The organism is Streptomyces sp. NPDC048419, from assembly GCF_043200415.1.
Classification (GTDB): Bacteria; Actinomycetota; Actinomycetes; order Streptomycetales; family Streptomycetaceae; genus Streptomyces.
Genome location: NZ_JBICXT010000009.1, coordinates 189629 through 279673, shown reverse-complemented (window position 1 = coordinate 279673; position 90045 = coordinate 189629). Strand labels below are relative to the sequence as shown.

91 protein-coding genes (1 of these 91 running past the window's edge) are annotated in these 90045 nt (G+C 70.1%); 63 read left to right on the top strand and 28 right to left on the bottom strand.

Features of this window, described 5'->3' with window-relative positions; translation table 11 throughout:
* Nucleotides 1–200 precede the first annotated feature (200 nt).
* Nucleotides 201–614: a pyridoxamine 5'-phosphate oxidase family protein gene (locus ACGFYN_RS21260; protein ID WP_393867380.1), complete on the bottom strand. Its 414-nt coding sequence runs from the start codon at nucleotides 612–614 to the stop codon at nucleotides 201–203.
* Nucleotides 615–730: 116 nt separating this feature from the next.
* Between ACGFYN_RS21260 and clpB the strand changes: the two genes are divergently transcribed.
* Nucleotides 731–3328 (top strand): ATP-dependent chaperone ClpB, encoded by a 2598-nt coding sequence (gene clpB / locus ACGFYN_RS21255; protein WP_393867379.1) that lies wholly within the window; start codon nucleotides 731–733, stop codon nucleotides 3326–3328.
* 75 nt (nucleotides 3329–3403) lie between these two features.
* On the top strand, nucleotides 3404–3937 hold the full coding sequence (locus ACGFYN_RS21250; protein WP_393867378.1) for a YbjN domain-containing protein: 534 nt from the start codon (nucleotides 3404–3406) through the stop codon (nucleotides 3935–3937).
* A gap of 9 nt (nucleotides 3938–3946) precedes the next feature.
* Here the strand turns inward: ACGFYN_RS21250 and ACGFYN_RS21245 are convergent, their stop codons facing one another.
* Together ACGFYN_RS21245 and ACGFYN_RS21240 are read right to left on the bottom strand one after the other, a co-directional pair.
* Nucleotides 3947–5152 (bottom strand): mannosyltransferase family protein, encoded by a 1206-nt coding sequence (locus ACGFYN_RS21245; protein WP_393867377.1) that lies wholly within the window; start codon nucleotides 5150–5152, stop codon nucleotides 3947–3949.
* Nucleotides 5153–5304: 152 nt separating this feature from the next.
* Nucleotides 5305–6486, bottom strand: a complete 1182-nt coding sequence (locus ACGFYN_RS21240; protein WP_393867376.1) for a pyridoxal phosphate-dependent aminotransferase — start codon at nucleotides 6484–6486, stop codon at nucleotides 5305–5307.
* Nucleotides 6487–6619: 133 nt separating this feature from the next.
* On the opposite strand from ACGFYN_RS21240, the gene ACGFYN_RS21235 reads away from it, so the two are divergent.
* The 16 genes from ACGFYN_RS21235 to ACGFYN_RS21160 all read left to right on the top strand — a co-directional run bounded on the left by ACGFYN_RS21235 (nucleotide 6620) and on the right by ACGFYN_RS21160 (nucleotide 22436).
* Nucleotides 6620–7069 (top strand): hypothetical protein, encoded by a 450-nt coding sequence (locus ACGFYN_RS21235; protein ID WP_393867375.1) that lies wholly within the window; start codon nucleotides 6620–6622, stop codon nucleotides 7067–7069.
* A gap of 124 nt (nucleotides 7070–7193) precedes the next feature.
* Nucleotides 7194–7484, top strand: a complete 291-nt coding sequence (locus tag ACGFYN_RS21230; protein ID WP_393867374.1) for a hypothetical protein — start codon at nucleotides 7194–7196, stop codon at nucleotides 7482–7484.
* Between the two features lie 405 nt (nucleotides 7485–7889).
* Entirely contained in the window at nucleotides 7890–8426 is a 537-nt protein-coding gene (locus tag ACGFYN_RS21225; RefSeq protein WP_393867373.1) for a DUF2617 family protein, read from the top strand.
* A 99-nt stretch (nucleotides 8427–8525) separates the two neighbouring features.
* The gene (locus ACGFYN_RS21220; RefSeq protein WP_393867372.1) at nucleotides 8526–10157 is read left to right on the top strand and encodes a polyamine aminopropyltransferase; all 1632 of its coding nucleotides are present in this window, start codon (nucleotides 8526–8528) and stop codon (nucleotides 10155–10157) included.
* Between the two features lie 102 nt (nucleotides 10158–10259).
* The gene (locus ACGFYN_RS21215; protein WP_393867371.1) at nucleotides 10260–11171 is read left to right on the top strand and encodes an SRPBCC domain-containing protein; all 912 of its coding nucleotides are present in this window, start codon (nucleotides 10260–10262) and stop codon (nucleotides 11169–11171) included.
* 62 nt (nucleotides 11172–11233) lie between these two features.
* Nucleotides 11234–12040 carry an aldose 1-epimerase gene (locus ACGFYN_RS21210; RefSeq protein ID WP_393867370.1) on the top strand — a complete coding sequence of 269 codons (807 nt, stop codon included), beginning with the start codon at nucleotides 11234–11236 and terminating at the stop codon, nucleotides 12038–12040.
* A gap of 10 nt (nucleotides 12041–12050) precedes the next feature.
* Nucleotides 12051–12599, top strand: a complete 549-nt coding sequence (pyrE, locus tag ACGFYN_RS21205) for an orotate phosphoribosyltransferase (RefSeq protein ID WP_393867369.1) — start codon at nucleotides 12051–12053, stop codon at nucleotides 12597–12599.
* 172 nt (nucleotides 12600–12771) lie between these two features.
* A complete protein-coding gene (gene fbaA, locus ACGFYN_RS21200; RefSeq protein WP_393867368.1) occupies nucleotides 12772–13794 on the top strand; it encodes a class II fructose-bisphosphate aldolase in 1023 nt (340 codons plus the stop codon).
* Between the two features lie 75 nt (nucleotides 13795–13869).
* On the top strand, nucleotides 13870–15363 hold the full coding sequence (locus ACGFYN_RS21195) for an MFS transporter (protein ID WP_393867367.1): 1494 nt from the start codon (nucleotides 13870–13872) through the stop codon (nucleotides 15361–15363).
* A gap of 18 nt (nucleotides 15364–15381) precedes the next feature.
* Nucleotides 15382–15795 (top strand): DUF3151 domain-containing protein, encoded by a 414-nt coding sequence (locus ACGFYN_RS21190; RefSeq protein ID WP_393867366.1) that lies wholly within the window; start codon nucleotides 15382–15384, stop codon nucleotides 15793–15795.
* 150 nt (nucleotides 15796–15945) lie between these two features.
* A complete protein-coding gene (locus ACGFYN_RS21185; protein ID WP_393867365.1) occupies nucleotides 15946–16776 on the top strand; it encodes a tryptophan 2,3-dioxygenase family protein in 831 nt (276 codons plus the stop codon).
* Nucleotides 16769–17974, top strand: a complete 1206-nt coding sequence (gene kynU, locus ACGFYN_RS21180; RefSeq protein WP_393867364.1) for a kynureninase — start codon at nucleotides 16769–16771, stop codon at nucleotides 17972–17974. The genes ACGFYN_RS21185 and kynU overlap by 8 nt, the downstream gene beginning before the upstream one ends.
* Before the next feature lie 189 nt (nucleotides 17975–18163).
* Nucleotides 18164–19048, top strand: a complete 885-nt coding sequence (locus tag ACGFYN_RS21175; protein WP_393867363.1) for an alpha/beta hydrolase family protein — start codon at nucleotides 18164–18166, stop codon at nucleotides 19046–19048.
* 118 nt (nucleotides 19049–19166) lie between these two features.
* Nucleotides 19167–20534, top strand: coding sequence for a sensor histidine kinase (locus ACGFYN_RS21170; RefSeq protein ID WP_393867362.1), 1368 nt, complete (start codon nucleotides 19167–19169; stop codon nucleotides 20532–20534).
* Entirely contained in the window at nucleotides 20531–21199 is a 669-nt protein-coding gene (locus ACGFYN_RS21165) for a response regulator (RefSeq protein ID WP_393867361.1), read from the top strand. The genes ACGFYN_RS21170 and ACGFYN_RS21165 overlap by 4 nt, the downstream gene beginning before the upstream one ends.
* A 19-nt stretch (nucleotides 21200–21218) precedes the next feature.
* The gene (locus tag ACGFYN_RS21160; RefSeq protein WP_393867360.1) at nucleotides 21219–22436 is read left to right on the top strand and encodes a cytochrome P450; all 1218 of its coding nucleotides are present in this window, start codon (nucleotides 21219–21221) and stop codon (nucleotides 22434–22436) included.
* Nucleotides 22437–22487: 51 nt separating this feature from the next.
* Here the strand turns inward: ACGFYN_RS21160 and ACGFYN_RS21155 are convergent, their stop codons facing one another.
* On the bottom strand, nucleotides 22488–24092 hold the full coding sequence (locus tag ACGFYN_RS21155) for an ABC transporter permease (RefSeq protein WP_393867359.1): 1605 nt from the start codon (nucleotides 24090–24092) through the stop codon (nucleotides 22488–22490).
* Nucleotides 24089–25021 carry an ATP-binding cassette domain-containing protein gene (locus tag ACGFYN_RS21150; protein ID WP_393867358.1) on the bottom strand — a complete coding sequence of 311 codons (933 nt, stop codon included), beginning with the start codon at nucleotides 25019–25021 and terminating at the stop codon, nucleotides 24089–24091. Before ACGFYN_RS21150 ends, ACGFYN_RS21155 begins: the two co-directional genes overlap by 4 nt.
* 74 nt (nucleotides 25022–25095) lie before the next feature.
* Between ACGFYN_RS21150 and ACGFYN_RS21145 the strand changes: the two genes are divergently transcribed.
* Both ACGFYN_RS21145 and ACGFYN_RS21140 read left to right on the top strand, forming a co-directional pair.
* Nucleotides 25096–25584: a GbsR/MarR family transcriptional regulator gene (locus ACGFYN_RS21145; RefSeq protein ID WP_393867357.1), complete on the top strand. Its 489-nt coding sequence runs from the start codon at nucleotides 25096–25098 to the stop codon at nucleotides 25582–25584.
* A gap of 30 nt (nucleotides 25585–25614) precedes the next feature.
* Nucleotides 25615–25917, top strand: coding sequence for a hypothetical protein (locus ACGFYN_RS21140; RefSeq protein ID WP_393867356.1), 303 nt, complete (start codon nucleotides 25615–25617; stop codon nucleotides 25915–25917).
* Between the two features lie 4 nt (nucleotides 25918–25921).
* On the opposite strand, the gene ACGFYN_RS21135 is transcribed toward ACGFYN_RS21140, so the two are convergent.
* Nucleotides 25922–26752 carry a diacylglycerol kinase gene (locus ACGFYN_RS21135; RefSeq protein ID WP_393867355.1) on the bottom strand — a complete coding sequence of 277 codons (831 nt, stop codon included), beginning with the start codon at nucleotides 26750–26752 and terminating at the stop codon, nucleotides 25922–25924.
* A gap of 195 nt (nucleotides 26753–26947) precedes the next feature.
* On the opposite strand from ACGFYN_RS21135, the gene ACGFYN_RS21130 reads away from it, so the two are divergent.
* Nucleotides 26948–28231, top strand: a complete 1284-nt coding sequence (locus tag ACGFYN_RS21130) for an adenylosuccinate synthase (RefSeq protein WP_393867354.1) — start codon at nucleotides 26948–26950, stop codon at nucleotides 28229–28231.
* Between the two features lie 214 nt (nucleotides 28232–28445).
* Here ACGFYN_RS21130 and ACGFYN_RS21125 read toward each other — a convergent pair whose 3' ends face one another.
* Nucleotides 28446–28715, bottom strand: a complete 270-nt coding sequence (locus tag ACGFYN_RS21125) for a winged helix-turn-helix domain-containing protein (RefSeq protein WP_393867353.1) — start codon at nucleotides 28713–28715, stop codon at nucleotides 28446–28448.
* A gap of 115 nt (nucleotides 28716–28830) precedes the next feature.
* On the opposite strand from ACGFYN_RS21125, the gene ACGFYN_RS21120 reads away from it, so the two are divergent.
* The 5 genes from ACGFYN_RS21120 (at nucleotide 28831) to ACGFYN_RS21100 (ending at nucleotide 32554) form a co-directional block, all read left to right on the top strand.
* Entirely contained in the window at nucleotides 28831–29175 is a 345-nt protein-coding gene (locus ACGFYN_RS21120; protein ID WP_393867352.1) for a hypothetical protein, read from the top strand.
* The gene (locus ACGFYN_RS21115; protein ID WP_393867351.1) at nucleotides 29175–29474 is read left to right on the top strand and encodes a hypothetical protein; all 300 of its coding nucleotides are present in this window, start codon (nucleotides 29175–29177) and stop codon (nucleotides 29472–29474) included. The genes ACGFYN_RS21120 and ACGFYN_RS21115 overlap by 1 nt, the downstream gene beginning before the upstream one ends.
* A 123-nt stretch (nucleotides 29475–29597) precedes the next feature.
* A complete protein-coding gene (locus tag ACGFYN_RS21110) occupies nucleotides 29598–29726 on the top strand; it encodes a hypothetical protein (protein ID WP_393867350.1) in 129 nt (42 codons plus the stop codon).
* Between the two features lie 125 nt (nucleotides 29727–29851).
* Complete coding sequence (locus ACGFYN_RS21105; protein WP_393867349.1) at nucleotides 29852–31669, top strand: bifunctional metallophosphatase/5'-nucleotidase; 1818 nt, start codon at nucleotides 29852–29854, stop codon at nucleotides 31667–31669.
* Nucleotides 31670–31693: 24 nt separating this feature from the next.
* The gene (locus tag ACGFYN_RS21100) at nucleotides 31694–32554 is read left to right on the top strand and encodes a sigma-70 family RNA polymerase sigma factor (protein WP_393867414.1); all 861 of its coding nucleotides are present in this window, start codon (nucleotides 31694–31696) and stop codon (nucleotides 32552–32554) included.
* A gap of 237 nt (nucleotides 32555–32791) precedes the next feature.
* On the opposite strand, the gene ACGFYN_RS21095 is transcribed toward ACGFYN_RS21100, so the two are convergent.
* Entirely contained in the window at nucleotides 32792–33649 is an 858-nt protein-coding gene (locus ACGFYN_RS21095; RefSeq protein WP_393867348.1) for an NAD(P)H-binding protein, read from the bottom strand.
* Between the two features lie 183 nt (nucleotides 33650–33832).
* Here ACGFYN_RS21095 and ACGFYN_RS21090 point away from each other — a divergent pair, with 183 nt between their 5' ends.
* On the top strand, nucleotides 33833–34126 hold the full coding sequence (locus ACGFYN_RS21090; protein WP_393867347.1) for a hypothetical protein: 294 nt from the start codon (nucleotides 33833–33835) through the stop codon (nucleotides 34124–34126).
* A 3-nt stretch (nucleotides 34127–34129) separates the two neighbouring features.
* Here the strand turns inward: ACGFYN_RS21090 and ACGFYN_RS21085 are convergent, their stop codons facing one another.
* The 4 genes from ACGFYN_RS21085 to ACGFYN_RS21070 all read right to left on the bottom strand — a co-directional run bounded on the left by ACGFYN_RS21085 (nucleotide 34130) and on the right by ACGFYN_RS21070 (nucleotide 39490).
* Nucleotides 34130–34780 carry a hypothetical protein gene (locus ACGFYN_RS21085; RefSeq protein ID WP_393867346.1) on the bottom strand — a complete coding sequence of 217 codons (651 nt, stop codon included), beginning with the start codon at nucleotides 34778–34780 and terminating at the stop codon, nucleotides 34130–34132.
* Nucleotides 34781–34871: 91 nt separating this feature from the next.
* On the bottom strand, nucleotides 34872–37298 hold the full coding sequence (locus tag ACGFYN_RS21080; protein WP_393867345.1) for a dolichyl-phosphate beta-glucosyltransferase: 2427 nt from the start codon (nucleotides 37296–37298) through the stop codon (nucleotides 34872–34874).
* Nucleotides 37295–37996, bottom strand: a complete 702-nt coding sequence (locus tag ACGFYN_RS21075) for a GntR family transcriptional regulator (RefSeq protein ID WP_393867344.1) — start codon at nucleotides 37994–37996, stop codon at nucleotides 37295–37297. The genes ACGFYN_RS21080 and ACGFYN_RS21075 overlap by 4 nt, the downstream gene beginning before the upstream one ends.
* Before the next feature lie 138 nt (nucleotides 37997–38134).
* Entirely contained in the window at nucleotides 38135–39490 is a 1356-nt protein-coding gene (locus tag ACGFYN_RS21070) for an aspartate aminotransferase family protein (protein WP_393867343.1), read from the bottom strand.
* Between the two features lie 146 nt (nucleotides 39491–39636).
* Between ACGFYN_RS21070 and ACGFYN_RS21065 the strand changes: the two genes are divergently transcribed.
* The 3 genes from ACGFYN_RS21065 (at nucleotide 39637) to ACGFYN_RS21055 (ending at nucleotide 42665) form a co-directional block, all read left to right on the top strand.
* Nucleotides 39637–40242, top strand: a complete 606-nt coding sequence (locus tag ACGFYN_RS21065; protein ID WP_393867342.1) for a type 1 glutamine amidotransferase family protein — start codon at nucleotides 39637–39639, stop codon at nucleotides 40240–40242.
* Nucleotides 40239–40697 (top strand): MarR family winged helix-turn-helix transcriptional regulator, encoded by a 459-nt coding sequence (locus ACGFYN_RS21060; protein ID WP_393867341.1) that lies wholly within the window; start codon nucleotides 40239–40241, stop codon nucleotides 40695–40697. The genes ACGFYN_RS21065 and ACGFYN_RS21060 overlap by 4 nt, the downstream gene beginning before the upstream one ends.
* An 87-nt stretch (nucleotides 40698–40784) precedes the next feature.
* Nucleotides 40785–42665, top strand: coding sequence for a serine/threonine-protein kinase (locus tag ACGFYN_RS21055; RefSeq protein WP_393867340.1), 1881 nt, complete (start codon nucleotides 40785–40787; stop codon nucleotides 42663–42665).
* 2 nt (nucleotides 42666–42667) lie between these two features.
* Here ACGFYN_RS21055 and ACGFYN_RS21050 read toward each other — a convergent pair whose 3' ends face one another.
* A complete protein-coding gene (locus ACGFYN_RS21050; protein WP_393867339.1) occupies nucleotides 42668–43360 on the bottom strand; it encodes a hypothetical protein in 693 nt (230 codons plus the stop codon).
* Between the two features lie 498 nt (nucleotides 43361–43858).
* On the opposite strand from ACGFYN_RS21050, the gene ACGFYN_RS21045 reads away from it, so the two are divergent.
* Entirely contained in the window at nucleotides 43859–45253 is a 1395-nt protein-coding gene (locus ACGFYN_RS21045) for a M20/M25/M40 family metallo-hydrolase (RefSeq protein WP_393867338.1), read from the top strand.
* Between the two features lie 31 nt (nucleotides 45254–45284).
* Here ACGFYN_RS21045 and ACGFYN_RS21040 read toward each other — a convergent pair whose 3' ends face one another.
* Nucleotides 45285–46034, bottom strand: a complete 750-nt coding sequence (locus ACGFYN_RS21040) for an SLATT domain-containing protein (protein WP_393867337.1) — start codon at nucleotides 46032–46034, stop codon at nucleotides 45285–45287.
* A gap of 255 nt (nucleotides 46035–46289) precedes the next feature.
* Here ACGFYN_RS21040 and ACGFYN_RS21035 point away from each other — a divergent pair, with 255 nt between their 5' ends.
* The 3 genes from ACGFYN_RS21035 to ACGFYN_RS21025 are packed head-to-tail and all read left to right on the top strand — an operon-like array spanning nucleotide 46290 to nucleotide 47947.
* Nucleotides 46290–46634: a YbaB/EbfC family nucleoid-associated protein gene (locus ACGFYN_RS21035; protein ID WP_393867336.1), complete on the top strand. Its 345-nt coding sequence runs from the start codon at nucleotides 46290–46292 to the stop codon at nucleotides 46632–46634.
* Between the two features lie 58 nt (nucleotides 46635–46692).
* The gene (gene recR, locus ACGFYN_RS21030; RefSeq protein WP_383831218.1) at nucleotides 46693–47292 is read left to right on the top strand and encodes a recombination mediator RecR; all 600 of its coding nucleotides are present in this window, start codon (nucleotides 46693–46695) and stop codon (nucleotides 47290–47292) included.
* On the top strand, nucleotides 47285–47947 hold the full coding sequence (locus tag ACGFYN_RS21025; RefSeq protein ID WP_393867335.1) for a DUF5063 domain-containing protein: 663 nt from the start codon (nucleotides 47285–47287) through the stop codon (nucleotides 47945–47947). Before recR ends, ACGFYN_RS21025 begins: the two co-directional genes overlap by 8 nt.
* 37 nt (nucleotides 47948–47984) lie before the next feature.
* Here ACGFYN_RS21025 and ACGFYN_RS21020 read toward each other — a convergent pair whose 3' ends face one another.
* Entirely contained in the window at nucleotides 47985–48701 is a 717-nt protein-coding gene (locus ACGFYN_RS21020; protein WP_393867334.1) for a TSUP family transporter, read from the bottom strand.
* A gap of 217 nt (nucleotides 48702–48918) precedes the next feature.
* Here ACGFYN_RS21020 and ACGFYN_RS21015 point away from each other — a divergent pair, with 217 nt between their 5' ends.
* The 4 genes from ACGFYN_RS21015 (at nucleotide 48919) to ACGFYN_RS21000 (ending at nucleotide 53540) form a co-directional block, all read left to right on the top strand.
* Complete coding sequence (locus tag ACGFYN_RS21015; protein ID WP_393867333.1) at nucleotides 48919–50208, top strand: aspartate kinase; 1290 nt, start codon at nucleotides 48919–48921, stop codon at nucleotides 50206–50208.
* Nucleotides 50208–51272: an aspartate-semialdehyde dehydrogenase gene (locus tag ACGFYN_RS21010; protein WP_393867332.1), complete on the top strand. Its 1065-nt coding sequence runs from the start codon at nucleotides 50208–50210 to the stop codon at nucleotides 51270–51272. The genes ACGFYN_RS21015 and ACGFYN_RS21010 overlap by 1 nt, the downstream gene beginning before the upstream one ends.
* Before the next feature lie 535 nt (nucleotides 51273–51807).
* Nucleotides 51808–52383, top strand: a complete 576-nt coding sequence (locus tag ACGFYN_RS21005) for a SigE family RNA polymerase sigma factor (RefSeq protein ID WP_393867413.1) — start codon at nucleotides 51808–51810, stop codon at nucleotides 52381–52383.
* 113 nt (nucleotides 52384–52496) lie between these two features.
* Nucleotides 52497–53540, top strand: coding sequence for a hypothetical protein (locus ACGFYN_RS21000; protein WP_393867331.1), 1044 nt, complete (start codon nucleotides 52497–52499; stop codon nucleotides 53538–53540).
* Between the two features lie 57 nt (nucleotides 53541–53597).
* Here the strand turns inward: ACGFYN_RS21000 and ACGFYN_RS20995 are convergent, their stop codons facing one another.
* Both ACGFYN_RS20995 and ACGFYN_RS20990 read right to left on the bottom strand, forming a co-directional pair.
* On the bottom strand, nucleotides 53598–54380 hold the full coding sequence (locus ACGFYN_RS20995; protein ID WP_393867330.1) for an SURF1 family protein: 783 nt from the start codon (nucleotides 54378–54380) through the stop codon (nucleotides 53598–53600).
* 44 nt (nucleotides 54381–54424) lie between these two features.
* Nucleotides 54425–54793: a nuclear transport factor 2 family protein gene (locus tag ACGFYN_RS20990; protein WP_393867329.1), complete on the bottom strand. Its 369-nt coding sequence runs from the start codon at nucleotides 54791–54793 to the stop codon at nucleotides 54425–54427.
* A 173-nt stretch (nucleotides 54794–54966) separates the two neighbouring features.
* Between ACGFYN_RS20990 and ACGFYN_RS20985 the strand changes: the two genes are divergently transcribed.
* On the top strand, nucleotides 54967–56781 hold the full coding sequence (locus tag ACGFYN_RS20985; protein WP_393867328.1) for a prolyl oligopeptidase family serine peptidase: 1815 nt from the start codon (nucleotides 54967–54969) through the stop codon (nucleotides 56779–56781).
* Nucleotides 56782–57001: 220 nt separating this feature from the next.
* Here ACGFYN_RS20985 and ACGFYN_RS20980 read toward each other — a convergent pair whose 3' ends face one another.
* On the bottom strand, nucleotides 57002–58876 hold the full coding sequence (locus ACGFYN_RS20980; RefSeq protein ID WP_393867412.1) for an NAD-binding protein: 1875 nt from the start codon (nucleotides 58874–58876) through the stop codon (nucleotides 57002–57004).
* A gap of 174 nt (nucleotides 58877–59050) precedes the next feature.
* Between ACGFYN_RS20980 and ACGFYN_RS20975 the strand changes: the two genes are divergently transcribed.
* Nucleotides 59051–60127 carry a permease gene (locus ACGFYN_RS20975; RefSeq protein ID WP_393867327.1) on the top strand — a complete coding sequence of 359 codons (1077 nt, stop codon included), beginning with the start codon at nucleotides 59051–59053 and terminating at the stop codon, nucleotides 60125–60127.
* On the top strand, nucleotides 60124–60870 hold the full coding sequence (locus ACGFYN_RS20970) for a TIGR03943 family putative permease subunit (protein ID WP_393867326.1): 747 nt from the start codon (nucleotides 60124–60126) through the stop codon (nucleotides 60868–60870). Before ACGFYN_RS20975 ends, ACGFYN_RS20970 begins: the two co-directional genes overlap by 4 nt.
* Here the strand turns inward: ACGFYN_RS20970 and ACGFYN_RS20965 are convergent.
* Nucleotides 60809–61324 (bottom strand): hypothetical protein, encoded by a 516-nt coding sequence (locus ACGFYN_RS20965; protein ID WP_393867325.1) that lies wholly within the window; start codon nucleotides 61322–61324, stop codon nucleotides 60809–60811. The two genes, ACGFYN_RS20970 and ACGFYN_RS20965, sit on opposite strands and share 62 nt — an antisense overlap.
* A gap of 99 nt (nucleotides 61325–61423) precedes the next feature.
* Here ACGFYN_RS20965 and ACGFYN_RS20960 point away from each other — a divergent pair, with 99 nt between their 5' ends.
* Nucleotides 61424–61915: a hypothetical protein gene (locus tag ACGFYN_RS20960; RefSeq protein WP_393867324.1), complete on the top strand. Its 492-nt coding sequence runs from the start codon at nucleotides 61424–61426 to the stop codon at nucleotides 61913–61915.
* Nucleotides 61916–62099: 184 nt separating this feature from the next.
* On the opposite strand, the gene ACGFYN_RS20955 is transcribed toward ACGFYN_RS20960, so the two are convergent.
* From ACGFYN_RS20955 to ACGFYN_RS20940, 4 genes are all read right to left on the bottom strand, one after another.
* The gene (locus ACGFYN_RS20955; protein WP_393867323.1) at nucleotides 62100–62882 is read right to left on the bottom strand and encodes a glycosyltransferase family 2 protein; all 783 of its coding nucleotides are present in this window, start codon (nucleotides 62880–62882) and stop codon (nucleotides 62100–62102) included.
* Nucleotides 62883–63064: 182 nt separating this feature from the next.
* Entirely contained in the window at nucleotides 63065–67090 is a 4026-nt protein-coding gene (locus ACGFYN_RS20950) for an AAA family ATPase (RefSeq protein WP_393867322.1), read from the bottom strand.
* 365 nt (nucleotides 67091–67455) lie between these two features.
* Nucleotides 67456–68124 (bottom strand): DUF4232 domain-containing protein, encoded by a 669-nt coding sequence (locus ACGFYN_RS20945; RefSeq protein WP_393867411.1) that lies wholly within the window; start codon nucleotides 68122–68124, stop codon nucleotides 67456–67458.
* Between the two features lie 371 nt (nucleotides 68125–68495).
* A complete protein-coding gene (locus tag ACGFYN_RS20940) occupies nucleotides 68496–69476 on the bottom strand; it encodes a hypothetical protein (protein ID WP_393867321.1) in 981 nt (326 codons plus the stop codon).
* 249 nt (nucleotides 69477–69725) lie between these two features.
* Between ACGFYN_RS20940 and ACGFYN_RS20935 the strand changes: the two genes are divergently transcribed.
* From ACGFYN_RS20935 to ACGFYN_RS20900, 8 genes are all read left to right on the top strand, one after another.
* Entirely contained in the window at nucleotides 69726–69866 is a 141-nt protein-coding gene (locus tag ACGFYN_RS20935; protein ID WP_393867320.1) for a hypothetical protein, read from the top strand.
* A 295-nt stretch (nucleotides 69867–70161) separates the two neighbouring features.
* Entirely contained in the window at nucleotides 70162–70704 is a 543-nt protein-coding gene (locus ACGFYN_RS20930; protein ID WP_393867319.1) for a hypothetical protein, read from the top strand.
* Between the two features lie 406 nt (nucleotides 70705–71110).
* Nucleotides 71111–71305 carry a hypothetical protein gene (locus ACGFYN_RS20925; protein WP_393867318.1) on the top strand — a complete coding sequence of 65 codons (195 nt, stop codon included), beginning with the start codon at nucleotides 71111–71113 and terminating at the stop codon, nucleotides 71303–71305.
* A 122-nt stretch (nucleotides 71306–71427) separates the two neighbouring features.
* The gene (locus tag ACGFYN_RS20920; protein ID WP_393867317.1) at nucleotides 71428–72906 is read left to right on the top strand and encodes an RNA-directed DNA polymerase; all 1479 of its coding nucleotides are present in this window, start codon (nucleotides 71428–71430) and stop codon (nucleotides 72904–72906) included.
* Between the two features lie 15 nt (nucleotides 72907–72921).
* On the top strand, nucleotides 72922–73401 hold the full coding sequence (locus ACGFYN_RS20915) for an SLATT domain-containing protein (protein ID WP_393867316.1): 480 nt from the start codon (nucleotides 72922–72924) through the stop codon (nucleotides 73399–73401).
* A gap of 183 nt (nucleotides 73402–73584) precedes the next feature.
* On the top strand, nucleotides 73585–74769 hold the full coding sequence (locus tag ACGFYN_RS20910; protein WP_393867315.1) for an ImmA/IrrE family metallo-endopeptidase: 1185 nt from the start codon (nucleotides 73585–73587) through the stop codon (nucleotides 74767–74769).
* The gene (locus tag ACGFYN_RS20905; RefSeq protein WP_393867314.1) at nucleotides 74766–75245 is read left to right on the top strand and encodes a DUF4411 family protein; all 480 of its coding nucleotides are present in this window, start codon (nucleotides 74766–74768) and stop codon (nucleotides 75243–75245) included. Before ACGFYN_RS20910 ends, ACGFYN_RS20905 begins: the two co-directional genes overlap by 4 nt.
* A gap of 275 nt (nucleotides 75246–75520) precedes the next feature.
* Nucleotides 75521–76456: a Ku protein gene (locus ACGFYN_RS20900; RefSeq protein WP_393867313.1), complete on the top strand. Its 936-nt coding sequence runs from the start codon at nucleotides 75521–75523 to the stop codon at nucleotides 76454–76456.
* Here ACGFYN_RS20900 and ACGFYN_RS20895 read toward each other — a convergent pair.
* A complete protein-coding gene (locus ACGFYN_RS20895) occupies nucleotides 76453–76791 on the bottom strand; it encodes a DUF6233 domain-containing protein (protein WP_393867312.1) in 339 nt (112 codons plus the stop codon). The genes ACGFYN_RS20900 and ACGFYN_RS20895 overlap by 4 nt on opposite strands.
* A 51-nt stretch (nucleotides 76792–76842) precedes the next feature.
* On the opposite strand from ACGFYN_RS20895, the gene ACGFYN_RS20890 reads away from it, so the two are divergent.
* Together ACGFYN_RS20890 and ACGFYN_RS20885 are read left to right on the top strand one after the other, a co-directional pair.
* The gene (locus ACGFYN_RS20890; RefSeq protein WP_393867311.1) at nucleotides 76843–77247 is read left to right on the top strand and encodes a hypothetical protein; all 405 of its coding nucleotides are present in this window, start codon (nucleotides 76843–76845) and stop codon (nucleotides 77245–77247) included.
* Nucleotides 77234–77434, top strand: coding sequence for a hypothetical protein (locus ACGFYN_RS20885; RefSeq protein WP_393867310.1), 201 nt, complete (start codon nucleotides 77234–77236; stop codon nucleotides 77432–77434). Before ACGFYN_RS20890 ends, ACGFYN_RS20885 begins: the two co-directional genes overlap by 14 nt.
* A gap of 147 nt (nucleotides 77435–77581) precedes the next feature.
* Here ACGFYN_RS20885 and ACGFYN_RS20880 read toward each other — a convergent pair whose 3' ends face one another.
* Both ACGFYN_RS20880 and ACGFYN_RS20875 read right to left on the bottom strand, forming a co-directional pair.
* Entirely contained in the window at nucleotides 77582–77887 is a 306-nt protein-coding gene (locus tag ACGFYN_RS20880; RefSeq protein WP_393867309.1) for a hypothetical protein, read from the bottom strand.
* Entirely contained in the window at nucleotides 77874–78665 is a 792-nt protein-coding gene (locus tag ACGFYN_RS20875) for a GAF domain-containing protein (RefSeq protein WP_393867308.1), read from the bottom strand. Before ACGFYN_RS20875 ends, ACGFYN_RS20880 begins: the two co-directional genes overlap by 14 nt.
* A gap of 1396 nt (nucleotides 78666–80061) precedes the next feature.
* Between ACGFYN_RS20875 and ACGFYN_RS20870 the strand changes: the two genes are divergently transcribed.
* The 3 genes from ACGFYN_RS20870 to ACGFYN_RS20860 all read left to right on the top strand — a co-directional run bounded on the left by ACGFYN_RS20870 (nucleotide 80062) and on the right by ACGFYN_RS20860 (nucleotide 82350).
* A complete protein-coding gene (locus ACGFYN_RS20870; protein ID WP_393867307.1) occupies nucleotides 80062–81096 on the top strand; it encodes a hypothetical protein in 1035 nt (344 codons plus the stop codon).
* A 224-nt stretch (nucleotides 81097–81320) separates the two neighbouring features.
* A complete protein-coding gene (locus tag ACGFYN_RS20865; RefSeq protein ID WP_393867306.1) occupies nucleotides 81321–81782 on the top strand; it encodes a GntR family transcriptional regulator in 462 nt (153 codons plus the stop codon).
* A 1-nt stretch (nucleotide 81783) separates the two neighbouring features.
* Nucleotides 81784–82350, top strand: coding sequence for an HD domain-containing protein (locus tag ACGFYN_RS20860; RefSeq protein WP_393867305.1), 567 nt, complete (start codon nucleotides 81784–81786; stop codon nucleotides 82348–82350).
* Here the strand turns inward: ACGFYN_RS20860 and ACGFYN_RS20855 are convergent.
* Nucleotides 82338–82811 carry an NUDIX domain-containing protein gene (locus ACGFYN_RS20855; RefSeq protein ID WP_393867304.1) on the bottom strand — a complete coding sequence of 158 codons (474 nt, stop codon included), beginning with the start codon at nucleotides 82809–82811 and terminating at the stop codon, nucleotides 82338–82340. The genes ACGFYN_RS20860 and ACGFYN_RS20855 overlap by 13 nt on opposite strands.
* Before the next feature lie 2 nt (nucleotides 82812–82813).
* Nucleotides 82814–83530 carry an XRE family transcriptional regulator gene (locus ACGFYN_RS20850; RefSeq protein ID WP_393867303.1) on the bottom strand — a complete coding sequence of 239 codons (717 nt, stop codon included), beginning with the start codon at nucleotides 83528–83530 and terminating at the stop codon, nucleotides 82814–82816.
* Nucleotides 83531–84597: 1067 nt separating this feature from the next.
* Between ACGFYN_RS20850 and ACGFYN_RS20845 the strand changes: the two genes are divergently transcribed.
* From ACGFYN_RS20845 to ACGFYN_RS20810, 8 genes are all read left to right on the top strand, one after another.
* Nucleotides 84598–84891, top strand: a complete 294-nt coding sequence (locus ACGFYN_RS20845; RefSeq protein ID WP_393867302.1) for a hypothetical protein — start codon at nucleotides 84598–84600, stop codon at nucleotides 84889–84891.
* Nucleotides 84888–85229, top strand: a complete 342-nt coding sequence (locus tag ACGFYN_RS20840) for a hypothetical protein (protein ID WP_393867301.1) — start codon at nucleotides 84888–84890, stop codon at nucleotides 85227–85229. The genes ACGFYN_RS20845 and ACGFYN_RS20840 overlap by 4 nt, the downstream gene beginning before the upstream one ends.
* A complete protein-coding gene (locus tag ACGFYN_RS20835; RefSeq protein ID WP_393867300.1) occupies nucleotides 85226–85876 on the top strand; it encodes a GGDEF domain-containing protein in 651 nt (216 codons plus the stop codon). Before ACGFYN_RS20840 ends, ACGFYN_RS20835 begins: the two co-directional genes overlap by 4 nt.
* Nucleotides 85876–86259, top strand: coding sequence for an RRQRL motif-containing zinc-binding protein (locus tag ACGFYN_RS20830; protein WP_393867299.1), 384 nt, complete (start codon nucleotides 85876–85878; stop codon nucleotides 86257–86259). Before ACGFYN_RS20835 ends, ACGFYN_RS20830 begins: the two co-directional genes overlap by 1 nt.
* A 43-nt stretch (nucleotides 86260–86302) precedes the next feature.
* Nucleotides 86303–87193: a hypothetical protein gene (locus ACGFYN_RS20825; RefSeq protein ID WP_393867298.1), complete on the top strand. Its 891-nt coding sequence runs from the start codon at nucleotides 86303–86305 to the stop codon at nucleotides 87191–87193.
* Between the two features lies 1 nt (nucleotide 87194).
* Nucleotides 87195–87359 carry a hypothetical protein gene (locus ACGFYN_RS20820; RefSeq protein ID WP_393867297.1) on the top strand — a complete coding sequence of 55 codons (165 nt, stop codon included), beginning with the start codon at nucleotides 87195–87197 and terminating at the stop codon, nucleotides 87357–87359.
* Nucleotides 87360–87638: 279 nt separating this feature from the next.
* The gene (locus ACGFYN_RS20815) at nucleotides 87639–89237 is read left to right on the top strand and encodes an FtsK/SpoIIIE domain-containing protein (protein ID WP_393867296.1); all 1599 of its coding nucleotides are present in this window, start codon (nucleotides 87639–87641) and stop codon (nucleotides 89235–89237) included.
* A 191-nt stretch (nucleotides 89238–89428) separates the two neighbouring features.
* Nucleotides 89429–90045 carry the 5' portion of an NlpC/P60 family protein gene (locus ACGFYN_RS20810; protein WP_393867295.1) on the top strand. The gene runs 376 nt beyond the window's last position, so the window shows 617 of its 993 coding nt (coding positions 1–617); the start codon lies at nucleotides 89429–89431; its stop codon lies beyond the right edge, outside the window.

The following is a 90045-nucleotide window of genomic DNA, read 5'->3' as shown; positions in this document are numbered from 1 at the left end:
CCCCACCCCCTGTATTTCTAGAACACCAAACATACCAGCACACCCCCCCCCCCCCCCCCCCCCCACCCGACCCCCCCCCCCCCCCCCCCCCCCCCCCGCGGGCCCCCCCCCCCCCCCCCCCCCCCCCCCCCGCTGCAGCTTTGGCGGACATTTCCCGCTATCGACCGTATGGTTCCGCGCGTGTCCATGGCTGAAAATCATCAGGCGTTGCCCATGGCCCGGGTGAGCTCGATCTCGATCACGACGCGTGACGGGTTCGGTGACGGTGTCCGTTCGTAGCGCTCGGCGTAGCGCCGCTCGGCCTCCGCGACCCGCTCCGGCTCGCTCCGTACGACGGCCCGGCCCTCCAGGGTCGCCCACCGTCGCCCCGCCACCTGGCACACCGCAACGCGGGCCCCCTCGGCCCCGGCGGCCAGCACGTTGGCCACTTTCCGGCTCGACTTGTTCGAGATCACCCGAGCGAGCCGGGCCTCGGGATCGTATGTGACTCCGACGGGCACGACGTGCGGGCTGCCGTCCGGGCGCGGGGTCGTCAGTGTGCACAGATGCCGCTCCCGCCAGAAGGTGAGATACGAGACGCCAGGGGCACCGGGATCCTGGGTGTACTTAGCCATGTTCCGGACGGTAGCCGGAAGATGGCCGGTCCCGCCCTTGAGTGGAATAGACTCAACTTTGTGTACGCTGCTCAAGTCAGGTGGATGACTGCTGACGCCAGGAGGAGAACGCGAACGTGGACGCCGAGCTGACCAACCGGAGCCGGGACGCCATCAACGCCGCCGGCAACCGGGCCGTGACCGAGGGACACCCCGACCTCACGCCCGCACACCTGCTCCTCGCTCTGCTCCAGGGGCAGGACAACGAGAACATCGTCGATCTTCTGTCCGCGGTCAACGCCGACCAGGCGGCCGTCCGGGCCGGGGCTGAGAAGGCGCTCGCCTCGCTGCCCAGCGTGACCGGCTCGACCGTGGCGCCCCCGCAGCCCAACCGGGACCTCCTCGCCGTCATCGCGGACGCGCAGGCGCGCGCCAGGGACCTCGGTGACGAGTTCCTCTCCACCGAGCACCTGCTCCTCGGGATCGCGGCCAAGGGCGGCGCAGCCGGTGACGTACTGTCCGGACAGGGGGCCACGGCGAAGAAGCTGCAGGAGGCCTTCCAGCAGGCGAGGGGAGGACGCCGGGTGACCACACCCGATCCGGAGGGCCAGTACAAGGCCCTGGAGAAGTTCGGCACGGACTTCACGGCCGCGGCGCGCGAGGGCCGGCTCGACCCGGTGATCGGCCGGGACCAGGAGATCCGCCGCGTCGTGCAGGTGCTCTCGCGCCGTACGAAGAACAACCCGGTCCTCATCGGCGAGCCCGGCGTCGGCAAGACCGCCGTCGTCGAGGGACTCGCCCAGCGGATCGTCAAGGGCGATGTGCCGGAGTCCCTGCGGGACAAGCGGCTGGTGGCGCTGGACCTCGGCGCGATGGTCGCGGGTGCGAAGTACCGCGGCGAGTTCGAGGAGCGGCTGAAGACGGTCCTGGCGGAGATCAAGGACTCCGACGGCCAGATCATCACCTTCATCGACGAGCTGCACACCGTCGTGGGCGCGGGCGCCGGCGGCGACTCGGCCATGGACGCCGGCAACATGCTGAAGCCGATGCTGGCCCGTGGCGAGCTGCGCATGGTCGGCGCGACGACGCTGGACGAGTACCGCGAGCGGATCGAGAAGGACCCGGCGCTGGAGCGCCGCTTCCAGCAGGTGCTGGTGGCGGAGCCGTCGGTCGAGGACACGATCGCGATCCTGCGCGGGCTCAAGGGCCGTTACGAGGCCCACCACAAGGTGCAGATCGCGGACAGCGCCCTGGTGGCCGCCGCGACCCTCTCCGACCGGTACATCACCTCCCGCTTCCTGCCCGACAAGGCCATCGACCTGGTCGACGAGGCGGCCTCCCGCCTCCGTATGGAGATCGACTCCTCGCCCGTCGAGATCGACGAACTCCAGCGCATCGTCGACCGGTTCAGGATGGAGGAGCTGGCGCTGGAGAAGGAGACCGACCCGGCCTCCCGCGAGCGCCTGGAGAAGCTGCGCCGCGACCGCGCCGACAAGGAGGAGGAGCTGCGGGGCCTGACCGCGCGCTGGGAGAAGGAGAAGCAGTCCCTCAACCGCGTCGGTGAACTGAAGGAGAAGCTCGACGAGTTGCGCGGGACGGCCGAACGGGCCCAGCGCGAGGGCGACTTCGACACCGCCTCCAAGCTGCTCTACGGCGAGATCCCCACCCTGGAAAGGGACTTGGAGGAGGCCAGCGAGGCCGAGGAGGAGGTCTCCAAGGACACCATGGTCAAGGAGGAGGTCGGCTCCGACGACATCGCGGACGTCGTCGCCGCCTGGACCGGTATCCCCGCCGGGCGCCTCCTGGAGGGCGAGACGCAGAAGCTGCTGCGCATGGAGGAGGAGCTGGGCAGGCGGCTGATCGGCCAGGCCGAGGCCGTGCAGGCGGTGTCCGACGCGGTGCGGCGCACCCGGGCCGGCGTCGCCGACCCCGACCGCCCGACCGGCTCCTTCCTCTTCCTCGGCCCGACCGGCGTCGGCAAGACCGAACTCGCCAAGGCGCTCGCCGACTTCCTCTTCGACGACGAGCGGGCGATGGTCCGCATCGACATGTCCGAGTACGGCGAGAAGCACAGCGTGGCCCGCCTGGTCGGCGCCCCGCCCGGCTACGTCGGGTACGAGGAGGGCGGCCAGCTCACCGAGGCGGTGCGCAGGCGCCCGTACAGCGTCGTGCTGCTCGACGAGGTGGAGAAGGCCCACCCCGAGGTCTTCGACGTGCTGCTCCAGGTCCTGGACGACGGCCGTCTGACGGATGGTCAGGGCCGTACGGTCGACTTCCGCAACACCATCCTGGTGCTGACGTCCAACCTGGGCAGCCAGTTCCTGGTGGACCCGCTGACCGGCGAGGAGGAGAAGAAGGAGCAGGTCCTGGAGGTGGTCCGGACGTCCTTCAAGCCGGAGTTCCTCAACCGCCTCGACGACCTGGTGGTCTTCTCCGCGCTGAACAAGGACGAGCTGAGCCGCATCGCCCGTCTCCAGCTCGACCGGCTGGCCGCGCGTCTCGCGGACCGCCGGCTCACGCTGGAGGTCACCGACGACGCCCTGGCCTGGCTCGCCGACGAGGGGAACGACCCGGCCTACGGCGCCCGGCCGCTGCGCCGGCTGGTGCAGACGGCCATCGGCGACCGCCTGGCCAAGGAGATCCTCGCGGGCGAGGTCAAGGACGGCGACACGGTCCGCGTGGACTCCTTCGGAGAAGGCCTGATCGTGGGTCCTGCCACCGGAAAGACCTTGTGACGGAGGGTGCCGGGGTTGCCACCACCCTCCCCGCATGAGGGAGGATGGCGGCATCCGTACGAAGGGAAAATCACGGTGAGCATCGACCCGTCCTCGATTCCGAACTTCGGGGGTCAGCCCGAGCCGCAGCAAGGACCGGCGGGCCCCGTCGTCCCGGATCAGGACCTCGTGAAGCAGCTCCTCGACCAGATGGAGCTCAAGTACGTCGTCGACGAAGAGGGTGACCTCGCGGCGCCGTGGGAGCAGTTCCGTACGTACTTCATGTTCCGTGGCGAGGACGACCAGCAGGTCTTCTCGGTGCGGACGTTCTACGACCGGCCCCACCAGATCGACGAGAAGCCCCAGCTGCTGGAGTCCATCGACGACTGGAACCGACGGACCCTGTGGCCCAAGGTCTACAGCCACACCCACGACGACGGCACCGTCCGCCTGATCGGCGAGGCGCAGATGCTGATCGGCACCGGCGTCAGCCTGGAGCACTTCGTCTCCTCCACGGTCAGCTGGGTGCGCGCCGCCATCGAGTTCGACCGGTGGCTCGTCGAGCAGCTCGGCCTCGAGCAGGAGGTCAACGAAGCGGACGAGAAGCCCGAGGGCGACGACGAGGAGTAGGCCCTCCCCCTACAGAGGCATATGGGCGAGTACGACCAGATACGCCCCGTAGCCGAACGAGAGCCCGGCCAGGGCACCGACCACCACGGTCGCGTGCCGGGGCCGGGCTCTGGCCGTACGGACCAGGGCCTGGGCGAGCGGCAGCAGCAGCGGGAAGGCGGGCAGCAGGAAGCGGGGCTTGGACTCGAAGTAGCCGGACCCGCCGAGGACGATCAGCAGCAGGACGCCGCTGTACACCAGCAGAAGCAGCGGGGCGCGGTCGGCGATCAGCAGCGCGTACAGCACGACGGCCGCCGCGACGATCACCATGGTCATCGGGAGGACCAGCCGGTCGCCCTGGAGCAGCAGATGGCGGACGAACTTCAGCGCCCCCTCGCCGAAGTCGAACCGCGAGCCCCACAGCCGCTGCACCTCGAAGTACCCGCCGAGCAGGTCCCCGGTGCGGTGGCCGACCCACAGCACGTAGGCCGCCCACCCGGCGGGCGCGAGCGCGGCGCCCGTCCACAGCCTGTGGGAAACCCCGCGGCGCTCACGGAGACACCGCCACATCTCGTACGCCGCCGCCGCGAGCACCGCCGCGGCCACCGCGACGCCGTTGGGCCGGGCCAGCCCCGCGAGGGCCGCCAAAGCGCCCGCCCACAGCCAGCGACCGGTGAGCACCGCGTACAGCGACCAGGCGGCGAAGGCGGTGAGCAGCGGTTCCGTGTACGCCATCGACAGCACCACGGAGTGCGGCAGCAGACCCCAGAGCAGGACCAGGGCGACCGCGACGGCCCGCCCGTGCAGCCGGGCGCCGACCGCGTGGATCCCGCAGGCCGCGACGGCGGCGGCGGTCCACGACACGAGCAGCCCCGCGGCGCCCCCACTGAGCGGCGTGAGGGTGTGCACGGCGCGCACGAGCGCCGGGTACAGCGGGAAGAACGCCAGGTCGCTGTAGACACCGGGCCGCAGGTGCGGGGTCGGGACGTATCCGTGGGCGGCGATCCCCAGGTACCACAGGGAGTCCCAGGAGCGGCCGAGCAGGCCGAACGGGTTGCGTCCGGTGGTCGCCCCGGCGGCCATTGCGACGGCGGCGGTGCCCAGCAGCCGGGCGGCGAGGAACAGCCCGAGGGCGGTGGCCATCCCGGCCGCCGGAGGTGACAGTGCGTGGTCCTTGGCGGCGGAGTCCGGCTCGGCGGTGGTGGACGGGCGTGCGAGGGTGCTGGCTTGCGTCACACCGGCACATTGCGTGCCGGACCGGGCGGTGCGCGAGTGCTGGGGGCCCGAGTGGGTGCGGTCCCGGGTGCCCGGGCGTGTCTGCGTGACACGAGGGCCGAAGGCTGTTCAAGCCGTCCCGGGCGCCGACCCGGTTGTCCCGGCCCTCGCGCTCACATCGCCCGCAGCCGCTTCACCGCCTCCTCCAGCACCCCGGTCTGCTTGCAGAACGCGAACCGCACGAAGGGCGCGCCCTCCTCGCGGTGGTCGTAGAAGACGGCGTTCGGGATGGCGACGACGCCCGCCCGCTCGGGCAGGGCGCGGCAGAAGGCGAAACCGTCCCTCTCGCCGAGAGGGCGGATGTCGGTGGTGACGAAGTACGTGCCGGCGGGCCGGAAGACCCCGAAGCCGGCCTCAGCCAGGCCCGCGGCCAGCAGGTCGCGCTTGGCCAGCATGTCCGCGCGGAAGGCGGTGAAGTACGTGTCGGGCAGCGCCAGCGCCTCGGCGACGGCGTACTGGAACGGCCCGGCCGAGACGTAGGTCAGGAACTGCTTCGCCGAGCGGACCGCCGTGACCAGCGCCGGCGTCGCGGTCACCCAGCCGACCTTCCAGCCGGTGAAGGAGAACGTCTTGCCCGCCGAGCCGATCGTGACCGTGCGCTCCCGCATCCCCGGGAAGGCCGCGAGCGGCACGTGCTCGCCGTCGAAGACCAGGTGCTCGTAGACCTCGTCGGTGACGACGAGCAGGTCCCGCTCGACGGCCAGCTCGGCGATCGCGGTGAGCTCGGCGCGGGTGAGGACCGTGCCCGTGGGGTTGTGCGGGGTGTTGAGGAGCAGCAGCCGGGTGCGGCCGGTGACCGCGGCGCGCAGCTCGTCCAGGTCCAGGCGGAAGCTGCCCTCGTGCGGGCGCAGGGTGACGGGCACGCGCGTGCCGCCCGCCATCGCGATGCCGGCGGCGTAGGAGTCGTAGTACGGCTCGAGGGCGATCACCTCGTCGCCGTGCTCCAGCAGGGCCAGCAGGGACGCGGCGATGGCCTCCGTCGCGCCGGCGGTGACGAGGATCTCCGTGCCGGGGTCGTACGACAGGCCGTACCGCCGCTCCTGGTGCGCGGCGATCGCGGTGCGCAGCTCGGGGATGCCCGGGCCCGGCGGGTACTGGTTGCCGCGCCCGTCGCGCAGCGCCCGGACCGCCGCCTCCCGGACCTCCTCGGGGCCGTCCGTGTCGGGAAAGCCCTGGCCCAGGTTGATCGCGCCGGTCTGCACGGCCAGGGCCGACATCTCGGCGAAGATCGTGGTCCCGAACTCGGCGAGACGGCTGTTGAGGAGCGGACGGCTGCTGGAGGTCATGCCGGCCATCCTGCGCCGAAGGTCCTGAGTTGCTCAACTCGCCCTCGCATCGCCGGTCGAGCGCCGACGGCGCCACGGTGTTCACGCCTGGTCGCCCTGTCGCCCCAACTCCTATGCTCCGACGATGGATTGGGGCACAGTTGTGAGCACCGTGACAGGAGCGGTCATCGGAGTGGGCGCCACCTCTTTGTCCGACCGGTCCAGGTGGCGGCGGGAGCAGTCCGAGCGTCGTACGGCCGTCAAGCGCGAGCTGTACGCGGCGTACCTCGCGGCCGTCGCGCGCACCTGGAGCGAGATCCGCGCGGTGGTCCTCGACGGCACCGAGCCCTGGCCCGAGCGTGCGCACCGTGCGGGCGAGGCCTACCGGAACGGACGCGTCTACGAGCTGCGCTACCAGATCTCCATCACCGCCCCGGCGGACATCGTCGCCCTGTCCGACCAGGTCATGCGCGGCATACGGGACCTCGTCGAGGAACTCGCGGCCGGAGAGACCTTCAGCGACTGGGCCGATCTGAGAAGTGCCAACCTCGGATGGTTCGACGCCTTCGACATCCTGCGGGGCAGGATGCGCCTCGACCTCGCCGCCGCCTAGACGTCCCTCAGAAGTTCCTCAACTCTGCTTTGGCCGGAGAAGCGGCCGGGCATTCCTGGTTCACGCAGGAAACAGAGGCGCCCACGGGGGGCTGCTTCGGTTCTACCGAAAGGACGGTGACGCCATGACCGGCTTCATCGTGGCGGCGGTCGTGATCGTGTTCGTGGCGATCGTCGTGTCGGCAGTGCGCAAGGGCGGTTCGAAGCGGTACGGCTCGGCGGGCCGGCGCGGATCGTACGCCGCCGGGAGCGGCGGCAGCTGGTGGGCCGGTGACGGCGGCTCGTCGGGCGGGCACGGAGGACACCACGGGGGTCACCACTCCTGCGGGGGCGGCCACTCCTCCTGCGGTGGCGGGTCGTCCTGTGGTGGCGGGTCCTCCTGCGGCGGCGGGGGTGGATGCGGCGGAGGCAGCTGACACGGGGCAGCCGAGCTCTGTCAGGGGGAGCCGCATCCCCTCCCGTCATGTTCTGTCCCACCCGTCGAACACCCGCCGGAGCCCACGCCCCGGCGGGTGTTCGAACGCTCCGGCGTACGCATCGCGGCCCTGGCGTACGCCATGGTTGAACAGTTGAGCAGGGGAGCCCTCTGAGGGATGGAAACCCAACGAAGTTGGGTAAAAAGGCTGTGGTGGCGCCACCGTTCATGATTCCCTCTAAAACACCGACGCAGCCCCACTCGGACGTCCCGCGTAGACCTTCTGACCTCCTGACTGGGCTGACCGGGCCGATTCCCCGGGAGTCGCCGGTGTGTGCCGGACCCCCACAGCTTCCCGTTCCCCATTCCCCCCTTTTTTCTTTGCGTGCCAGCGGAGAGCCGATCCATGCTCACGACCCTGAACACCTCATACACCGACACGCGCGCGGCCGACCTCGCCTGGGCCCTCGGGCGTGACCCGCTCGACGCGCTGGCCACCCTCGACCTCGAACTGGCGAGCACGAAGCTGCAGTTGAGACTGCTGGGCGCGTCCCACCAGGTACTCCTGGAGGAGGAGCGGGGCAGCTGTTCGGAGACGGTGGCGTGCATTCCCGGCAGCAGCACCCCGCTGCCGCTGGGCGTCGCCAAGCGCGTGGGCGACTGGGAGTACGAGTTCGCGGCCCGCGTGGAGGTGCTGTCCCCCGGTTCGTTCGCGGGGCGCGCGCAGGAGTTGCTCGCGCTGGTCGCCGACCATCCGCACGGCCTGGCGGGCGTCTTCCCCGGCAGCCCGCACGCGTTCACCGCCCTGCTGGCCCAGCGGCACGGGGGCCAGGTCCACTGGCGGACCTGGCACGCATACCCGCAGGACGGGCAGTTGGTGGCGACGCGGACCCGCGTGGGAGTCCGGGTGCCGGCGGCGCAACTCAGTCCGGCGGACGCCTGACCCGGACCCGCGCCCTCAAACACCGGACGCCCAACTGACCGACAGTTCCACACGTGTGGGTGACGAAGCGTGACTCTGCCGTGACGTAACGTCGCAGTCGTGATCGAACCGCACGCCCCGGCACCACCCGGCCCCCCGCCCGACTGGGCGGGCCCGGCGCGGCTGCCCGTGCAGCCCGACACCGGACGGCTCCTCGTGCTCGCGTGCGTGTTCGTCTGCGCGGCCTGCGGACTCGTGTACGAACTGGAACTGGTAGCCCTGGCCTCGTACTTGATCGGCGACTCGGTCACCCAGGCCTCGGTCGTCCTGTCCGTCATGGTCTTCGCCATGGGCATCGGCTCACTCGGCGCGAAGCGCCTGCGCTGGCGGGCCGCGGCCGGCTTCGGCGCGATCGAGGCGATCCTCGCGCTCGTCGGCGGCTCCAGCGCGATGGCCCTGTACGCCGTCTTCGCGTGGACCGGCGGCTGGGGCGGACTGTGGGGCCCGCGCTGGCTCCTGGTCGCCTTCTCGCTGACGATCGGTCTGCTGATCGGCGCCGAGGTCCCGCTCCTGATGGAGCTGATCCAGCGCATCCGGCGCCAGGACGCGGGCGGCGTGGTGGCCGACCTGTTCGCGGCGGACTACGTCGGCGCACTGGTCGGCGGACTCGCCTTCCCGTTCCTTCTCCTGCCGCTGCTGGGGCAGTTGACGGGTGCCCTGATCACCGGTGCCGTCAACGCGATCGCCGGCGGCGCCCTCGTCCTCGGCCTGTTCCGCCGCGACCTGACGCCCCGGGCGCGCTGTCTGCTGCTGGTCGCCAACCTCACCGTCCTCGGCCTCCTCGCCTCCGCTGCCGCCCTGGTCGACGACTTCGAACGGGCGGCGCGGCACGCGGTCTACGGCAAGGACGTGCGCGTCGCGCTGCAGACCGGCATCCAGGAGGTCGTCCTCACGGGCGGCACCCACGGCCGCCCCCTGGACCTCTTCCTCGACGGCCGCCTCAGGGTCAGCGGCCGCGACGAACTCCGGTACCACGAGGCCCTGGTGCACCCCGCGATGGACGGCCCCCACGCGCGCGTGCTCATCCTCGGCGGCGGGGACGGCCTGGCCGCGCGCGAAGTGCTGCGCCACTTCGGGGTGCACCGCGTGGACGTCGTAGAACTCGACCCGGAAGTCGTCCGGTTGGCCCGGCACGACCCGGCCCTGTCGCGGCTCAACGGCCACGCCTTCGACGACCCGCGCGTGCGCGAGACGACGGCCGACGCCTTCCGCTGGCTGCGCACGGCACCGGTCTCGACGTACGACGTGATCGTCGCCGACCTCCCCGACCCGGGCATCACCGCCAGCACGAAGCTCTACTCCGAGGAGTTCTACGGCCTCGCCCGCCGCGCCCTCGCGCCCGGTGGCCGCCTCGTGGTGCACGCGGGCCCGGTCGCCACCCGGCCGCGCGCGTTCTGGACGGTGGACGCGACCCTGCACGCCGCAGGTCTGCGCACCGTCCCCTACCGGGTGAGCGGCCGGGACGCCGGCTTCGCCGCGGGACCCGACCGCTCCGTCGGCGCGTCCCGCGCCCCGCGCGACTGGGGCTTCCTCCTGGCGGCCGCGCACGCCCGCCCGCGCCTGGCCCTGGACCCGAACCAGCCACCCCCGCGCACCCTCGCCGGGCCGCTCCTGGGGTCGGACGCCAGGGCCGCGGCGGCCACGCGCATCGGCGGTCTGCCGGCCTCGACGCTGGTGCATCCGCGGTACTGAACGGGCGGGAGGCGGTTGCCGAAGCACTGTCACGACCCGCCGCGCGGTCACTTTCGACCAACGGGGGTGCAGGATCCGGCCTCCTGGGTAGGCTCGCGTGACATGGAGCATGAGGTGTTCGTTCCGGTTCCGGTCCAGCGGCTGCAGAAGACCCTCGCCGACCCGGCAAGGGTCGCCCGCGCGGTCCCCGGCCTCCAGCAGGACGCGGGCGCGGAGCCCGTCACGGGGCGGCTGAAAGTGCGCGTGGGCAGCCACTCCGTCACCTACCGGGGCACCGTCCGTGTCACCCTGCGGGACGACGGTTCGTACACCGCCGAGGGCGACGGCACCGAGGCGCGCGGCACCGGCTCCGTCAAGCTCGCGCTGACGCTCCGCGTCGAGGAGGCCGAGGGCGGCTCCCGGCTGGTCTTCGGGGGGACGGCCTCCGCGCAGGGCCGACTCACCGAACTCCCGGCCGAGCAGGTCGCGTCGGCCGCCACACGGCTGCTGAACCGTTTCGCGGAGAACCTCGCGGCGCAGTCGGCGGAGCCCTCCGCCGGCTCCGGGGCGCCCGAGGAACCCGAATACCTCGTCACCCAGGACTTCGAGCCCAAGGCGACCAGCGACTTCGAGACCACCCCCGACGCCGACGACGCGCCCGCTCCCGGTGCCGAGACCACCTCGGTCTTCGACCACGAGGTCCCCCCGCCGTCCCTGGACCCGCTCGCGGAGGAGGACGACGAGACCGAGGAGGACGGCGCCGCCGCCGCGACCCCCGCCTCCGGCTCCGGCGCCGGCTCCGACGACTTCACGGGTGCCTCCGAAGCCCCCGCAGAAGCGGCCCACGCCCGGCGCACGATGATCGGCCGCAGCGCGGAGGAGGTCGACCACGCGCCGCCCCGCGGCCGTTACGCCCCCGTCCCGGCCCCGCAGACGGTCTCCGGGGGCTCCCCGCTGCGCTGGGCGGCCCCGGCGGCGGCCGTCGTGCTCGCGTCGGCGATCGTCGTCGGCCGGGTGCTGCGCAAACGGCGCTGAACGTGCGGCGGCAGGATGCCGACAGGGCGCGGCGGTCTTGATCGCCCCAGTAGGGTCGTCCCGTGAGTAACGAAGACATCACGCTGACCGCGGGCGACGCGGAGGTGACCGTGCGGCCGGGCAACGGCGGCCGGGTTGCGGGAGTACGCGTCGGTGGCACCGAACTGCTGCGCCAGGGCGAGCGCTTCGGCTGCTTCCCGATGGCCCCCTGGTGCGGGCGGCTCAGGGACGGCCGCTTCCGGGACGGCGCGACCGTCCGCCAGATGCCCCTCAACTCCCCGCCGCACGCCATCCACGGCACCGCCCGCGACGGCGCGTGGAGCGTCGTGCGCGCGGACGGCGGCGAGGCGGTCATCTCCCGCGAGCTGGTCGAGCCCTGGCCCTGGCCCGCCCTGGTCACGCAGCAGTTCGCCCTCACGCCCGAATCGCTGACGCTGACGATGTCCGTGGAGACGCACCGCTCGTCCTTCCCGGCCCAGGTCGGCTGGCACCCCTGGTTCAACCGCACCCTCGTGCGCGGGGACGGTGCCGCAGGCGAGGACGTACGCCTCGACTTCAGCCCGGCCTGGCAGGAGGAGCGCGGCGCGGACCACCTGCCGACCGGCAACCGCGTCGAACCGAAGCCCGGCCCCTGGGACGACTGCTTCGGCACACCCGGCGGCGTCGACGTCACCCTGACCTGGCCCGGGCAGCTGGAGCTGAAGGTGACCAGCCGCGAGGAGTGGGTCGTCGTCTACGACGAGCAGCGGGAGGCCGTGTGCGTGGAACCGCAGACCGGCCCGCCCGACGGCCTGAACACCCTGCCCCGGCAGGTCACGCTGCTGGAGCCGCTCGAAGCGACGATGACCTGGGCTTGGCGGCAGCTTTAAGCTGACTGGCATGACGGACGTACGTGGCGAACTGCTGCAGCAGATCAAGGACAAGGCCGTGGTGCACGGCAAGGTGACCCTGTCTTCGGGGCTGGAGGCGGACTACTACATCGATCTGCGCCGGATCACCCTTGACGGTGAGGCCGCCCCGCTGGTCGGGCAGGTGCTGCTGGATCTGACCGCGGACCTCGACTTCGACGCGGTGGGCGGTCTGACCATGGGCGCCGACCCGGTCGCCGGCGCCATGCTGCACGCGGCCGCCGCGCGCGGGAAGCGGCTGGACGCCTTCGTGGTGCGCAAGGCCGCCAAGGCACACGGTCTGCAGCGCCGCGTCGAGGGCCCGGACATCGCGGGCCGCCGGGTGCTGGTCGTCGAGGACACCTCCACCACCGGCGGCTCCCCGCTGGCGGCCGTCGAGGCGGTGCGCGAGGCGGGCGCGGAGGTGGCCGGCGTGGCGACCATCGTGGACCGTGCGACCGGCGCCGCCGAGAAGATCCAGGAGGGCGCGGCAGTGCCCTACCTGTTCGCGTTCTCGAAGGACGAGCTGGGTCTCGACTGACCGGCTCGCCCGCCCAGAGGTTGTCCACAGGGCGGTATCCACAAGCTGGACAGTACGGGCGGAGCATCCGGCCGAGTCTGGAAAGATGGGGCCGACGATGACGTCATCCCCAAGGTCTAGGTCAGGGCCGTAGTACGTAGAACGCCAACCGCACATACCAAGGAGCGGACAGATGCCCATCGCAACTCCCGAGGTCTACAACGAGATGCTGGACCGGGCGAAGGCAGGCAAGTTCGCCTACCCGGCCATCAACGTGACCTCGAGCCAGACCCTGCACGCGGCGCTGCGCGGTTTCGCCGAGGCGGAGAGCGACGGCATCGTCCAGATCTCCACGGGTGGCGCCGAGTTCCTGGGCGGCCAGTACAGCAAGGAGATGGTCACCGGCTCGGTGGCCCTGGCCGAGTACGCGCACATCGTCGCCGAGAAGTACCCGGTCACGGTCGCCCTGCACACCGACCACTGCCCGAAGGACAAGCTCGACGGGTACGTACGCCCGCTGCTGGCGATCTCCGAGGAGCGCGTGCAGGCCGGCCGCAACCCGCTCTTCCAGTCGCACATGTGGGACGGCTCGGCGGAGACCCTCGCCGACAACCTGTCCATCGCGCAGGAGCTGCTGGAGCGCGCCCGCGCCGCCAAGATCATCCTCGAGGTCGAGATCACCCCGACCGGCGGCGAGGAGGACGGCGTCTCGCACGAGATCAACGACTCGCTGTACACCACGGTCGACGACGCCATCCGCACCGCCGAGGCCCTGGGCCTGGGCGAGAAGGGCCGCTACCTCCTGGCCGCGTCCTTCGGCAACGTCCACGGCGTCTACAAGCCGGGCAACGTCGTGCTGCGTCCGGAGCTCCTGAAGGAGCTGAACGAGGGCGTGGGCGCGAAGTACGGCAAGCAGTCCCCGTTCGACTTCGTCTTCCACGGCGGCTCCGGCTCCACCGAGCAGGAGATCCGCACCGCGCTGGAGAACGGCGTGGTCAAGATGAACATCGACACGGACACGCAGTACGCCTTCACGCGTCCCGTGGCCGACCACATGCTGAAGAACTACGACGGCGTGCTGAAGGTCGACGGCGAGGTCGGCTCCAAGAAGACCTACGACCCGCGCACCTGGGGCAAGCTCGCCGAGGCGAGCATGGCCGCGCGCGTGACCGAGGCCTGCGGCAACCTGCGCTCGACCGGCACGAAGATCAAGTAACCGGAAGCGGTCCCCGGGCCGTCTTCTTCCGCGAGCCCGGTGCTACGGCACCGGGCTCGCTGTATACCTGGGGTCATGCCAGACGTCCGGATCTCCTCCCCCCAGGGCAAGTGGATCCTGCTCACCACCGTCCTCGGCTCCAGCATGGCCATGCTGGACTCCACCGTCGTCAACGTCGCCCTGCCGCGCATCGGCCGCGACCTGCACACCAACCTCGCCGCGCTCCAGTGGACGGTCAACGCGCACATGCTGACGCTGGCCGGCCTGATCCTGCTCGGCGGTTCCCTCGGCGACCACTACGGCCGCCGCAAGATCTTCGTCATCGGCGTCGTCTGGTTCGCCGCGGCGTCCCTGCTGTGCGGCCTCGCGCCGAGCTCCGGCATCCTCATCGCCGCCCGCGCCCTGCAGGGGGTCGGCGGCGCGCTTCTCACACCGGGCTCCCTCGCCCTGATCCAGGCGTCGTTCCACCCCGACGACCGCGGCAGGGCGGTCGGCCTGTGGTCCGGCTTCGGAGGCATCGGCGCGGCCGTCGGCCCGTTCCTGGGCGGCTGGCTGGTGGACGGCCCCGGCTGGCGCTGGGTGTTCCTGCTCAACGTCCCGGTGGCCCTGGTGTGTGCCCCGATCGCCCTGCGCCACGTCCCCGAGTCGTCGGACGGCCGCTCCCACGGCCGTTTCGACGTCCTCGGCGCGGTCCTCGCCGCGGTCTCCCTGGGCCTGGTCACCTACGCCCTGATCGAGGCCCGCCAGGGCTCGCTGGTCGTCGCCGTCACCGCGGTGGCCGGAGTGGCCGCGGGCGTGGCCTTCGTGCAGGTCGAGAAGCGCAGCCCGGACCCGATGATGCCGCTGGACATCTTCGCCTCCCGCCAGTTCACGGCCGTCAACCTGGTCACCCTGTGCGTGTACGCGGCGTTCGGCGGCTTCTTCTTCCTCACCGCCCTCCAACTCCAGGTCGCCGTCGGCTGGACGCCCCTCGCCGCCGGTACGGCCCTGCTGCCGACCACCGCCCTGATGCTGCTGTTCTCGGCCCGCTCCGGCGCCCTGGCCGACCGCATCGGGCCCCGCATCCCGCTCACCCTCGGCCCCCTGCTGTGCGCGGCCGGGATGCTGCTGATGCTGCGGGTCGGGCCGGGCGCCTCGTACGTGCGCGACGTCCTGCCCGCCGTCCTGGTCCTGGGCGTCGGCATGGTCACGCTGGTCGCTCCGCTGACCTCGACCGTCCTGGGCTCCGTGGACACCGCGCGGGCGGGCCTGGCCAGCGGCATCAACAACGCCAGTGCCCGCGCGGCCGGCCTGATCGCGGTGGCCGCGCTGCCGCTGCTCGCCGGCATGGGCCCGGAGGCCTACCGCTCCGCCGACGCCTTCGACGACGCCTTCCACCAGGCGATGCTGATCTGCGCCGGCGTCCTGGTGGCCGGCTCGGCGTTGGCCTTCGCGACGGTGCGCTCCCTGCCCCCGGACTGCCGCCGCCCGGAGTGCCGTACGCACGGGTCGGTCACGGCGCCGCCCCTGGAGGGGCAGCGGACAGCCAAGCTGCCGGAGACGGCGGAGCAGACGCCCCGCACCGAGTGATGCCGCAGACTTGGACCCATGTCGATTCACGAGAACCTCCTCGGGGGCCCGCCCCCGACCCACCTCCCCGACGATCCCGCGCCCCGCGAGCTGCTGGCGAGCGGCACCGCGCCGGCGGACGTCGCCGCCAAGTACCCGACGTCCTCGCTGGCCTGGGCCCAGCTGGCCGACGAGGCGTTCGAGCGGGGCAGCGTCGTGGAGTCGTACGCTTATGCCCGTACGGGCTACCACCGCGGCCTGGACGCCCTGCGCCGCAGTGGCTGGAAGGGCCACGGACCGGTGCCGTGGGAGCACGAGCCGAACCGCGGCTTCCTGCGCGCCCTGCACGCCCTCGCCCGCGCCGCGCAGTCCATCGGCGAGCAGGAGGAGTACGAGCGCTGCTCGCAGTTCCTGAAGGACTCCTCGCCGACGGCGGCCCAGACGCTGGGCTAGGGCAGGCGGTGTCCGCGGGTCCGCCCGGTGTGACAGGGCGGACCTTGCGGCACCCGGAGTGATTGCGGAGGATGCCGTTGGGGACCGGGGCCCCCGTGCCGGTAACGGCAGGGGCGGACCGCTACCCGTAGCACACATCAGGAGACAGCGATGTCCCACGAGGCTTCCGAGCCCGAGACCCCGCATCTCGATTTCCAGGGCACGACACCGTACGAGGACTACGTCCAGGCGGACGTGCTCACCCACCTCCAGCACACCCTCTCCGACGATCCCGGAGAGATGGTCTTCCTGGTCACGACCCAGGTGATGGAGCTGTGGTTCACCGTGATCGTCCACGAGTGGGAGACCGCGGCGCGGTCCCTTCGTGAGGACCGGGTGCAGGTGGCGGTCGACGCGCTGAAGCGCTCGGTGAGGGAGCTGGAGGCGCTGAACGCCTCCTGGAGGCCCCTCGGGCAGCTCACCCCGGCCCAGTTCAACTCCTACCGGTCCGCCCTCGGCGAGGGCTCCGGCTTCCAGTCGGCGATGTACCGGCGGATGGAGTTCCTGCTCGGCGAGAAGTCCGCGTCCATGCTGGTCCCGCACCGAGGCGCCCCGCGCGTCCACGCCGAGCTGGAGAAGGCGCTGCACGAGCCGAGCCTGTACGACGAGGTGCTGCGCCTGCTCGCACGGCGCGGCCGGCCGATCCCCGGCTCGGTCCTGCAGCGCGACGTGTCGCGTCGCTACGACCCTTCGGAGGCGGTGGAGGCCGTCTGGACCGACATCTACTCCGGTGACGAGCACGCCGAACTCGCCCGCCTGGGCGAGGCGTTGACGGACGTCGCCGAACTGGTGTGGCGATGGCGCAACGACCACCTCGTGGCCACCCGCCGCGCGATGGGCGCCAAGGCCGGCACGGGCGGCTCCGCGGGCGTGGCCTGGCTGGAGAAGCGCGCGCAGAAGAACGTCTTCCCCGAGCTGTGGACGGCGAGGTCCCATGTCTGAGGTGACCGAACTGGCCGCCAGGGCGGGCAAGCTGGACGCCGGCGACGAGCTGTCCGCAGTGCGGGAGAAGTTCGTCCTCGACGAGGTGGTGTACCTCGACGGCAACTCCCTCGGCGCACTGCCGGCGGCCGTCCCGGGCCGGATGGACGACGTCGTACGGCGCCAGTGGGGCGAGTTGCGCATCCGGTCCTGGGACGAGAGCGGCTGGTGGACGGCGCCCGAGCGGATCGGCGACCGGATCGCGCCGCTGGTCGGGGCGGCGCCCGGGCAGATCGTGGTCGGCGACTCGACAAGTGTCAACGTCTTCAAGGCAGTTGTGGGCGCGGTACGGCTCGCGCGGCTCACCGGCGGCGGCCGGGACGAGATCCTGGTCGACGCGACGACCTTCCCCACGGACGGGTACATCGCCGAGTCGGCGGCCCGGATGACGGGGTGCACGCTGCGTCCGCTGGAGCCGGCCGAGGTGCCGGGCGCGCTGTCCGGCCGTACGGCCGCCGTCCTGCTGAACCACGTCGACTACCGCACCGGCCGGCTGCACGACCTGCCCGGTCTGACGGCCGCGGTGCACGCGGCGGGCGCGGTGGCCGTCTGGGACCTGTGCCACAGCGCGGGCGCGCTGCCGGTCGGACTGGACGAGCACGGCGTCGACCTCGCCGTCGGCTGCACGTACAAGTACCTCAACGGCGGCCCGGGTTCACCGGCGTACCTCTATGTGCGCGGTGATCTCCAGGACCGCTTCGACTCCCCGCTGCCCGGCTGGAACTCCCATGCCGAGCCCTTCGGGATGCGGTCCGCGTACGAGCCCGCGTCCGGCGCGCTGCGCGGCCGGGTCGGCACCCCGGACATCCTCTCCATGCTCGCCCTGGAGGCGGCGCTGGAGGTCTGGGACGGCGTCGCGGTCGAGGCGGTGCGGGCCAAGTCCCTCGCCCTGACGGACTTCTTCCTGGAGTGCGTGCGTGAGTACGTGCCCGCGGGGCGGGTGGAGTCGCTGACCCCGGCGGCCCACGCTGAGCGCGGCAGCCAGGTGGCGCTGAGGTGTGAGGACGCCGGGGACGTCATGAAGCGGCTGATCGAGCGGGGCGTGGTCGGGGACTTCCGGCATCCGGACGTCCTCCGGTTCGGCTTCACTCCCCTCTACGTCGGGTTCGGCGACGTCGAGCGGGCGGCCCGGGTGCTGGCCGAGACGCTCGCCGGATAGCCCGCGCGCTCGCGGCGCGGCCGGGCAGTCCCTCGGAACTGCCCGGCTTGCGCGGTTACAGAACCGTTTCCCCCTCACCGAGCGTCACATCCCCGTATCCGCGCACGTCACGGGCCTGATACCGTCCCCGCCAACGGCCGATTTCTCACTTGGTCCGCCAAATACGTTACGTCGCTGAGAGGTTGGAGCATGCCGGACGACGCCGCAGCAGCCCGGGCCGCCGCCGAAGAGGAGTCGGCGTTCGCGCATCCGGCGGTCGATCCCGACTCCACCGCGGCGTACGGCGACCACCCGGACCAGCTGATCGACTTCTACCTCCCGCGCGTGGAGATGGTCCCAGGAAGCCCCGCCCCGCTGGTCGTCGTGCTGCACGGGGGCGCCTGGCGAGCGGCGTACGACCGCCGGCACATCTCCCCGTTCGCGGACTTCCTCGCCCGGCGCGGCTTCGCCGTGGCCAGCGTGGAGTACCGGCGGGGGAGCGCGATCCCGGCACAGGGCGGGAGCGGACCCGTCGCGGGCCGGTGGCCGGAGACCTTCGACGACGTCGCGGCCGCGCTCGACGCACTGCCCGGCCTGGTGCGCGAGCGCCTGGTGCAGGCCGATCCGCGCCGCATGGTGATCACCGGGCACTCCGCCGGCGGCCATCTCGCGCTGTGGGCGGCGGCCCGCCATCTGCTGCCCGACGACGCCCCCTGGCGCATCGGCCGGCCCGCGCCCCTGCGCGGGGTCGTCGCCCTGGCCCCGATCGGCGACTTCGAGGTCGCCGACAAGCTCGACGTGTGCGCCGGGGCGGCGCGTCAACTGCTGGGCGGCGAGGAGAAGTTCGCCGAGCGCCGGCCGTACGCCGACCCCTCTCTGCTGCTCCCCACCGGCATCGCGACCACCCTCGTCCAGGGCCGCGCCGACCTCACCGTCCCGCAGGCGGTCGCCGAGTCCTACGCGGACGCGGCGGCGAAGGCCGGCGAGGTCGTGGGCCTCACCCTCCTCGAAGAGGTCGGCCACTTCCCCCTGATCGACCCGGCGGCGGACGCGTGCGCGGTGGTCGCGGAGGAGATCGCCCAACTGGCCTGGTGACCCTCCCCCGCGGCGCCCCCGCGGACCGCCTTCGGCCGCCGTAGTACCTGAGAGGGAGGCTGAAGGACCATTCTCACTGGTGACGCCCGCGGCCCGGGCCTGCGCCTACCGTTTTACCGTGACCGACACCAGCCAGACGCAGTCGACGCCGCCGGAGCCGCCGGAGGGCGCGTTCGAGCCGTACAAACCGCGCAGCCCGGAGTTCCGGGCGGCCATGGACGCCCTGGGTGGGCTGCGGCAGGACCTGTTCCACGACGTGTTCGCCTACCGCCCGCTGCCCCGCGCGAGCGCCGACGGACGGTTCGCCCGCCGGCTGTCCGGCCGGATGCGCGACTACGCGACCTGGGGGCCGCACGCCCTGATCACGGTGGCCGGCCTGATCGCGATGCTCATCGCCACGAGCGGCTTCCGCGGCGCTGGCGTCAATCTGGTCCTCGGCCTGCTGGCGCTGATCCCGGTCCTGCTGACCATGGTCCGGCCGGTCGGCGCGTTCTGGCTGTCGATGCTCGCGACGCCGGTCGCCGCGGTGCTCGACGGCAACTGGGACGGTGAGTGGCCCTGGCCGGCCGGCAGCTTCGCCTGCCATCTGATCGTGCTCACGGTGGTGGCCATACGCACCAGGCCGCGCACCGCCGCCTGGATGTGGGCGCTGACGGGGGTGTACGGCTCCGTGATCGGCAGCCTCCTCGGCGGCGGCCACTACTTCGGCCCGAACACCGTGCAGCTGCTCTTCGTCTCCGCCCTCTCCCTGCTCGCCGTCTCGCTCTGGCACATCCGGCGCGACGCCCACCAGGAGGTGACCATCCAGCGGACGGTCACCGCGCACGAGCGGTCCCGGCGCACCCTGCTGGAAGAGCGCACGACGATCGCCCGCGAGCTGCACGACGTGGTCGCGCACCACATGTCGGTCGTCGCCATCCAGGCGGAGGCCGCCCCCTACCGGGTGGAGAACCCGCCGCCGGAGCTGGAGCGCGCCTTCGCCACCATCCGGGAGAACGCGGTGGCCGCGCTCACCGAGCTGCGCCGCGTCCTCGGCGTCGTCCGCGCCGAGGACTACGAGGCCCCGGACGCCCCGCAGCCCACCCTCGCCGACCTGGACGCGCTGCTCGCGAACGTGCGCGAGGCGGGCCTGAGCGTCGACAAGACGGTGACCGGAGCGGTGCGTGAACTCCCGCAGGGCGTCGAGCTGTCGGCGTACCGCATCGTCCAGGAGGCGCTGAGCAACAGCCTGCGGCACGCGCCGGGCGCGGGCGCGCGCGTCGAGATCGGCTACGTCCTCGGCGGCCTGGGCCTGCGCATAGTCAACGGCCCGCCGCCCGAGCCGAGCCTGGTGAAACCGTCACCGGGCGCGGGCCACGGCATCACGGGCATGCGGGAGCGGGTGTCGATGCTGAACGGCGAGATGACGGCGGCCCGCACCGACGAAGGAGGCTACGAGGTGACGGTGTTCCTGCCCGTCGCCGACACCAGGGACGGTGACGCATGACCATCCGCGTCCTGATCGCGGACGACCAGATGATGGTGCGCGAGGGCTTCTCGGTCCTGCTGAACGCGATGCCGGACATCGAGGTGGCCGGCGAGGCGGTCAACGGGCGCGAGGCCGTCGACCGGGTCCGTGAACTGTCCCCCGACGTCGTCCTGATGGACATCCGCATGCCCGAGCTGAACGGCATCGAGGCGACCCGCGAGATCGTGGCCGCCGACAGCACGTCGAAGGTGCTGGTGCTCACCACCTTCGACCTCGACGAGTACGTGTACCAGGCGCTGCGGGCGGGCGCCTCCGGCTTCCTGCTCAAGGACGCCTCGGCCCGCCAGCTCGCGGACGGCGTACGGGTGGTGGCCGCGGGCGAGGCGCTCCTCGCGCCCACCGTGACGAAGCGGCTGATCACGGAGTTCTCCAAGCTGTCGGCGGCGGCCCCGCGGCTGATGTCGTCCGCGCAGGCGGCGTACGGCGACCTGACCGAGCGGGAGACCGAGGTGCTGGTGCTGATCGCCCAGGGCCTGTCGAACGCGGAGATCGCCGGGCGGCTGGTGGTCGCCGAGTCGACGATCAAGACCCACGTCAGCCGCATCCTGGTGAAGCTGGGGCTCAGGGACCGCACGCAGGCGGCGGTGTTCGCCTACGAGGCCAGGCTGGTCACGCCGGGGTGAGCCGGGCTAGCGTCCGGGCATGGGAGCTGTTTCCGATCTCGCCTTCGACCCGTGGGACCCGGCGTTCGTCGCCGACCCGTATCCCGCCTACGCCGAACTGCGCGCCAAGGGCCGGGCGCACTACTTCGAGCCCACGGACCAGTGGCTGGTCCCCCGCCACGCGGACGTCTCGGCGCTGCTGCGCGACCGGCGTCTGGGGCGGACGTATCAGCACCGGTTCACGCACGAGGACTTCGGGCGGACGGCACCGCCGGCGGAGCACGAGCCGTTCCACACCCTCAACGACCACGGGATGCTCGACCTGGAGCCGCCGGACCACACCCGGATCCGGCGGCTGGTGTCGAAGGCGTTCACGCCGCGGACCGTCGAGCGGCTGAAGCCGTACGTGACGGATCTCGCCGGGTCGCTGGTGGACCGGCTGGTCGCGGCGGGCGGCGGTGACCTGCTGGCCGATGTCGCCGAGCCGCTGCCCGTCGCCGTCATCGCCGAGATGCTCGGCATCCCCGAGTCCGACCGGGCCCCTCTGCGCCCCTGGTCGGCGGACATCTGCGGGATGTACGAGCTGAATCCCCCGGAGGAAACGGCGCAGAAGGCCGTACAGGCCTCGGTCGAGTTCTCGGAGTACCTCCTGGAGCTGATCGCCGAGCGCCGCAAGCAGCCCGGCGAGGACCTGATCTCGGGGCTGATCGCCGCGTACGACGAGGGCGACCGGCTCACCGAGCAGGAGATGATCTCGACCTGCGTGCTGCTGCTGAACGCGGGCCACGAGGCGACGGTGAACGCCACCGTCAACGGCTGGTGGGCGCTGTTCCGCAACCCCGCCCAGCTCGCGGCGCTGCGCGCCGATCACTCCCTCGTCCCGTCCGCCGTCGAGGAGCTGATGCGCTACGACACCCCGCTCCAGCTCTTCGAGCGCTGGGTCCTGGACGAGATCGAGATCGCCGGCACGACGATCCCGAGGGGAGCGGAGGTCGCGATGCTCTTCGGCTCCGCGAACCACGACCCCGAGGTCTTCCGGCACCCCGAGACCCTCGACCTCTCCCGCGAGGACAACCCCCACATCTCCTTCAGCGCCGGCATCCACTACTGCATCGGCGCCCCTCTGGCCCGTATCGAACTGGCGGCGTCGATGAGGGCGTTGCTGGAGAAGGCGCCGGCCCTGAGCCCGGCGACGGAGCCCGAACGCAAGCCCAACTTCGTGATCCGGGGGCTGGAGGGACTCGCCGTCAACGTCTGACGCGTCGGACCAGGGCCCGTCGGACCGGCGCCGGTCAGGTTCCCGCCCCCGTCAGGTCGTCATGTCCCGCCGCCGCAGCCCCGCCAGCCCCGCAGCCACCAGTACCACCGCAAGGCCGAGCAGGATCAGGACCGGAGGCCACTCCATGGAGCCTCCCGGCAGCTTCGGGAGGTGGCCGAAGGGGGAGAGGTCCAGGACCGGCTGGGGGACGTTCAGCGCGGGGCCGACCCAGCCGATCAGGAGGACCGCTCCCGCGACTCCCCATGCCGCCGTCGCCGCCCGGGGCGCGAACCCGTAGAGGAGTACGGCGATCCCGCCGACCACCCACACCGCGGGCACCTGCACCAGGCAGGACCCCATGATCGGGCCGACCTGCTTGCCGTAGCCGACGGCGAAGCCGAGGCCGGTGAGCAGCATGATGAGGACGGTTCCGCCGAAGGCCAGGGTCAGATGGCCGGCGGCCCAGCGCAGCCGCCCCACCGCGTTCGCGAGGAGAGGTTCGGCGCGGCCGGAGGTCTCCTCGCCGTACAGGCGGAGCACCGAGGCGACGATGTACAGCGCCGCGATCAGGCCGAGCATCCCGGTCATCGAGGCGAGGAAGGAGTCGGTGATCCCCGACTTCCCGCCCATGCGCTCGAAGATCTGGCGGGCGTTGTCGTTGTCACGGACCAGGTCGGCCGCCCCGTCCGTCAGCCCGCCGTAGACCACCCCCGCGAGGAAGAAACCGACGCTCCAGCCGAGCACGCTGCCCCGCTGGAGCCGCCGGGCCAGCGCGCCCGCCGTGCCGAGCCGTCCGGACGCCGGTCCCGGCCGCGTCGGCAGGAAGCTCATGCCGATGTCGCGGCGCCCGGCGAGTTCGTACGCCACCACGCCCTGCACCACCGCCGCGGCCACGAACAGCAGCAGCACCCACCAGCGTTCGTGGGCGTACGGCCGCAGGTTCTCCAGCCAGCCGAGCGGCGACAGCCAGGTCAGGACGGACGAGCCGTCGTCCGTGGCGGAGTCGCCGGCCGCGCGCAGCACGAAGGCCGCGCCCAGAATCGCCGCCGTCAGCCCGCGGGCCAGCCGCGCGCTCTCGGTGAGCTGGGCGACGATCGCCGTCATCGTGGCGAAGACCATGCCGACGCCCGCCAGCCCGAGACCGAAGGCCACGGCCCCCGCGCCTCCGTGACCGGCCAGGCCGCCCGCCACCAGCAGGGCCAGCACCCCGTTCGCGACCGCCGCGGCCAGCAGCCCGGCCGTCAGCGGGGCCCGGCGCCCCACCATGCCGGAGGAGATCAGCTCCTGACGGCCGCTCTCCTCCTCGTCCCGGGTGTGCCGTGCGACGACGAGCAGGCTGGTCACGGCCGCCAGGGCGCCGGCGTAGACCCCGACCCGCCAGGCGGTCAGGGCGCCGATCGAGTCGTCGAGGACCGGGCCGACCAGGGCACGCAGTGAGGAGTTCGTCGCCATCTGGTGCAGGAGGTCGTCGCGCTGGGCCTGGGTGCCGTACAGGCTCTTCAGCGTGTTCGGCATGGACAGGACCATGAGCGTGTTGACCGCGACCCAGACCGGGATCAGCACCCGGTCGCGGCGCAGGGCGAACCGCAACAGGGTCCCGGTGCCCGCCAGTTGACGCGTGCCCCCGCTCCGTACGGTGAACGAGGCGGCGGTCATCGGGAGGCCACCTCCGCCCCGTCCGCCGGCCCCGCAGCTTCTTCCCCGTCGTCCTGGTAATGCCGCAGGAACAGCTCTTCCAGGGTCGGCGGCGTCGAGGTGAGCGACCGCACGCCGGACTCGCTCAACTGCCTCAGCACGGGGTCGAGTTTGTCCGTCTCGACCTGGAGCCGCACCCGCTTGCCCTGGACGTCGAGGTCGTGGACGCCGGGCAGATGCGCCAACCCGTTGGGCGCGCCCACCAGTTCGGCGCTCACGCTGGTCCGGGTCAGATGGCGCAGGTCGGCCAGTGAGCCGCTCTCCACCGTCCGGCCCTTGCGGATGATGCTCACCCGGTCGCAGAGCTCCTCGACCTCGCTGAGGATGTGCGAGGAGAGCAGGACGGTCCGGCCGCGCTCGCGCTCCTCCTCCACACAGCGCTGGAAGACCTCCTCCATCAGCGGGTCCAGGCCCGACGTCGGCTCGTCCAGGATCAGCAGGTCCACGTCCGAGGCGAACGCGGCGACCAGGGCGACCTTCTGCCGGTTGCCCTTGGAGTAGGTGCGGCCCTTCTTGGTCGGGTCCAGCTCGAAGCGCTCGATCAGCTCGGCGCGGCGCCCCGTGTCGAGCCCTCCGCGCAGCCGGCCGTAGAGGTCGATGACCTCGCCGCCGGAGAGGTTGCGCCACAGGGTCACGTCTCCGGGGACGTACGCGATCCGGCGGTGCACCTCCACCGCGTCCTGCCACGGGTCGCGCCCGAGCACCTGCGCGGCGCCGGCGTCGGCGCGAAGCAGGCCCAGCAGGACGCGGATGGTGGTGGACTTTCCGGCGCCGTTCGGGCCGAGGAAGCCGTGCACCTCGCCGGTCTCGACCTCCAGGTCGAGGCCGTCGAGGGCATGTGTCCTGCCGAACGACTTGTGCAGTCCGGAGACGGTGATTGCCTTCGTCATGGTTCAGAACGTACGCTTCTTTCAGAAATTTGTGAAGTTAAGGAAGCGTATGAAGCCCGGATAGGGTGGTGACCATGACGGATGAGGCGGGGAGGGACCAGGAGGCGGTCTCGAAGTTCGTGGAGAGTTTCGCCGCGCAGCTCCTCGAGGCCGGGATGCAGCGCATGCCCGCCCGGGTGTTCGCCGCGCTGCTCTCCTCCGACGAAGGCGTGCTGACCTCCGCCGAGTTGAGCGAGCAGCTGCAGATCAGCCCCGCCGCGGTGTCCGGGGCGGTGCGCTATCTGACCATGACGCACATGGTCTCGCGCGAACGGGAGCCGGGCTCGCGCCGGGAGCGCTACCGGGTGCACGGCGACCAGTGGTACGAGGCCCTGACCAACCGCGAGGCCGTCATCAAGCGCTGGGAGGTCGCCCTGCGTGAGGGTGTGGCCAGCCTCGGTCCCGACACGCCGGCCGGTCGCCGTATGGCCGAGACACTCGCCTTCTTCGAGTTCGTCGAGGGCGAGGTGGCGGCCATGATGGTGCGCTGGCGGGAGCACCGCCGGGAGCTGTTCGGCGGCTAGGGGCCGGGAGCCGAGGGGAGCGGTCGGAGAATGTGCCACTACTGCGGTTGCCGCGAGATCCCGCTGATCAAGGAGTTCGTCGCCGAGCACGAGCGGGTGACCGACGCGGCGGGCGACGCGCTCAGGGCGCCGGTCGGCGGGGATCTACCGCGCGCCCGTGAGCCGGCCGACGGGGACCTGCCGCGCGCCCGTGAGCCGGTCGGCGTCATGGCGCGGGAGCTCGAGAGCCACTGGCGGGGCAAGGAGAACGGCCTGTTCGCGGTGATGCGCGAGGACCCGACCACGGCCAGACTCCGTCACCGGGCCGTTCTCACCCCGGCTCCATCACCGTGAGTCGTCACCGTGGCTCCGGCACCGTGAGTCCCCACGCCCCTTCCCGTACCGTCCACGTCCGACGGCGTACCGGTCCGCATACGCCCGCGTCCGCGCGGTAGCGGAAGTCCGCCCCGGACACGCTCACGGTGCGGCCCTTCGCCCGGAGGGGCGCGGTACTGGCGCCCACGGAGACCGGCTGCACCTCCACCTCGGCCAGGCCCGTGGCGCCCGGCGTCAGCGACACCGCCTCCACCGGCTGGTCCAGGTCCACCAGCGTCACCCCGTCGACCTCCACCCTGAGCCGGGCGGGCCGGGGCGCGGGCACCGGGGCCTCACGGGCCGGCACCAGGGTGCGGACGAGGGACTGGGCCGTACGCAGCCACGGACGGCCCTCCTCCGGCGCCGGGGCCCGCGTGCTCGGCGCCGGGATGCTGAGCGCGCCGAGCACCACGCCGTCGCTGTCGTCCACCAGCAGGTCCAGGCGCCGCTCGACCCCGTCGAGGACCGCCCGCGCCGCCGCCACCGCCCCGGCGGGCACCCCGAGGGCGTGCGCCACGGAGAGCACGCTGCCCACCGGCACCACCGACAGGGCACATCCGGCCAGCTCACGCTGCCGGTGCAGCACGGCCACGGCGCGCACCAGCGCGCGGTCGTCGCCCACCACCACCGGCCGCCGCGAGCCGCGCCGGGCCAGCGCCCGGGCGAACTCCTCGGGTCCCTCCGGCAGACAGAACTTCGCGTGCGCACCCGCGCTGAGCACGTCTTTCGCGATGCGTACCGACTCCCCGTCCGTCCGTCGGGCCACCGAATCGATGACCACCAGCAGCTGTTCGGAAGTCGGAGAAGTCGCCACCTCGGTCCTGCCTCGCTTCCTCGGGTAGCATCTTTGTGCAAGAGCCCCTTGCGCTATTGCGCCAGGGGCTTCGTCTATTCCGGGGCATCCGGTCCGACGGTTTGCGGCCAACGACGGCCGCGGTGCACGCGGCGGTGAACCCTACGCGTGCGCCCCTGACCTTGGACATGCCCCGCCCGGAAGGGGTGTACGCGCGTGCCCGCACTTGTGCTGCTCGGTGCTCAGTGGGGTGACGAAGGCAAGGGAAAGGCGACGGACCTGCTAGGCGGATCCGTCGACTATGTGGTGCGCTACCAGGGCGGCAACAACGCCGGCCACACGGTAGTCGTGGGCGATCAGAAGTACGCCCTTCACCTGCTCCCTTCCGGAATCCTGTCGCCGGGGTGCACCCCGGTCATCGGCAACGGAGTCGTCGTCGACCCGTCGGTCCTGTTCTCCGAGCTGAACGGGCTGAACGAGCGTGGCGTCGACACGTCCAAGCTCCTGATCAGCGGTAACGCTCACATCATCACCCCGTACAACGTCACGGTGGACAAGGTGACGGAACGCTTCCTCGGGAAGCGGAAGATCGGGACCACCGGCCGCGGCATCGGGCCGACGTACGCGGACAAGATCAACCGCGTCGGCATCCGGGTGCAGGACCTCTACGACGAGTCGATCCTCACCCAGAAGGTCGAGGCGGCCCTCGACGTCAAGAACCAGATGCTCACCAAGCTCTACAACCGCCGCGCGATCGCGGTCGACCAGGTGGTCGAGGAGCTGCTGGGCTACGCGGACCGGCTGCAGCCGTACGTCGCGGACACCGTCCTGGTGCTGAACCAGGCGCTGGAGCAGGACAAGGTGGTGCTGTTCGAGGGCGGCCAGGGCACGCTCCTCGACATCGACCACGGCACGTATCCGTTCGTGACCTCGTCGAACCCCACCGCGGGCGGTGCCTGCACCGGTGCCGGCGTCGGCCCGACGAAGATCAGCCGGGTCATCGGCATCCTGAAGGCGTACACGACCCGTGTCGGCTCGGGCCCCTTCCCGACCGAGCTGTTCGACGAGGACGGCGAGGCGCTGCGCCGCATCGGCGGCGAGCGGGGCGTGACGACCGGCCGTGACCGCCGCTGCGGCTGGTTCGACGCGGTGATCGCCCGCTACGCGACCCGGGTCAACGGCCTGACCGACTTCTTCCTCACCAAGCTCGACGTCCTGACCGGCTGGGAGCAGATCCCGGTCTGCGTGGCGTACGAGATCGACGGCAAGCGCGTCGAGGAACTGCCGTACTCGCAGACGGACTTCCACCACGCGAAGCCCATTTACGAGACCCTGCCGGGCTGGTCCGAGGACATCACCAAGGCGAAGTCCTTCTCCGACCTGCCGAAGAACGCCCAGAGCTACGTCAAGGCGCTGGAGGAGATGTCCGGCGCCCCGATCTCCGCGATCGGCGTGGGCCCGGGCCGCGACGAGACGATCGAGGTCAACTCGTTCCTCTGATCCGACGACCAGCAGGAGCCGGCCTTCCAGCGTGAAGGCCGGACCTCCTCACTGCGGGGCCGCCCCATCTGGGACGGCCCCGCAGGCACGTTCGCCGTCGGCGACCTAGCCGAGCCCGATGACGGCCGCACTGCCGCCGGGGCAAGATGAGAAGCGGTGTCCGACGCCCGCTGATTTCCAGCCCTCTCGAGGCTGTGACGGGCCGGCTCGGCCTTCAGCCCTTCGGTTCGCTCTCCCCGGGGGAGTCGTCGGCCGTCTCCGGCATCCCGATTACGTACGTGCCCTTGGCCGGCAGGGTGGCGACAAGCCCTCGCTTGCGGAGTTCTACGACGGCGCGACGCACAGTGCCGATGCTGACGCGGTACAGGTCGGTCATGGCGCGCTCGCCGGGCAGGGCGGCCCCCTGCGGCAGCTTGCCGGACGCGATGTCCGCCTCGATGGCGTCGGCGAGTTTCACGTACTCGTAGCGCGGAAGCTCGGTCATGCTTCCACCGTGCCGCAGCCCTGTGCGCACGGTAGAGCTGGGACGCGTTCTGACGCGGTAGGACGCGGAATAGAGCAGAGGGGTGCAGGGGGACGCAGTTCGCGGTATGGTCGAAATGACAGACCCCCGGCGAGGCGGCAACCTCCCGCGTGCCCTCTGGTGGCTGCGCCTTCTCCTCGGTCCCGGTACCGGGCAGCGCCGTAAGTCGCGATCTCATCGGAACCCGTCCCCTCAGCTCCACATCGTCGAGTCCCTCCCGCGCCCCCGCTCCCCCTACGGCCTCCACGCCCCCCTCGACGGCACCGACTCCGGCCTCGTCCGCCCCTATCTCGCCGCCCATGAACGGGAGGTCGAGGAAGCCGCGCTCCGGCAGCGCCGACGTCTCGCCCTCGTGCTCGCCGCCGACTTCGGGATCGATCTCGACCGCCAACTGATCGGCGCGCAGGAGATGGCCGCCTGATGGAGCCCACCCTCTCGCCCCGCCTTCTGCCCTGGTCGTCCCCGGAGGGCAAGCCCTGCTACCTGGTCACCGACCAGGCCGGCGGCCACCTCTCCCGGCTCGCCGACGACCTCGAAACCGCCCAACTCGCCACCGGCATCGACGTGCTCGGCCTCGCCCGCGCCGTGCTGGACGACCCGGTCTCGCCATACACCGAGGTCCGCTACGCCGGTCTCCGCCTCGCAGAGTTGCCTGGCCGACGCCCTGCGCGTCGCCGAGTCCCGGGGCCTGCGTCTCTCCGACTCGTAGAGGACTCGTAGAGGAACAGCCGGGACGTTCCGGTGGACACTGGACGTATGAGTGTCCACCGGAACGCACGGTGCCGGGGACCCTACGGTGGTGAGGGCCAGCTGGCCGGGGGGACGGACTGTTCCGATCCCGCCGTGTTCGAGGTCGTCCGGCACCATCTGCCGCCGCTGCTGGTGTGTCCCGTGCACCTCGGACCTGCCCTGCTGATGGCGAGCGGAGTGCTGTGGCCGCCCGAGATCAGGCTCATCGGCGCGGTGGGTTGACTCATCCTTGACCTGGACATGGTCATTCCCTGGTTCACCGGTGCTGTCGGGCGCGAGCACGATCTACGCGGGTAGCCGCCGCTCCCACGTCCGTCCTGCCGCCTCTCCAGCACCAGGAGATCCGTATGCCCGTCAGTCCCATGAACCGCCGGGAGTTCGTGAAGAAGTCGGCCGTCACCGGCGCGGCGGTCGCCGCGGCGGGAGCGGTCGGCGCCGGCACCGCCGAGGCCGCCGACCGCAAGCCCGGGAAGGCCCCCAAGACCTGGTCGTTCTCCATCCTGGGCACCACCGACCTGCACTCCCACGTCTTCGACTGGGACTACTACCTGGACAAGGCGTACTCCGACAGCAAGGGCAACTCCGTCGGGGTCGCGCGCGTCGCCACGCTCGTCAAGCAGCAGCGCGAGGCGAAGGGCGAGGAGCACGTCCTGCTCGTCGACGCCGGCGACATCATCCAAGGGACCTCGCTGGCCTACTACTTCGCGCGCGTCGACCCGATCACGGGCAAGGGCGGCAAGAAGGGGCCCCAGCACCCCATGGCCGTCGCCATGAACCACATGCGCTACGACGCCGCCGCGCTCGGCAACCACGAGTTCAACTACGGCATCGAGGTGCTCAGGAAGTTCGAGAGCCAGTGCCGCTTCCCGCTGCTCGGCGCCAACGCGCTGGACGCGAAGACGCTGCGGCCCGCATTCCACCCATACACCGTCAAGCGGATCTGTGTGCCGGGCGCGCCCGACATCAAGGTCGGCATCCTCGGGCTCACCAACCCCGGTATCGCTCTGTGGGACAAGGACAACGTCAGCGGGAAGATGGTCTTCCCCGGGCTGGTCGAGCAGGCGAAGAAGTACGTGCCGCGGCTGCGCGCGCTCGGCTGCGACGTCGTCTTCCTGACCGACCACTCCGGTCTCGACGGGTCGTCCTCCTACGGCGACGCGCTGCCGTACGTCGAGAACGCCTCCAACCTCGTCGCCGAGCAGGTCCCCGGCATCGACGCCATCCTGGTCGGCCACACGCACGTCGAGGTGCCCTCGTACACCGTGAAGAACGAGGAGAGCGGCGAGGACGTCCTGCTCTCCGAGCCGTACTGCTGGGGCTACCGGCTCAGCGTCTTCGACTTCGAGCTCGAACTGCACCACGGGCGCTGGAAGGTGACCAAGAAGACGGCGCAGACGCTCAACCCGAACACCGTGGACGAGGACCCGGAGATCAAGAAGCTCCTGGAGGCCGACCACGAGCTGGTGGTGAAGTACGTCAACACGCCCGTGGGCACCTGCACCGAGGACCTCTCGGCGGCGGAGTCCTGCTGGAAGGACGTGCCCATCATGGACTTCATCCACCAGGTCCAGATGGACACGGTGAAGGCCGGGCTCTCGGCGTCCGACGCCGCGCTGCCGCTGATCTCGGTCGCCGCGCCCTTCAGCCGCACCGCCGACATCCCCGCCGGCAGCGTCACCATCAAGGACGTCGCCGGGCTCTACATCTACGACAACACCCTGTACGGCAAGAAGCTGACGGGCGCCCAGCTCAAGGACTACCTGGAGTACGGGGCGAAGTACTACCACCAGGTCCCGGCGGGCACGAAGGTCGACACCGCGACGCTGACCAACGCCAACAGCTTCTGGGACTACATGTACGACACCGCGGCGGGCGTCGGCTACGAGATCGACATCGCGCAGGCCGAAGGGTCGCGGATCAAGAACCTCACGTACAACGGCGCGGCGGTCGCCGACGACCAGGTCTTCGTCGTGGCGGTCAACAACTACCGGGCGAACGGCGGTTCGGGCTATCCGCACATCGCCACCGCCGACATCGCGTACAGCTCCACCAACGAGATCCGCCAGCTGATGATCGACTTCGTGACGGCCAAGGGCGCCCTGAACCCGGCCGACTTCGCGGTCACCAACTGGAAGCTGACGCAGGCCGGGACGCCCGTTTTCTAGGACAGGCCCTACGCTGTCCCGGTGATGGGGGAGATCTTCGAGGAGCATCGTCCGCGGTTGAGGGCGGTGGCGTACCGCATGCTCGGTTCGCTCGCCGAGGCCGACGACGCGTTGCAGGAAGCCTGGTTGCGGGCCGACCGGGCCGACACGACGGACGTCGCCAACCCCGCGGGCTGGCTGACGACGGTGGTCGCGCGGGTGTGCCTGAACATGCTGCGCTCGCGTGAACACCGGCGTGAGGAGCCGCTGGAGGAGGGGGGCGGGGCCGCGGAAGCGGTTCCCGCCGCCGTCGTCGATCCGGAGGAGGAGGCACTTCTCGCGGACGAGGTGGGCCTCGCGCTGCTCGTCGTGCTCGACACCCTCTCACCGGCCGAGCGGCTCGCGTTCGTGCTGCACGACAGCTTCGGCGTGCCCTTCGACGAGATCGCCCCGATGCTGGACAAGAACCCGGCGGCGGTACGGCAGCTGGCCAGCCGCGCCCGCCGCCGGGTGCGCGGCGCCCCGCTTCCGCAGGCCGATGCGGTACGCCAACGCCAGGTCGTGGGCGCCTACTTGGCCGCCACGCGCGGCGGCGACTTCGACGCCCTGGTCGCGCTCCTCCACCCCGACGTGGTCCTGCGCGCCGACCGCGCGGTCGTCCCCACCCCCGAACCGATCCTCGTCGCCGGCTCCCGCCCGGTCGCCGAGGGCGCGATGGCCTCCATGGGCCGCGCCCGGTTCGCGGACGTCGTACTGGTCGACGGCCGGCCGGGCATGGCCATGCTGGAGCGGGGCCGCGTGCGCGTCGTCCTCCGCTTCACCTTCGAGGCCGGCCTGATCACCGAGATCGACGTCCTCGCGGAACCGGAACGTCTGCGGGAACTGGACCTGACGACCTGGAGCTGACCCCGTCGCCCGGGCCGGCCGGGCGTCGCAGGCCGCGCGCTCGACCGCGTGACGCCCGCCCAGTACCCCGCCCCGTCCGCCCCCTCCCGGGCCGTGCCGCGTCCGGCTTCCCGGGACGGGCCGTGCGGCTCTTCCCGCTCATCCTTGCCCGGCCCGGGCGGAGACCCCCGTGGCGCCACCGCTCGGGCCGGGCGCGCTGCGGATCCCGTCGGTCGGTCTGATCCGGAAGGCCGGGCTCTAGGCCGCGAACGCCCCCGTATGGGCCCTCGCCCAGTCCTCGAAGGTCCGGGCCGGGCGGCCCAGGAGCTTGGGCAGGGCCGGCAGGACCTCGGCGCCGCGGTCGGACTCCAGGGTGCGCCGCATGATCGCGTCCACGACTTCCGGCGGGAAGCCGTACCGGGACATGCCCGCGCGGGCGGCGTCGGACGGGACCGGACGGAGGCGCAGGTCGCGGTCCAGGACCTTACCGAGGATCGCGAGTTCCCCGGCCGGGGTCAGAGACTGCGGGCCGCTCAACTCGTACGTCGCGCCCGCGTGTTCGTCCGTCGTCAGGGCCTGGGCCGCGAGTTCCGCCAGGTCCGCCGGGTCGACGCTCGCCGCCGGGCGGTCCGCGAAGGGCACGGCGACCTCGTCGCCCGCGCGGAGCTGCCCTGCCCACTGGAGGGCGTTCGACATGAAGCGGCCGGGGCGCAGCAGCGTCCAGGTCCAGTTCCGGGACGGGTCCGTCACCGCCGACTCCGCCTCGGCGTGCCAGTGGGCGATCACGTCGGTGCCCGCGCCCGCGTCCAGCACCGACAGCTTCACCAGCCGCCGTACCCCCGCCCGGTCCGCCGCCCGCGCGAGCGCGAGGTCGTGGGTGGGGCCGGGTGCCGTGCCGACTCCCTGCGCCGACATCAGGAACGCGCCGCACGCCCCGGCGAACGCCGCCTCAAGGCTCGCCGGGTCGTCCGCGTCCCCGTACACCGCCTGCGCCCCCTCGGGCAGCCGTGCGTCGGCCGGGCGGCGGGTCATCGCCCGAACCGGCTCACCCGCGGCCGTCAGCCGGCGCACCAGCTCGCCGCCCACGTGCCCTGTCGCCCCGGTCACCAGGATCATCACCGTCTCCTCACGTCGGTGGTCCCAGCCTGCGCGCGCCGGTCGTACGGCGCGTCGGACCGGTGGAGGCACCCGGTCTCCTCCCCGGGGAGTAGCTACGGCTCACAACAGGGCAATGCGTGCATGGCGGGCATACCGTGAACTTGTACTCGTATGTGCAGCGACCAGGAGAAGGTGAGTGCGATGCGCGTACTGCTCAAGGTGTCCATGGACACGAGGAAGGCGAACGAGGCCATCCACAACGGCACGCTGACGAAACTGATCGAGGAGTCGATGGAGCAGATCAAGCCCGAGGCGGCCTACTTCACCGCCGAGCACGGTCGGCGCACCGCCTTCATCTTCTTCGACATGCAGGACAGCTCCCAGATGCCGGTCCTCAGCGAGCCGTTCTTCCAGAACCTCGACGCCGAGATCACGTACACCCCGGTGATGAACATGGAGGACGTGCAGAAGGGCCTGTCGCAGCTGGGCCGTTGACGCTCAGCTGAAGACGATCATCGACCCCTGCGCCAGACTCCGCGTCGCTGCCGCATGCAGCCCGAGCCACACGTGCCGTTCGCGGGCGAAGGGGCTGGGGTCGTACGGGGCGGGCACGGCCGGCTCCTCCAACTCCGTCGGGGCGCGCGGAGGCTCGGGCGCCGCCGGGGGGTTGGCGGGGTCGATGCCGATCGACGCGGCCATGTACTCCAGCTCGCGCAGCAACGCCTGCGCGGAGCCGAGCGGACCGCCGCCGGCCAGGAGTTCGTCGTTCGACAGGGGCTGCGGGAAGTCGACCGGGACGTACGCGCCCGCGTGGTCGTAGTGCCAGACGAGGTGCGACTGCTGGGCCGTCGACTCGAACATCTCCAGCAACTGCTCGTAGTCGCCGCCCAGTTCGTCGACCGGCGTCACCGGCAGCCCGCACATCTGGAGCAGATACACGCGGCGCAGGAAGTGCAGCGCGTCGTAGTCGAAGCCGGCCACCGGAGCGACCTCCCCGGACAGGCCCGGCATGTACTGGTACACCGGCACCGGCGGCAGCCCGGCGGCGGCGAGCACGCTGTTGTACTGCGCGAGTTCCTCGGCGAACGGATTGTCGGGGGTGTGGCACAACACGTCGACGAGTGGTACCAGCCACAGGTCACAGGCCAAAGAAGGCTCCTCACACAGTGGAATACGGCACGCGCGGGGCGGTCAGGGCAGAGTAGTCGGTACGGCGTCGGACGGACCCCCTTCGAACAGGTCAGGAGCCCTTGTGCAGGTCCCATACCCACACGCCGTCCACCCACTTCCCGTCACGGCCCACGAGTTCGGTGACGGCCTTGCGCAGGGCGTCGTCGTGCGGCTGCGGCGTCACCACCAGCGCTCCTGCCCGCCAGTAGGCGAAGTCCCGCTTCGCCTGCGCCCGCCAGTTCTCGCCGATCGCGGGGATCACGCCGGTGTAGCGGACATCACGCAGCAGCTGCGAGGTGTAGCGGGGTGAGGCGCCGTAGATGCCGATGCGCCTCTTGCCCCAGGGGCCGTTGAAGTAGCCGCCGGGGAGCTTGAAGCCGAGTCCGGCCTCCTGCTGCCAGTGCAGGGCCTCCGCGCTGCCGGGGTCGGGCAGCGGCACCGGCACCAGGGACTCGCCGGCGCGGACGTACGGCTTCCAGGCCCCGTCGGTGAAGAAGGCCGGCGTCGCCGGGCGCTCGACGGCCTTCAGCGGGGCCGGGACCAGCGGGAGCAGGGCGAGGCAGACACCGAGCAGGCCGAGGTACTGCGTGCCCAGGCTGCGGGTGGCGGTCAGCCGCTCCAGGGCCAGGGCGAGCAGCATGCCGAGCGCCGGGGCGCAGACCATCGCCACCCGGCCCTCGATGACCGACTCGAACAGGGGCAGCTTGGCGAGCGGCGCCCAGGGGCCCGGGTAGACCTGGTCCGTCATCGGGATGCGGAACCTCGGGCCCAGGGACAGCAGCGCCGCACCGGCCGCGGTGACCGCCAGCGCCTTCACCAGGGCCTGTTCCCACAGCCGTACGGCGATCCCGAAGGCGAGCAGGACCAGCGGCCAGCCGTAGAAGGCGTTCTGCTCCGTGGGGTTGAGGGAGAGCGAGTTCGCCCGGTGGGCGTCGCCCGCGATCAGGGAGCGCTCCGCGAAGGAGAGCAGGGCGAGCGGACTGTTGCCCGCGTCGTCGCCGTGCAGCACGCTCCCGTAGCTCTGCGGACCGGCGAACTGCCAGGCCAGGGCCCACACCACGAGCGGGAGGCAGACGGCCGCGGCGATCGCCAGGCCGTTCAGCAGCGGCCGCCAGGACTGCTTGACCACATCTGGGCGGATCGCGCCGTAGGCGGCCGCGAACAGCACCATGCCGATCATCGCGAGCAGCAGCGGCTCCTCGCCGAGGAAGACCTGGTACGCCGCCATCACTCCGAGCACGATCCCGTCACGCACGACCCGGGCGCCGGTGCACAGGCGCAGGGCGCGGTCGATGATCAGCGGGATCATGAAAAGGATCACGAAGTTGGGGTGCGCGTTGGCATGGCTGACCATGGGCGGCGCGAACGCGGCCAGCGAGGCGCCGACGAAGGCCGGGCCGCGCCTGGCCACGACCCGCTTCACGATCAGCCAGTACCAGGCGGCCGCGGTGGCGGCGAGGCCCAGCGTCATCACGACGCTGAGGGAGACGGCCGGACCGGCGAGCAGGGTCAGCGGGGCGAAGGGGACGGACAGGCCGAGCATGACCGTGTTGGCCATGAGGTTCACGCCGTCGGGGAAGCCCTGCAGATCGGAGAAGAGCGGGTTGCGCAGATGAGCGACGTTGTCGGCGGTGACCGCGAAGAACCACTCCCACTGGTTCTGGTCCTGGAGGGAGTCGGCGAGATAGCGGTGTTCGGGGTCGAAGAGCCGGCCCGAGTAGAGAGCCGCCGCCATCAGCAGGAAGAGGACGACGGCGACGAGGTCGGCGGGGCGCGTGGCGCGGGCGCGCAGCCGGGTGAGGTCGGCGAGGACGCGGACGTAGTCGAGGGACCGTATCTTCGAGCCAGGCCGGTGGGACCAGCGGACCGGGATCTCGGCGACCTGCCACTCGGCGCGGTGGAAGTGGCGCAGCACCTCGACGTCTATGCCGTAGCCGTCGATCTTCGAGGCGGCGAACGCCTCGCGGGCGCGGTCGCCCTCGAAGAGCTTGAAGCCGCACTGGGTGTCGCGTATCCCGGGCACGGCCATCCGGCGTATGAGCAGGTTCCCGGCGCGGCCGAGCAGTTCGCGCAGCGGGTGCTGGCGGTCGCCGATCGTCGCGCCGGGCAGCGCGCGGGAGCCGACCGCCGCCGCGTACCCCTCGCTGAGCGCCTTGTCGAGCCGCTCCAGCTCCTCGATCGGGGAGGCGAGATCGGCGTCCGTGACCAGCACGCGCCGACCGCGGGAGGCGGCGACGCCCAGGCGCAGGGCGCCGCCCTTGCCCCGGTTGCGGGGGGAGGTGACGAGCTGGATGCGGGGGTCCGCGCGGCCCGTGACCAGGGCGCGGGTGCCGTCCGTGGAACCGTCGTCGGTGACGACGATCTCCCACTCGCCCCAGCGGCCGTCGTCGCCGCCCAGGTAGCCGGTGACGGCGTCGAGGGTCGGACCGAGCCGCTCCTCCTCGTCGAAGGCGGGGATGACGACGGACAGGTCCACGGCCGCAGCCGGGGCGTTCATCCCTTCGCCAGCCGTTCGACGAGGTCCAGCGAGTGGGCGTTGTACTGGGCGACGATCGAACGCGCCGTCGTTATGTCGCGCTTGGCCAGGGCGTCGACCAGATCGGTGTGGCCCGACCACAGGGCGCCGCGCAGGTCGGTGAGCCGGCGCAGATGCTGCACCGCGCACACCCAGGACTGCACGCGCAGCCGGTGCAGGAAGTCGGCGAGGTAGGGGTTGCCGAACAGGTTGCCCAGCTCGTGCCAGTAGCGCAGGTCGTAGCCGATCAGCACGGTGAGGTCGCCGGCGAGCGAGGCCCGCTGCGCCTCCTCGCCGCGGCGGCGCACCCCGGCGAGCGCGGCGACGGTCCGCGCGTCGTCGACCCGCCTGAAGCGCTGCCGGCCGTCCTCCAGCGTGTGGAACATGCCGTCGGTGACCAGGCTGCGGGCCTCGATGATGCCGCGGTAGTCGGCCACCGAGTACTCGTGGACGTGGAAGCCGCGGTGCTGGTCGGCGTCGAGCAGGCCCTGCGCGGAGAGGTCGACGAGCGCCTCGCGCACGGGGGTCGCGGAGACGCCGTACTGCTCGGCGATCTCCTTGACCGTGAACTCCTGCCCTGGCTGCAGCCGTCCCGCCAGTACCTCGTCACGGAGGGCGTCGGCGATCTGCTGCCGCAGGGTGCTGCGGGTGACGGCGCCGTTGCCGCTGCTGCCGGGCATGGGTCGGGCGTCTCCTCGTCGCGTTCGGTTGGCGTGCACGTCCTTATCTACGAGCACGCCACCTTACGCGTTCGGGTTCCGCCTGTTGACCCGCGTAGCTATGGGCGGTCCAAGCGGCACCTGAGCGGCCGCACGCGGCTACCGGGTGTACTCGTCCGCGACACCCAGCGCCGTGTCCAGCGCCGCGAGTCCCTCCTTCAACTCCGCCTCGCTCACGTTGCACGGGGGCACGACGTGGGTGCGGTTCATGTTGATGAAGGGCCACAGCCCGTGCCGCTTGGCGGCCGCGCCGAAGGCGGCCATCGGGGCGTTGGCCTCGCCGGTCGCGTTGTACGGCACCAGCGGCTCGCGGGTCTCCCTGTTCCGCACCAGCTCCAGCGCCCAGAACATGCCGACGCCGCGCACCTCGCCGACGCTCGGGTGCCGCTCGGCGAGCTCGCGCAGCGCGGGTCCGACGACGCTCTCGCCGAGCCTCCTGGCATGGCCGACGACGTCCTCCTCCGCCATGACCTGGATCGTCGCGACGGCGGCGGCGCAGGCGAGCGGGTGCCCGGAGTAGGTGAGTCCGCCCGGGTAGGGCCGCCGGGCGAAGGTCTCGGCGATCGCGCCGGAGATGGCGACGCCGCCCAGCGGCACGTATCCGCTGTTGACGCCCTTGGCGAAGGTCATCAGGTCCGGTACGACACCGGACAGGTCGGCGGCGAACCACTCACCGGTGCGCCCGAACCCGGCCATGACCTCGTCCAGCACGAAGACGATCCCGTACTTGTCGCAGATCTCCCGGACCCCGGCGAGATAGCCCGGCGGCGGGACCATGATCCCCGCGGTCCCGGGGATCGTCTCCAGGAGGATCGCGGCGACGGTGCCGGGACCCTCGAAGGCGATCGTCGTCTCCAGGTGCTCCAGCGCCCGCGCGCACTCCTGCTCCTCGGTCTCGGCGTAGAACCGGGAGCGGTACAGGAACGGCGCCCAGAAGTGCACGACACCGGCCGCGGCGGAGTCGGAGGCCCAACGACGGGGATCCCCGGTGAGGTTGATCGCCTGCTGGGTGCCGCCGTGGTACGAGCGGTAGGCGGAGAGCACCTTGGGCCGCCCGGTGTGCAGCCGTGCCATCCGCACCGCGTGCTCGACGGCGTCCGCGCCGCCGTTGGTGAAGAAGATCTTGTCCAGGTCGCCGGGCGTGCGCTCGGCGATCAGCCGGGCCGCCTCCGAGCGCGCCTCGATCGCGAAGGCGGGCGCGAACGTCGTCAGGTGTGCGGCCTGCTCCTGTATCGCGGCGACGACCTTCGGGTGCTGGTAGCCGATGTTGGTGTAGACGAGCCCGCTGGTGAAGTCCAGGTACCGCTTGCCGTCGTAGTCCCAGAAGTACGACCCCTCCGCGCCGGCGACGGCGAGCGGGTCGATGAGCTCCTGCGCGGACCAGGAGTGGAACACATGAGCACGGTCCGCGGCCTTCACGGCGGCGCCGACCTCGGGATTCGGATGAGGGGTCATGGGCGCGAGCGTAGGAGCGGGCACGGCGGCGGGGATATCGGCTTCCTGTCTGCGGTGCGGGGGTTTCCGCGACAGGTTGTCTACGGGGGCCGGCCGGCATCCGGGAATGTATTGACAGCATTCTGTCGAAGTGACAGCATACTGTCATGAGTACGAAACCTGTTCATCTCGCTGTGTACGACACCCTCGCCGACTGGGAGACGGGTCACGCGACGGCGTATCTCGCCCGGGGCGGGTACGCGGTCCGGACGGTGGGCCCGGCCCGGGAGCACGTCCGCTCCATCGGCGGCCTGAGCGTGCGGCCCGATCTCGCGCTCGACGAGCTGCGCCCCGAGGACAGTTCCCTGCTGATCCTCCCGGGCGCCGACCTGTGGGACGCGGGCGACGAGCTCGCGCCCTTCGCCCGCACGGCGCGGGAGTTCCTCGACGCCGGGGTGCCCGTCGCCGCGATCTGCGGCGCCACCGCCGGGCTCGCCCGTGAGGGGCTGCTCGACGACCGCAGGCACACCAGCGCCGTCTCCTTCTACCTGGCGGCGACCGGGTACAAGGGCGGTGAGCTGTACGTCGACGCGGACGCCGTGACCGACGGGACGCTGGTGACCGCCGGCCCCACCGAGCCCGTCGCCTTCGCGCGGGAGGTGCTGGGGCTGCTCGGCGTGTTCGAGGGGGAGGTGCTGGACGCCTGGTTCCGGCTGTACCACGACTCCGACCCGGCGGCGTACGCCGTGCTCCAGCAGGCCGGCGCGCGGTGAGCCGGGAGCGCCAGGACCTGCTCAGCCGTAGTGCCCTCGGGGTCTTCCGGCTCAACGGCCAGTTCCTCGCCGTGGCCGAGGAGTTGGCCAGGCCGGCCGGGCTCACCGCAGCCTGGTGGCAGGTGCTCGGCGCCGTGCTCGCCGAGCCGTTGTCCGTCGCCGGGATCGCCCGTGCCATGGGGATCACCCGGCAGAGCGTGCAGCGCATCGCCGACCTGCTGGTGGAGCGCGGTCTCGCCGAGTACCGCACCAACCCCGCCCACCGCCGCGCCAAGCTTCTCGCGCCGACCGAGGAGGGGCGCGCGGCGGTGCACCGCATCAACCCCGGTCACACGGGTTTCGCCGACCGGCTCGCGGAGGCGTTCGGCGAGGCCGAACTCATCGAGGCCGTACAGGTGCTGGAACGGCTGTCGAAGGTGCTGGACGAACTGGGCCCCCCTGTTACGGAACCGTAGACACCGCTACCGTCACCTCCCCGGTGCGCCCGGACTATCGTTGGCGTGTTGCACAGGGTCATATCGGGGGACTTCGGGGGACCTGCGATGGAGAAGCTCGACGCTGGGGATCCGCAGCGGATCGGCGCGTACCGGCTGCTGGCGCGGCTCGGTGCGGGCGGGATGGGCAACGTCTATCTCGCCCGGTCGGAGCGCGGCCGCACCGTCGCGGTCAAGCTGGTGCGCGAGGAGCTGGCGGCGCAGGAGGAGTTCCGGGCCCGGTTCCGGCAGGAGGTGCAGGCCGCACGGCAGGTCGGCGGGCACTGGACGGCGCCCGTCCTCGACGCCGACACCGAGGCCTCCGTGCCCTGGGTCGCCACCGGGTACGTCGCCGGTCCGAGCCTGCAGCAGGTGGTCGGGCGCGACCACGGGGCGCTGCCCGAGCGGTCGGTGCGCATCCTCGCGGCCGGACTCTCGCACGCGCTCAAGGACATCCACGCGGCCGGGATCATCCACCGCGACCTCAAGCCGTCCAACGTGCTCGTCACCATCGACGGCCCGCGGGTCATCGACTTCGGCATCGCGCGCGCCCTGGAGACCGTGACGGACGGCGGTCTGACGCGGACGGGCGCGCTCGTCGGCTCGCCCGGGTTCATGGCGCCCGAGCAGGTGCGGGGCGACCGGATCACGCCCGCGTGCGACATCTTCTGCCTGGGCTCGGTGCTGGCCTACGCGGCGACCGGCGCCCTCCCCTTCGGCACCGCCAACAGCGGTGTGCACGCGCTGATGTTCCGCATCGCCCAGGAGGAGCCCGATCTGGACGGGGTGCCCGAGGGCATCGCCGACCTCGTACGGGACTGCCTGAAGAAGGACCCGGCGGCCCGCCCGACGCTGAACCAGGTGCTGGAGCGCACGGGCGCCGAGGACACCGTGCTGGGCGGCCGGTCGAAGGACCCTTGGCTGCCCAGCGCGCTGGTGGCCCAACTGGGGCGGCACGCCGTGCAGTTGCTGGACACGGAGAACCCCGAGCAGTCGGGGGAGATCTCCCTGGGGAAGCCGGCGCCCGCGGCCACACCGGAGCACGCCCCCGCCGCCGACGCCTCGTCGCGGCCGGACCCGGAGACGCCCGCCACGCCGCCGCCACCGGGACAGCCCGCGGGCGGGGCGCCGCTGAACCATCTGCCGACGATGGTCTCGGGCGCCCAGCCGCCCACCCCCGCCCAGACGCCCCCGTCCGGTCATCCGGTCTACGGCCATCCGCAGCAGCACCCCCCGCAGCAGCCCGGCTACGGCTACCCCCAGCAGCCCGGCGCCTACGGGTATCCCCAGCAGCCGGGCCAGTTCGGAGCCCTCGGCTCCACCCCGCCCTACGGCCCGCCCTACCCCGGCGCGATGCCGCCCGCCCCGCCGGAGCCGCCGCGCAGGAACGGCCGCTCCACCGCCCTCCTGGTCGGGGTCGCCCTGATCGTCGCGCTCGGTGCCGGCGGCTCGGTCTACGCCCTCATGAACGGCGGCGGCGACACGGCCGACGACAAGCCGAGCCCGGGCCCGTCCACCAGCGCGCCCCGGACGTCCGGGCCGACGACGTCCGGGCCGGACCCGACGAGCGCGCAGCCCACCACCGCGGCCCCCTCGGGCGGCGTGATACCGGCCGGCTACATCGGCACCTGGTCCACCACCATCACCAACGCCGACGGTGACAACACCCGCCGACTCACCATCCAGCAGGGCGAGGTGGGCGACACCGTCCTGTCCCTCGTCGCCGACGGGCCCACCAGCAGCGGCAGTTACCACTGCGTCTTCCAGGCCCAGCTGACCGAGGCTCCGGGCAGCGGCGGGGCCCTGGAGGTCGGCCCGTCCACCGTGACGAGCGGCGACCCGGGCTACTGCAAGCCGGGCGGCGCCACGGAGATCACCCTGCTGGCGAACGGCAGCCTCCAGCGCGAGACCGTCAGCAACGGCGAGAAGCTGACGTACGCCAGGCAGTGACCTCAGCGGCCGGCGGCGGCCGGCTTCCGCCGATCCCGGCCGTAGACCAGCACGGCCCCGCCGGCGACGACCAGCCCGATGAGTTGCGGCGTCAGCCACCAGGGCACGCCCGTCCACACACAGATCAGGCCCACGACGAAGCACGCGGCGATCGTGGTCGTCAGCAGCCGCATGCCGTAGGGCTGCCAGCGCACGTAGGGCTCCAGACGGCGGCCGCCCAGGCCCGTCAGCAGCACCGTGCCGAACACGAACGTCAGGACGGCGATCAGAGCGCCGAACGTGCCGGCCGCGGCCACCATCTGCGGTTCGTCGCGCGGCTCGTCGGAGCTGCTCTGCCGGGCGTCCCCCTCGGCGAGCGTCATCACCGAGCCGCGCCAGACGGTGCCGGTGACGCGGTCGCCCTTGTGCAGCGAGGTCAGCAGCGGGTCCCAGTCCCCGAAGTCGACGGTGCCGTCCCAGAAGGGCGAGCCGGTCACGGTCGCCGTGTGACCGCCCTTCTTCCCGGCGCGCGCGTGCACGTCCGCGACCTTGAACTCAACCGTGCGGACACAGTCCTCGACCGCGTGCTCCGGCAGGCCGCCGGGACAGGACGGCGCCGCCGTGTACTCCCGGTACCGGCCGATCTCCTGGCCGAGCCAGGTGGTGAACGCGGCGCGGCAGCCCAGCACCGCCGCGAGCGAAACCGAGATCAGCACCAGTCCCGTCAGCCGTCTCTTCCACGGCCGCAGAGGCGGCGCCGCCCCCGCCGCCGGAATCCCCGCCGTCGCAGGCGTCCTGCGCTCCACCCCGACCCCCCGTTCACCTCGCACACCAGTATCCGACACCGCCCTTTCACGCACGGTGCAGTGGTTCAGCGCGGAGAACGTCGTGGCCGTCGGCACCGCGCTGCTCGGCATCGTCGCGTTCGGCGTCATGGTCCGGTACGAACGCCGCGTGCCGCGCCGCTGGAGGCACCTCCGGGACCCGGCAGATCTTCCAGAACCGGGTGCTCGGAACCTGTCCTGGCCTCCATCGGCGACGGCGAGAGCGAGAACGTCATCCGGGCGGGTGGCCATCTGCCGTGCTCGGCGACGGTGGCGTCGGGGCCGGGCGCGGGGGGCTGACGGCGGGGGAGCGACGGCCGCCTCCTTGTGCCCCGGTGGCGTGTCCATGACGATGGGGGAGCGTCGGCATCGGCAGCCAGGGGAGGGCACATGCGTCCCACCAGGAGAACGGTCCTGACCGCGACGGCGGCGGCGAGCGCGGCCGCACTGGGGCCGGCGGGCCCCGCCGACGCGGCCGCGCAGGGCGGGCGCCCACCGGCCACGGCACAGCACCCGTCCCGCGAACTGCGCGCGCTGCTGCGGGAGTTGGACCCCGGGCGCATCGAGGCGACCGTCCGCAGGCTCGTCTCCTTCGGCACCCGCCACACCCTCTCCGTCCAGGACGATCCGAAGCGCGGGATCGGTGCGGCCCGCGACTGGCTCCTCGCCGAGCTGCGCTCCTGCGCTGCCGGCTCGGGCGGCCGGATGACGGCCGAACTCCAGTCGTACGTCCAGGAACCGGCCTCCCGCATCCCGGTCCCCACGAAGATCACCAACGTGGTCGCGACCCTGCGCGGCTCGGTGACGCCGGAGCGCGTGTACGTCGTCTCCGGGCACTACGACTCCCGGGTCACCGACGTCATGAACGCCACCTCCGACGCGCCCGGCGCGGACGACGACGCCTCCGGCGTGGCCGTCGTGCTGGAGCTGGCGAGGGTGCTGGCGAGACGCCGCCCGGCCTCGACGATCGTGTTCGCGGCGGTGGCGGGCGAGGAGCAGGGACTGTACGGATCGACCTACCTGGCCCAGCAGTTGAAGGCCGCCGGGGCGGACGTCCAGGGCATGTTCACCAACGACATCGTCGGCAGCCCGACCGCCGACGACGGTACGAAGGATCCCTACACGATCCGGCTGTTCGCGGAGGGCGTGCCCACCTCGGAGACCCCCGAACAGGCCGCCACCCGCAGGTCGGTGGGCGGCGAGAACGACTCGGTGACCCGCCAGCTGGCCCGTTTCGTCAGGGACGTGGCCGACAACGACGCCACCGGCATGCGGGTCCGGGTGGTCTACCGCCGCGACCGCTACCTCCGCGGCGGCGACCACATCCCCTTCCTCGAACGCGCCTACCCGGCCGCCCGCTTCACCGAGCCGGCCGAGGACTTCGCCCACCAGCACCAGGACGTCCGCGTCGAGGGCGGCAAGCAGTACGGCGACCTGCCGCAGTTCTGCGACTTCGGCTTCGTCGCCCGGGTGGCGAGGGTGAACGCCGCCGCCCTGTGGACCCTGGCGCAGGCGCCGGGCACGCCCAGGGGCGTGAAGATCCTGACCTCCGCCCTGACCAACTCCACGCAGCTGGTGTGGACCCGGGGCACGGAACCGGACCTCGCGGGCTACGAGGTCGTGTGGCGCGAGACGACCGCGCCGGACTGGACCCATGTGACCCCGGCGGGCGACGTCACCGCCTTCGAGGCGGACCTGTCGAAGGACAACGTGTTCTTCGGCGTGCGGGCGGTGAACGCGCAGGGCCTGCGCAGCCCGGTCGCCTTCCCCGCCCCGCAGTCGTAGCGCTGCCGGACGCGGACCCGGACCGGGTCCCTCACCTCGGCTCGGGCGGGCGCTGGCGCGGCATGTTCGGGCGGGTGGCCGTCCCCGGCGGCAGCGGGAGGCGGCCGTGCGTGCCGCCGATCTCCTGGCGGCCGGCGCCGCTGCCCGCGGACTGGATGCCCATCGGCGCGGAGCCCGTGCGGAACTCCACCATCCAGTCGGCCGTCTCCGTGCGGACCAGCTCGGTCACGTCCTCGGAGAAGCGCCGCAGGATGCCCAGGCACCGCTCGGCGGCCTCGCTCGCCGTCCCCTCGGCGGGGCCCAGCACCTCGCGCACACTCTCCGAGGCCCAGTCGAACTGGAGCACCTGGAGCCGGCGCTGCACGGCCTGCGCGGTCGCCACGTCCCTTATCCAGCCGGAGGTCACGCCGAAGTAGCGGTCGACGGCCACACAGGCCACCGCGAGCAGCAGCGCCAGATACCCCCATGTGGCCAGCCCGGCGACGGCGTGGGTCAGGTCCAGCAGCGGCAGCGCGGCCCCGGCGACGGCGCCCACCGCGGCCCCCGTGCGCAGCACCCGGGCGCCCCGCCGCTTCCACGCCCGGTCCGCGAGATACCAGGCGGCCGTCTCGAGCGCCCCGTGCTCCACCCACCGGTACAGCTCGTGCAGCCGCTCGGCCGGCTCGCCCCAGTCGCCGAGCGGGAACGCACGCCCGGTCAGATCGCCCGGCCGGAGCCCGGCGGCACCCTCGCCCCGCCCGTCCTGAGGCGGACCCTCGGGCTGCATCTCCGGCTGACCCACCCGCACTCCTTCTGATCACGACCGATCACGTAGCGTGACACCTGATGCTGATGTGCCCGACCCTTCCTACCGCCCAATGGGTGGCGAAGCCCATGGATTCACCTCTTTTCCGCCCGGAAGTGGGTCTTGATCAGGTATAGGACTCGGCGGAAGCTCACTCGAAAGAGTGCCGGGGCGATGGCTGCCTGGACCACGTAGGCTCGTGCCAGGCGGGAAAACCTCGCCGAGAAAGCCGTACGAAACCAGGAGCTGATCGTGATTCCCGGTGGTGGCCAGCCCAATATGCAGCAGCTGCTCCAGCAGGCCCAGAAGATGCAGCAGGACCTGCAGCGGGCACAGGAGGAGCTGGCACAGACGGAGGTCGACGGACAGGCGGGCGGCGGCCTGGTGCGGGCCACCGTCACCGGCTCCGGCGAGCTGCGCGCACTGAAGATCGACCCCAAGGCGGTCGACCCCGAGGACACCGACACCCTCGCGGACCTGATCGTCGCGGCGGTCCAGGCGGCGAACGAGAACGCCCAGACCCTCCAGCAGCAGAAGCTCGGTCCGCTCGCCCAGGGCATGGGCGGCGGCAGCGGTATCCCCGGCCTGCCTTTCTAAGACGGGTCCCGGCCAACTACCGTACGTACTGAAGGAACCCAGGAAGGGCGGCAGGCCGTTGTACGAAGGCGTGGTCCAGGACCTCATCGACGAACTGGGGCGGCTGCCCGGCGTCGGTCCCAAGAGCGCCCAGCGGATCGCCTTCCACATCCTGCAGGCGGAACCGACGGACGTACGGCGGCTCGCGCAGGCCCTGATGGAGGTCAAGGCGAAGGTCAGGTTCTGCGCGACCTGCGGCAACGTCGCACAGGAGGAGCTGTGCAACATCTGCCGTGACACCCGTCGCGACCCCGCCGTGATCTGCGTGGTGGAGGAGCCCAAGGACGTGGTCGCCGTCGAGCGCACCCGCGAGTTCCGGGGCCGCTACCACGTCCTGGGCGGAGCGATCAGCCCGATCGAAGGTGTCGGACCGGACGACCTGCGTATACGAGAACTTCTCGCGCGGTTGGCCGACGGTACGGTCACGGAACTGATCCTGGCCACGGACCCGAATCTGGAGGGCGAGGCCACCGCGACGTACCTCGCCCGGATGATCAAGCCCATGGGCCTCAAGGTCACCCGCCTGGCCAGCGGCCTCCCGGTGGGTGGTGACCTGGAATACGCGGACGAGGTGACCCTCGGCCGTGCCTTCGAGGGGAGACGACTCCTAGATGTCTGACGCCAAGCTGCACGCCACGTCCCCGGACCCGGACGACTTCGCGGTTCAGATCGCGGACCAGGTGGAGAGCTTTCTCGTGGCCGTGAGGGAGGTGGCCAAGGGCGACGAACCGGACTCGGCCGTCCCCTTCCTCCTCCTGGAGGTCTCCCAGCTGATGCTGGCCGGCGGCCGCCTCGGCGCGCACGAGGACATCGTCCCCGACGAGCGCTACGAGGCGGACACGGGCCCCGACGCCGACGTGGACGACCTCCGCGAGAATCTCGCCCGGCTGCTGGACCCGATCGACGTCTACTCCGAGGTCTTCGACCCCTACGAGCCGCGCACGGCCCCGGTCCCGGCCCGCATCTCCGACGACCTCACCGACGTCATCACCGACCTCCGCCACGGCATGGCGCACTACCGCGCGGGCCGCACCACGGAGGCCCTGTGGTGGTGGCAGTTCTCCTACTTCTCCAACTGGGGCTCGACGGCCTCGGCGGCCCTGCGCGCCCTCCAGTCGGTGGTCGCCCACGTCCGCCTCAACCAGCCCCTCGAGGAGCTCGACGGCCTGGACACCGACCAGCCGGCGATGGGCGACGAGACGCTGGAGTTCGAGGCCGGCAGGGTGATGCAGGAGGAGATCGGCGGACCCTTGGGGATGCAGACGGGGAAGTGAACCGGACGCCTCCCCGGGGATTCGGGGAAGGCGTCGGTCACAGCCCCCACACGCCCTTCCCGAGCGCCGTGACACCGCCTGTCAGGGCCAGCGTCAGCACCAGCATGCGGGCCCGCTTCTCGGGGATGCGTTCGGCGAGCGCCCGGCCGACCACCGCGCCCACCGCCATCGCGGCGACGACCCAGCCCCAGCGGGCGCCGGTCAGCTCCGGCAGGCCGTTCGCGGCCAGCGAGAAGGCGTTGACGACGACGCCGTAGAACTGCGCGTTGGGTACGAACTCCCGTACCGTCCAACCCGCGTTGACGGCGTAGAGCGAGATCGGCGGGCCGCCCACGCCCGCCGCCGAGTTCATGAACCCGCCCACCGCGCCCGCCGCGACCGCGCCCTTGGTGCCGCGCAGCGCGGGTACCCGGGCGCCGCGCAGGACCAGCAGCACGGCGGCCGTCACCAGCCCGCCCATCACCAACAGCAGGACGGGCTGGGGGAGTTCGCGGGTCAGCCAGGCCCCCGCCGGCACCGTGCACGCCGCCGCAAGGCACAGCGGCACCATCGCGCCGGGGCGGACCCGCCGCCAGCCGCCGGCCAGCCCGACGACGCAGATGATCCCCGACGCGCAGTTGGCGAGCACGACGGCCCCCGCCGGTCCGAGCAGCAGCATGAGCGCGGGCACGGTGACCAGCGCGAAGCCCATGCCGGTCAGCCACTGCACACAGGAGCCGAGCAGCACGATCCCCGTCAGCAGTACGTCCGTCATGGCGCGACCTTAGGTCAGCGCCCCGCCGCCCGGAGCCCCAAAGGGTGACCTGGCCCACTTTGCGGACTGTTCACGGGCAACGGGGGCAGGGACCGTGCTGGAGAGCGCCGGATCTCACCATGTGGTTCCGGCAAGGTCGATTTCGGGCGCTCGATAGACTGAGCCGACCGCAGTACATATGCGTATCTGCGGAAAAGAGACGGAACGAGGAGCGCACGTGGGCCTTGTCGTGCAGAAGTACGGAGGCTCCTCCGTAGCCGATGCCGAGGGCATCAAGCGCGTCGCCAAGCGGATCGTGGAAGCGAAGAAGAACGGCCACCAGGTGGTCGTGGTCGTTTCCGCGATGGGCGACACTACGGACGAGCTGATCGATCTCGCCGAGCAGGTATCCCCGATGCCGGCCGGCCGTGAGTTCGACATGCTGCTGACCGCCGGAGAGCGGATCTCCATGGCCCTGCTGGCCATGGCGATCAAGAACCTGGGCCACGAGGCCCAGTCGTTCACCGGCAGCCAGGCAGGCGTCATCACCGACTCGGTCCACAACAAAGCCCGGATCATCGACGTCACCCCCGGCCGGATCCAGCAGTCGCTGGACGCGGGCAACATCGCCATCGTCGCCGGCTTCCAGGGCGTCAGCCAGGACAAGAAGGACATCACCACCCTCGGCCGCGGTGGCTCGGACACCACCGCCGTCGCGCTGGCCGCCGCCCTCGACGCCGAGGTGTGCGAGATCTACACCGACGTGGACGGCGTGTTCACCGCCGACCCGCGCGTGGTGAAGAAGGCGCAGAAGATCGACTGGATCGCCTTCGAGGACATGCTGGAGCTCGCCGCGTCCGGCTCGAAGGTGCTGCTCCACCGCTGTGTGGAGTACGCCCGCCGCTACAACATCCCGATCCATGTGCGCTCGTCCTTCTCGGGACTGCAGGGCACCTGGGTCAGCAGCACGCCACTCGTTCACACACAGCAGCAAGGGGAACAGAAGGTGGAGCAGGCCATCATCTCCGGTGTCGCTCATGACACCTCCGAGGCCAAGGTGACGGTCGTCGGCGTCCCGGACAAGCCGGGCGAGGCCGCCTCGATCTTCCGCGCCATCGCGGACGCGGAGATCAACATCGACATGGTCGTGCAGAACGTGTCCGCCGCCTCCACCGGGCTGACGGACATCTCCTTCACCCTCCCCAAGACCGAGGGCCGCAAGGCCATCGACGCCCTGGAGCGGGCCAAGACGGCCATCGGCTTCGACTCGCTGCGCTACGACGACCAGATCGGCAAGATCTCGCTCGTCGGCGCCGGCATGAAGACCAACCCGGGTGTCACCGCGTCCTTCTTCGAGGCGCTCAGCGACGCCGGGGTGAACATCGAGCTGATCTCGACCTCCGAGATCCGCATCTCGGTCGTCACCCGTGCCGACGACGTGTCGGAGGCCGTACGCGCGGTCCACTCCGCCTTCGGCCTCGACTCCGACACCGCCGAGGCGGTCGTCTACGGGGGCACAGGACGCTGATGGCACGGCACGGGTCCGTGCGGCCGACGCTGGCGGTCGTCGGAGCGACCGGGGCCGTCGGCACGGTCATGCTCCAGATCCTGTCCCAGCACGCGGACATCTGGGGCGAGATCCGTCTGATCGCCTCGGCGCGCTCGGCCGGCCGCAAGCTGGCCGTGCGCGGCGAGGAGGTCGAGGTCGTGGCCCTGACGGAGGAGGCCCTCGACGGGGTCGACGTCGCCATGTTCGACGTGCCCGACGAGGTCTCCGCGCACTGGGCACCCATCGCCGCCACCAAGGGCGCGGTGGTGGTGGACAACTCCGGCGCCTTCCGGATGGACCCGGAGGTGCCGCTCGTGGTGCCCGAGGTCAATCCGCACAAGGCGCGTCTGCGGCCCCGCGGGATCATCGCCAACCCCAACTGCACGACCCTCTCCATGATCGTGGCGATGGGTGCCCTGCACGCCGAGTTCGGACTTCGCGAGCTGGTGGTCTCCTCGTACCAGGCGGTGAGCGGGGCGGGGCGCGCCGGGGTCGAGACGCTGCGCAGGCAGCTGTCGCTGGTCGCCGGCACGGAGCTCGGGACCAACCCCGGTGACGTACGGCGGGCCGTGGGCGACCAGACCGGGCCCTTCCCGGAGCCGGTCGCGCTGAACGTCGTGCCGTGGGCCGGGTCGCTGCGCGAGGACGGCTGGTCCTCGGAGGAGATGAAGGTGCGGGACGAGTCCCGCAAGATCCTCGGCCTGCCCGAGCTCCCCGTGGCGGTCACCTGCGTACGGGTGCCCGTGGTCACCACGCACTCCCTCACCGTCCACGCCCGCTTCCAGGGCGAGGTCACCGTCGACGGCGCCCGCGAGATCCTCGCCACGGCCCCCGGCGTGGTCCTGTGCGACGACCCGGCCGCGGGTGAGTTCCCCACACCCGCCGACGTGGTGGGCACCGACCCCACCTGGGTGGGCCGGGTGCGGCGCGCGCTCGACGATCCGACGGCGCTCGAACTCTTCGTCTGCGGCGACAATCTGCGCAAGGGCGCCGCCCTCAACACCGCGCAGATCGCCGAGCTGGTGGCCACCGAGTTCGTGTGACACTCGTGGTGGTGGGCGCGCTCCCATGGTGTGACGTGTTACGTGCAACACATCCCGAAGCAAGGGATTGCCGCCGGAAAAGCCCTGGCAGCGGCCGGTTTGCTTTGTAGGATTTGTGGCTGCGCGGGCCCCGGATAATGGTCCGTACCACTTGCCCCGGAGCCCTGTGGCATCCGAAGATTTTCCTCCCCGCCCTCCGCAACCGTGCGGAGGGCGGGGAGCGTCTTTGCGAACGCCCTTCGGGGGTGCGGGGATGCGCGACGGGACGTGGGGACGTCTCGAACATTCGGGACATAGGGGAAGAGCGGGTAGGCATGAGGGCGTATGACGCACGGTCGGTGGTGCTGCCCGACGCGAGACAGCCGGTGACGGCACGCGACACAGAAGTGATGCCCGGCACGTACAACCCTGACGGGGGTGAACGTGTCCAACTGACGTGGCTGAGGTACTCGACTTCTCTGCGGCGACGCGCGGCACGGCCCTGCGGCCGCCCCGTCCGTCCCTACGACCCCGCATGCCCGGCGCGCCCGGCGGCATGCCGGTGATCGCGCCCATGCCCGCAGCGCGGCCGACCCGCCTCCCGAATCAGCGCGAAGGCGCCGAGGACGTCGCGGCGGCCGGCACCACCGTCGACCACCTCACCGAGACCTACCGCGCGCACTACCGCTCGCTGCTGGGACTCGCCGCCCTCCTGCTCGACGACACCGCCTCCTGCGAGGACGTCGTCCAGGAGGCCTTCATCCGCGTGCACTCGGCACGCAAACGTGTCCGCGACCCCGAGAAGACCCTCGCGTACCTGCGTCAGACGGTCGTCAACCTCTCCCGCTCCGCCCTGCGCCGCCGCATCCTGGGCCTGAAGCTGCTCTCCAAGCCGATGCCCGACATGGCGAGCGCCGAGGAGGGGGCCTACGACCAGCTGGAGCGCGACTCCCTGATCAAGGCGATGAAGGGACTGCAGCGCCGTCAGCGCGAGGTCCTGGTGCTGCGCTACTTCGCGGACATGACCGAGGCCCAGGTCGCCGAGTCGCTCGGGATATCGCTGGGTTCGGTGAAGGCGTACGGCTCCCGCGGCATCGCGGCACTCCGGATCGCGATGGAGGCGCCGGCATGAACAAGGACGCCGAGGGGCCCGACTCCCATGACCGACACGAACCTTTCGCCTGGCATGAGCCGACAAGAACGCACGAGCAAGAGCACTCGCAACCGCACGCTGGGAACAGAACTGTGAACCACGGCCGCGACGACCGGAGCCCCGAGGACGGGTTCGACTCGGACGAGCAGGCCCTGCGCAGGATGTTGCAGCAGGCGGTGGAGACCGTCGAGCCGCGTGACGGCACGCTGGACCATCTGCGGCGGGCCGTGCCCGCACGGCGCGCCCGCAAGCGGCAGGCCGCCGTCGGCATGGCGGCAGCCGCCCTGTTCATCGGCACGGCCGTCCCGGCCCTGCTGCACGTCTCGGGCGCCACGGGCTCCGACGTCAACCCGTCCGTCGCCGGCCAGGCCTCGCAGGCCCAGGGCGGCGCGAGCCAGGGAAAAGCCGACGGCAGTGACAGCACTGCCGGGGGCACTTCCGGCAAGTCGCAGGACAAGGGCAAGGGCAGCACGAAGGGCGACGGCAAGGGAAAGGGCAGCACGCCCGGCACCGGCAGCGGAGCGGGCACCGGCCCGGCGGCCACCAGTGCGGCGGGTACCCCGGTGTGCACCGCCGAGCAGCTCGGCTCGGCCACCCAGTCCGTCGACGCCCCCGACTCCGCGGGCACGGTCTACGGCACCTTCCGCGTCGTGAACATCTCCACCGCCGCGTGCAGCGTGGGCGGGTCCGGAAGCGTCAGCGTGCTCGCGCAAGGAGCCGCGGACGCCACCAAGGTCGGCGCGCAGCGGCATGTGGCCGGCGACGCGGCGGCCGGCCTGCCCGACCCCGCCACCGAGGTCACCGGGCTGCTGCTGCAGCCGGGTGCGGCCTACGAGGAGAAGTTCGCCTTCGTCCCCTCGGCGGCCTGCCCCAGCACGGGCGGCAACGGCGGCACCACCGACGGCGGTCCCTCCGCCACGCCCACCCCGACGGGCGACACCGGCAGCACCACCGGCAGCACGTCCACCGGCACCGACAGCGGCGTCACGACGCAGCTGATGCGGGAGGACGGCACGGCGGACGGCAGCGTGATCGTGTCCCACACGACGGAGGCGGGCTCGCCCACGGTGTCGGCGGTGGTGTCCAACGCATGCGCGGGCACGGTCTACTTCACCGGGATACTGGCCGGGGCGTGAGGCGGCAGGCGTGACCCGGGGGCTGCCTCCGGCCGGGAGCTCGCGCCCCCACCGGCGTCAGACGGTCACGCTCTCCTCTTCCTCCGCGACCAGACCCATCTCCGCGTCCCGTGCGAACTCGACCTCGCGACGCAGCAGCCGGAACCACATGAACACCACGAACCCGGCGAAGACGAACCACTCGCCGGTGTAGCCGAGGTTCTGGAACGCCTTCAGGTCGAGGCCGGAGTCCGAGGGCGCCTTGGCCGGCACGGCCGTCATCCCGCTGTCGGCCTTGTCCAGCGTGATCCAGGCGTCGTATACGTCGTACGGCACGAGGTTCACCAGCGCCGCCGAGCTGATCGCCCCGGTCTGCCCGGACGGCAGACCGCCCTGGGCGCTCACCCCGTCGTCGCCGGGCGTCTCGGACGCCTGCAGCGCGCCGGTGACGGTGACTTCACCGGTGGGCGCGGCGGGCGCCTTCGCGGCGTCGGCGGAACCCGGCAGCCAGCCCCGCACCACGGGCAGCGCCTTGCCGTCGTCGGTGCGCAGCAGCGTCAGGACGTAGAAGCCGCGCTTGTCGTCGAGGTCGCGGTCCGGGACCAGCAGCTGCTTGCCGTACCGCCCGGTCGCGGTGGCCTGCCTGCCGGACGTCGCCTGGTCCACGGGCAGCAGCTCGTGCAGCGGGGCGGCCGCCTCGTGCCGGGCCGTCGTGACCTGCTCGGTCGCGTCGCGGTGGCTCTGCACTCGGTCTTCGAACCGGCTCAGCTGCCAGGACCCCATGAAGATGCAGAAGGGGATGGCGAGCAGCACGAAGACGTTGATCCCCCACCAGCGGGACGTCAGCAGAAACCGGTACACGCCATCAAAGGTACGGCGCCGCCCTGCGGAGGCCTGTCGCGGGGTCAGTACCGCTCGGTGAGGTGGTCCCGGCCGGCCGGGGGTTCGTAGGGCTCCGGCCAGAAGTCGGTTATGGACGTGATCCGGTCCGCACCCGAGAAGAAGGAGATCCCGTACATCTCCTCCAGCCCGACGGTGAAGTGGATCCAGCTCACCACCTGGCCCGGCTCGGCGACGATGCGCTCGATCCTCAGGCGCCAGTCGCCCGGATACTCGCGGTTGAACTCCACGTACCGCTGCTTGCCGGTGATCCGCTCACGCGTCTGCGGCAGGGTGTAGACGACGTCCTCGGCCAGGGTGTCCGCGAAGGCGCTCCAGTCCCGGGCCGCGGCGGCGGCCCAGAACCTCTCGACTGTCTTGCGCAGATCGGTCATGCCGAGCAGTCTGCACCCCGCCACTGACAAACGGATCCGAGCTGGGCGGACGCCCGCATCGGGGAGGGTCCGAGGGCGCGGCCGGAAGGGGCCGGGTAAGGGAGCGGTAGAAGTTGTCCACAGGCTGAGGATCCCGCCCGCACAGGGTCATGGGGAGCAGGCAGTATGGGGTCATGACTGAGAGCAACGGGTCCGCCGCGCCGGAGCGGAAAGAGGACATGCCGGACTGGGAGAAGCGCTTCCGGGCGCCGCGGGTGTCGCTGCCCGACTGGGCGGAGGACGCACCGGACCGCTCCCTGTTCGTGTCGAACGCGACGGGGACGTACGAGCTGTATGCCTGGGACCGGTCGACGGGCGACCGCCGCCAGGTGACGGACCGGCCGAACGGCACGACGGACGGTGTGCTCACCCCGGACGGCGCGTGGATCTGGTGGTTCGACGACAAGGACGGCGACGAGTTCGGCGTCTGGCGCCGGCAGCCGTTCACGGGCGGGGAGGACGAGCTCGCGGCACAGGGCCTGGAGGCCTCCTACCCGGCGGGCCTGGCCCTCGCCCGGGACGGCCGCACGGCGGTCGTCGGCCGCTCCACCGACGAGGACGGCACCACGATCCACCTCTCGCGCACGGGCGAGGACCCGGTGGAGGTCTACCGCCACCGCGAGTCGGCGGGCGTAGGCGACCTCTCCCACGACGGCGAGCTGATCGCGATCGAGCACACGGAGCACGGCGACGCGATGCACTCCGCCCTGCGCGTGCTGCGCCTGGACGGCACGGCGGTCGCCGAGCTGGACGACACCGGGGGCGGCAAGGAGGAGCTGGGCCTGGAGGTCCTGGGCTTCGCACCCGTCGACGGCGACACCCGTCTGCTCGTCGGCCACCAGCGCCGCGGCCGCTGGGAGCCGATGTTGTGGGACACGGCCACCGGCGAGGAGACCGACCTGGCCCTGGACCTGCCCGGCGACGTGAGCGCCGAGTGGTACCCGGACGGCACCGGCCTGCTGATCGTGCACAGCTTCGAGGCCCGCAGCGAGATGTTCCGCTACGACCTGGCCGGCGGGAGCCTGGAGAAGGTCCCCACCCCGCCCGGCTCGGTCTCCGGCGCGACGGCCCGCCCCGACGGCAGCGTGGAGTACCTCTGGTCCTCGGCCGCCGAGCCGTCGGCGGTCCGCTCGACGACGGGCGAGGTCGTCCTCGACCCGCCGGGCATGAAGTCGCCGGGCTCGGTGCCCGTGGAGGACGTCTGGGTGGAGGGCCCCGGCGGCCGCATCCACGCCCTGGTCCAGAAGCCGGCGGGCGCCACCGGCCCGCTGCCCACCGTCTTCGACATCCACGGCGGCCCGACCTGGCACGACAGCGACTCCTTTGCCGCGGGCCCGGCGGCCTGGGTCGACCACGGGTACGCGGTGGTCCGCGTCAACTACCGCGGCTCCACGGGCTACGGCCGCGCCTGGACCGACGCCCTCAAGCACCGCGTCGGCCTCATCGAACTCGAGGACATCGCCGCCGTCCGCGAGTGGGCGGTGGGTTCGGGCCTCGCCGACCCCGCCCGCCTGATCCTGACCGGCGGTTCCTGGGGCGGCTACCTCACCCTTCTGGGCATCGGTGCCCAGCCGGACGCCTGGACGCTGGGCATCGCCGCGGTCCCGGTCGCCGACTACGTCACGGCGTACCACGACGAGATGGAAGCCCTGAAGGCCATGGACCGCACCCTGCTGGGCGGCACCCCGGAGGAGGTCCCCGACCGCTTCGAGGCCTCCTCCCCGCTGACCTACGTCGACGAGGTCACGGCGCCGGTCTACATCTCGGCGGGCGTCAACGACCCCCGCTGCCCCATCCGCCAGATCGAGAACTACGTCAAGCGCCTGGAGGCCCGCGGCGCGACCCACGAGGTCTACCGCTACGACGCCGGTCACGGCTCGCTGGTCGTGGACGAGCGGATCAAGCAGGTGCGGCTTGAACTGGAGTTCGCGGAGCGTCACCTGGGATGACATCCGGGCGCCGGGCGGGCAGTTCCTGCGGCCCGTCCGGCGCGAGGTCCGCCAAGCCGCGTCCAGCGCGGAGCCCCGTCCGAGGCCGAGTCCGTCGGGCCCCGTCCGAGGCCGAGCTCGCCGGACGGTCCAGCGCCGAGCACGTCACGCCCCAGCCCGCGCCGAGCATGTCCCGCCCGGCCCGCGCCGAGCCCGTCGGCCCCGGCCCGCGCCGAGTCCGTCACGCCCCGGCCCGGTCCCGTGGACGTCGCCCCAGCAGCTCGGCCAGCCCCGTCCGGGTGGCCGCGAGCACCACCCGGTCCGACCCCCGCAGCACGTACGAGTCCGGCAGATCCCACACCAGCCCCGACCCCGGCAGATCCTCGTACGCCTCCTCCGTGGCCGGCTCCTCCCGCCGGCCGCCGGAGGCAGAGGTACCGGTGTCGAGGGCCAGCACCCGCCAGGCCCCCGGCCGGAACGCCTCGGCGATCGTCCTGCCGTCCAGCTGCGCGTGCCCGCCCACGTCCACCGCGGCGAATAGCAGCACCCGCCGCTCCACCGGGATCGCGCCCAGGATCTGGCGCCCCATCATCGCCCCGGCGAAGGCGGGCGCCGCCAGATGGGACACGCTGCGGCTCCGGGTGGAGGCCCGCGGATGGGCGGCGCGCAGGGTCCGGTACACGGCGGTGGCGAAGTCGTCGTCGTACAGCCGCAGGACGACCCGCAGATCCGGCCGCACGGACCGGGCGTAGAGCGCGGCCTCGAGGTTAGTGGTGTCCGCGCTGGTCACCGCGAGCAGTGCGTGCGCCCGGTGGATCTTGGCCGCCTCCAGGACGCCCTCCTGGGTGACGTCTCCGAGCACCACCGGCACCCGCAGCCGTCGCGCGGTCGCCATGCCCCGTGCCTCGGGGTCGGACTCGACGCACACCACGGGGATGCGCAGTTCGCGCAGCCGGGTCAGCACGCGTGTGCCGATCTTGCCGAGGCCGAGAAGCACCACATGCCCGCCCAGCCCCCGAGGGGGCTTGCGCAGCGCGGACGTGGTGCGGAAGGTGCCCAGCGCCTCCAGCACCGCGGCCAGCAGGACCGGCAGCAGCAGCAACCCCGTGAGCCCGGACAGGAGTTGCAGGATCTGCCGGCCGACGGACGCGCCGATCGCGGGGTTGTCGATGGCGAACAGATCGAGCAGCGTCAGATAGAACGCGCTCAGCGGATGCATCCCCGTCACCAGCCACAGGGCCACCGCGAGCGCGAGCACGCACCCCACCATCCCGGCCAGCGACCAGCGCAGCCGGCGCGAGAACAGCGACGCGAACGCCACGGCCCCGCGGGCGGGCGGCAGTTCGGGCCCGGCGTAGGACACCTGCTCCAGGACGACGGTCCCGCGGCCGGTCGCGGCGCGCACCGCCGCACCGTCGGGCAGCAGCTCGGGCCCCTGCTCCGCGCCGTTCTCGGCGCTGTCCGCGGACAGCAGCGCCAGCGTGGCCAGTCCCGGCTCGGCCAGCTGGCCGACCATCGGCGTCCGTTCCACCGCCCTCAGCAGCAGACCGTCGGTCTGGACGACCTTGCTGGTACCGGCGACGGCGGTGGCGACGAGCGCCGGCGCGGCCGTGTCGGCGTCGGACAGTACGGTCGTGGAGGCGTCGGAGCCGGAGCCGTCGCCGTTGCCCGCGGCCAACGCGGCGGCCTGGTCGAGGAGTTCCTCGATGTGCTGGCCGAGCCGCCGGTTGTAGAGCCGGAGGACCAGCCGCAGCCTGGGATTGAGCCGGCGGGCGGTGAGGGCGGCGCGGATGTTGGTCTCGTCGTCGTCGTACACGAGCGCCAGGGCGGTGGCCCGCGCCACGCCCGCCGCGCCGAGCGCCTCCTCGGTCGGCTCGGCGGCCGCCATGACCTGGGCGGTTCCCACGGGTTCGGCGGCGCCGCCGCCCGCGCGGTTGACGGTCGCGTTCACCACCCGGTCGAGCAGCGCCGCCGTGGTCGCCCGGGCCCGCCCGACCGCCGGCATGCGCACACCGCGCTCGGAGGGCGGTACGACGAGGGTGACCTGTTCGCCGTAGACACCCCGCAGTTCGGCGGCGAGTCTGTGCGCCAGCCCGTCGTCGCCGCACACGACCATGTGCGCGGACCCGTCTTCGTCCGGCTGCCCTTGATTCGGAACGCTCGCCACGAGGGGAAAGACTGCCCCAAAGAGACGGGTGGTTCCAGAATCGAGTGAACAACGGCCGCTTTTCCGGCGTAGTGAAGGGGAGGGAAACCAGCGCCCTTCCGTACCACCGGAGGTACCTCGCACGTGGCCATCACCAAAGCAGCCCCGCCGACGGCGGACAGCCACGAACCGGTGGCCGACACCGCTGACGCTGCCGCCGACACGAAGTCCGCAGAGTCGAGATCCGCCGACACGAGGTCCGCAGAGTCGAGGTCCGCCGACACCAAGTCCCTCGCCCTGATCGTGCTGCTCCTGGTGCTGGTGGTGCTCCAGGGCCCCATTCGCGGCGCGCTCTCCGCGCCCGTCATGCAGAGCTGGATGACGGTGTTCGTGGCCGTGCTCGTCCAGGCGCTGCCCTTCCTGGTGCTCGGCGTGCTGCTCTCCGCGGCCATCGCCGTGTTCGTGCCGGCGTCGTTCTTCGCCCGCGCGCTGCCGAAGCGGCCCGCGCTGGCGGTCCCGGTCGCCGGAGTGGCGGGCGCGATCCTGCCGGGCTGCGAGTGCGCGTCCGTGCCGGTCGCCGGGGCGCTGGTCCGGCGGGGCGTCACCCCGGCCGCGGCGCTGGCCTTCCTCCTCTCCGCCCCGGCGATCAACCCGATCGTGCTGACGGCGACCGCGGTCGCCTTCCCCCGCAACCCGGAGATGGTCCTCGCCCGCTTCGTCGCCAGCCTGCTGGTGGCCTGTGTGATGGGTTGGCTGTGGCAGCGCCTGGGCCGCACCGACTGGCTGCGCCCGCCGGAGCGCCCGCACCACGAGGGCCAGGGCAAGGGGGCCGCGTTCTGGGGCTCGGTCCGCCACGACGTGATGCACGCGGGCGGCTTCCTGGTCATCGGCGCGATGGCCGCCGCGACCCTGAAGGCGGTCGCCCCGGCGAGCTGGCTGCGCACGGCGGCGGGCAACCCGCTGGTCGCGATCCTGGCGCTGGCCGTCCTCGCCGTACTGCTGTCGATCTGCTCGGAGGCGGACGCGTTCGTGGCGGCGTCGCTCACCCAGTTCTCGCTCACGGCCAAGCTGGCGTTCCTGGTCGTCGGCCCGATGATCGACCTGAAGCTGTTCGCGATGCAGACGGGCACGTTCGGCCGCGGCTTCGCCCTGCGGTTCGCGCCCGCCACCTTCGTCCTCGCGATCGCGGGCGCGGTCCTGACCGGGGCGGTGCTCCTGTGAACCGCCAGGCACAGGCGGCGGTCCTGTTCCTGCTCGGCGCGGCCCTGCTGCACGCGGGCTTCACCAACCTCTATCTGCGCTACGTCAAGGCAGGACTGCAGCCGCTGCTGCTGATGTCGGGCGCGGTGCTGATCGCGGCGGCGCTGGCGACGGTCTGGTACGAGTGGCGGGGCCGCGGCAGGAGCGAGGCCGGCCACGGAGAGGGGCACGACGACGACGGCCACGGCCACGTCCACCGCGAACCCCGCGTGGCCTGGCTCCTCGCCCTTCCTCTCCTGGCCCTCATCCTGGTCGCTCCGCCGGCCCTCGGTTCGTACAGCGCGATGCGCACCGGTACGGCGCTGCAGCAGCCGTACGGCTACAACGCCCTGCCCGCCTCGAACCCGCTGCCCCTCACCGTGGTCGACTACGCGACCCGCGCGGTCTACGAGCACGGCCGTTCCATCGAAGGCCGCCAGGTCGAGGTCATCGGCTTCGTCGCCCTGGACCAGGCCGGCCACCCCTACCTGGTGCGGATGGCCCTCAACTGCTGTGCCGCGGACGCCCAGCCGGTGAAGATCGCCCTGACCGGCAAGATCCCCCCGGTGCTCCAGCCGGACAAGTGGCTCCAGGTGAGCGGGACTTATACCGCCCGGCAGACCAAGGACCCCGTGAACGGCGGCCCGATCCCCTACCTGCGCGTCACGTCGGCGAAGCCGGTCCCGACCCCGAAGGACCCGTACGACGAGTCCTGGAACAACTGACGCCCCACCCCGCCTCGTGCGCGGCGGCGACCGCGCGTTCCTCGGCGTCGTCGGCGGCGGCGTTCAGGGACGGGTCCCGTCCCGCCGCGGACCCGCCGGCCGCCGCCGCGGCTGCCTGCGAGGCGGTGAGGGCCGCCCGCATGGCCCGGTGGCCGGCCTCGCCGCCGTCGGCCGCGTCGGCCAGCTGTGCGGCAAGTGCCGCGGTGGCGGCGGCGTTCCGCGCGCAGCGGGCGTCGGCCGCCGGGTCGGGGGCGGTCGTGGCGAGCGCGTCGAGGGAGCGCGCGGACAGGCGGAGGGCGCCCGCGGCGCGCCCGGCGGGAGTCGTCGGCACGAGCTCGGCGGCGGCCGGATCCACCCCGGCGTACCCGCACGTAGCCACGGCACGGTCGTAGGCACTGTGCGCGCGAGCGGCATGGTCCTTCCTGAGCGCCTCCGCGTCATCGAGCCCGGTCATCCCCAACCCCCTCGTCCCTGCTTCTGGATATCTGACGGGCCGTCAGTTATCGTCCCCTGCTGTCCGGCTTCCAAACGGGTGAGTGAAGGGCGATACGCAGTGGCGACGACGACACCTCCCCCCAGTCCGCAGCCGACCGGGGACCCCCGCTGGGTCGCGCTGTTCCACGGGTCCTCCTCGGGTTCCTGGCAGGTGTGCGCCGAGTCGCCCCACCGGGCGCCCGTGCAGTACGCGCTCGGCGAGATGGCCCACACCGTGCGGGCGCGCGGCGGCGCCCTCGCGGTGAGCCTGTGGGGCCCGAAGGACGGCGGATGGCAGCGCTTCGACGTCTCGGCCGCCCCCGCCGCCGCCGCTCCGGCGCCCCGGCCGTCCGCCGGCCCCGAGGAGCCGAGCAGGCTCTCGGAACGCATGGACGCCCGCAAGCGCCAGGTGCTCATGGCGGGTCTGAGCAAGGCGGGCCTCTACGACCTCACCGCTGACGACCACACGGCCGTACAGGAGCTCGTGGACCGGCTCGACGAGACGACGGTGCGCCGGGTGGCGGGGTGGCTGGCCCTGGGCGGCGGAGAGGGCGGGGCGGTCGGCCCGTGACGGGAGCGCGCGGGTGGGGCGGTCGGTTCGTGGCGGCGGGGCGCGGTCGGGTGGTCGGTCCGTGGCGGTGGGGCGCGGTGGGGTGGTCAGTCCGTGACGGGAGCGCGCGGGTGGGGGCGGTCAGTCGGTGAGCGGAGGGCGCACGCCGGTGGTCGGTTCGTGAGCGGGGGCGCAGGCGGGGCGGTCAGTCCGTGAGCGGAGGGCGTAGGCGGAAGTTCGCGAGCGCCCTCGCCCGCGCCTCCACCACGGCCATGCGCGCCGCGCGCTCGTCCGGGTCCACGTGCGCCGCCTGACCCGTCACCTGCCCCTCCCACTTGCGGTAGAGCAGACCCACCTCGCGGGAGAACCAGCCCCGGCTCACGGCGTTCAGCGCGAGCAGCAGGCCGGTGTCCTCGGAGGCCGGCAGGGCCATCCACCCACCGAGGGCCAGCAGCAGGTCCCGGCGGACGCACAGCGTGGCCGGGTGCACCTGGGCGCGGTGGTCGTTCGCCTTCCAGAAGTCGAGCACGGCGCCCCGCTCGATCGGGCCCTCGTCCGGGTCGCCCGGGAAGCCGGCCGTCGAGCCGTCCGGCAGCAGGTCCAGCGCCCGAGACGTCGTCCACCCGATCTCCGACTCGCCCTCCAGCACGGCAAGATCGCGGGCCAGCGCGCCCGCCGGGAGCAGGTCGTCGGCGTCGAGGATCTTCACGTACGGGCCCTCGGCATGGGCGAGCGCCATCGTGCGGGCGACTCCGGGGCCGCCCGGCCGGCCCTGCCGGAAGGTCACGCGCGCGTCGTCGGGGACATGACCGCGGACCTCGTCCGTCGTGCCGTCCTCCTGGATCACCCAGTGCCACGACCAGCCCGGCAACAGCTCCTGCGCGCAAAGGGACTTGTACGCCTCGGCGAGGAACCCGGCCGACGGGGCGTGCACGGCGGTGACGACGGCGATGCGCCGGTCCACGGCGGCGACCACCTTTCCGGGCATGTGGGGGACATGCGAAGACCCGGTCGCTGGCGACGGGGGATGCACCAGCGACCGGGCTGTCGCCCAGCCTAACAAGGCCGCACGCGCGGCGGGAGTCGACGGCCCGGCTCCGACCCGTGGTTGTGGCCGGAATCACGAGTTCCCGTCGATCAACTCACCATCTGTGCAACGGAGTTGGCCCCCTAGTCGCCGCACGGCGGCTTGTACGAAAGCCGCGGCAGGTACTCGTGCCACTTCTGCGCCGTCAGCACGCCGTGCGTGGCCGAGCAGATGCGCCGGACGGCGTCGTCGGGGTCCAGGCTCCACAGCCGTACGGTGTCGGCGCCGCTGGAGACGCCGAGCATGTGGCTTCTCGGGCTGAACGCGAGGAAGTTGCCCGTCTTGGCGTTGGGACTCATCGACTGGCCGATCGGGCCGGCGGAGGAGGGGTCGGTCACGTTCCAGAGGCGAACCGTGTTGTCGTTGCCGCCGCTGGCCAGCGTGTGCCCGTCCGGGCTGTACGTCAGTGAGACGACCGCCTCGGTGTGACCGGTGAGCGGGGAGCCCAGCGGCGTCGTCCGGGCCGGGTCGGTGCTGTTCCACAGCCGGACCGTGTCGTCGTCGCCGCCGCTCGCGAGGGTGTGGCCGTCGGGGCTGTAGGCGAGCACGTTGACGGGTCCCGAATGCCAGGCGAGCGGCGCGCCGACCGGCGTCGTGTGCGCCGGGTCGTCGACGTCCCACAGCCGGATGGTGCCGTCGGCGCTGCCGCTGGCGAGGGTGTGGCCGTCCGGGCTGAAGTCGAGGGCGTTGATGTAGCCCTTGTGGCCGGTGAGCGGGGCGCCGTACGCGACGACGTGCGCCGGGTCGCCGACGTTCCACAGCTGGAAGGTGTGGTCGGTGTAGGCGGTGGCCAGGGTGCGCCCGTCCGGGCTGAACGCCAGCGCGTCGGGGCCCATGAACCGGGTCTGCAGCTCGATGGGGGGCCCGTAGGAGACCGGCCGGGACGGGTCGGAGACGTTCCACAGGTGCACCTTGCGGTCCGCCGTGAGCACCGCGAGCGTGCGGCCGTCGGGGGAGAAGACCATCTCCTCACCGCCGTCCGCGTGCTTGAACGGTCTGCTCAGCGCCACCGGCCGGTCCGGCTTCTGCACGTTCCACAGCCGGATCGCGCCGTCGCGCCCGACCGTCGCGAGCACCTTCCCGTCCGGGCGGAACTCCCCGGTCCGGCCGATCATGTCCGACGTCGGGATCGACCACAGGCGGACCTTGCCGTCACCGCTTCCCGTAGCGAGGGTCCGGCCGTCGGGGCTGAAGCCCAGCGCGTACATCTCGCCGCTGCTGCCCGCCAGCGGCTCGCCGACCTGCGAGGGGTACTCGGGATCGCTCACGTTCCACAGGCTCGCGCTGCTGTCCGCGCTCGCGGCGGCCAGCTGCTCCCCGTCCGGGCTGAAGGCCACGGACCAGATGGGCCCGGTGTGGCCGGTCAGGGGCGAGCCGATCTGGGTGGCGTGCGCCCGGTCGGACACGTTCCACAGCCGTACGGTGTCGTCCGCGCTGCCGCTGGCCAGGGTGTTGCCGTCCGGGCTGAAGGCCACGGAGTGCACCAGATCGGTGTGGCCGGTCAGGGGCGAGCCGATCTGGGTGGCGTGCGCCCGGTCGGACACGTTCCACAGCCGTACGGTGTCGTCGTCGCCGCCCGTCGCCAGCGTCCGTCCGTCGGGGCTGAACGCGACGGAGCGCACGGCGGCGGTGTGGCCCTTCAGGGGTGCGCCGATGCGGGCCGGGTGCGCCGGGTCGGACACGTCCCACAGGCGCGCGGTGCGGTCCTCGCCGACGGACGCCAGCGTGTGCCCGTCCGGGCTGAAGGCGATCAGGTAGATGGTGCCCTTGTGCCCGGTCAGGGGCGTACCGAGCCGTACGGGATGCGCGGGGTCCCGTACGTCCCACAGCCGGATCGTCCCGTCGTCGCCCGCGCTGGCGAGGGTGTGGCCGTCCGGGCTGAAGACCGCGCTGCTCACCCAGCTGGTGTGGCCGGTGAGGGGTGCGCCGAGCGGTTTGGGGTGAGTGCGGTCGCGTACGTCCCACAGCCGGACCGTCCGGTCGTAACCGGCGGTGGCCAGGACCTTCCCGTCCGGGCTGAACGACGTGAGGTAGACGGCGCCGTCGTGGCCGGTCAGCGGGGTGGCCAGCGGCGCGTTCACGATCGATACCAGCCGGCTGTTGGCGTCCTGGTCGCCCGGCCGCAGCCGGTGCGCCACCAGGTCGAGCTGGGCGGAGAGCGACGGATCGGTGTACTGGACGCGGTCGGCCTCGGCGACCACCTGCTCGAAGACGGCGTCGTTGCGCTGCTGCCAGGCGACGACCGCGGCGCCGACGGCCAGGAGCGCGAGCACGACCAGCGCGGAGACCGCGCTCCGGCTGATCCACACCGTGCGCCGGCGCAGCCTGACCGAGGCGGCCAGGAACTCCACCGCGCTGCGGTTGAGGAAGGTGTCGCCGCCGTCCTTGGCGGACTTCGCCCAGGTGTGCGCCTGCTCCAGCCGCGAACCCCGGTAGAGCAGCGACGAGTCGCGGTCCGAGCCCTCCCAGGCCCGGCCGTCCTCCTCCAGCCGCTGCCGCAGCAGGTTGCCGTTGCGGTCCTCGTCGATCCAGTCGCGCAGCCGCGGCCAGGCGTGCAGCAGCGCCTCGTGGGTGATCTCCACGGTGTCCGCGTCGAGCGTCACCAGCCGGGCGCGGACCAGCGCCTCCAGCGACTCCTCCGTCTTGTCGGGGTTGGTCGACTCGTCCGCCAGCTGGCGCCGCGTGCCCCGGCGGCGGGTGGCCTGGGTGTCCTCGCCCAGCCGGACCAGCCGCAACAGCAGCAGCCGCGCGGCCGTACGGGCGGGCGGATCGAGGCCGGACCAGGCCCGCTCGGCGGTGGCGGCCACCGCGCCCTGGATGCCGCCCGCGGCACGGTATCCGGCGAGCGTCAGCCGCCCCGCCTTGCGCCGCTGCCAGGTGGCGAGGAGCGCGTGCGACAGCAGCGGCAGCACACCGGCGTCGTGCGCGCCGCGCGGCCCGTCGGCGCTCACCTCGCGCAGGATCAGCTCCGCGAGGCCCGGTTCGAGCTCCAGCCCTACGGCCTTGGCCGGCCCGTTCACCGCGTCACGCAGCTCGGCCGTGGTCAGCGGCCCGAGCACCATGTGGCGGTGCTGGAGCGCGTCGGCCAGCTCGGGATGGGCCAGGCACTGCTCGTAGAAGTCGGCGCGGATACCGAGCACCACCAGCACCGGGGCCGGCTCGTCGGTCTCCGCGGGCGTGCACGCGGCGTGCAGGATCCGCACGAACAGCCGCCTGGCCGCCTCGTCGGGGCAGAGGGTGAACGCCTCCTCGAACTGGTCCACGATGACCACGGGACGGCCCTCGGACGGCGTCTCACGACGGGCCCAGCGGACGAAGGCGTCCCGGACGGCACGTTCGACGTTCCCGGCGGCCCCGGCGTTTTCAGCGTCCTCGTCGTCCCCGCCGTGTGCCTCCACGACGGAGGCGAGTTCGGGAATCCTCCGGGTCAGCTCCCCGACGGGATCCGCCCCCGGTACGAGCTGCAGCACGCCCCGCGGCTTGCCGCCGCTGCCCAGCGCGCCGCTCTTCACCGCGGTCGCCAGGCCCGCGTGCAGCAGCGAGGACTTCCCCGCGCCCGAGGCGCCGACGAGCATGACCAGGCCGCCCGTCCGCTCCGCCGCGAGCAGCTGGTCGACGAGCGCGCCGGTGCTCCGGTCCCGGCCGAAGAACCAGCGGGCGTCCTCCTGCCGGTAGGAGGCCAGGCCCCGGTACGGGCACACGCCGGGGACGGCAGCGGCCCCGGCGGAGGGCTCCTCGGGGTCGGCGGCCGCAGGGGGACGGTCGCCGGCCGGGTCGGCCACGGCGCGCTCCCACAGGCGCTGCCAGTGGCCCATGTCGTACAGGCCGGGGGAGACCGGCGCGGGCCGGGAGCGCCGGGCCTGGGGGATGAGGACGTGCAGGACCGCGGCGAGGGCGGCGAACTGGGCCGGCACGTTCTTGGCCCGCCGCCAGTCGCTGATCCGCTGCGCGGAGACCCGTACGGGCCGCCCCCGCTCGTCCACCCGCTGCAGGTGTACGACGGCCTCGGCCACGCGCGCGAGGGGAGGGTTGCCCGCCTCCTTGTACAGCAGCGCGAGTCGCTCCGCGAAGGCCGTACGTGCCCCTGAATCGGAACCCACGGCCTCCACTCCTTGCTTCCCTCGTGTTTGTCCATCCGGACCGGAAAACTCACTTTATACGGCTGACCTGCGGCTTAAGTCTCCGGACCGGAGCCGGAATCTCCTCAGCGGGAGCCCCGGCTGGCAGGATCACGACGTAAGGGCGAACCGCGGCGCGCCTTCCGCGCAGGCCATCAGCTCAGTGCCCGGAGACACAGCCCAGGACGCCGAAGGTTCTCGGCCAGCTTCAGCCCATGGTGGCGAAGCTGCGGGAAAGGCGGCGTCGGCACCACAGCTGATCTCTTCGCTCGAGCCCGAAGGCCGCCCGCACCGTTCGGCACCGGTCCCCACGAGGGGAGGGACCGGAGCCGGACGACGCGGCGCGCGGACGGGTGTCAGCCGCCGTTGCCCGCCCGGAAGACCGTCAGGTTCGCGGCGTCGGAGACGGGTACCGCACCGCCCGTCCAGTCCACCTTCACCGGCTCCTTCTCGTCCGGCGGCGTGATCAGGATCCCGGTGGGCGTGGCCGTCTTCGCCCCGCTGATCTCAGGGTTGCCGAAACTCAGTCCCGCCCAGGCGCTCGCGCCCGGCGCCAGCGTGATCTTCACCGGGCTCCCGGCGGCCCGCCTGGGATCCGGCCCCAGCTGCTTGCCCGAACCGTCCACGAAGGCGGCGCCCGGGTATCCGTCGAGGGTGCAGGTGGTCCCGGAGAAGTTGGTCACGACAAGCGGAAAATTCTCCTGCCCGGCCCCGGGATCGTTCCGCCCCACGTGCCCACGCAGCTGGGAGGCACGACAACGACCGCTGCCGCCGCCGCTCTTGGAGGCGGAGGTGTCCTGCGCGCCCTTCGTGCCTTGCGTGCCCTTCGTGCCTTGCGGTGAAGCGGCGCCGGCGGGGGCGGACTGGGCGGAGTGGGACGCCGTAGCCGAAGCGTCGTCGCTGCTGCTGTCGCCACCGCCGCCACTGCCGCTGCCCGAACCGCCACCGCATGCGGTGAGCAGCCCCAGAGCGGCAACCGCCCCCAGCGTGACGACAACCCGCCGTGCCCTCAGAAACATGTACATGCGCTCCTCGACCTCGCCGCCCGACAGGGACGTGTGCGTGCGCGGGTCCGTATGCACCCGCTGTCCCTGTCCGATGCGAGCCGAGGCGAAAGAGTTCGCACGAGTTTTCCCGGCACACACGACAAAGGCCACACACCAAGATTGGTATGTGGCCTCTGACCAGCGTCGGGGTGGCGGGATTTGAACCCACGACCTCTTCGTCCCGAATAATGTGCGGAGAGATCGCTGACTAGGATCGTTGGGTATATGGGCAGGTCAGAGCCTTGGTGTGCGTTGGCTAGCGTGGGTGCGACGCAACCTCGTTGTCTTGATCCACTCCCCGTTCACTCCCCAGGGTGTGGCCTCAGAGGAAGGGGGGGGTCCACGCACCGTTAGCCATGGTCGCCTGTGATATCTCGGTAGAGATCGTGGATGACGGTGTACGTATCGGGTAGGTCGTTCGTCAGTACGTGGGGTGCACCAAGCACCCCCGTAACGGTGAGGACGGCGGCGACCGTGGCACTCGCCGTCGCACGCCGTGCCCGCGATGGTGACCGTAGGTCGGCGATGATCCTTGCCGCCGTCTCGGCCTGCGCTTGGCCGCCATAACGGGCCGCGTATGCCCTGGCCCAGATTCTGGCCGCCTTCCTGTGCCGGAGGGAGCTTCCAGGCAGCAGGCCCTCCAGTTCAGCGGCGTTAGGCGCAACGGGGTGCTCCCAGGCTTCTCGTACGGCCTCCGCGAGCGGTATGCGGGCTTCCAGGAGCAGCGCGAGTTTCGCGATGGCCCCAATGCGTGCGTCCCGGTGGAAGTGGCCGAGTCGCAACGGCTTAGGCCGAAAGCGTGGGTCTTCCTGGTGTGGGTCCGGTGTCTTCCACACGTACAGAGTGTCGAGTGAAGGTGGCATGTGGGCGCCGAGGAACCCTGCGAACTGGTCGTACATCGCCGGATCTTCGGTGGCTTCACCGGGAGCTGTGAGGTCTGCCGGTGAGAGATAGATGTCGAGGGTGTTCCCCGTGTACGTATCCAGAGCACGAAACGCCTCGGCGAGGAACGGTGTTCGGCCCCGACTCACCCGGTCGTGTCGGTGGCCGAAGTACACGCCTTGATACGGCACGCGGGAGAAACGAGCCAAGTAGTGCCGCAAGTCGTACCAGAAGTCGTGCTGAATCCTTGCGAAATCCGCAGGTAGAAGCAGCGGGGCCTGGCTCATCTCTCGACGGAAGATCGTGTCCTGGCGGGCCAACTCGTGCAGCAGATACGAGAGTTCGTAGAAGTCCTGGGTGTCACACAGGTGACGCAACTCGTAGTACCTGGCTGCCCTAATGGCAGCACGCGTGACGCTGACGACGCCTGGGAACTGCAGGGTTTGCAAGCTACACCGCTCCCCTCGCGGATCAACTCTGCCAGGACACAAGGTTGATGGCTCCAACGCGGATTGTCCGAGCACCCGTCACTGCGATATACCCACGCCGTGCCAAGGAAGTCCTCTCTCGATTTATGCGAACCAAAGGACAAGGCAGGAGTCATCTTGTTGTTGACGTGGCCTGCGGGCAGGTAGCGGCCGGATGTGTCTGCAGGGTAGACGGCGAAATTGGGCACAGCCGGGCGGTCGGCTCCCCACGTGGACGCCGTGCATGCGGACATCCACGTCCTGCTGCAGCAGATGGGCGGCCGGTTGTGGGGCGCAACCCGAGCAGAGTACGAGCAGTTGCGAGATAAGTGGGCGGCGTCGGTGCGGGCCGAGATTGGTACGGCGGCTTGAGACTCACTCGCTTGTCGCTCGATCAGCCCAGGTCTGATGGCTGTGCGCATTGCCCGGTGGTGTCGTGGAAAGACACCGGATCTGGGAGGAGGATCAGATGGGCCGCCGAAGTCGGGTGTACGGAATGGCAGGGCTACCGCTCGTCGCCGCGACCGCTGTCGGATGCTCCGGCGGATCGGGGCGGTCCCCCGTGCCGACAAGCCCCGCGGTGACGTCCGCACCCGCGACGACTACGCCGGCCGGCGCTCCGCTCAGCAGGGCCCAGCTTGACGCCGCACGCCTTGAGATCGGTGACATGCCGACCGGATACGCCGAGACCAGCAGCAGCGACAGCTCAGATCTGAAGACGGACGATGTGATCTGCCAGCGGCTGCTGGACACCCTCCGCGCCCGGCCCAGCACCTCTGCGGGGGAATCGGGTGACGCGGAGTTCGAGAAGTCCACGTCGGGTCCCTTCGTCGCAAGCAGTGTCGTCGCCTTCACCGGAAGCGGGGCTGAGGACGCGATGGCCAGCGTCCGGGACTTCGCCCAGAAGTGCCCGCAGTTCACGTCAAAGGTGGACGGCACAGACGTCTCCTTCACTGCGGGCCTACTATCGATTCCCGCCTACGGCGACGAGAGCGCAGCAATGCGATTCACAGGGGCGGTCGACAGTGTGACCGTCGGAGTGAACTTCCTGTTGATTCGCGTCGGGAGTGCCGTCACCGCGGTTGAAGTTGCCGACTTGGGCACCCCGGACGTGGATCTTACGCAGCAGATGGCGGCTCGAGCAGCCGCCAAGTTGCGCCAGGTTGAGGCGGGGGAGACGCCGACCTCGTCACCGCCTCCGTCCTCGTGACGAACGGGCGATAGCGCATCGCGGCCCGACTGACATCGAAGTGCGGGGCAAGCAGGTCGATCGGCCACGACGGGGTCCGTGGGGCCTGTCGACCATTACTCAGCCCGCCGCAGGCGATCACCGGGGGCAGGACACCAGCGTGACGCGACCGGCGTGCGGCGGTACATATAAGACCTGGATGGGCGGCGTCGCTCAGGCAGGAATGCTGTCGTTACCCGGCAGATTTACAGCGGGCTGACTTCGCATGTTCTGATCCACATGTGGCCGTCCGGTGCACGCGCACCGCTAGCGGAGAATGGCGCCCGGCTAGCGGACCGCGGCAGCCTGGGCCGCTATCAGCATCTAGAGGCGACCGAGCGCCGGCGCCACATGGGCCGACAATGCTGCCAGCAGACGGGGCCGGCTCTTGCAACTCGCCCACGGCGCGCACCGCTTCGAGCTGGAGTGCCGGTGGCACAGCGAGAGGTGGACGAAGAACGCCGCGGTGTCCGAGACCTCGGCACTCGTATGGGACTCCGTAGACCTGGCACTCGCCGCCGCGCAGCTGGCTTCCGAAGTGCCGCACGCGCGTACGGCGTCGGAGACGACGATGTCCACGTGAAGGCCGGCGTCGATCGCGGATTCTGCGCGAGCCTGAGGAACACCTCGGCGATGCGGCCAAAGCATTCCTGCCGTAGACCCGCTTCCCCTATCATTTGACCGCCGGGGAAGCGGGGGCAATACATGGACGACGTGTCTGATCGACTTACTACCGCATTGCGGAGCCTGATCCGTGGGCAGGAGTTCTCCGAGATCCCAGACATCGCCGTTTACGATGACGTGAGCGATCAATGGGATAAGGGCTATCGCCAAGAATTAGAAGGGGTCATACGTGATGGAAACTTGGGCCCTCGCCACACGGAGATTGTAGATTACCCGAAGAATGACATTGCGGTTCGTCCGTTGGCGCGCTTCTCTGCCCCCGACAGGCTGGTATATGACGCAATGGTGTTCGACATAGCGCCGGAGTTGGACGCCTCCAGAAACTCTTCAGTCTACAGTTACCGATGGAACCACCGAGCCAGTAAGCCGATCTTCTGGAAGACTTCCTGGACCCGAATGAGGCGGGAAGCCAAAGCTGAGATATTGCGCAACTGGAACTATAAAGTCGCATCACTAGACGTTTCCTCCTTTTATGAGCATATTGACATTGGCCTTTTGAGCGACGATCTCAGCATGGTTGTTCGCGACGAGATGGCCGTGAAGCGCATAACGATGTTCCTGAAGAAGTTTCAGACCATCAATTCCGCTTGGGGACTTCCGCAAGGATCAGACGCTTCGGGAATTTTGGCGAACATCTACCTGGCCCCTGTTGACGAGTTCCTGCAGCGTAATGGATTCCCCTTTTTTCGCTACTCGGACGATGTGATGATCTTCGATGAGGAGTGGAATTCCCTTAGGGATGTACTCATTGAGGTCAACAGGATATTTCGCTCCAAGCGACTTTCAATGTCGGCCCACAAGACGGGTATTCTCGAATTCGCGGAAGTCATGCAAGACCTTCTAAGCGCTCAAAAATCTTCAATCGATCAGGCTGTGCGCCATGGGGATCCTGAAGCAGAGCGAGATGTCAGGACCTTCTTCGATAAGGTAATCGATGCAGATCGAGTAGGTGCGACTGATCTTAAGTTCGCTCTTAATAAGCTTCGAGCTGTTAGCGATGATTACGCTGTTGGCTGGTGCTTGAAGAACCTGCGCTATGTCGCATACGCATCCCGGGAGATATTCGCTTACTTTGCCGAGTGTGGGCACCGCCAGCCCACCATACAACGCGGCTTAGAGGAATTCATGGATTCGCAGGAGAGCATCAGCTACCCATACATCGAGCAGCGGGTCCTCAGATATTTTGTGCACCTAGGCATCCAGAGCGAGAAAATGAAGAGCGCGGCATGGACAATTATGGAAGACAGGAACCGCGAAGAGTTTCCCCGCGAATTCGCAGTTAGATACTTGGGCGGCGTCGCGTCGGCATCCGAGGCGCAGCTGTTGCGCCACAAATTCGAGAGTGAGGCCAGCATTGCGATGCGTAGAGCTCTGCTCATCGCTCTCTATGAATCGGAAAAGCTTGCCAGGAGATATCTGCGAGACGTCTGGTATTCGTTGCCGGATTTGCGCTGGACCTGCAATTATCTTGCCGGAAACCCTAAGATTCCAACCTCTTGAGAGCAGGCCAGAGCTGTGAATGATGAACAGTATGATTCAATCAAGAGTGAGCTTGAGCAAATTCGCGAGAACTGCCTATATAGTGCGCAGGCTTATTTTGAAGCTGCCAAGAGTGCGGAATTTTGGGGGCGCTTCGTAGTCTTCATACCGGCATGCGCATCGGCGATATCAGGGTTCATGTCCGCACTCAATAAGACGCCGACGTGGGGGGCAATTTCTGCGGTTACAGGCGCAGTTGCCGCGACAGCCTCTTTTCTGGGAGCCACCAAAAAGGCTGCCGACTTCCAATCTTCCGCGCGTTCCTATACCGCTCTACGGCAAAAGGTTCGACTCCAGCTTGGCTTGTTGGCGAAGGATGACGCTTGGGAGGAGGCGCGGGACCTTCTGAATTCAGTAAACGACGCTTACATCCAGATTGTGTCTACTGACACTCCAGTCCCCAACAGAGCGTTTCTGATCGCACGAAAGCGGATCCAACAGGGATTGGCATCATAGTTCGAACCCGCTTTAATTCGTGTTGGACAGACAGGGCCCATACATATGGTCCACCCACGTTTTATCAAAACGTCGCGAGGGTACATGCGTTGCAGGTGTAGTCAACACCATCAGGTCCGTGTAAGCTGATCTAGATGCCTTTTACGCTAGATTGCGAGTCGCCGCTTGAAAGGGAGGTCTTGAATGTCAGCTTCCCAGCGCATTCCGGTTGCAGCAGGTATTTTGGAGTGGGCACGCAAGACTGCGGGATACGACAAAACACTTGCTTCGAAACGACTCACAGTCAAAGAGGATCGACTGACAGCCTTTGAACAGGGAGAACTACAACCGACCATCAATCAACTGCGACAGATGTCCAAGTTGTATAAGCGCCCGCTGGCAGTTTTGCTTCTACCTGCTCCACCCAAGGAGTTCGACGCACTGCGTGACTTCCGACGCACAGGTGAAGCAGCGGACCTTTCCTGGTCTCCGGCATTGCATGCCGAATACAAGCGGGCTCTTTCGCAGCGGGAGGTGGTCCTTGAGCTATCGGAACTCTCACCATCCTCCGTCATCGCATCTCACCACGGTTTTCAACTCACGCGAGACACGAACCCAGAGGATGCAGGCAAGGCCCTTCGAGAGTTCCTAGGGATGGATTCCTGGAAGAGCGGGATCATCAACAACCCGCGAAACGCGCTGCGTGCAGCCATTGATGCCGTCGAGAATCACGGAATCCTCGTCCTGCAAACTCGTGACGTGGACATTAGCGAGATGCGAGGTTTTTCGACCTCAGCATGGCCGTATCCGGTGATTATCCTAAACGGTTCTGATTGGCCACGACCAAAGCTCTTCACGTTGCTGCATGAGATGTGCCATCTCGCCTTGAATGCCGGAGGCCTATGTGACCTTCACGAGTCGACGACCCAAAAGCGTTCCGAAGATAGGGTAGAGCAGTACTGTAATAGGGTGGCCGCAAGTGCCTTGATGCCGGCTGGCCGTGTGATGAGCGATCCGGTAGTCCGCACCACTGAGCAATGGACGCTCGATGGCCTTTTGGGAGCAAGCCAGCGATTTGGTGCCAGCAGTGAGGCTTTCCTCCTTCGCTTGATCACACTCGGTTTGGCAAACTGGGACACGTACTGGGCTCTTAAGCCGCGGCTCGACGCGCACTATACGCGGCTACGAAGGGAAGAAAAGGAGAAGCAGAAACGCGCCGAAGGCGGCCCCCCTTACTACCGGGTCAAGGCCCGTAATCTCGGACGCAGCTACGTTGAGTCGGTGCTAGACGCTTATCAGACGCGCGCTATCTCTTCGTATGACGTCGTGGACTATCTCGACATCAAGTACGATCAGCTTCCGAGGTTGCAAGAGGCGGTAATCAGGTGAGCCAACTGCCCGTCTACTCGGTGGACACGAGTGCCCTCCTTGATGGCCTGGAACGGTATTACCCTCAGGCTACCTTTCCTGCACTTTGGGGAAAGGTAGATGAGCTTGTCGATGATGGCCGCTTCTTTGTGTCCGAGGAAGTCTGGGAAGAGGCTTGCACTCATGACGCGGCCGCGAAAGCGTGGCTTGAGAGTCACGGCAAGGGAAAGATCGCCATCCCGACGGATCCTGCCGTTGTCGGGGACGTGCAATCGATCCTGACTTCCTATCCAAAGCTCGTGGCAAACATGAAGGGCAGGAATCGGGCCGATGCGTTCGTGATAGCGGTGGCGAAACAACACGGGGCCGTAGTAGTCACCGGAGAAGGAAGCGATGGCAACGAAAATCGCCCCAAGATTCCGTTCATTTGCCAACGGACGGGAATTCAGTGCATCAGATTCCTCGACATCATCAAGTCGGAGGATTGGAAGTTTTGATTACCCGTGAACCCGGCCCAACAAGGGTCTTCTGGAAGAGATTCGAGAAGCTTCCGAGGTGGCCGCTGCTAGAGCGAACCAGGCTTGGCTACACGTCCACCGCTTGACGTCCGGGCGACAGTCGAAGGCGCGGTGGCATAGCTGCTATGGAGACGCCCCCTCCGGGAAGCCCCACTCGGCTGTGCCGTCTCCCAACAAGCGGCATGCGCCCGGATGCCGTAGCAGGCCCCGGCTCATAGGCTGACTGTGCTCGGGGCCTGTCGCGGAGGTCAGCCATGCCCCGAACCATCTGGTCAGGAGCCATCAGCTTCGGCCTGGTCACGGTTCCGATCCACGTGGCCAGCGCCACCGAGAATCACAGCATCAGCTTCCACCAGTACCACCTGGCCGATCAGGGCCGCGTCCGCTACCGCAAGTTCTGCGAGATCGAGGACCGCCAGGTCACCGAGAGCGAGATCGGCAAGGGCTACGAGGTGGCGAAGGACCAGGTCATCCCGATCAGTGACGCCGAGCTGGCGAACCTGCCGCTGCCCACCGCGAAGGCGGTGGAGATCGAGTCGTTCGTGCCGCTGGAGTCCATCGACCCGATCCGCATCGGCGCCGGCTTCTACCTCACCCCCAACGGGCAGGTCGCTGCCAAGCCCTACAAGCTGCTGCGCCAAGCCCTCGGCCGCTCCTCCCGGGTGGCCATCGTCAAATGGGCCTGGCACGGCCGCGAGCGGCTGGGCCTGCTGCGTGTGCGCGACGAAGCGCTCGTGCTGCACCTCATGTACTGGCCGGACGAGATCCGCGACCCCACCGAGCTGCTGCCGGCGCCGGTGGAGGTGACCGAGGACGAGATCGACGGGGCGCTCGCTCTCATCGAGAGCATGACCCGCGAGGACCTGGAAGGTCCGGAGTTCCACGACGCCTACACCGACGCCCTGGCGCAGATCATCGAGGCCAAGCGGGAGGACAAACCGCTGCCCGAGGCGCCCGCCCCCGAGACGGGCGGCAAGGTGCTCGACCTGATGGCCGCCCTGAAGGAGTCCGTGACCAAGGCGCAGGCCTCCCGCGGCGAGGGCCATGCCGACGTGCACGAGCTGCCAAAGAAGAAAACCACGGCCAAGAAGACGACGGCGAAGAAGCAGCCGGCCAAGAAGGCCGCCGCGAAGAAGACCACCAAGAAGGCCGCCGCGAAGAAGACGGCCCGCGGGCCGCGCAGTGCCTAGTCCAGCATGCCCAGGGCCGTATCGGGCTGGCACTGCCGACACGCCTTTACGCCGTCGGCGAGCGCCCGCCGGGCCTGCTCCTGGCTGACGGCCCGGCTGCGCTTGCCCGCCATCCAACAGTCCCCCACGTGCACGAACAGCGGCGGGGCCTTCGGGTTGAGCCCCACATCAATGAGCCACTGCGGCGCCGGCGGGCGGGCCTTGAGGCCGCGCTGGCGTTCAGCCTCGCGGCGCTCTTCGTCGGCGATCCACCGGCGGGTGCGGGTCAGGTCCCGTTCCTGTACGCGCTCCAGGAAACGGAGCAGCGCGAGTCTCGACGGGACAGGATCGTTCACATGTTCGATTCTAGACAGTAGGCTGCCGCCTGAACATCGAGGGAGGGCCTCATGCGCGAGCGAATGGAGCTGGGCGAACTGCTGCGCCAACAGCGCATCGACCTGTCTACGCTCGAGCACGCGCCGGCCAGTCCGACCGCGCGCGAGCGGGCCCTGCGGGTGAAGCGCCCGCCGCCGTGGCCGTGCGTGGTGTGCGGCAACGAGGGCGCCATCTCCCGCCCCTACACCAGCCCCGAGCACGGGCCGCGCTGGGTCGACCTGTGCATGCCGCACGCCATCCTCACCTGGCCGCCGGCACCCGGCATGCCGACCACAACCGCGGGCATCCTCGCCGACCTGCAAGAGGTGGCCGCCGAGCGCGGGCTCACAGTACGGATCCTCAGCGAGGAGGAGTTCGAGGAGATGGGGCGCCGGGCAAGGGAACGGCGGATGAAGGAACGCCGTGAGCGCCCCTGAACGCTTCCACCTCACCCTGATCGCCGTCGACCGCCCGGTGGCCCACGGTTGGTGGTCGGACGAGACGGTCGCCCGCGCCAAGTTCGTCCGCTGGATCGGCGAGTACGGCACCATCCCCGGCGCCCGCCTCACCCTGGTGGACGAGGACGAAGACCGCCTTCTGGCCGTCTGGCCGGACGAGGCGTAGCGCCGTCAACCTTGGGGCTCCGCGCGCCGTACGGCCCGCTTCACCGCCTGCTCCACCTCGTACCGCGACAGGCCCACACCCTCACGCGCCGCGTACTCCGTGACAGCCGCCTGGAAACTGGTTGTTCGCGTTGTGGGGCTACCACGGTCAGCGAGGAGTGAAGGATGGCGGGATACGAGGCGTAGTTGGCTGCCTACGAGTGAGAGCGAAAAGGAAACCGCCGCTCAGAGCAACAAGTACAGCGAGAGAGCACATCAGAGCCGCACCCATAATTCCAAGCAAAATAGCAATCGCCAAGCTGATCAGAGACGCCAGCGCATACCCCAACGAGTCCCACAGCCGCTCTTCTGACCGCACGGCACGAAGGGCCACTTCATGTTCGGCCTGCATCCGCGCAACGGCACGAAGTTCCAGCAGCGCATAGATCTCACCGTCGTCGTCACGCCTGTTCATGAGCTGCTCCAATCATGTTAGCCAGGACCTCCGCGAAAGCCCGATGCGCCTCGTTTAGATCGTGCGGCTTGGGTGAGTCGATACAGAGAAGCCCAACTGGCGTGCTGGTAGCACTGGGCTGGATTCGAGCCACAATTATAGATTGATAGTCATACGCGGGCTGACTGGTCGGAAAACGCTTAAGGTAGGTATCTCCGTCCACCAGCACGGGAATTCCATCGTCCAACGTCTTCTTCATTGCCAGACCATCACCTGAGGTGAGGTCGAAGGAGGCACGCGGTGAGTTCGTTCTTCCACGAGAGTCTTCCAGTATCAGCCTCGTACTGGTGGAGTCTAGAAGGTAGAGCGAAGCTCGTGCCCCCTCTGTCGCAAGAGGAGCGCCAGGGCGCGAGGCATGCGCTGCGGCCACCAGCAGGGCGGTTGCGTAAACATTGCCAAGCTTCTGCGTCTTCTCTGCGGGCGTTGCTGCGGCAGACAGCTCCGCCAGCGTCCGACTCAAGGGCCTCAGAGCGATATCCAATACTTCGTGCAGCTTGGCTTGATAGTCCACCGAAAGGGCGAGAAGACGACTATTTCGGCGCTCCACCCTAATGGCTTGCACGGCGCCAATGGCGATTACTCCGGAAGTGGAGAGTGTCCCCGCCCACATCATCAAGGTGCGATGTTCACTGGGCTTGTCTCCGGCTGCGAATTGCGCATAGAAGGACATTCCAGATAAGAAGCAACCGAGCAGCGTGAACAAGATGACCGACCGATGCTGCTTCAAGAAATTGAGCACGCCACCCCCGATGCCGCGTTGGCGATTACGTTCAGACTAGCGCCAAGTGGCGTACAGCACCTACCTGTTCGCGGAACATCGTTACGTGAGGCGCACTGCAAGCCCTTCGATGAGCCACGATCAGCTGGCAGCACCCGTCGCGTAGTGCGGAATCGGAGCCGCCCGCTAGCGTGGTCGAGCAGACTCGCTGGCATGGACGCAGGACTGGCAGCCGTCCTGGTGCCCTGGTTGGAGCACTCGGGACTGGCGGAGCGGCAGTGTTCTCAACGTGGTGGAGCGCCGCTGCATTTTGTTGAACATGGACCGAACAACGCTAACTGACTGATCGCAGGCATCGCGTTCGGGTGGCAGGTGACCTCGTCAACTCGGTCCGATGGAAGGCTAGCCGGCATGGCTTCGTGGGCGTCGGACTATCCCGTGCAATCTGTAGGTACTCCGCGGTCCGCGACCATCGCTTCCGGAGTTCGATCAACGGCGAGTTCCTGTCCAAGTAGGACTGAGCTTCTTCAGATCGGCCACCGATCGAGTGATGGAGCCTGCCGAACCTGCTGGTCAGACAGATGTTGACTCACCATCGGGGACGCGGCTGAAGAAGCTCACTGATTCAGCAGAGTAGAAAGCGGCCGCGTGGGTGCGACCGCCTCTGCTGCTGTCCGTTGTCGTTGATGTCAGCGGTACATGCCAACTGCGCGCCCCCACCTCGCGTCCGTTCGTCCGGCCGGTGCGGCTAGCCGTGCTGGCGTCCGCCTTTGGACGGCTATGAACGGAGACGAATTAGACGGAGCGTGCTGCACAGCGTGGGGCCGCACCGATTCCAAGAATCAATTCGCCCGCTCCGACCGCTGTGTGGAACGTGCGATGGCAGACGTCGTTGGGCGGCTCCCCAGCCTCCTTCGCGTACCCGCGAGCCCAGGGCAACGTCAGCCTTCTGATCGAGCGAATCCACCGTCGCGCATCTCGAGCCCTGCGCTCCACCAGCGGTTTCCGGCCGACCAGGAGAGGCGGTGCTGGTCGTGACGCGGGCGGCTGATCCAGGCGACGTAGAGCCCACCGAGCGACGTCAGTTCAGTCAGGCTTGCGCTACGGCTCATGATGAGCACGACTCCGACGAAGACGATAGCGACGAACGCGCTGGTGTCAGAGCCAAGGTGCTTAGGCTGGGTAGGCACAGTTTCCTCCAAGGTTGCTGTTGCTGGGTGAGTGGAGGCGGTGGATGCGTAGAGGCGCTGCCGCCTTCACTCCTCAGCCGCCGGTCTGCGGCTGAGGTCAATCTGAGCACCTTGCAGCGGGCGCAAGTGGACTGCCTTGTGACGTCCTGGTCCGCCTAGTCCGCGCGAGTGCGCGCACCATTCAAGGGGACGGACCAAGACGTCACAGCTGGGGGTAAGAGCGGATCATGGCGACACAGACCCAAGAGAGAGCCTTGAAGCGGGCAGATGGCGTCAGAGAGCTCGTAAAGAAAAGAGGACTGCTGGATGTGCTCGCGGCGTTAGAAGAGCTGCATTTCGACGGAAATTCTAGCCCTTCAGTGCGACTCCGAACTCCTTACATCCGAAATAGCGTGATGCCATACGGTGACCTATGGTCACCGTATGCATTTCCAACGTTCATTGAATTCGACGAAAGGCGCCGCCCGGCGGAGCGCATCCTTCCACCACTAGCTAAGCTCCTTCTGTCGCAAGGAGTGGCGCTCGAATTCCACCTGGTTGCGCTATTTGCAGCGCAGGCTCAAGCCCGCTCAGGCGCGAGATGGGAAAACAAAATCCCGATCACCAAACGAAGTAACGGTATCGCGTGGGTTGACTTGATGGCAGTGTCGGCGAAATCAAGCACTGGAGGAGGGCGCCCCTCTTCATACACGGCGAACAAGATTCGACAACTCCGCGCATCGCTGAACCTACTGTCAAATCACAGACTAGTCGATATCGGAGATCCGGGAGTGAGGAATAGGTACGAAGGATTCAAGCTACTCTCCGAGGATGCCGTCAGCTCAGCTGCAAGTTTCGTGGAATATCGCGTGCCGCGAGAACACGAAGCCGTTATTAACGTCCCATTTCAGTTTTTCACGCGCGGGTGGGTGCATCTGCTCACCAAGAGCGAGATTGCAGCCTATTTTATGTGGCTCAGCCTGAGCGCAGAGAGCGAATGGGTTACCGGCCTCTGGCGGCAGCGTGCTGGATTGTTCGGCTTATCGCGTGATGTGTACGACACCACACAGGCGCTTGCTGCTTACGGACTAGTCGACGTACTTCCATCCCGGGAGCGGCGACAGAATGGAACGTGGCGAAATTTCAGCGCAGGCGATAAACCGTATGGGAATAGAATTCGCGTAAATCGTCACGGTTTATGGCGCTCGGCCCCGAAGACGGTTGAGGGTGTACTTCGAAAAACTGCAGCACTCGGAAAATGGTCCAAGGTCGTTGGGGAGTAATCTGGAAGCGTAGTTTTCGGTTGTGCTCGCCCTCACATGTTGCGTACACGATCACGCGATATGTCACCCAGCTTCGGTCCCGTACGCCGTCGCCCCACGCCCGCTCGGCTCTGCCTGGGGCGATGGTGTGCGGGACGGAAGCCCATCGCCGTCCGGGCCCCTCCGCCGCGGTCGCGAGTCGTGGGATTCTTGGGTGACGACGGGCGCACGGATAGGGAGAGCGAGTGTCGCAGCAGGCCAGCCCTCGGGGGACCTTCCTGAAGATTGCCGACTCGGTGAAGGTACTGATCGAGGGTGACCCGGAGATGACAGAGCTGCCGTCCTTGACTGAGGTCATGCGCGAACACGGCGTCTCACGCGGCGTTGCGATCCGCGCGTACGGGGTACTGCGGCAGGAAGGCTTGGCTGAACCTGCGCCCGGCGAGCGGTGGCGCGTCGTGCGCTCGGGTGATCGGGTCGACCGGCGCCCGCTCGATCAGCGGATTGCAGATGTCATCACAGCTGACGGACTCAGGGTAGGGGAAGCCTTCCCGAGCTCTTCCGCGCTCGCCGATCGGTTCGGGGTCTCACGTCCCACGGTGACCAAGGCTCTGGAAAAGTTGGAGACCGCCGGCGTACTGGCGGGAGGAGGACAGGGCAGAGTGCGGACGGTCCGCGCTGTGCCGACGCGAGAGGAGCGTTCGTAGCTTGCCGACGTTGACGGAGTGGGCCTATCCCCTGGCTGAGTCCCTGCTCGCTGAGTCGCTGCCGCGGCGGTGGAAGCACTGTCTTGGGGTCGCCGAGCGGGCACGTACGATCGTCCTCATCCTTGGCCTGGACGCGGATCTTTTGGAGGCCGCGGCGGTACTGCACGACATCGGCTATGCGCCGGACCTGGCCAAGACTGGCTTTCACCCGCTGGACGGGGCGCGCTACCTCCGGGATGTGGCCAACGCCGATGAACGTGTCGTCAACCTGGTCGCCCATCACTCCTGCGCCTGGCTGGAAGCGGACGCGCGCGGCCTGCGTGAGGAGCTGGAGGGCGAGTTCCCCCGTGAGAGCGCGCACCTGAACGACGCGCTCTGCTACTGCGACATGAACACCACGCCCGACGGCACACCAACGAACCCGATCGACCGGATCAACGAGATTGCCGGACGCTACGGGCCCGACAGCCTGATCGGGAAGTTCATCCGCCTTGCCGAACCCGAGATCCACGCGTGCACGTCTCGCGTCCTCGAACGCGTCGCTTCCGCTAAGCGTCAGCCGATGTAGAGAGTTGGCCGCATCCGGTCCATCGCGTGCTCGATACGGAGCCGCATGGTGGGATGGACGTCAAGCTTCGCCAGGTCCGCTGGGTCGACCCAGCGGACCTGTGTCGTCTCGTTGCTCGTACGCAATTCACCGCCGATCGGCCGCGCGCGGAAGCAGATGCTGAACTGCTGCCGCACCTCCCCGTCGTCGTACTGCATGACGTGACCTGGGTCGGTGTAGATGCCGGACGCATCGACGACTTCCGCCTTGATGCCGGTCTCTTCCCAGACCTCCCGAACGACAGTGTCACTGATGGATTCGCCTACGTCGTGGCCACCCCCAGGTAGTGCCCAACGCCCGTTGTCGGATCGCTGAATCATGAGCACCTGTCCCGCGTCGTTCTGGACGAACGCCACGACCGATGGAACGACCGAGTTGGCCGGCGGGGCGTCCGGATCGTGCAGGTAGTCGATACGTCCCATGCTCAAACTCCAGTGATGTCGTGTTCGGTTACTGGCCTGGCGCCTTCCCAGGTCTGCTGAACGCTATTGGCGAAGGTGTCGAACAGCCCACCTCCGGGGAGCCGCCGCAGATGGAACACAGGCGCCATGTAGGCGCCTATGCCGTACACGTGTGTGTTGGCCAACATCTCGTCATCAGCGCGGTAGATCGAGTTGTAGAGCACCGTGTCGTGCAAGCGGAAGGCGATGTCCGGATGGCTGGTGAACAGCGGGCGGTAGTTGAACAGCGCATTCCGGATCTTGCCATCCATGATGCGATGCCCTTCGTCGATGCCGCGTCGGATAACGGCTTCGCACGCTGGATCACCCATGAGTACCCGGATGCGGACGCCGCTCTCGGACTTCTTCTTCAGTGTCGAGAAGAAGTGAGGGTCCTCTGCGAGGTAGATGCCGGCATACACGAGGATGTCGATGCACTCCGTGGCACGCTCACACATCTCGCGCCACAGGTCTGACGGCACCGTATGGCGATGCGGGTACGCGGTGACGATCTCGGCCTTCGTCAGGTCCGAGGCACTCTCGGCATTTCGATCGTCGTCCCAGAGCGTCATCACGTCGACCCTGAGAGCTGCCGCCGTTGCGTACTGATGTCGCCGATACGGCGCCTTGCCTTGCGTGATCCAGCGCTCAACGGTCTTTGGGTTGACCTGGATCGCCTCAGCGAGGCTCTGAATGGTCATGCCTCGCGCCAACAGAGCTGATCGCAACCGCTCGTTGGACATCTGCCCCCTCTGGTGGACATCTAGGGAGCTCTTGACGGTAGCGAGATCAACCAGAGCTGTCTACGGGTGGGGTGACCAACTCCCCTGACCTGGCCTGATTCTGATTGTGCGCCAAGAAGTCCCGGCGCGAACACCAATGGGTTCCGAGTCGGTACTTGACGGAACCGTATGCAGTACCTGTAAAACAGGTACTGCAACGCCAGCACCACCCTGCGGTCATCCGGCCGGAGGGACGCGGCAGACACAGCCCGTCGGTTGTCAGACCCGGTGCGAACAACCTGGACAGCGGTCCACGAGCGCGGAACCGAACTTCGCAGGCTCGTGAGTGCATTGGCACTGAGACACCGAATCCCGAGCGGGGGCGACTCCATCGCGATGACCGGTCGGTGGATAGGACCGCGGCGACACAGCTTCCGAGTGTCGCCACGAACGGACTAGGCACTCCCTCACGTTGCGCGTGAGAGCTGAAACGGGCGATGTCACCGGAAGACGCGGCCGCCGCGTCACCGACGCCACACGGCCGTACATCAACGCGAGGACGGGCCTGTCATGGGCCCGTCACTCGTCATGCGGGCAGGGCACCGGCTCACGTCGGCGGCCTGCCCGTTTGATGAGCAAACAGAGCGGTCCCCCGGGTGGCACCCCGGAGGACCGCGGACAGGCACCTGACTTGGAGGAACCTGTGATCACCAGTCTGACAGACGCGGAACGGGCGGAACTGGCCCGCAAGGCGTCCGAGGCGAACAAGCGCAGCGAGGACAACGCGCGCGCCCGGGGCGGCCGTTGATGGCCGGCAGCGAACACGAGAAGACGAAGGACCCGCTGCCGCCGCGTCCGCGCGGTCCGCACCCGTACTGACGTCACAACCGCTCGATGGTCCCGGCCTGGTTCGACTCCCGGCCGGGGCGCTTCGGCCCGCCGCCTCGCGCGGTGTTGGCCGCACTTCCCGGACTGGCCGCCGCCCTCGGGTGGGCGCTCTCGCGCGGCCTCCGGCTCTCTCCTGCCCCTTCGACATCGGAGCTCCCATGCTCAATTACGTCAGCGGCCACCGAGCCGACACCCCACAGGACTTCGCCGAACTCGCCCTCGGCACGCCGGCCGAACTCTGGCTCGGGGTCGACGGCGAGAGCGACGAAGAGCGCGCAGCCCGCCTGGACGCGGCCCGTGACATCCTCGCCGACCCCGAATACCGGGACCTCCCGGACGCCCTGATCCGCCTGGCCGCGCAGGTCGTCGACGACTACCCGGACCTGTTCAACGTGGTCCTGCTGGCCCGCCCCGCGCGCCGCCGCACCGTGCGCCGCGGGGCGGCCGCATGAGTGAGGACCTGACGCTGGACGACCTGGCCGTGCCGCTGCGGGCGCTGCGCCTGCTGGCCGCGGACCTCGGTCACCTGCCGGCGCCCGATGTGGACGTGACCCAGATCTACCCGAGCACCCTGCGGCTGAGCTTCCACCGCGGCGGCCTGGCGGCGTTCGAGGTGTGGCGCGAGACGTTGGGGATCGCCCCGGGCAAGGTGCGGCACGGCACGCAGGCCGGGGGCCACACGCGCGTTCTGCGTGCCGAGGTCCAATACGCCGGCGCCGAGCTGGAGTTGGTCGCCTACGCGGACGTCCATACCCCGGCGCCGTCCTCGGCGGAAGGAGTGGCCGCGTGAACACCCTGGCCACACTCCTCATGTCCGCGCTGCCGCTGGCCGCCGGGTGGGCGGTGCACGTGTGGTGGCTGCGCCGCTGCCTGAACACCGCCCGGCGTGACCCGCTCACCGGGTTACGCACCCGCGACGGCTTCACCCGCCGCGCCACCACCCTGCTCAAAGACCCCCGCGCCGTTGTCGTGCTCGCGGACGTCGACAACTTCAAGCACATCAACGACGACCACGGCCACGCCGCCGGGGACGCCCTGTTGAAGGCGACCGCGGACCGGCTCGCGCATCACGTCGGCCGTACCGGGGTGGCCGGGCGGCTCGGGGGTGATGAGTTCGCCGCCGTGCTCATCGACGACCACGGCACCGCCGCCGACCTGCTCGCCGTGCTGCACGGCGTGCTCGCCCGCCCCGTCGACGGCCAGGACCCGGCCGTGCACACCACTGTCTCGCTGGGCTGGGTACGCGCCGCGGACTTCCCCGCCGATGACCTGTCCGGGCTGCTGCGCCGGGCGGACGAGGCGATGTACGCGGCCAAGCAGGCCCGCGCCGGAATGCGGCGGGCCGGGCTGGGCCGGCTGTTCGCCACCGTCACCGGCCGCCGTGCCGGCCGAACCGGCGCCCGCACCGATGCACCCGTAGTGGGGGTGGCTGCGTGATGGCCGCCTACACCAAGGGCTTTGACCCGTCCGGCGCCCGGTTCGGGGTGCCCACGTTCCCGTGGCACTTCGCCCCGGACGGCTACGCCACCCGCCGTCAGCTGCGCGAGCGCGGGCTACGGCCCGGCGGGCAGCCGGTCGCCGCGCAGGTGCTGCGCCACCATCGCGGCCGCAAGTCCGGCTATCAGGTCGCCTACCTCTACCGCGAGGACCTGGCCAAGCCCGTGCGGCCGATGACGTCGCGCAAGTGGGGTGCGCTCGCCCTGGCCATGCACGCCCGGTGCACCTGCCCCGAGTGTGGTGTCACCTACAGCTACTGCCTGCCGACCTCGCTCGGCATGTGCGTGCTGTGCGCCTACCCCAACGACCAGACAGCCGCTTGACCGGTCTGGTCCGGCGGCAACGTCCCCGACGAAGGAGAAAGCAGTGAAGCATCCCCCGGAACGTCCCCTGAGCAAGGGCCAGGTCGCCGTCCTGGTGGCCGCCGCGCTGCCCATGGTTGCCTTCGGCGGCCTGGGTGCGATCGGCACCTACAGCAACATCACCTCCGTCTTCCACCGCTCCGCCACCGCACTCGGTGTGGTCGCGGCCGGTGAAGGCGCCACGCTCGTGCTGGCCCTGGTCCTGGTGGGGCTGACCATGCTGGGGCAGTCGTCCCCGGCAGCCGTGCGCCTCGGGTTGTGGACGCTGCCCGCGGTGGCCTCCCTGACCGGTGGCGCGGTCGCCAACACCGTGACAGAAGCGGTGGTGTTCGCGGTCACCCCGATGGCCATGTGCGTGTCCGCGGAGGGCATGGGCCTGCTCGCCCGGCGCATCGTGGTCTACCGCACCGGCGTGGACGCCGAAGCCCAGCGTCGCAACGCCGCGGTCATGCAGCGCCTGGCCTACCACCGCGCCCGCGCCGCCAACCACCCCGACCAGGACGCCCGCGACGACTCCGAGCGCGCGTCGTGGAAGCTCGCCAAGAAGGTCGGCACCGGCGATGCCCAGCTCGGGGCGCGCCTGGTCGACGTCCAGCGCGAGCGCATGAGCGACGGCGCGGACGCGGCCCTGGCCGGCATGTTCGCCCTGCCCGTCACGGCCCCTGCCAAGGGTGTGACGGACGGCCCCGAACAGCCCGCCATCGAGGCCGCCGACCAGGAGGGCGTCACACCCGGTGTGACGGAGGAAGGCACGCAGGTCACAGCCGAATTGGAGACCGTTCCGGCGCACGGCGTCACGCCCGTGACGGACCCCGTCACACCCCCCCGTGACGCTGGAGGAGATCGCCGCCGTCTGCGGGGTCGGCACGCCCGTGATCGGGGAGCCGCTCAGTGACGTGCAGCTCGTCGTCGTGCTGCGGCACCTGCGCTACAGCGACGACCCGCCGCTGTCCTACCGCCAGGCCGTCGCCGCGTTCCGCGAGGCGGGATTCGTGGGCGGGGAACAGCGGGTGCGCAAGGCGTGGGGCTCGCTGATGTCCCACGAGGAATCCGAAGCCTGACCGTCGTCCGGCACGACGCAATGAAGGCCAGCCCAGGGCTAGTGGGCTGGCCTTCGTCGCGACTGCCGGAAAGCAGTCGACCGCACCAGTGAAGCAGACCCGGTGAGCCCCGGTGAGCGGCACGTTCGCAGACCCGGCGCGCAGACCCGGTGAGCAGCACAGAACAGGCCATCGATACGTGAACGCACAGAACGGAGCAATGTGGCAAGGAAGCAACAGCCAGCAAAGGGCGAGGACACCTACGGGCAGGCCGCCGGCGCCATCGGCGGTCTCGCCATCGTGTTCGGTGTCCTGGCCGCCATCAAGGACAAGTTGGGCCTTTCCTGGCCCGCCACCGTCCTGTTCACTGCCGGGACGCTGGTCGCACTCGGCTACCTGGCCTGGAGGATCCGTTGGGGCCTTCCGCGCCTGTGGGCGCGCCAACCGGGGACCGCCTCGGCGACCCAACCGGCCGTCCTGCACCAGGAGTCCCCTGTCCAGGCCGTCGCCGCCCTGGCGCCCGGTGCGCCCATGGGTGCGGCGCCGGTGACTGTCGAGTCGCCCCCGAGCGGAGCTGAGCCTCATCCACAACTGACCATGCTCCTTCAGCGGGTGGGAGCCATCAGCAAGGACGAGCACGTCCCTACCAGTGACGTCGCCATCGAGACGCTGCCCGGCATCGGCACCGTCTACGACTTCCTGATGCCGGAGGGCCGCACGCACGACGACGTCGCGAAACGCCTCGGGCGGATTGCATCGATGTTCGGCGTGACCAGGCTGCACCTGAAGCTGGAGACGAGCCGGAAGACCGAACGCCGGGTGCGTCTTCTGGTCCTGAACGAGCCTCCGTTCAGCCAGCCGTTCCCGGCACCGACTCGGCAGGAGACCAAGGCGTTCGCGGGGGTTCCCGTCGGACACGAGGTCACCGGCCGGCTCGCCGGGGTGCCGACGTTCGACAAGGCATCCCTGCTGGTCGCGGGCATGACGCAGATGGGCAAGACGACGCTGGTCAACGGGCTCATCACGTGCCTGCTGATCGCGTACGGCGAGTTCGACCTGTATCTGCTCGACGGCAAGCTGTGCGGGCTGACCAAGTTCGAAAAGCTCGCCGTCCGCTACGAGGCGTCCGACGACTCAGCCGTCCTGGAGAGCATGCTCGATGAGCTGCTGACCCGCGTGGACGACCGGTACACGCAACTTCAGGACGCCATCCGCAACCGGCAGCCCGCACCGGTCTTCAAGCCGGTGTTTTTCGTTATCGATGAGGCCGCCGACTTCTACACCAGCAACGGCACCAAGGAAGGAAAGGAACAGGTCCGCCGGGTAGAAGACAAGTCGCGTTCCCTGGTCGCGAAGTCCCTGGAATCCGGGATTTCCACGGTGATGCTGACGCAGCGTCCCGCTGATGATGCGATTCCGGTGAAAGTGCGGGATCAGTTCCTGTACCGGATGTGCCTCTACGTGGCATCGGAGGGCAGCGCGAAGGTCGCTCTCGGGGATTCGTACTTCGATACGGTCGCCCCGATTCACCCGGCACTGCTCGACCCGGAGATCAAGGGACAGGCCGTTCTGTTCGCCAACGGCTCGTCCACCCTGCTCCGCGGCTTCAATTTCGCGGATGAATTCATCTGGAGTGTGGTCGACGAAGTCCACGCCCGCCGCGAAGCAGCGATCCCGGATTCCCCGCTGAAACAGGCCATCGACCTGCTGAAGCAGAGCGGTGCCGAGTTCATGCTCACGTCCGACCTGGCCCCGGCCCTCGGCATCACCGACGACCGGCCCGGTGAGCGCGGAAAGCAATTGTCGAAGCTGCTCGGAGTTGCTCCGGGCAAGGACGAAAAGGGCGCCCGCGGCTACTGGCTGACCGACCTCACGGCAGCCGCCCTGTCCGGTGCCTGACCGCCCTCCCGGCCCGCCGGAACATCCGCCAGACACCCGCCAGCGGTCCGCCGTGGCGGGTGTCCCGTCCGCCGTACGCCCGCCCTCCCGGCGGGTGCACGGCGGACCGCTGGCGGACTCCCGGCGGACCCGGGTGGCGGTGCTGACCAGCGACAACGACCAACAACCCCCGGAAGGAGGGAAGAGGCCCGTTGCGAGCCTCAACAGCCGTCACGCTCGGCGTCACAGCGACCGCGGCCGTTCTCGTGTCCGCGCTCGTGCAAGATGCCGGCGACGACCCGGCCGGGACGGCGCTCAGCCTGGCCGTTCCCAGCCAGTACAAATCCCTGATCGAGGACGCGGGACATTCCTGCTCCGAGGTCACCCCGAACATCCTCGGCGCACTTCTCACCCAGGAATCCGGCTTCAACCCGAAAGCCCACTCCCAGGTCGGCGCGGAAGGCATCGCACAATTCATGCCCTCCACCTGGGAAAGCCAGGGAATCGACGGCAACGGCGACGGAAAACGCGACGTGTGGGATCCCGCCGACGCGATCCCCTCAGCGGCCGCATACCTCTGCGGCATAGCCAAAGACGTCAAAGGCGTTCCCGGGGATCCGCAGAGCAACATGCTCGCCGCCTACAACGCCGGAAGCGGCGCTGTCCGTAAATACGGCGGCGTGCCGCCCTACAAGGAGACACAGAACTACGTCAAATCCATCCAGGCACTCGCCAAACAGCCCTCCAGCGGAAAGACCGCAACCACCACACAGGCCGAATCCGCGATCAGCGCGGCCAAAGCGACGCTCGGTACCCCGTATTCATGGGG

Bases quoted from the DNA above. Each gene is read 5' to 3' on its own strand.
- ACGFYN_RS21260 (WP_393867380.1), bottom strand. From the start codon at position 614: ATGGCTAAGTACACCCAGGATCCCGGTGCCCCTGGCGTCTCGTATCTC.
- ACGFYN_RS21240 (WP_393867376.1), bottom strand. From the start codon at position 6,486: ATGGCCGGCATGACCTCCAGCAGCCGTCCGCTCCTCAACAGCCGTCTC.
- ACGFYN_RS21230 (WP_393867374.1), top strand. From the start codon at position 7,194: ATGACCGGCTTCATCGTGGCGGCGGTCGTGATCGTGTTCGTGGCGATC.
- ACGFYN_RS21225 (WP_393867373.1), top strand. From the start codon at position 7,890: ATGCTCACGACCCTGAACACCTCATACACCGACACGCGCGCGGCCGAC.
- ACGFYN_RS21215 (WP_393867371.1), top strand. From the start codon at position 10,260: ATGGAGCATGAGGTGTTCGTTCCGGTTCCGGTCCAGCGGCTGCAGAAG.
- pyrE (WP_393867369.1), top strand. From the start codon at position 12,051: ATGACGGACGTACGTGGCGAACTGCTGCAGCAGATCAAGGACAAGGCC.
- fbaA (WP_393867368.1), top strand. From the start codon at position 12,772: ATGCCCATCGCAACTCCCGAGGTCTACAACGAGATGCTGGACCGGGCG.
- ACGFYN_RS21195 (WP_393867367.1), top strand. From the start codon at position 13,870: ATGCCAGACGTCCGGATCTCCTCCCCCCAGGGCAAGTGGATCCTGCTC.
- ACGFYN_RS21190 (WP_393867366.1), top strand. From the start codon at position 15,382: ATGTCGATTCACGAGAACCTCCTCGGGGGCCCGCCCCCGACCCACCTC.
- ACGFYN_RS21185 (WP_393867365.1), top strand. From the start codon at position 15,946: ATGTCCCACGAGGCTTCCGAGCCCGAGACCCCGCATCTCGATTTCCAG.
- kynU (WP_393867364.1), top strand. From the start codon at position 16,769: ATGTCTGAGGTGACCGAACTGGCCGCCAGGGCGGGCAAGCTGGACGCC.
- ACGFYN_RS21175 (WP_393867363.1), top strand. From the start codon at position 18,164: ATGCCGGACGACGCCGCAGCAGCCCGGGCCGCCGCCGAAGAGGAGTCG.
- ACGFYN_RS21165 (WP_393867361.1), top strand. From the start codon at position 20,531: ATGACCATCCGCGTCCTGATCGCGGACGACCAGATGATGGTGCGCGAG.
- ACGFYN_RS21160 (WP_393867360.1), top strand. From the start codon at position 21,219: ATGGGAGCTGTTTCCGATCTCGCCTTCGACCCGTGGGACCCGGCGTTC.
- ACGFYN_RS21155 (WP_393867359.1), bottom strand. From the start codon at position 24,092: ATGACCGCCGCCTCGTTCACCGTACGGAGCGGGGGCACGCGTCAACTG.
- ACGFYN_RS21150 (WP_393867358.1), bottom strand. From the start codon at position 25,021: ATGACGAAGGCAATCACCGTCTCCGGACTGCACAAGTCGTTCGGCAGG.
- ACGFYN_RS21145 (WP_393867357.1), top strand. From the start codon at position 25,096: ATGACGGATGAGGCGGGGAGGGACCAGGAGGCGGTCTCGAAGTTCGTG.
- ACGFYN_RS21140 (WP_393867356.1), top strand. From the start codon at position 25,615: ATGTGCCACTACTGCGGTTGCCGCGAGATCCCGCTGATCAAGGAGTTC.
- ACGFYN_RS21125 (WP_393867353.1), bottom strand. From the start codon at position 28,715: ATGACCGAGCTTCCGCGCTACGAGTACGTGAAACTCGCCGACGCCATC.
- ACGFYN_RS21120 (WP_393867352.1), top strand. From the start codon at position 28,831: ATGACAGACCCCCGGCGAGGCGGCAACCTCCCGCGTGCCCTCTGGTGG.
- ACGFYN_RS21115 (WP_393867351.1), top strand. From the start codon at position 29,175: ATGGAGCCCACCCTCTCGCCCCGCCTTCTGCCCTGGTCGTCCCCGGAG.
- ACGFYN_RS21105 (WP_393867349.1), top strand. From the start codon at position 29,852: ATGCCCGTCAGTCCCATGAACCGCCGGGAGTTCGTGAAGAAGTCGGCC.
- ACGFYN_RS21100 (WP_393867414.1), top strand. From the start codon at position 31,694: ATGGGGGAGATCTTCGAGGAGCATCGTCCGCGGTTGAGGGCGGTGGCG.
- ACGFYN_RS21095 (WP_393867348.1), bottom strand. From the start codon at position 33,649: ATGATCCTGGTGACCGGGGCGACAGGGCACGTGGGCGGCGAGCTGGTG.
- ACGFYN_RS21090 (WP_393867347.1), top strand. From the start codon at position 33,833: ATGCGCGTACTGCTCAAGGTGTCCATGGACACGAGGAAGGCGAACGAG.
- ACGFYN_RS21080 (WP_393867345.1), bottom strand. From the start codon at position 37,298: ATGAACGCCCCGGCTGCGGCCGTGGACCTGTCCGTCGTCATCCCCGCC.
- ACGFYN_RS21075 (WP_393867344.1), bottom strand. From the start codon at position 37,996: ATGCCCGGCAGCAGCGGCAACGGCGCCGTCACCCGCAGCACCCTGCGG.
- ACGFYN_RS21070 (WP_393867343.1), bottom strand. From the start codon at position 39,490: ATGACCCCTCATCCGAATCCCGAGGTCGGCGCCGCCGTGAAGGCCGCG.
- ACGFYN_RS21065 (WP_393867342.1), top strand. From the start codon at position 39,637: ATGAGTACGAAACCTGTTCATCTCGCTGTGTACGACACCCTCGCCGAC.
- ACGFYN_RS21055 (WP_393867340.1), top strand. From the start codon at position 40,785: ATGGAGAAGCTCGACGCTGGGGATCCGCAGCGGATCGGCGCGTACCGG.
- ACGFYN_RS21045 (WP_393867338.1), top strand. From the start codon at position 43,859: ATGCGTCCCACCAGGAGAACGGTCCTGACCGCGACGGCGGCGGCGAGC.
- ACGFYN_RS21025 (WP_393867335.1), top strand. From the start codon at position 47,285: ATGTCTGACGCCAAGCTGCACGCCACGTCCCCGGACCCGGACGACTTC.
- ACGFYN_RS21020 (WP_393867334.1), bottom strand. From the start codon at position 48,701: ATGACGGACGTACTGCTGACGGGGATCGTGCTGCTCGGCTCCTGTGTG.
- ACGFYN_RS21010 (WP_393867332.1), top strand. From the start codon at position 50,208: ATGGCACGGCACGGGTCCGTGCGGCCGACGCTGGCGGTCGTCGGAGCG.
- ACGFYN_RS21005 (WP_393867413.1), top strand. From the start codon at position 51,808: ATGCCGGTGATCGCGCCCATGCCCGCAGCGCGGCCGACCCGCCTCCCG.
- ACGFYN_RS20990 (WP_393867329.1), bottom strand. From the start codon at position 54,793: ATGACCGATCTGCGCAAGACAGTCGAGAGGTTCTGGGCCGCCGCCGCG.
- ACGFYN_RS20985 (WP_393867328.1), top strand. From the start codon at position 54,967: ATGACTGAGAGCAACGGGTCCGCCGCGCCGGAGCGGAAAGAGGACATG.
- ACGFYN_RS20980 (WP_393867412.1), bottom strand. From the start codon at position 58,876: ATGGTCGTGTGCGGCGACGACGGGCTGGCGCACAGACTCGCCGCCGAA.
- ACGFYN_RS20965 (WP_393867325.1), bottom strand. From the start codon at position 61,324: ATGACCGGGCTCGATGACGCGGAGGCGCTCAGGAAGGACCATGCCGCT.
- ACGFYN_RS20955 (WP_393867323.1), bottom strand. From the start codon at position 62,882: ATGCCCGGAAAGGTGGTCGCCGCCGTGGACCGGCGCATCGCCGTCGTC.
- ACGFYN_RS20945 (WP_393867411.1), bottom strand. From the start codon at position 68,124: ATGTACATGTTTCTGAGGGCACGGCGGGTTGTCGTCACGCTGGGGGCG.
- ACGFYN_RS20930 (WP_393867319.1), top strand. From the start codon at position 70,162: ATGCCGACCGGATACGCCGAGACCAGCAGCAGCGACAGCTCAGATCTG.
- ACGFYN_RS20920 (WP_393867317.1), top strand. From the start codon at position 71,428: ATGGACGACGTGTCTGATCGACTTACTACCGCATTGCGGAGCCTGATC.
- ACGFYN_RS20910 (WP_393867315.1), top strand. From the start codon at position 73,585: ATGTCAGCTTCCCAGCGCATTCCGGTTGCAGCAGGTATTTTGGAGTGG.
- ACGFYN_RS20900 (WP_393867313.1), top strand. From the start codon at position 75,521: ATGCCCCGAACCATCTGGTCAGGAGCCATCAGCTTCGGCCTGGTCACG.
- ACGFYN_RS20890 (WP_393867311.1), top strand. From the start codon at position 76,843: ATGCGCGAGCGAATGGAGCTGGGCGAACTGCTGCGCCAACAGCGCATC.
- ACGFYN_RS20880 (WP_393867309.1), bottom strand. From the start codon at position 77,887: ATGAACAGGCGTGACGACGACGGTGAGATCTATGCGCTGCTGGAACTT.
- ACGFYN_RS20870 (WP_393867307.1), top strand. From the start codon at position 80,062: ATGGCGACACAGACCCAAGAGAGAGCCTTGAAGCGGGCAGATGGCGTC.
- ACGFYN_RS20855 (WP_393867304.1), bottom strand. From the start codon at position 82,811: ATGGGACGTATCGACTACCTGCACGATCCGGACGCCCCGCCGGCCAAC.
- ACGFYN_RS20850 (WP_393867303.1), bottom strand. From the start codon at position 83,530: ATGACCATTCAGAGCCTCGCTGAGGCGATCCAGGTCAACCCAAAGACC.
- ACGFYN_RS20845 (WP_393867302.1), top strand. From the start codon at position 84,598: ATGCTCAATTACGTCAGCGGCCACCGAGCCGACACCCCACAGGACTTC.
- ACGFYN_RS20840 (WP_393867301.1), top strand. From the start codon at position 84,888: ATGAGTGAGGACCTGACGCTGGACGACCTGGCCGTGCCGCTGCGGGCG.
- ACGFYN_RS20830 (WP_393867299.1), top strand. From the start codon at position 85,876: ATGGCCGCCTACACCAAGGGCTTTGACCCGTCCGGCGCCCGGTTCGGG.